Source organism: Pseudomonas protegens, assembly GCF_013407925.2.
In the GTDB taxonomy this organism is placed as follows: Bacteria; Pseudomonadota; Gammaproteobacteria; order Pseudomonadales; family Pseudomonadaceae; genus Aquipseudomonas; species Aquipseudomonas fluorescens_AP.
Genome location: NZ_CP060201.1, coordinates 1124709 through 1238667, shown reverse-complemented (window position 1 = coordinate 1238667; position 113959 = coordinate 1124709). Strand labels below are relative to the sequence as shown.

At 62.5% G+C, this 113959-nt stretch carries 102 protein-coding genes, 1 tRNA gene, 1 other RNA gene and 2 pseudogenes (2 of these 106 only partly in view); 72 read left to right on the top strand and 34 right to left on the bottom strand.

Translation table 11 applies throughout. From position 1 onward, the window contains the following. The 8 genes from GGI48_RS05755 to GGI48_RS05720 form a co-directional block, all read left to right on the top strand. On the top strand, positions 1–467 hold the 3' portion of the coding sequence (locus GGI48_RS05755) for a TetR/AcrR family transcriptional regulator (RefSeq protein ID WP_011060125.1). Its footprint begins 172 nt before the window's first position; the window shows 467 of its 639 coding nt (coding positions 173–639); its start codon lies beyond the left edge, outside the window; it ends in the stop codon at positions 465–467. A gap of 139 nt (positions 468–606) precedes the next feature. Next, on the top strand, positions 607–1575 hold the full coding sequence (locus tag GGI48_RS05750; RefSeq protein ID WP_047302844.1) for a GTP 3',8-cyclase MoaA: 969 nt from the start codon (positions 607–609) through the stop codon (positions 1573–1575). A gap of 100 nt (positions 1576–1675) precedes the next feature. Next, positions 1676–2278, top strand: a complete 603-nt coding sequence (locus tag GGI48_RS05745; protein ID WP_179597425.1) for a DUF4823 domain-containing protein — start codon at positions 1676–1678, stop codon at positions 2276–2278. A gap of 18 nt (positions 2279–2296) precedes the next feature. After that, positions 2297–2860, top strand: a complete 564-nt coding sequence (locus GGI48_RS05740) for a DUF1285 domain-containing protein (protein WP_016968280.1) — start codon at positions 2297–2299, stop codon at positions 2858–2860. A 68-nt stretch (positions 2861–2928) separates the two neighbouring features. Beyond that, the gene (locus GGI48_RS05735; RefSeq protein WP_047302846.1) at positions 2929–3642 is read left to right on the top strand and encodes a GntR family transcriptional regulator; all 714 of its coding nucleotides are present in this window, start codon (positions 2929–2931) and stop codon (positions 3640–3642) included. Further along, complete coding sequence (locus GGI48_RS05730) at positions 3639–4637, top strand: ADP-ribosylglycohydrolase family protein (protein WP_103741215.1); 999 nt, start codon at positions 3639–3641, stop codon at positions 4635–4637. Before GGI48_RS05735 ends, GGI48_RS05730 begins: the two co-directional genes overlap by 4 nt. 154 nt (positions 4638–4791) lie before the next feature. Beyond that, entirely contained in the window at positions 4792–6258 is a 1467-nt protein-coding gene (locus GGI48_RS05725; RefSeq protein WP_016968283.1) for a purine-cytosine permease family protein, read from the top strand. Continuing rightward, complete coding sequence (locus tag GGI48_RS05720) at positions 6251–7180, top strand: PfkB family carbohydrate kinase (RefSeq protein ID WP_179597423.1); 930 nt, start codon at positions 6251–6253, stop codon at positions 7178–7180. The genes GGI48_RS05725 and GGI48_RS05720 overlap by 8 nt, the downstream gene beginning before the upstream one ends. Positions 7181–7255: 75 nt before the next feature. Here the strand turns inward: GGI48_RS05720 and GGI48_RS05715 are convergent, their stop codons facing one another. The 3 genes and pseudogenes from GGI48_RS05715 to GGI48_RS05705 all read right to left on the bottom strand — a co-directional run bounded on the left by GGI48_RS05715 (position 7256) and on the right by GGI48_RS05705 (position 8769). Continuing rightward, complete coding sequence (locus tag GGI48_RS05715; protein ID WP_016964464.1) at positions 7256–7579, bottom strand: hypothetical protein; 324 nt, start codon at positions 7577–7579, stop codon at positions 7256–7258. 236 nt (positions 7580–7815) lie between these two features. Beyond that, a pseudogene (locus GGI48_RS05710) lies at positions 7816–8013 on the bottom strand (MFS transporter); the annotation flags it as partial. A gap of 114 nt (positions 8014–8127) precedes the next feature. Next, positions 8128–8769, bottom strand: a complete 642-nt coding sequence (locus tag GGI48_RS05705; protein ID WP_179597421.1) for an HD domain-containing protein — start codon at positions 8767–8769, stop codon at positions 8128–8130. Between the two features lie 128 nt (positions 8770–8897). Between GGI48_RS05705 and GGI48_RS05700 the strand changes: the two genes are divergently transcribed. Further along, the gene (locus GGI48_RS05700) at positions 8898–9377 is read left to right on the top strand and encodes a GNAT family N-acetyltransferase (protein ID WP_016964463.1); all 480 of its coding nucleotides are present in this window, start codon (positions 8898–8900) and stop codon (positions 9375–9377) included. A gap of 108 nt (positions 9378–9485) precedes the next feature. Here GGI48_RS05700 and GGI48_RS05695 read toward each other — a convergent pair whose 3' ends face one another. Continuing rightward, positions 9486–10538 (bottom strand): NAD(P)-dependent alcohol dehydrogenase, encoded by a 1053-nt coding sequence (locus GGI48_RS05695; protein WP_179597418.1) that lies wholly within the window; start codon positions 10536–10538, stop codon positions 9486–9488. Between the two features lie 180 nt (positions 10539–10718). On the opposite strand from GGI48_RS05695, the gene GGI48_RS05690 reads away from it, so the two are divergent. After that, positions 10719–11615, top strand: a complete 897-nt coding sequence (locus GGI48_RS05690; RefSeq protein WP_016964461.1) for an AraC family transcriptional regulator — start codon at positions 10719–10721, stop codon at positions 11613–11615. A 144-nt stretch (positions 11616–11759) separates the two neighbouring features. On the opposite strand, the gene GGI48_RS05685 is transcribed toward GGI48_RS05690, so the two are convergent. Then, positions 11760–13424: an electron transfer flavoprotein-ubiquinone oxidoreductase gene (locus tag GGI48_RS05685; protein WP_179597417.1), complete on the bottom strand. Its 1665-nt coding sequence runs from the start codon at positions 13422–13424 to the stop codon at positions 11760–11762. A gap of 99 nt (positions 13425–13523) precedes the next feature. Between GGI48_RS05685 and GGI48_RS05680 the strand changes: the two genes are divergently transcribed. The 12 genes from GGI48_RS05680 to GGI48_RS05625 all read left to right on the top strand — a co-directional run bounded on the left by GGI48_RS05680 (position 13524) and on the right by GGI48_RS05625 (position 21966). Then, positions 13524–13715 carry a hypothetical protein gene (locus GGI48_RS05680; protein WP_016964459.1) on the top strand — a complete coding sequence of 64 codons (192 nt, stop codon included), beginning with the start codon at positions 13524–13526 and terminating at the stop codon, positions 13713–13715. A 259-nt stretch (positions 13716–13974) separates the two neighbouring features. Further along, positions 13975–14724, top strand: coding sequence for an electron transfer flavoprotein subunit beta/FixA family protein (locus GGI48_RS05675; RefSeq protein ID WP_015634720.1), 750 nt, complete (start codon positions 13975–13977; stop codon positions 14722–14724). 2 nt (positions 14725–14726) lie between these two features. Next, positions 14727–15656 carry an electron transfer flavoprotein subunit alpha/FixB family protein gene (locus GGI48_RS05670; RefSeq protein WP_179597415.1) on the top strand — a complete coding sequence of 310 codons (930 nt, stop codon included), beginning with the start codon at positions 14727–14729 and terminating at the stop codon, positions 15654–15656. An 82-nt stretch (positions 15657–15738) separates the two neighbouring features. After that, positions 15739–16563, top strand: coding sequence for a substrate-binding periplasmic protein (locus GGI48_RS05665; protein WP_179597412.1), 825 nt, complete (start codon positions 15739–15741; stop codon positions 16561–16563). A gap of 9 nt (positions 16564–16572) precedes the next feature. Further along, a complete protein-coding gene (locus GGI48_RS05660; protein WP_016964456.1) occupies positions 16573–16929 on the top strand; it encodes a DUF4398 domain-containing protein in 357 nt (118 codons plus the stop codon). Next, entirely contained in the window at positions 16926–17738 is an 813-nt protein-coding gene (locus GGI48_RS05655; RefSeq protein WP_016964455.1) for an OmpA family protein, read from the top strand. The genes GGI48_RS05660 and GGI48_RS05655 overlap by 4 nt, the downstream gene beginning before the upstream one ends. Positions 17739–17941: 203 nt before the next feature. Then, positions 17942–19381 carry a PLP-dependent aminotransferase family protein gene (locus GGI48_RS05650; RefSeq protein WP_011060145.1) on the top strand — a complete coding sequence of 480 codons (1440 nt, stop codon included), beginning with the start codon at positions 17942–17944 and terminating at the stop codon, positions 19379–19381. 76 nt (positions 19382–19457) lie between these two features. Continuing rightward, the gene (locus GGI48_RS05645) at positions 19458–19958 is read left to right on the top strand and encodes a hypothetical protein (RefSeq protein WP_016964985.1); all 501 of its coding nucleotides are present in this window, start codon (positions 19458–19460) and stop codon (positions 19956–19958) included. Between the two features lie 168 nt (positions 19959–20126). Next, positions 20127–20381, top strand: a complete 255-nt coding sequence (locus GGI48_RS05640) for a YkgJ family cysteine cluster protein (protein WP_016964986.1) — start codon at positions 20127–20129, stop codon at positions 20379–20381. 43 nt (positions 20382–20424) lie between these two features. After that, positions 20425–21033, top strand: a complete 609-nt coding sequence (locus GGI48_RS05635) for an START domain-containing protein (RefSeq protein WP_016964987.1) — start codon at positions 20425–20427, stop codon at positions 21031–21033. A gap of 144 nt (positions 21034–21177) precedes the next feature. Next, positions 21178–21411: a hypothetical protein gene (locus GGI48_RS05630; RefSeq protein WP_016964988.1), complete on the top strand. Its 234-nt coding sequence runs from the start codon at positions 21178–21180 to the stop codon at positions 21409–21411. Positions 21412–21624: 213 nt separating this feature from the next. Then, positions 21625–21966 (top strand): ribonuclease E inhibitor RraB, encoded by a 342-nt coding sequence (locus GGI48_RS05625; protein ID WP_016964989.1) that lies wholly within the window; start codon positions 21625–21627, stop codon positions 21964–21966. A 300-nt stretch (positions 21967–22266) separates the two neighbouring features. On the opposite strand, the gene GGI48_RS05620 is transcribed toward GGI48_RS05625, so the two are convergent. After that, positions 22267–23073: a c-type cytochrome gene (locus tag GGI48_RS05620; protein WP_047302865.1), complete on the bottom strand. Its 807-nt coding sequence runs from the start codon at positions 23071–23073 to the stop codon at positions 22267–22269. 779 nt (positions 23074–23852) lie between these two features. Here GGI48_RS05620 and GGI48_RS05615 point away from each other — a divergent pair. From GGI48_RS05615 to GGI48_RS05605, 3 genes are all read left to right on the top strand, one after another. Beyond that, the gene (locus GGI48_RS05615; RefSeq protein WP_179597410.1) at positions 23853–25058 is read left to right on the top strand and encodes an acetyl-CoA C-acetyltransferase; all 1206 of its coding nucleotides are present in this window, start codon (positions 23853–23855) and stop codon (positions 25056–25058) included. 25 nt (positions 25059–25083) lie between these two features. Then, entirely contained in the window at positions 25084–27228 is a 2145-nt protein-coding gene (locus GGI48_RS05610) for a 3-hydroxyacyl-CoA dehydrogenase NAD-binding domain-containing protein (protein WP_179597408.1), read from the top strand. Positions 27229–27333: 105 nt separating this feature from the next. Further along, the gene (locus GGI48_RS05605; RefSeq protein WP_016964995.1) at positions 27334–28056 is read left to right on the top strand and encodes an amidotransferase; all 723 of its coding nucleotides are present in this window, start codon (positions 27334–27336) and stop codon (positions 28054–28056) included. A gap of 41 nt (positions 28057–28097) precedes the next feature. Here GGI48_RS05605 and GGI48_RS05600 read toward each other — a convergent pair whose 3' ends face one another. The 3 genes from GGI48_RS05600 to GGI48_RS05590 all read right to left on the bottom strand — a co-directional run bounded on the left by GGI48_RS05600 (position 28098) and on the right by GGI48_RS05590 (position 30848). Further along, positions 28098–29069 (bottom strand): magnesium and cobalt transport protein CorA, encoded by a 972-nt coding sequence (locus GGI48_RS05600; RefSeq protein WP_016964996.1) that lies wholly within the window; start codon positions 29067–29069, stop codon positions 28098–28100. 153 nt (positions 29070–29222) lie between these two features. Beyond that, the gene (locus tag GGI48_RS05595; protein WP_016964997.1) at positions 29223–29945 is read right to left on the bottom strand and encodes a lysophospholipid acyltransferase family protein; all 723 of its coding nucleotides are present in this window, start codon (positions 29943–29945) and stop codon (positions 29223–29225) included. Between the two features lie 213 nt (positions 29946–30158). Then, positions 30159–30848 carry a crotonase/enoyl-CoA hydratase family protein gene (locus GGI48_RS05590; protein ID WP_016964998.1) on the bottom strand — a complete coding sequence of 230 codons (690 nt, stop codon included), beginning with the start codon at positions 30846–30848 and terminating at the stop codon, positions 30159–30161. A 318-nt stretch (positions 30849–31166) separates the two neighbouring features. On the opposite strand from GGI48_RS05590, the gene GGI48_RS05585 reads away from it, so the two are divergent. The 6 genes from GGI48_RS05585 to GGI48_RS05560 all read left to right on the top strand — a co-directional run bounded on the left by GGI48_RS05585 (position 31167) and on the right by GGI48_RS05560 (position 34580). Beyond that, positions 31167–31256 (top strand) — tRNA-Ser (locus GGI48_RS05585). A 349-nt stretch (positions 31257–31605) separates the two neighbouring features. After that, positions 31606–31797: a hypothetical protein gene (locus GGI48_RS05580; protein ID WP_016964335.1), complete on the top strand. Its 192-nt coding sequence runs from the start codon at positions 31606–31608 to the stop codon at positions 31795–31797. Positions 31798–32257: 460 nt separating this feature from the next. Beyond that, entirely contained in the window at positions 32258–32698 is a 441-nt protein-coding gene (locus GGI48_RS05575) for a hypothetical protein (RefSeq protein ID WP_016964336.1), read from the top strand. A 398-nt stretch (positions 32699–33096) separates the two neighbouring features. Beyond that, positions 33097–33462 carry a glycine zipper domain-containing protein gene (locus tag GGI48_RS05570; protein WP_047302868.1) on the top strand — a complete coding sequence of 122 codons (366 nt, stop codon included), beginning with the start codon at positions 33097–33099 and terminating at the stop codon, positions 33460–33462. Between the two features lie 108 nt (positions 33463–33570). Next, positions 33571–33732, top strand: a complete 162-nt coding sequence (locus tag GGI48_RS05565; protein ID WP_179597406.1) for a hypothetical protein — start codon at positions 33571–33573, stop codon at positions 33730–33732. Between the two features lie 152 nt (positions 33733–33884). After that, positions 33885–34580: an HAD-IA family hydrolase gene (locus GGI48_RS05560; protein ID WP_179597404.1), complete on the top strand. Its 696-nt coding sequence runs from the start codon at positions 33885–33887 to the stop codon at positions 34578–34580. 125 nt (positions 34581–34705) lie between these two features. Here the strand turns inward: GGI48_RS05560 and GGI48_RS05555 are convergent, their stop codons facing one another. Continuing rightward, positions 34706–35452: a 3-oxoacyl-ACP reductase family protein gene (locus GGI48_RS05555; RefSeq protein WP_179597401.1), complete on the bottom strand. Its 747-nt coding sequence runs from the start codon at positions 35450–35452 to the stop codon at positions 34706–34708. A gap of 126 nt (positions 35453–35578) precedes the next feature. Here GGI48_RS05555 and GGI48_RS05550 point away from each other — a divergent pair, with 126 nt between their 5' ends. Next, a complete protein-coding gene (locus GGI48_RS05550; protein ID WP_179597398.1) occupies positions 35579–36502 on the top strand; it encodes a LysR family transcriptional regulator in 924 nt (307 codons plus the stop codon). A gap of 36 nt (positions 36503–36538) precedes the next feature. Here the strand turns inward: GGI48_RS05550 and GGI48_RS05545 are convergent, their stop codons facing one another. From GGI48_RS05545 to GGI48_RS05535, 3 genes are all read right to left on the bottom strand, one after another. Further along, positions 36539–37267: an aspartate/glutamate racemase family protein gene (locus tag GGI48_RS05545; protein ID WP_016964340.1), complete on the bottom strand. Its 729-nt coding sequence runs from the start codon at positions 37265–37267 to the stop codon at positions 36539–36541. Between the two features lie 55 nt (positions 37268–37322). After that, positions 37323–38870 (bottom strand): NCS1 family nucleobase:cation symporter-1, encoded by a 1548-nt coding sequence (locus GGI48_RS05540; RefSeq protein ID WP_179597396.1) that lies wholly within the window; start codon positions 38868–38870, stop codon positions 37323–37325. A gap of 529 nt (positions 38871–39399) precedes the next feature. Beyond that, positions 39400–40134: a phosphoadenylyl-sulfate reductase gene (locus GGI48_RS05535; protein WP_179597394.1), complete on the bottom strand. Its 735-nt coding sequence runs from the start codon at positions 40132–40134 to the stop codon at positions 39400–39402. A 175-nt stretch (positions 40135–40309) separates the two neighbouring features. On the opposite strand from GGI48_RS05535, the gene thrH reads away from it, so the two are divergent. After that, positions 40310–40927: a bifunctional phosphoserine phosphatase/homoserine phosphotransferase ThrH gene (gene thrH, locus GGI48_RS05530; protein ID WP_016964343.1), complete on the top strand. Its 618-nt coding sequence runs from the start codon at positions 40310–40312 to the stop codon at positions 40925–40927. A gap of 128 nt (positions 40928–41055) precedes the next feature. Here the strand turns inward: thrH and pabB are convergent, their stop codons facing one another. The 4 genes from pabB to GGI48_RS05510 form a co-directional block, all read right to left on the bottom strand. Then, positions 41056–42399 (bottom strand): aminodeoxychorismate synthase component I, encoded by a 1344-nt coding sequence (gene pabB / locus GGI48_RS05525; protein WP_179597392.1) that lies wholly within the window; start codon positions 42397–42399, stop codon positions 41056–41058. A gap of 163 nt (positions 42400–42562) precedes the next feature. Next, positions 42563–43549, bottom strand: a complete 987-nt coding sequence (locus GGI48_RS05520) for an alpha-L-glutamate ligase-like protein (protein WP_047302876.1) — start codon at positions 43547–43549, stop codon at positions 42563–42565. Continuing rightward, positions 43549–45081, bottom strand: coding sequence for an inactive transglutaminase family protein (locus GGI48_RS05515; protein ID WP_179597390.1), 1533 nt, complete (start codon positions 45079–45081; stop codon positions 43549–43551). The genes GGI48_RS05520 and GGI48_RS05515 overlap by 1 nt, the downstream gene beginning before the upstream one ends. A gap of 5 nt (positions 45082–45086) precedes the next feature. Then, complete coding sequence (locus tag GGI48_RS05510; RefSeq protein WP_179597388.1) at positions 45087–45623, bottom strand: ATP-dependent zinc protease; 537 nt, start codon at positions 45621–45623, stop codon at positions 45087–45089. 267 nt (positions 45624–45890) lie between these two features. Between GGI48_RS05510 and GGI48_RS05505 the strand changes: the two genes are divergently transcribed. The 6 genes from GGI48_RS05505 (at position 45891) to prpD (ending at position 54603) form a co-directional block, all read left to right on the top strand. Then, positions 45891–46613 carry a GntR family transcriptional regulator gene (locus GGI48_RS05505; RefSeq protein WP_016964348.1) on the top strand — a complete coding sequence of 241 codons (723 nt, stop codon included), beginning with the start codon at positions 45891–45893 and terminating at the stop codon, positions 46611–46613. Continuing rightward, the gene (gene prpB / locus GGI48_RS05500; protein ID WP_011060181.1) at positions 46610–47503 is read left to right on the top strand and encodes a methylisocitrate lyase; all 894 of its coding nucleotides are present in this window, start codon (positions 46610–46612) and stop codon (positions 47501–47503) included. Before GGI48_RS05505 ends, prpB begins: the two co-directional genes overlap by 4 nt. Positions 47504–47654: 151 nt before the next feature. Further along, on the top strand, positions 47655–48782 hold the full coding sequence (gene prpC, locus GGI48_RS05495; protein WP_179597386.1) for a 2-methylcitrate synthase: 1128 nt from the start codon (positions 47655–47657) through the stop codon (positions 48780–48782). 201 nt (positions 48783–48983) lie between these two features. Continuing rightward, positions 48984–51578, top strand: a complete 2595-nt coding sequence (gene acnD, locus GGI48_RS05490; protein ID WP_179597384.1) for a Fe/S-dependent 2-methylisocitrate dehydratase AcnD — start codon at positions 48984–48986, stop codon at positions 51576–51578. 61 nt (positions 51579–51639) lie between these two features. Beyond that, positions 51640–52830 (top strand): 2-methylaconitate cis-trans isomerase PrpF, encoded by a 1191-nt coding sequence (gene prpF, locus GGI48_RS05485; RefSeq protein ID WP_179597382.1) that lies wholly within the window; start codon positions 51640–51642, stop codon positions 52828–52830. 288 nt (positions 52831–53118) lie between these two features. After that, positions 53119–54603, top strand: a complete 1485-nt coding sequence (prpD, locus tag GGI48_RS05480) for a 2-methylcitrate dehydratase (RefSeq protein ID WP_179597380.1) — start codon at positions 53119–53121, stop codon at positions 54601–54603. A gap of 121 nt (positions 54604–54724) precedes the next feature. Here prpD and GGI48_RS05475 read toward each other — a convergent pair whose 3' ends face one another. After that, entirely contained in the window at positions 54725–55681 is a 957-nt protein-coding gene (locus tag GGI48_RS05475) for a DMT family transporter (protein ID WP_260620626.1), read from the bottom strand. A 93-nt stretch (positions 55682–55774) separates the two neighbouring features. On the opposite strand from GGI48_RS05475, the gene GGI48_RS05470 reads away from it, so the two are divergent. Continuing rightward, the gene (locus GGI48_RS05470) at positions 55775–57199 is read left to right on the top strand and encodes a PLP-dependent aminotransferase family protein (protein ID WP_179597378.1); all 1425 of its coding nucleotides are present in this window, start codon (positions 55775–55777) and stop codon (positions 57197–57199) included. Between the two features lie 83 nt (positions 57200–57282). On the opposite strand, the gene GGI48_RS05465 is transcribed toward GGI48_RS05470, so the two are convergent. Then, positions 57283–58101 (bottom strand): pyruvate, water dikinase regulatory protein, encoded by an 819-nt coding sequence (locus GGI48_RS05465; protein WP_016964354.1) that lies wholly within the window; start codon positions 58099–58101, stop codon positions 57283–57285. 173 nt (positions 58102–58274) lie between these two features. On the opposite strand from GGI48_RS05465, the gene ppsA reads away from it, so the two are divergent. From ppsA to GGI48_RS05420, 9 genes are all read left to right on the top strand, one after another. Further along, on the top strand, positions 58275–60650 hold the full coding sequence (gene ppsA / locus GGI48_RS05460) for a phosphoenolpyruvate synthase (RefSeq protein ID WP_179597376.1): 2376 nt from the start codon (positions 58275–58277) through the stop codon (positions 60648–60650). A 101-nt stretch (positions 60651–60751) separates the two neighbouring features. Continuing rightward, positions 60752–61741: an alpha/beta fold hydrolase gene (locus GGI48_RS05455; protein WP_103741230.1), complete on the top strand. Its 990-nt coding sequence runs from the start codon at positions 60752–60754 to the stop codon at positions 61739–61741. 253 nt (positions 61742–61994) lie between these two features. Next, entirely contained in the window at positions 61995–62486 is a 492-nt protein-coding gene (gene rraA, locus GGI48_RS05450) for a ribonuclease E activity regulator RraA (protein ID WP_009042919.1), read from the top strand. A 25-nt stretch (positions 62487–62511) separates the two neighbouring features. Further along, a complete protein-coding gene (locus tag GGI48_RS05445) occupies positions 62512–63507 on the top strand; it encodes a zinc transporter ZntB (protein ID WP_179597374.1) in 996 nt (331 codons plus the stop codon). A gap of 63 nt (positions 63508–63570) precedes the next feature. Next, positions 63571–63816 carry a hypothetical protein gene (locus tag GGI48_RS05440; RefSeq protein ID WP_011060193.1) on the top strand — a complete coding sequence of 82 codons (246 nt, stop codon included), beginning with the start codon at positions 63571–63573 and terminating at the stop codon, positions 63814–63816. Between the two features lie 2 nt (positions 63817–63818). Next, positions 63819–64643: a mechanosensitive ion channel family protein gene (locus tag GGI48_RS05435; RefSeq protein WP_016964357.1), complete on the top strand. Its 825-nt coding sequence runs from the start codon at positions 63819–63821 to the stop codon at positions 64641–64643. 87 nt (positions 64644–64730) lie between these two features. Next, positions 64731–65321 (top strand): RNA polymerase sigma factor SigX, encoded by a 591-nt coding sequence (sigX, locus tag GGI48_RS05430; protein WP_011060195.1) that lies wholly within the window; start codon positions 64731–64733, stop codon positions 65319–65321. 107 nt (positions 65322–65428) lie between these two features. Further along, positions 65429–66409 carry an OmpA family protein gene (locus tag GGI48_RS05425; RefSeq protein WP_047302895.1) on the top strand — a complete coding sequence of 327 codons (981 nt, stop codon included), beginning with the start codon at positions 65429–65431 and terminating at the stop codon, positions 66407–66409. A gap of 341 nt (positions 66410–66750) precedes the next feature. Then, a complete protein-coding gene (locus GGI48_RS05420; RefSeq protein ID WP_179597372.1) occupies positions 66751–67773 on the top strand; it encodes a quinone-dependent dihydroorotate dehydrogenase in 1023 nt (340 codons plus the stop codon). A 131-nt stretch (positions 67774–67904) separates the two neighbouring features. Here GGI48_RS05420 and rmf read toward each other — a convergent pair whose 3' ends face one another. Continuing rightward, entirely contained in the window at positions 67905–68120 is a 216-nt protein-coding gene (gene rmf, locus GGI48_RS05415) for a ribosome modulation factor (protein WP_016965693.1), read from the bottom strand. Positions 68121–68664: 544 nt separating this feature from the next. Here rmf and rlmKL point away from each other — a divergent pair. Further along, positions 68665–70929: a bifunctional 23S rRNA (guanine(2069)-N(7))-methyltransferase RlmK/23S rRNA (guanine(2445)-N(2))-methyltransferase RlmL gene (gene rlmKL / locus GGI48_RS05410; protein WP_047302899.1), complete on the top strand. Its 2265-nt coding sequence runs from the start codon at positions 68665–68667 to the stop codon at positions 70927–70929. Between the two features lie 136 nt (positions 70930–71065). Continuing rightward, complete coding sequence (locus tag GGI48_RS05405; protein ID WP_179597370.1) at positions 71066–73465, top strand: diguanylate cyclase; 2400 nt, start codon at positions 71066–71068, stop codon at positions 73463–73465. Between the two features lie 46 nt (positions 73466–73511). Here GGI48_RS05405 and dacB read toward each other — a convergent pair whose 3' ends face one another. After that, a complete protein-coding gene (dacB, locus tag GGI48_RS05400) occupies positions 73512–74972 on the bottom strand; it encodes a D-alanyl-D-alanine carboxypeptidase/D-alanyl-D-alanine-endopeptidase (RefSeq protein ID WP_016965691.1) in 1461 nt (486 codons plus the stop codon). A 234-nt stretch (positions 74973–75206) separates the two neighbouring features. On the opposite strand from dacB, the gene GGI48_RS05395 reads away from it, so the two are divergent. After that, positions 75207–75551: a YggL family protein gene (locus tag GGI48_RS05395; protein WP_047302902.1), complete on the top strand. Its 345-nt coding sequence runs from the start codon at positions 75207–75209 to the stop codon at positions 75549–75551. A gap of 150 nt (positions 75552–75701) precedes the next feature. Here GGI48_RS05395 and GGI48_RS05390 read toward each other — a convergent pair whose 3' ends face one another. Further along, positions 75702–76892, bottom strand: coding sequence for a benzoate/H(+) symporter BenE family transporter (locus GGI48_RS05390; RefSeq protein WP_016965711.1), 1191 nt, complete (start codon positions 76890–76892; stop codon positions 75702–75704). A gap of 318 nt (positions 76893–77210) precedes the next feature. On the opposite strand from GGI48_RS05390, the gene GGI48_RS05385 reads away from it, so the two are divergent. The 3 genes from GGI48_RS05385 to GGI48_RS05375 all read left to right on the top strand — a co-directional run bounded on the left by GGI48_RS05385 (position 77211) and on the right by GGI48_RS05375 (position 80086). After that, positions 77211–77975: a GntR family transcriptional regulator gene (locus GGI48_RS05385; RefSeq protein WP_011060203.1), complete on the top strand. Its 765-nt coding sequence runs from the start codon at positions 77211–77213 to the stop codon at positions 77973–77975. A 179-nt stretch (positions 77976–78154) separates the two neighbouring features. Beyond that, a complete protein-coding gene (locus GGI48_RS05380; RefSeq protein WP_016965710.1) occupies positions 78155–79105 on the top strand; it encodes a LysR family transcriptional regulator in 951 nt (316 codons plus the stop codon). Positions 79106–79252: 147 nt separating this feature from the next. Further along, entirely contained in the window at positions 79253–80086 is an 834-nt protein-coding gene (locus tag GGI48_RS05375) for a hypothetical protein (protein WP_016965709.1), read from the top strand. Between the two features lie 82 nt (positions 80087–80168). Here the strand turns inward: GGI48_RS05375 and guaD are convergent, their stop codons facing one another. The 4 genes from guaD to xdhA are packed head-to-tail and all read right to left on the bottom strand — an operon-like array spanning position 80169 to position 86232. Then, complete coding sequence (gene guaD, locus GGI48_RS05370; RefSeq protein ID WP_179597368.1) at positions 80169–81473, bottom strand: guanine deaminase; 1305 nt, start codon at positions 81471–81473, stop codon at positions 80169–80171. 23 nt (positions 81474–81496) lie between these two features. Continuing rightward, entirely contained in the window at positions 81497–82339 is an 843-nt protein-coding gene (gene xdhC / locus GGI48_RS05365; protein ID WP_016965792.1) for a xanthine dehydrogenase accessory protein XdhC, read from the bottom strand. 46 nt (positions 82340–82385) lie between these two features. Then, positions 82386–84785, bottom strand: a complete 2400-nt coding sequence (gene xdhB, locus GGI48_RS05360; protein WP_179597366.1) for a xanthine dehydrogenase molybdopterin binding subunit — start codon at positions 84783–84785, stop codon at positions 82386–82388. After that, the gene (gene xdhA, locus GGI48_RS05355) at positions 84778–86232 is read right to left on the bottom strand and encodes a xanthine dehydrogenase small subunit (protein ID WP_179597364.1); all 1455 of its coding nucleotides are present in this window, start codon (positions 86230–86232) and stop codon (positions 84778–84780) included. The genes xdhB and xdhA overlap by 8 nt, the downstream gene beginning before the upstream one ends. Before the next feature lie 266 nt (positions 86233–86498). Between xdhA and GGI48_RS05350 the strand changes: the two genes are divergently transcribed. The 8 genes from GGI48_RS05350 to GGI48_RS05315 all read left to right on the top strand — a co-directional run bounded on the left by GGI48_RS05350 (position 86499) and on the right by GGI48_RS05315 (position 97897). Continuing rightward, a complete protein-coding gene (locus tag GGI48_RS05350; RefSeq protein ID WP_016968380.1) occupies positions 86499–87158 on the top strand; it encodes a GntR family transcriptional regulator in 660 nt (219 codons plus the stop codon). A 2-nt stretch (positions 87159–87160) separates the two neighbouring features. Beyond that, the gene (gene smc, locus GGI48_RS05345; protein ID WP_016968381.1) at positions 87161–90649 is read left to right on the top strand and encodes a chromosome segregation protein SMC; all 3489 of its coding nucleotides are present in this window, start codon (positions 87161–87163) and stop codon (positions 90647–90649) included. Positions 90650–90905: 256 nt separating this feature from the next. Then, on the top strand, positions 90906–91763 hold the full coding sequence (gene zipA / locus GGI48_RS05340; protein ID WP_103741238.1) for a cell division protein ZipA: 858 nt from the start codon (positions 90906–90908) through the stop codon (positions 91761–91763). Between the two features lie 126 nt (positions 91764–91889). Then, on the top strand, positions 91890–94262 hold the full coding sequence (gene ligA, locus GGI48_RS05335) for an NAD-dependent DNA ligase LigA (RefSeq protein WP_179597362.1): 2373 nt from the start codon (positions 91890–91892) through the stop codon (positions 94260–94262). 117 nt (positions 94263–94379) lie between these two features. Then, entirely contained in the window at positions 94380–95549 is a 1170-nt protein-coding gene (locus GGI48_RS05330; RefSeq protein WP_016968385.1) for a putative zinc-binding metallopeptidase, read from the top strand. Between the two features lie 251 nt (positions 95550–95800). Then, positions 95801–95897: signal recognition particle sRNA small type (gene ffs, locus GGI48_RS05325), an RNA gene on the top strand. Between the two features lie 451 nt (positions 95898–96348). Next, positions 96349–97290, top strand: a complete 942-nt coding sequence (locus tag GGI48_RS05320; protein ID WP_179597360.1) for a class I SAM-dependent methyltransferase — start codon at positions 96349–96351, stop codon at positions 97288–97290. Between the two features lie 106 nt (positions 97291–97396). Next, the gene (locus GGI48_RS05315) at positions 97397–97897 is read left to right on the top strand and encodes a GrpB family protein (RefSeq protein ID WP_179597358.1); all 501 of its coding nucleotides are present in this window, start codon (positions 97397–97399) and stop codon (positions 97895–97897) included. Here GGI48_RS05315 and GGI48_RS05310 read toward each other — a convergent pair. The 3 genes from GGI48_RS05310 to GGI48_RS05300 form a co-directional block, all read right to left on the bottom strand. After that, positions 97894–98712, bottom strand: coding sequence for a helix-turn-helix transcriptional regulator (locus GGI48_RS05310; protein WP_179597356.1), 819 nt, complete (start codon positions 98710–98712; stop codon positions 97894–97896). The genes GGI48_RS05315 and GGI48_RS05310 overlap by 4 nt on opposite strands. Positions 98713–98714: 2 nt before the next feature. Next, the gene (locus GGI48_RS05305) at positions 98715–99266 is read right to left on the bottom strand and encodes a kinase inhibitor (protein WP_179597354.1); all 552 of its coding nucleotides are present in this window, start codon (positions 99264–99266) and stop codon (positions 98715–98717) included. A gap of 118 nt (positions 99267–99384) precedes the next feature. Then, positions 99385–100251 (bottom strand): LysR family transcriptional regulator, encoded by an 867-nt coding sequence (locus GGI48_RS05300; protein WP_179597352.1) that lies wholly within the window; start codon positions 100249–100251, stop codon positions 99385–99387. 112 nt (positions 100252–100363) lie between these two features. Here GGI48_RS05300 and GGI48_RS05295 point away from each other — a divergent pair, with 112 nt between their 5' ends. After that, a complete protein-coding gene (locus GGI48_RS05295) occupies positions 100364–101311 on the top strand; it encodes a DMT family transporter (RefSeq protein ID WP_179597350.1) in 948 nt (315 codons plus the stop codon). A 40-nt stretch (positions 101312–101351) separates the two neighbouring features. On the opposite strand, the gene GGI48_RS05290 is transcribed toward GGI48_RS05295, so the two are convergent. From GGI48_RS05290 to GGI48_RS05280, 3 genes are all read right to left on the bottom strand, one after another. Then, the gene (locus GGI48_RS05290) at positions 101352–102245 is read right to left on the bottom strand and encodes a DUF2167 domain-containing protein (protein WP_016966458.1); all 894 of its coding nucleotides are present in this window, start codon (positions 102243–102245) and stop codon (positions 101352–101354) included. Positions 102246–102395: 150 nt separating this feature from the next. Then, positions 102396–102767 carry a VOC family protein gene (locus GGI48_RS05285; protein ID WP_179597348.1) on the bottom strand — a complete coding sequence of 124 codons (372 nt, stop codon included), beginning with the start codon at positions 102765–102767 and terminating at the stop codon, positions 102396–102398. A 141-nt stretch (positions 102768–102908) separates the two neighbouring features. Continuing rightward, a complete protein-coding gene (locus GGI48_RS05280) occupies positions 102909–103223 on the bottom strand; it encodes a helix-turn-helix domain-containing protein (RefSeq protein ID WP_011060220.1) in 315 nt (104 codons plus the stop codon). A 444-nt stretch (positions 103224–103667) separates the two neighbouring features. Here GGI48_RS05280 and GGI48_RS31400 point away from each other — a divergent pair. The 3 genes and pseudogenes from GGI48_RS31400 to GGI48_RS05270 form a co-directional block, all read left to right on the top strand. After that, positions 103668–103949: pseudogene (locus GGI48_RS31400) on the top strand (PAS domain-containing protein); the annotation flags it as partial. Positions 103950–104147: 198 nt separating this feature from the next. Further along, complete coding sequence (locus GGI48_RS05275; protein WP_409565395.1) at positions 104148–105233, top strand: methyl-accepting chemotaxis protein; 1086 nt, start codon at positions 104148–104150, stop codon at positions 105231–105233. Positions 105234–105251: 18 nt separating this feature from the next. After that, positions 105252–106994, top strand: a complete 1743-nt coding sequence (locus GGI48_RS05270; protein ID WP_179597344.1) for a bifunctional diguanylate cyclase/phosphodiesterase — start codon at positions 105252–105254, stop codon at positions 106992–106994. Here GGI48_RS05270 and GGI48_RS05265 read toward each other — a convergent pair. Next, positions 106943–107713: a substrate-binding periplasmic protein gene (locus GGI48_RS05265; protein WP_179597342.1), complete on the bottom strand. Its 771-nt coding sequence runs from the start codon at positions 107711–107713 to the stop codon at positions 106943–106945. The genes GGI48_RS05270 and GGI48_RS05265 overlap by 52 nt on opposite strands. 140 nt (positions 107714–107853) lie before the next feature. On the opposite strand from GGI48_RS05265, the gene dnaX reads away from it, so the two are divergent. From dnaX to GGI48_RS05240, 5 genes are all read left to right on the top strand, one after another. After that, on the top strand, positions 107854–109941 hold the full coding sequence (dnaX, locus tag GGI48_RS05260) for a DNA polymerase III subunit gamma/tau (RefSeq protein ID WP_179597340.1): 2088 nt from the start codon (positions 107854–107856) through the stop codon (positions 109939–109941). A 66-nt stretch (positions 109942–110007) separates the two neighbouring features. Then, on the top strand, positions 110008–110346 hold the full coding sequence (locus GGI48_RS05255; RefSeq protein WP_015634779.1) for a YbaB/EbfC family nucleoid-associated protein: 339 nt from the start codon (positions 110008–110010) through the stop codon (positions 110344–110346). Positions 110347–110554: 208 nt separating this feature from the next. Then, entirely contained in the window at positions 110555–111598 is a 1044-nt protein-coding gene (locus GGI48_RS05250; protein ID WP_179597338.1) for an NADP-dependent oxidoreductase, read from the top strand. A 57-nt stretch (positions 111599–111655) separates the two neighbouring features. After that, a complete protein-coding gene (recR, locus tag GGI48_RS05245; RefSeq protein ID WP_016966588.1) occupies positions 111656–112258 on the top strand; it encodes a recombination mediator RecR in 603 nt (200 codons plus the stop codon). A 107-nt stretch (positions 112259–112365) separates the two neighbouring features. Then, complete coding sequence (locus tag GGI48_RS05240; protein WP_179597336.1) at positions 112366–113514, top strand: acyl-CoA dehydrogenase family protein; 1149 nt, start codon at positions 112366–112368, stop codon at positions 113512–113514. Positions 113515–113610: 96 nt separating this feature from the next. Here GGI48_RS05240 and GGI48_RS05235 read toward each other — a convergent pair whose 3' ends face one another. After that, positions 113611–113959: the 3' portion of an adenine phosphoribosyltransferase gene (locus GGI48_RS05235; protein WP_016966592.1), read on the bottom strand. The gene runs 200 nt beyond the window's last position; only the last 349 of its 549 coding nucleotides appear in the window; its start codon lies beyond the right edge, outside the window — the gene reads right to left on this strand; the stop codon is at positions 113611–113613.

The following is a 113959-nucleotide window of genomic DNA, read 5'->3' as shown; positions in this document are numbered from 1 at the left end:
CGGAGATCTACCTGCGCCTGATGCTCGACTATGAGCGTGACCTGAACGAGCTGCTGCACTCGGCCGATGTCGACAAGGACAAGGAAGCCCTGTCCCGGGCCTACTTCGAATTTCGCATGCGCGACCCGCAGCGCTACCGGCTGTTCGACCGCCTGGAAGAGAAGGTGGTCAAGGGCAATCAGGTGCCGGAAATGGTCGAGGAACTGCACAAGATCCGCGCCTCCAACTTCGAGCGCCTGACCTTGTTGATCAAGGGCCGTATCAGCGAAGGCAAGCTCGAAGACGTCCCGCCTTACTTCCACTACTGCGCCTCCTGGGCACTGGTGCATGGCGCGGTGGCGCTGTACCACTCGCCTTTCTGGAGCAATGTGCTGGAGGATCAGGAGGGCTTCTTCCAGTTCCTGATGGATATCGGCGTGCGCATGGGCAACAAGCGCAAGCGCGACCCCGACACCTCGAACAGCTGAAGCATTCAGCTGCTGTATTGCGCCATCGACCACCTGTATGGCGCGGTGTCCGAGGAATATACTCAGGCATGGGACTTGCCAGAACCTGATTTTTGAGTCAGGTTTTGGCCGGTTCTCCCTTCCTACGCCGGAGTCATCCATGATCGTTGATCGTCAAGGCAGGCGCTTTCGCAATTTGCGGATCAGTCTGACGTCCGCCTGCAACTACGCCTGTACCTACTGCGTGCCCAACGGCAAGCGGCTGGTGGCTGCCCAGGACGAGTTGTCGGCCGAGGCGATGGCCCGGGGCGTGGCGTATCTGATTGAAGCGGCCGGCATCGAACGGCTGCGCATCACCGGCGGAGAGCCTCTGGTCAGTCCCAAGCTGGAAGCCTTCATGGGGGCGGTCGGGCGCATGGGGCTGGAAGACATCAGCCTGACCACCAACGGCCAGTTGCTGGCGCGCAAGCTGCCCTTGCTGGTGGAGGCGGGGATCCGCCGGATCAATGTTTCTCTCGATACCCTGGATGCCGCGGCCTTTCGCAGCATCGCCCGGGGTGGCGATCTGGCCAGCGTGCTCGATGGCATGCAGCAAGCGCGCGCGGCCGGGCTGAAGATCAAGGTCAACATGGTGCCGTTGCGCGGGCAGAACCTGGATCAGGTCATGCCGCTGCTTGATTACTGCCTGGAACGGGGCTACGAGCTGCGCTTCATCGAACTGATGCGCATGGGGCACCTGGCCAGCGACGGCAATGCCTTCCTGCAGCAGTTTGTCAGTCTGCAACAGTTGCTTGCGATGATCGGCGAGCGCTACGAATACCTTCAGGCCGATGCGCCGCTGGATGCGACCGCCGTGCGTTACGAGATTCCCGGGCTGGGTCATTTCGGGGTGATTGCCAACGAAAGCGTGCCGTTCTGCCGCACCTGCTCGCGTCTGCGTCTGTCCTCCACCGGTTGGTTGCACGGCTGCCTGTCGTCAAGCAATCGCCACTATGTTGGCGACCTGCTGGACAAGCCGCGCCACCAAGCCTTGCCGGCGCTCCAGCGCCTGCTGGTCAAGGCCCTGGGCGACAAGCAGGACCTGGCCTTTTCCGGTGGCGCCACGGTGATGAAAATCATCGGCGGCTAGTTCGGCTGGCGCTGGAATGTCCTCCATTGGCGTAGCTGGCGCGGAAGCTGCATCTCGTGGCCATTCGCCGGTTTTCCGTCACCGGTTTTTGGAGGGTAGGATGCGTAGCCTGGTTTTGCTGCTGGCCTTTTTGGCACTCGGCGGCTGCATGAATGTCAGCGATATGGGTGAAGGGGTGCGCTATCACCTGAGCGACGCGGGGATGCTCGATCACAGCGATACCCGCCGGACCAGTTCATTCCGCATCCAGCCGGATTCGTTCATTTTCATCGCCCAGGGACACTTTGTACCGCCAGGCGGTGCTTATCCTCGACCCAACGTAGTGGCCGAAGAGGCCTTCAACGGCTTTGTCGAGTATTTCCCCATGGTGCGCCGGGCCAAAGCCCCCGAAGGCTTGAACGAGGCCATGGCCGAAGCCCGTGAAGTGGGCGCCCACTATCTGCTCTACGCTCGTTTCGCCAAGGCCGACGACCGCATCGGCAACTCCGATGAGTGGCTGGACCAGGAGGCGGTGGACCGTCTGGGCGTCGATACCAGCACCATCCAGATCATGCTGATCGAAACCAGTACCCAGTACCTGATCGATACGACCCGCATTCGCAGTCGTGGCGGATTACTGACGTTCCACGGCAACAAGCCCCAGGATCTGCTGGGCCCGCCGTTGCAGCAATATGCTCGCGGTTTGCTGGGCCTGAGCGACTGATTGAACGAGGAGAGCGGTATGAGTGGTCCAGGCAAGGCCAACGACCTGTTGGCGCAGATTCCCAAGGCCGAGAAGGGCCTGCCGCCGGTCCACCTGTGGAACCCCGATTTCTGTGGCGATATCGACATGCGTATCGCCCGCGACGGCACTTGGTACTACCTGGGGACCCCCATCGGTCGCAAGCCGATGGTCAAGCTGTTCTCCACCATCATCCGCCGCGATGGCGACGACTACTTTCTCGTCACTCCGGTGGAGAAGGTGGGCATCAAGGTCGACGACGCTCCCTTCGTCGCCGTGACCCTGGAGGTCGAAGGGCAGGGTGAGGCGCAGCTGCTGCGCTTTACCAGCAATGTCGACGAACAGGTGGTTGCCAACGTCGAGCATCCGCTGCGGGTGGTGATCGACCCGTTGACCCAGGAGCCGGCGCCTTATGTCCTGGTTCGAAACAACCTTGAGGCGCTGATCCATCGCAATGTGTTCTACCAGTTGGTGGAGCTGGCCCAGACTCGCGTTCTCGATGGCCAGCGCTGGCTGGGCGTGTGGAGTGATGGGGTGTTCTTCCCCATCGGTCTGGAGCCATAAAGACATTTCAATTTCGATTTCGAGATATTTCTTGATCTTGATCCCGCGTTTCATGTATCAAGCCGGACATGCCTAAACATGTTCGATTCGATAAGAAAACAAGAGTGGTCGACGAGCTGATCCGGCGCATTGAAAGCGGTCTGCTGGAAGACGGCTTTCAACTGCCGGGAGAGCATCAATTGGCCGGGGAGTTCGGTGTCAGTCGTGGCACCCTGCGTGAAGCCCTGGCCGAGCTCAAGCGCCGCAACTACATCGCCACGCAGAGCGGTGTGGGTTCCATCGTCACCTTCGACGGCGTCGCCCTGGACCAGCATCACGGCTGGGCCCAGGCCCTGGCCGAGAGTGGCGCCCTGGTCAACACCGAGGTGCTGCGCCTGGAGGCCGTGCGCCGCCCGGAGCTCAAGCACCGCCTGGGCACCGATCAGTTCATTGCCCTGGATCGCCGCCGGCGCAGCACCGACGGTCGGGTGCTGTCCCTCGAGCGTTCCCTGATCCCGGCCTCCGGCGAGCTGGAAGGCCTGCCCCGGGTCGGCCTGATCGATGATTCCCTGACCATTACCCTGGCCGCCTACGGCTACATCGGCGAGCGCGGCGATCAATGGATCGGCGCCGAGCCCTTGAACGCCGAAGACGCCGAGCTGCTCGGACGGGCGCCGGGAGACGTGTTCCTCAAGGCCCTGCGCACCACCTATGATCGCCAGGGGCGTTTCATGGAGCAGGTCGAGAGCCTGCTGGATCCGCAGCATTTCCGCATGCACCTGCAATTCGGAGAGTCGCGGTGAGTCCGCTCCAGCGGGCACTGGGCGCCTTCTACGGTCTGGCCCTGGGCGATGCCCTGGGCATGCCCACCCAGTCCTTGAGTCAGGAACAGATTCACCAGCGTTTCGGCGTGATCCGCACGCTGGAGGACGCGGGGCCCGAGCAGCCGATAGCTGCCAACATGCCCGCCGGTTCAATCACCGACGACACCGAACAGGCGATCCTGGTGGGGCGCCTGCTGGTTCAGGGCCAAGGCCGGATCGATCCGGCGGCCCTGGCCCGGAGCCTGATCCAGTGGGAGGCGGCGATGCAGGCCAAGGGCTCCCAGGATCTGCTCGGTCCCTCCACCAAGCGCGCCATTGAAATGATCCTCGCCGGTGAGTCGGTGGAGGAGGCCGGGCGCTATGGCACCACCAATGGCGCCGCGATGCGCATCACGCCGGTGGGCATCGCCACCGATGTCGCCAGCGCTCAAGGCTTTGTCCAGGCGGTGGTCGAAGCCTGCCAGGTCACGCACAACACCAGCCTGGGAATCGCCAGCGCGGCAGCGGTAGCGGCGGTGGTGTCCGCCGGTATCAATGGCGCCTCGCTGATCGACGCCTTGCCCCTTGGCGCGCAGATTGCCCGCCAGGCACAGGCCCATGGCCATTGGGTGGCCGGCGCGACCATCGCAGCGCGCCTGGAGTGGGCCGGCACCTTGGGGGTTGCAGGCGACAAGCCGGCTTTTGCCCGGATGCTGTATGAATTGATCGGCACCTCGGTGGCCTCCCAAGAGTCGGTGGTGGTCAGTTTCGCCCTGGCCCGGCAAGTTGCCCTGGGGCACCTTGAGGCCTTCGAGGCGCTGTGCATGGCCGCCGGGCTGGGCGGCGACACCGACACCATCGCGGCGATGCTCGGGGCCATGCTGGGCGCCTGCCTGGGCTTGCAGGCCTGGCCCGCGGAGTTGATCCACCAGGTGCAACAGGTCAATGAACTGGACCTGCAGCCGCTGGTAGAAGCGTTGCTGGCGCTGCGTTAAGTCGTCGCGCCCAGTGCCGAGCCCCAGGCTCGCTACACCTTTCGGCCGTACTGCCGATTGCTAGGGAAAGCTGGAACACGGCCAGGAATGCCGAAATGTTCTGTGACTTCCGAAATTGCCAAACACCCCAATAACGGCAACAGGAGTTTCATTCATGAGTTCATCGACGGTCGGCTCAGGCGCCGGGCAACTGGAAACCCGCGGCATCGAGCCGGTTCCCGAGGCGGAGTGCAACGGTCATCCGTTGCAGCTGTTCTGGGTCTGGTTCGCGGCCAATATCAGCATCCTCGGCCTGCCCCTCGGGGCGACCCTGGTGGCATTTCGTGGCTTGTCGATCTGGCAGGTGCTGCTGGTGGCGATCCTCGGTTCAGTAGGCTCGTTCGCCGTGGTCGGCTTGATCTCGGTGGCCGGCCGGCGCGGTCGGGCCCCGAGTCTGACCTTGTCCCGGGCGATCTTCGGTGTGCGTGGCAACATCGGTCCGACCCTGGTGTCGATGCTTTCGCGGGTCGGCTGGGAAACGGTGAACACCACCACGGCAGCCTTTGTCCTGCTGTCGCTGAGTTCTATCCTGTTCCAGACCCCGGCTTCGGCCAAGGACGCGCCACTGCTGACCCTGCTGTTCATCGGGATCTTCGTGCTAATGACCTTGAGCGTCTCCGGCCTGGGCCACGCCACCTTGCTGGTGATCCAGAAGTGGGCCACTTACGGTTTTGGCGCGCTGAACGTACTGGTGGGCGGTTTCCTCTGCGCCACCATCGACTGGACGGCGGTGTTCAATGCCGCGCCGGCCCCCATGAGCGCCATGATCATCGGGGTCGGCACCATGGCGGCCGGCACCGGGATCGGCTGGGCCAGCTCCGGGGCCGACATGTCGCGCTACCAGCATCGTTCGGTGACGGCCGGACGCCTGGTGGCCTCGGCGGCGTTTGGCGCCGGTATCCCACTGGTGCTGCTGATCACCCTGGGCGGCCTGCTGTCGGTGGGCAACGATCACCTGGCCTCGGCCGTGGACCCGATCATCGCGATCCGCGACATGCTGCCGACCTGGATGGCCGTGCCTTACCTGATCGCCGCTTTTGGCGGCCTGCTGCTGTCGAACAACCTGTCGGTGTATTCCGCCGGTCTTACCGCGCTGACCCTGGGCCTCAAGGTCAAGCGGGTCTACGCGGTGCTGGTGGATATCGTCGCGATCTTCCTCGGTTCGATCTATTTCATGCTGATCGCCGACAGTTTCTACGGACCCTTTATCAGCTTCATTTCCCTGCTGGCGGTGCCGATCACTGCCTGGGTGGGGATCTTCGTGGTGGACCTGATCCATCGTCATTACTACAGCGCCGATGATTTGTTGAATGTCGGGCCCGGCAGCGCCTACTGGTACCAGGGCGGGATCGAGTGGCGGGCGTTCGGCGCCTGGGTGCTGGCGATCATTCTGGGGTTCTGTTTCACCAGCATCGGCACCACCGCTGAAGACGTCTGGTTCACCGGGCCGCTGGCCGATTCCTGGTTGGGGCATAACGGCCTGGGCTGGGTCGTCACCTTCCTGGTGGCTGGCGGTGGGTACGCTTTGCTGGGCGGTGCCCGCGATCGGCGTGGGGCCTTTGTCGAGAATGCCAATGCCTAGGTTGCTGCACAGCGGCCAGGTGATCGTCGATCTGGTGATGGCCGTGGACCGGCTGCCGGCGGCCGGTGGTGATGTCCTGGCCCAGTCGGCGAGCTTCGAGGCCGGCGGCGGCTTCAATGTCATGGCCGCGGCGGCGCGCAATGGCTTGCCCGTGCTCTACCTGGGGCGCCACGGCCAGGGGCGCTTTGGCGATCTGGCCCGAGCGGCGATGCAGGCAGAGGGCATTGGCCTGAGTCTGCCGCCCAGTCCGGGTGCCGATACCGGTGTCTGTGTGGCCCTGACCGATGCCTCGGCCGAGCGTACCTTCATCTCCCATATCGGCGCCGAGGGTGAACTGTCGGCCGAGGATCTGGCAGAGGTCAGGGTCCAGGCGGATGACTATCTGTATGTCAGCGGCTACAGCCTGCTGCAGGCGAGCAAGGCTCAGGCGCTGGTCGACTGGCTGCTGGCATTGCCGCGCTCGGTGCCCTTGATGTTCGACCCGGGCCCGCTGGTGGACTCGCCCGACGCCCCCCTGATGCTGGCCTTGTTGCCGCGGATCGATATCTGGAGCAGTAACCGCGCCGAAGCCTTGGCCTTTACCGCCAGTTCGAGCATCGAGACGGCCTTGCAGCGCCTTGGCGAATGGCTGTCACCGACGGCCCTGCTGGTGCTGCGCGACGGCGCCCGGGGCTGTTGGATCGGACGCCAGGGGCAGCTGGCGCAGGTGGACGGATTCAAGGTCCAGGCGCTGGACAGCAATGGTGCCGGCGACGCCCATGCCGGGGTCTTTGTCGCCGGGCTGGCGGCGGGGCTTGAGCCATTGGCGGCCGCCCGCCGAGCCAATGCCGCAGCAGCCATTGCAGTGACCCGCCGTGGTCCGGCCACGGCACCTGGCAGCGCTGAAGTGGATGCCTTGCTGCAGGCCCAGGAGCCCCGCTGAGTGCCTGGCGCAAGCCGGGCTCGGCTTGCGCAATGCCTCAATCGTGGCGAGGTAGAACCAACCCCCAGCCCAGCCTTACTGGCTGCTGCCTTCAGAGCCGGAGCCACCGCTGGTGGTTTTCGAGCCGGTGCCGGTCTTGCCGTTGTCCGGGGTGGCCTGCAACGTGCCAGCGCCACCTTGGCGACCATTGTCGTTGCCCTGGGTACGCGGGTCGGTGCCGGTGGCCGGTGGCAGCGAACCCTCATCCATGGGCGCCGGGTTGATGTTGATCTTGGGGGTGATCTTGGGCGCGGGGGAGGTCGGTCCATGTGCGGGATCGTCCGGCCCGGTGGCGCCGGCCAGTGCGCCGGTGGACAGCAGTCCGGCCAGGGTCAGTACAGCCAGTTGAAGCTTGATCATGGTGTCGCCTCCATTCGTCTGAGTCGTTACCTGATATTGGTCTGTGCTGCTGGGCGGTTGGTGCCTGAGCACCGACGAACGGCGTCAGTCCCCTTGGGCCACCTGGGGTGTTTGCAAACGGCACCACCCCAGGCGCGCGAGGCTGATTAGCCAGTTCAGCACGGCAATGGCCAGCACGCTGAGCAGCAGCGCCTGGATACCGGCCTCGACGATGATCCTGCCAGCCAGGGAAAGCCGATCACCGCGACAAAGGTGCTGAGCATTGCCGCTGCAATCACGCGGCCGGCGTCGTGCTCATCGCCGCCGCGGCCGCTGATCAGCAGGGACAGGAGAAAGGTCGCGCCGTAGGACAGCGACAACAGATAACTGCCCAGGCACAACAGCCCGAACAAGGGGCCCGACACCTCGGATTGCGGCTTGGCCTGGGTGGGCATGAAAACACCTCGTCATGCTGGAACTGATGCCGGGCTTTCTAACATGGCGACGCCGCCGGTTGGTTGTGTTCCTGGTGGTTCAGGGTTAGCCGCCAGCGGAGTCAGCCTTCCGGCTCACTCGCCGATTTCCTCCAGCAATTCCTGCCTGAAGCGTTGCAGGCGCGCATGGCGGATCTGCGCCAGACGGGCGCCGCAGGAGGTCTGAAAACCTTCGGCCAAATGCAGCAGCTTGGTCTGGAAGTGATCCAGGGTGAAGCGCGCATCATCGAGCTCGCGCTGCTGGGCCGTGGGGTCGGCGGGGTCGTAGAGGGCCCGGCCCAGGCGGCCGGAGACGTAGAAAGTCCGCGCCACGCCCAGGGCACCGAGGGCATCGAGACGGTCGGCGTCCTGCAGGATCCTGGCTTCCAGGGTGGCCGGGGCCAGGGCGGCGGAAAAACTGTGGGCGGCGATGGCGTGAGCCACTGCTTCGATCTCGGCGTCGTTCCAGCTCAGCGCGGCGAGAATCCCCCGGGCCTTGTCCGCCGACAGGCGTGAGGCCTGGGGGCGCAAGGGCGAGTTTTTTTCCACGCTCACACAATCGTGGAGCAGGGTAGCGGCCAGCAGCACTCTGAGATCGCCGCCTTCTTCGTCGACTATGCGTCGCACGTTGTGCCAGGCCCGTTGCAGGTGGGACAGGTCATGGGAGCCGTCTTGTGTCGGTTCGAGAGCGTGGGGCAGCAAGGTTTCTGCCAGGGCGTGCAGGGGAGCAAAGTGCATTCGGCGGTCCAGGTTATCCAGTTCGGCGTCGCGCATGATCGGTGATTGGCCGATTCCTATAAATGCCCGTGCAAGTCTTTCGACTGTCGTTCTAATATGGCCGCCTGATTCCGCCATGAGAACCGTCGATGTCCGTCGAAATCCGTCCCGCGCTGCCTAGCGATGCCCCGCAGATTCTTGCCTTCATTACTGAACTCGCCGACTACGAGCGAGCGCGTCATGAGGTGATTGCCAGTGTCGCCGACATCGAGCGCAGCCTGTTCAGCGAGGGCGCCACGGCCCACGGTCTGATTTGCCTGCGGGACGGACAGCCGATCGGCTTCGCGGTGTTTTTCTTCAGTTACTCGACGTGGTTGGGCAGCAACTGCCTGTACCTGGAAGACCTTTACATCACCCCGGAACAACGGGGTGGCGGTGCGGGCAAGCAACTGCTGCGGCATCTGGCGCAGATTGCCTGTGACAACGATTGCGGACGCTTCGAATGGAGCGTGCTGGAGTGGAACGAACCAGCGATCCAGTTCTACAAGTCCCTGGGCGCCCAGCCTCAGGAGGAGTGGGTCAAGTACCGCATGGACGGTGAAGTGCTGCGCGCCTTCGCCCGCGGCTGACGTCGGCGGGTCTCTCTAGCAGGCGCCCTAGCAGGCGCCGGCTTGCCGGCGAAGGCGCGCGCCATCGAGCGCCGCCGACGACAAGCCGTACTGGCGTGGTGCCGAGATTCAGCCCTTCAAACTCGCCATGTCGATCACGAAGCGGTATTTCACATCGCCCTTGATCATGCGCTCGTAAGCTTCATTGATCTGGCGGATGTCGAGCATTTCGATATCGCAGGTGATGCCGTGCTCGGCGCAGAAATCCAGCACTTCCTGGGTTTCGGCGATGCCGCCGATCAGCGAGCCGGCCAACACCCTGCGGCTCATCACCAGCTTGGCGGCGTGCAGCGCCGGGTCCACCGGCTCGATCAGGCCCACCAGAATGTGCACGCCATCAAAGCGCAGGGTGTCGAGGTAGGGGTTCAGATCGTGGGGCACCGGAATGGTGTCCAGCAGGAAATCGAAATGCCCGGCCACCGCCTGCATCTGCGCCGCGTCGGTGGACACGATCACGTGATCGGCGCCCTGGCGCCGCGCTTCTTCGGCCTTGCTCGCCGAGCGGGTGAACAGGGTCACTTCGGCGCCCAGGGCCTTGGCGAACTTGATGCCCATGTGGCCCAGGCCGCCCATGCCGAGAATCCCTACCTTGTCACCGGGCTTGACCCCGTAGTGCTTGAGCGGCGAGTAGGTGGTGATTCCGGCGCAGAGAATCGGTGCGGCGCTGGCCAGGTCGAGCTTCTCGGGGATGCGCACGACAAAGTGCTCGCTGACCACGATGCTGTCGGAGTAGCCGCCCATGGTGTTGCTGCCGTCGACCCGGTCCGGGGTGGCGTAGGTCATGGTCGGACCTTCCAGGCAGTACTGTTCCAGGTCCGCTGCGCAGGCTTCGCAGTGGCGGCAGGAGTCGACCATGCAGCCGACGCCCACCAGGTCGCCGACCTTGTGCTTGCTGACGTTGGCTCCAACGGCCGTGACCTTGCCGACGATCTCGTGGCCCGGCATCAGCGGGTACACGGCGATGCCCCATTCGTTGCGGGCCTGGTGGATGTCGGAGTGGCAGACACCGCAATAGAGGATCTCGATGGCGACGTCGTCCGGGCGCGGGCTGCGGCGCTGGAAACTCATGGGGGCGAGGGTGGTGGTGGGCGACTGGGCGGCATAACCGATGGCGGTGTACATGATGGACCTCGCGAAAACGCTGACGATTGAGGCGGGGCATTCTCGGCGTCGAGCGCCGCAGCAACCATGGCGATTCCTCGACATGTCATGCCTATTCCTCCGGCATTGGCGGTTTTCACGGGGCATTGGCGGACAGACCTGCGATGATGTTTTCGTCCCTTTTTCCGTGAAGTTTTTCCCATGCTGCTGACCCGTCATCTGGACGCCAACGCCACCCTGGTTTCGCTGATCCAGCCCCTTGCCAGCCGAGACGGTTTCGCGGCCACCGCCTTGCCCGGAGTCCAGGTGCTGCGGGCCAGTTGCGATGTGGCGCGTGGCCCGCAGATTTATGAGCCGAGCCTGATGATCATTGTCCAGGGCAGCAAACTGGCCTACCTGGGCACGCGGACCCTGGAGTACGGCGCCGGGCATTATCTGATCCAGGCCCTGTCAGTGCCCTTCGAGTGTGAAACCTTCGCCTTGCCTGATGCGCCGCTGCTGGGCATTTCCATCGCCATCGACCGGGCGGTCCTCAGCGAGTTGGTATTGGCCATGGGTATCACCGAAGGCCGGGCCGCTTCGGCGCAGACCCTGGAGTCCATGACCTCGGCGGTGCTCGATGACACCATGCGCGATTGCGTGGAGCGGCTGCTGCGCTGTCTGCACGATCCTCTGGAGTGCAAGATCATGGGCGCTTCCAGGGTGCGCGAACTGCTGTTCGCTGCCTTGCGCGGGCCCCAGGCCGACGCGCTGCGGGCGCTGGTGGAGCAGCAAGGGCATTTCGCCCGGGTCGCGGCGTCGCTCAATCATCTGCATGAGCATTACACCGAGCCCTTGAACGTCGAGACGCTGGCTCGCTGCGCCAACATGAGCCCCTCGACCTTCCACGAGCATTTCAAGCGCAGCACCCTGCTGTCGCCGGTGCAGTACCTCAAGCGCCTGCGCCTGCTCAAGGCCCAGCAGTTGCTGTTGGGCGAAGGACTGGGTGTGGCCCAGGTGGCGCATCGGGTGGGGTATCAGAGCACCTCGCAGTTCAGTCGCGAGTACAAGCGCTACTTCGAGCGTAATCCCGGTGATGAGCGTGCTGTTGCCCTGTAGAAACCGGCTGTGGGCGCTGGCTTGCCAGCGAGGACGCCTTTGGGTCGGTGGAGGGACTGTTCGCCGGCAAGTCGGCTCCTACGCAGCAAATTCCGGGCATGAAAAAGGCCCCCATATAGGGGGCCTCGCTGCTACCGCGGCGACTTACATGTTCGGGTAAGTCGGGCCGCCGGCGCCTTCCGGGGTGACCCAGGTGATGTTCTGGGCCGGGTCCTTGATGTCGCAGGTCTTGCAGTGCACGCAGTTCTGCGAGTTGATCTGGAAGCGCTTCTCGCCATCTTCCTGGGTGATCACTTCATACACGCCGGCCGGGCAGTAGCGCTGGGCCGGTTCGTCGTACAGCGGCAGGTTGCGGCTCAGCGGGACGCTCGGGTCGGCGAGCTTGAGGTGGCACGGCTGTTCTTCTTCATGGTTGGTACCGGAGATGAACACCGAGCTCAGTTTGTCGAAGCTGAGTTTGCCGTCGGGTTTCGGGTAGTCGATCTTCGCGCAGTCCTTGGCCAGCTTCAGGCAGGCGTAGTCCGGCTTGGTGTCGTGCAGGGTGAAGGGCAGCTTGCCGCCAAAGAGGTTCTGGTCCATCCAGTTGAAGCCGGCGCCGATGATCGGGCCGAACTTGTGCATGGCCGGACCGAAGTTGCGGCTGGCGAACAGCTCTTCATACAGCCAGCTGGATTTGAACGATTCGACGTAGCCCTTGAGCTCGTCAGCCCCTTCGGAACCGGCGAACAGCGAGTCGGCCACGGCGTCGGCGGCGAGCATGCCGGACTTCATGGCGGTGTGGCTGCCCTTGATCTTGGCCACGTTCATGGTGCCCAGGTCGCAGCCGATCAGCGCGCCGCCCTTGAACACCATCTTCGGCAGCGAATTGATGCCACCCTTGGCCAGTGCGCGTGCGCCATAGCTGATGCGCTTGCCGCCTTCCAGGTACTGCTTGAGCACCGGGTGATGCTTGAGGCGCTGGAACTCGTCGAACGGCGACAGGTAAGTGTTGGCGTAGGACAGGTCGACGATCAGGCCTACTACCACCTGTTTGTTCTCCAGGTGATAGAGGAAGGAGCCGCCGGTGTTCTCGTTGCTCATGATGTCCAGCGGCCAGCCGGCGGTGTGCACCACCAGGCCCGGTTGGTGCTTGGCCGGATCGATTTCCCAGATTTCCTTGAGGCCGATGCCGTAGTGCTGGGCGTCGGCATCGCTGTCCAGGTTGAAGCGCTTGATCAGCTGCTTGCCGATATGGCCGCGGCAGCCTTCGGCGAACAGGGTGTATTTGCCGCGCAGTTCCATGCCGGGGGTGTACATGCCGTCTTTTGGATGACCTTCACGGTCGACGCCCATGTCGCCGGTAAGAATCCCGCGCACCACGCCGTTTTCGTCGATCAGGGCTTCCTGGGCGGCGAAGCCGGGGTAGATTTCCACGCCCAGGTTCTCGGCCTGCTGGGCCAGCCAGCGGCACAGGTTGCCCAGGGAGATGATGTAGTTGCCTTCGTTGTGCATGGTCTTGGGCACAAAGAAGTCTGGAACCTTGGTGGCGGTTTCGCCGCTGCGCAGGACATAGATGTCGTCGCGGGTCACCGGAGTGTTGAGCGGAGCGCCCAGTTCCTTCCAGTCCGGGAACAGTTCATTCAGGGCCCGTGGTTCGAACACGGCGCCGGAAAGGATGTGAGCACCGACTTCGGAGCCTTTCTCGACCACGCAGACGCTGATTTCCTTGCCGGCTTCAGCGGCCTTCTGCTTAAGGCGGCAAGCGGCGGACAAGCCTGCGGGGCCGGCACCGACGATGACCACGTCGAATTCCATGTATTCGCGTTCCACTAGGCTATCTCCTACTCAAGGCTCAACGGTTTTTTCTAATTGGAGGTTTGGCGTTGCATCCGCGCTTTCTCCCATCGCAAATGGGGGGAGGAGGGGTGGATGGCCGACCTTTCTCTCTGGGCGGCGCATTATATCTACACCACTCTCAGCGTCCAATACAAACGTTTGTTTGAAATTGCTGCAGCCCAGATAAATCAAAGAAGCGCGGCTTATAAACGGCTATTTTGCCGTATTGACCAGAAAAGGCGTTCCGGTCAAGATACGGTCGGTTTTGCGCTCGCCGTAGGCTGACTGTTGGTTTCAAGAGCACCTCTAAAGACAGGGCAAAGGCAGTAAAGGTGATGCGCCGCGCAGCTTGAAAGTGCGCAGTTTACACGCCGCGATAATGAATGACTCGCCGGTCACCACTGACCAACGGTCATCACTCCCGTGAGCAAGGTCATCCTTTATGTACGCCAGCGTTTTTGGAGGTGCCCTTGTGCCGATGAGCATCAACCGCCAGGTTCTCGCCTAGGCGACTTTCTTTTCACCGGAGAGTAACGAGGAATCCATGAAGGTTCTTGTAGCTGTCAAACGAGTGGTCGACTATAACGTCAAGGTTCGCGTCAAAGCGGACAACTCCGGCGTCGACCTCGCCAACGTCAAGATGTCGATGAACCCTTTCTGCGAAATCGCAGTGGAAGAAGCCGTACGCCTGAAAGAGAAAGGTGTAGCGACTGAAATCGTCGTCGTCTCCATCGGTCCTGCTACTGCTCAAGAGCAACTGCGTACCGCCCTGGCACTGGGTGCCGATCGCGCAATCCTCGTCGAGTCCGCTGAAGAGTTGAACTCCCTGGCCGTGGCCAAGCTGCTCAAGGCTGTGGTCGACAAGGAACAGCCACAACTGGTGATCCTCGGCAAACAGGCCATCGATAGCGACAACAACCAGACCGGCCAGATGCTGGCGGCCCTGAGCGGTTACGCTCAAGGCACCTTCGCCTCCAAGGTCGAAGTGTCCGGCGACAAGGTCAATGTCACTCGCGAGATCGACGGCGGCCTGCAGACCGTTGCGCTGAACCTGCCAGCCATCGTCACCACCGACCTGCGTTTGAACGAGCCGCGCTATGCGTCTTTGCCAAACATCATGAAAGCCAAGAAGAAGCCGCTTGAAACGCTGACTCCTGATGCTTTGGGCGTTTCCACCGCCTCCACCAACAAGACCCTGAAAGTCGAAGCGCCGGCTGCACGCAGCGCGGGTATCAAGGTCAAGTCGGTGGCTGAACTGGTCGAGAAACTGAAAAACGAAGCGAAGGTAATCTGATCATGACTATCTTGGTAATCGCCGAACACGATAACAAGGCGCTGGCTCCGGCCACCCTGAACACCGTTGCCGCCGCCGCCAAAATTGGTGGTGACATTCACGTACTGGTCGCCGGTCAGGGCGTTGGCGCCGTGGCTGAAGCCGCCGCCAAAGTCGCTGGCGTGGCCAAAGTGCTGGTGGCCGACAACGCCGCCTACGCTCACCAACTGCCGGAAAACGTTGCGCCGCTGGTGGTCGAACTGGGCGCTGGCTACAGCCACATCCTGGCTGCCGCCACTTCCAACGGCAAAAACATCCTGCCGCGGGTGGCCGCTCAGTTGGACGTTGACCAGATCTCCGAAATCATCTCGGTAGAAAGCGCCGATACCTTCAAGCGTCCGATCTATGCCGGTAACGCCATCGCCACCGTGCAGTCCTCGGCTGCCGTAAAAGTCATCACCGTGCGTGCCACCGGCTTCGACGCCGTTGCCGCTGAAGGTGGTTCGGCTGCAGTCGAAATCGTGGGTGCCGCTCACGATGCCGGCAAGTCGAGCTTCGTTGGCGAAGAGCTGGCCAAGTCCGATCGTCCTGAACTGACCGCTGCCAAGATCGTCGTTTCCGGCGGCCGCGGCATGCAGAACGGCGACAACTTCAAGCACCTGTACGCCCTGGCCGACAAGCTGGGGGCCGCTGTCGGCGCTTCCCGCGCCGCGGTGGACGCAGGCTTCGTGCCGAACGACATGCAGGTCGGCCAGACCGGCAAGATCGTTGCGCCGCAGCTGTACATCGCGGTCGGTATCTCCGGTGCGATCCAGCACCTGGCCGGCATGAAAGACTCCAAAGTGATCGTTGCGATCAACAAGGACGAAGAAGCGCCGATCTTCCAGGTGGCCGATTACGGCCTGGTGGCGGACTTGTTCGAAGCCGTTCCTGAGTTGGAGAAGCTGGTCTAATCCGGCGTCTTCACTTATAAAGAGCCCGGCCTTTTGGCCGGGTTTTTTTATGGGTGTTTTTTTGTCGGGGGAGGGTATCGCCATGGATCTGCACCGCATGAGTGGCTGGGCAGCGCTGTTGAGCCTGGCGTTGTTGCCATCGCTGTCACTGGCGGCAGGCAAGTGCGAGCGTCTGGTGGTGACCGGCAGCCCGGACGCGCCGCCGTACCTGTGGCAAGACCCGCAGAACCCCAAGCACCTGATGGGAGCCAGTGCCGACCTGTTGCAGCAAGTGGCGGGGGAGCTGGGGCTCAAGGTCGAGTTGTTGTACGCCGGCAAACGTTCCGAAGCCCTGGATGAAGTTCGCAGTGGGCGCATGGACCTGCTGGCCGATGCGCCACTGACCTTCAATGAGCTGGAGTCGCTGGACTACATCCACCCGGCGCTGGTGCAGAACGACTATCTGGTGTGGACGCGCAAGGACTCGACCCTGAGCTACTCCCAGGTGGCGGACCTGGCCGGCCATCCGGGCGCGGTTTCGGAAAAGGCCCGGTTGACCCAGCCCTTTCAGGTCGTGGCCAAGGAGCACTTGCAACTCAAGCGCCTGCCGAACTTGACCCAGGTCTTCCAGGCCTTGCTGCTGGGGCAAGTGGACTATGTGCTGGCACCGCGCTATGCGGGCATGGCCATGGCCCAGTCCCTGGGGATGGCGGCGGATCTGCAGGCGTTTCCCCAGGCCATCGACAAACCGGGGCTGTTTCTCGCGCTGTCCCATAACTCGGCTTGCAATGACCCATGGTTGCGCGGACAGCTGGCAAAAAAGATGACAGAATTGACCGCGTCCGGTCTGACGGAGGCCTTGCTGCAGCGCAATCTGGAGCGCTGGAAGGCCCAGTTGCAGCAACCCGTCAGCAGCCCAAAACCGTAGGAATCACGTGTGACTATTCGACCTCTTTTCCCTGCCTTGGCCCTGTTGGCCATGGCGGGTTGTGCAACCGATCCGGCGCCCACCGAGCAAATGCGCCTCACTGCCCAGGCGCTGGAGCAAGCCAAGGCCGTGGGGGCCTCGGCCGAGGCGATGCCGGAGTTGAAACTGGCCGAAGACAAGTTCTCCCGGGCTCAGGGCAATATGCAGGATGAGTCCTACAAGAAGGCGCGCATGCGTGCCGAACAGGCAGAACTGGATGCTCGCTTGGCCGAGGCCAAGGTCCTGACCCAGAAGAGCCAGGAACAGGTGAATGAGCTCAACACCCGCATCACCCGCCTGCGCAAGCAACTGGGAGACGCCCAATGAGCCTGTCGACCCGTATCTTCGGTGGCGCGATGCTGTTGGCCTGCGCCGGTCTCTATGGTTGTGCCGGCCAGCACAGCGAGGAAGCCCTGCAGCAAGCCGGTGCCGACTTCCAGAAGGTCAAGGAGGACTCCAATGTGCTGCGAATTGCGCCCAAGGACGTGATACGCGCCGGAGAGTCCCTGGCCCGTGCCGATCGACTGTCGACCTACTGGGGCAGCGGTGCCGATGTGGAGCACTATGCCTACCTGAGCCGTCGCTACAGCGAAATTGCCCGGGAACACACGGATCAGGCGCTGAACCAGGAGCGCGCCGCCAAGCTCGAGCTGGAGCGGCAACGCCTGCAGCTGGCCCTGCGTGAGGCCAAGCTGTTGAGCGTGCAGCAGCAGGGCAAGTGGCTGGAGGAGCAGATCATCAGCCTGGCGACCACCCAGACTGATCGCGGCCTGGTGATGACGCTGGGCGACGTGCTGTTTGACACCGGCGAGGCCGAATTGAAGAACTCGGCCAATCGCACCGTGCTCAAGGTGGTGCAGTTCCTGCAACTGAACCCCAAGCGTGTCGTGCGCATTGAGGGTTACACCGACAACACCGGTGAGCGTCAGAGCAATCTGCAACTGTCGCGCGATCGGGCCCAGGCCGTGGCGGACGTGCTGGTGGATCTGGGGATCGACGAGAAGCGCATCCAGGTCGAAGGTTACGGTGACGATTACCCGGTGGAAGCCAATGCATCCGAACGGGGTCGGGCGCAGAACCGGCGAGTGGAAATCGTCTTCTCCGACGAAAAGGGCCAGCTTGGCGCCGCTCGCTGAAACGCCGCTTGTCCCCGAAAAACCCGACGTCCGCCAGGCGTCGGGTTTTTTTATGTCTGCCAAGGTGCGCACAAAAACCCTGCAGTTCTACTTTTCACTGCCCGGTGTCCTCGACTATTGTAGGAACTGTCCCAGTACACTTCTAAACTGTGCCGGTATTGTTTCACACAAGAATAAAACGCCGTGAAATCGAGTGCTGTGCCATGACCAATCTCTTGCTCTATCAACGTATCGCTCAGCAACTGGCTGAGGATATTCGCCGTGGTGTCTACCAACCGGGGGAGCGCGTGCCGTCGGTACGCAAGATGAGCTCGCAGCTCAACGTCAGCCACGCCACGGTGCTCCAGGCTTACGCCAACCTCGAAGACCAGGGGCTGATCCGCGCGCGTCCCCAGTCGGGTTACTACGTGCACCAGACGCCGGCACTGACCGCGCCCACGCCGGACATCGCCCGGGTCGAGCGCCCGGGACTGGTGACCCGCAGCAGCATCATTCAGCAGGTGTTGGTGGAGTCCCGTCGCGAAGGGGTGTTTCCCCTGGGGGCCGCGGTGCCCAGCGTCGACTATCTGCCGGTGCGGGCATTGCATCAGCAATTGGCCAAGGTCACGCGGTTTCACAGCCCGCGGGCGTTCAGCTACATGTTCAGCCCGGGGTTCGAGCCGCTGCGACGCCAGGTGGCGATTCGCATGCGTGATGCCGGGGTGGTGGTCGATCCTTCCGAGGTGGTGATCACTCACGGTTGCGTCGATGCCCTGCAGATGTCGCTGCGGGTCCTGACCCGGCCGGGCGATCTGATCGCCGCGGAATCGCCGACCTATTACGGATTACTGCAACTGGCGGATTTGCTGGGGCTCAAGGTCATCGAGATTCCCAGCGATCCTTCCACCGGGATGAGCCTCGAAGCGCTGCAACTGGCGGCCAACCAGTGGTCGATCAAGGCCCTGGTCCTGACCACGCGTCTGAGCAACCCCCTGGGCGGCACCATGCCGGAGGAACGACAGAAGCAGTTGCTGCGCCTGGCTTCGGACTTCGATATCCAGGTGGTCGAGGACGATATCTACGGCGAGTTGATGTTCGAGGTCGGGCGCACCAAGGCCCTCAAGGCCTATGACCGTCTGGACCGGGTGATCTACTGCTCGAGTTTCTCCAAGACCCTGTCACCGGGGGTGCGCATCGGCTGGATGATCGCCGGCAAGTACCAGCAGGAGATCCAGCGCCTGCAGACCTTCAGTACCCATTCGGCGTGCAGCGTGACGCAGATGGGCGTTGCGGCGTACCTGGAGAACGGCGGCTATGACCGGCATTTACGCTACATCCGCCAGGAATACCGCAAGAACCTCAGCGCCTTTCAACTGGCGGTGCAGCAGTACTTTCCGGAAGGCACGCAGATTACTCGGCCCAATGGCGGTTTCATTCTCTGGGTCAGCCTGCCTGGGCGGGTCAACACCCAGGAACTGCATGTGCGGGCCTTGCAGCAGGGCATCAGCATTGCCCCGGGGTTGATCTTCAGTAACACCGAGCAGTTCAACCACTGCGTGCGGCTCAATTGCGGCACCCCCTGGAATCGTGAGGCCGAGCGGGCCTTGATGACCCTGGGCATGCTCGCCAGCCAGTTGTGCCAGGAGGCAGCCGGCGGTTTTTAAACAATGCGGCCCTGTGCTTGTCATGGGGCTTGCAACAAGCGAGCATAGGAAACCTTTTGTCGATCTACCCGCCTTTATGAATGCCTTTTTTCCTGCCATCTGGTTATCTGCCTGCCTGTTGGGAGTTGTCGCTGTCACGCCTGTCCAGGCAGCCTCGGCCACCGATAAACCGGCTGCCAGCAGCACCCACCCGAGCAAGCCAGCTACCGCCAAGCAGACCTCGGCGAGCAAGGCCAAAGCCCAGGCCAGCGCTGGCAAGAGCAAGCCGGCAAGCAAAAAGGCAGCAGCCAAGCCCAAATCCAAGTGGGCCTATCAAGACATCAAGACGCCGTTGAAGAGCCCCAAGCTGGACCTGAGCCTGCCGCCGGAAATGGTCAAGCATCTGCAACCTGTCGGCAGTGTGCCATTGCCCAAGCGCGAACCTTTGCTGCCGCAAATGTTTGGCGAAAAGCCCAAGGAAAGCAGTCCATTCCAACTCAACGGTCGCTTGCTGAGCAACGAAATGCAGTTGCAGTTGCGCAATGAGGAGCGTCGTGAAATCGAAGGCGCAGCCCTGGATTTCGAATTCAAGCAGTAAATTCTTCAACCGCTATGTGACGGGTCTTGGCGACACTTTGTCGGAGACTGATCAGTCACGCACGGTTGTGCGTCAAATCCGTTCTTTGAGTAATTTTAAACGGCTGTTTTAGCGGTTACTCTTGTCCGGCGTCATTCAACACTATGCTTGTCGCGAGGAGCTTTCGTCATGAAATGCCGTGAAGGTTGTGGCGCCTGCTGCATTGCCCCTTCCATCAGCTCACCGATCCCCGGAATGCCCAATGGCAAACTGGCGGGAGAACGTTGCCTGCACCTGTCTGTCGAACACCTGTGTGGCTTGTTCGGTAGGCCGGAGCGGCCAGCGGTGTGCGGCGCGTTTCAGGCAGATCCCGAGGTTTGCGGCGAAAGCCGGGAAGAAGCCATCCGCTTGCTCGGATGGTGGGAACAAGTGACAGCGGCTTAGAGTGTTCTTAATGAACGGAACTTCAACAATAAGGAATAAGACAATGGGTTCGCTGTATCGAATGGCTGTGCTCTGTGGCTTCACCGTGCTGTTGTCGGCAACGGCCCACGCCGAAGACTGGCAAACGGCGAAGGATGAAGACGGCATCAAGATCTCCTTGAGTGAAGTGGCCGGTTCCAAATACAAGGCCTACCGTGGTGTCACCACCATGAAGACCTCCATCGCCAAGCTGCGTGCGCTGCAGGAAGACGTGGCAGGCGCCTGCGCCTGGATCCACGAGTGCAAGACCCAGAAACTGCTCAAGCACGAAGGCGATCAAACCTGGACCTACACCCAGTTCAACACGCCTTGGCCGGTCACTGCCCGTGACTCGGTGCTGCACATCACCACCAGCGAAGCCGCGGACGGCAGTCTGACCCGCAAGCTGGAAGGTGTGCCGACCTACATCCCGGAAGAGAAAGGTTTCGTGCGCGTATCCCAGGTCGAGGGTTACTGGAAGTTCGTGCCCAAGGGTGCCGATCAGGTCGAAGTGACCTATCAGGTGCACACCGAGCCCGGTGGCAGCGTGCCGTCCTGGCTGGCCAACAAGTTCGTGGTGGATGCTCCTTTCAACACCCTGAAGGCGCTCAAGACCCGTGCCGAAAAGCCGTGATCGGCTGAAGGTTCAAGGGTTCGATCAAGGCCGCCTCCGGGCGGCCTTTTTTATGGGCTCGCCTGCCCGTGCCGTGGAACGTTTGCCTTCGGCTCAAGGTCGAGATGTTGTAGGCCCACTCACAGGGCTATCGAGGAGGCGCTGATGCAAAAGTGGCAAGTCACTTTCGTCGATGATCATGGTGTCCAGTCCGTCGAAGACTTCGATTGCGAGCAGGAGCCAACGCTGGAACGGGCCGCGCAGTTGGTGAGGGCCAAGTTGCTGCCGGTCAGCGCCGAGCTGGATCTGAATGATCTGGACGGACGTATCGAAGCCCCCACTCTCAAAAGCCTGAAAGAGCAGAACAGCATTCAGATTCTCAGCATCACGCCGATCTAGAGACGACAGAGATCGCTTGCGCAGCAATTTCTGGCGGCGCCCGGGCGTTGGCGCTAATCTGCAAACGAGATCAGCAAATGCTTCGCCTAGCTCTGATCTTGTCAGCTCCATGCTTGTTTCCTGACGACCCGTCCCGGGTCGTGATGCCGGTCACCGTGGCCGGCGAGTCGGGAAGCGCGGAAAGTCTATCCATCGGTTTGAGGAGGACGTTTCATGAGCACAGCCGTTCAAGAAGACCTCAGCAGCAGTGTGCTGCGCCGCATGAAAGAAGGCGGTTTTGATTTTTCACGATTCCATCCCATCGAGTTCTACGCCATTTTTCCGGATGAGGAGCGGGCGCGCAGGGCGGCAGGACAGTTTCGCGGTGAATCCTTGAACGCCCAGGTCAGCGTGCGTGATGACGGCGCCTGGTATCTGGAACTGAGCAAGGTGATGTACGCCACCCATGGCGGCATCGGGGATTTTGAACAGGACTTCGAGGCCGTGGTCGAGCCTCTGGGCGGCATCATTGAAGGATGGGGGGTGAAGCAGGAGATTCGCGGGCGCCTGGTATAACCCGGAGCCATCGGTAGCAAGACAGGCAATTGGCTGACCCTCGGGTCGGCCAATTGCGTTTTCAGGGGGCTCAAAGGTAAAAAAAGCCACCCGAGAGGGTGGCTAAAAGGGAAGACCGGTCAGGAGAGGGAACCGGTCGGGAGAGCCCGGACCCGGTTGTCATCGGCGTCATCACGGTTGCAGCAGCGACTTCATCAGGCTTGGCGAAGTGTTTGCTCGATGGGCGCGATTATCCGCCCGCCTGAGCGGACCAGGAAATCAACTCTGACTATCTGGGCGATAGACAACGCCCGAATCAGCTCAAGGCAGCTGCTTGCGCCCCGCCATGTGCCGCAGATAGCCCAGCAACAACTCCAGCTCTTGATCCGGCAACACAGTGCTGTCGAACCCGGGCATCTTGGCCTGGGGCCAGCGCCTCAGGCTCTGCGGATCGCGGATGTAGCGCTTGAGAAAGTCGCCACTGAAATACTCGGTAGGGTTGTAGGGGATGTTCAAGTCCGGCCCGAACTGCGAGTCACCGGCGGCATTGAGGCGGTGGCAGGCCAGGCAGTTCTTCTGGAACAGGGCAAAGCCCTGGTTGACCGGATCGTTGCTGGCCAGCTTCGGGTCCGGAGCCAGGGCCGGGAAACGCTCCGCCACCGGCGCCAGGCGCTGGATGCGCGCCACCTGGAATGGCCATTGCTCGGGGCTGATATGTCCGGCTTGCGGGTTGGTCCACACCAGATAGAACGGCCCGGCGCCGGGCTTGTCCGCGGCCAGGGCAGGCCAGGGTTGGCTCGGGTCTTCAATGGCCAGCCAGGCCTGGGAACCCTGGGTATTGAGCAAAGGCGCGGCGTTCAGTTCGGCGGCGAAGCCGTCAAGGGCCACGGCCTGCAGATGGTCCTCGGCCTTGAGTCCCTTGAGCAGGGCCGCCATGGGCACGGCCCGGTATTGCATGTCGCGGTGGTAGGACACGTCGTCCTTGATCTTGATGTTCCGGGCTTCGGGGTGCTTGAGCAGTTCTTCGGTCTGCCAGGTGCGGCTGCCGGAGCCCAGGTCGATCAGCAGTTGGGCGGCGTATAGCGGGCTGCTGGTCAGGAGGGCGGCGCAAAGGAGGAGAGCTTTCAATGGATGGCCGTCGGATCGTCGTCAGTGGGGGCGTCACCGGGCTGCATGTCTGCCGCTTGCGACACGGGGTCGAACGGGGCATCCCGGGGTTCTTGGTGGTTAGCGTCGTTCACGATACCGAAATAGTCGCGCTTGGCTAGCGGGTCTTGGCCTTCCAGCGCGGGCGGCTCGGTATCGGCATCAATCCTTCTGCTTGCCGTTGCTCGGCAAGATCGGCATGCGACAGCGCCCCCGGTGAGAACCGGGGGCAAGGTGCTGGTCGGTTGGTCGAGCAGCCACGTATCAGCCGATCACTCGGGTGAGGTTCGGCAAGATCAACAGCAATGTGGTTGCGAAGAGGATGAGCCCCGCCTGACGTACTTTCGAATGTTTGAACATGGCTGAATGCCTTTTGTTGTTATTCCTGAGCATCAATGCATACCGGTCCTGAAGGTGATTGTGGGCCGGTTATGTGTCCTTTTTTTGACCTGTCCCGATGCAGAATCCGTCCGGGACTTCCTACAGTTTCTACCTTAGGGGCCTTGAATCCTCTGGCTTAGATCCAATTCGTATGAAGTTATAGCTGCAATCCCTGAAAACGCTATAAGTCCATTTGCGCACCGGGTGGTCGCCCTTTGGCTAGACAGCTCGCGACCCTTCATCGGGCGATCGCTTAGCTGCCTACCGTTCGTCTGAGCGTCACCGTCAAGGCGGCTGAGCGCATCGGTCATTGAATCCACGGCTGTCGCGCCTAAGGTGAGGGCTCGACATTTTCCCCTGCACAGCGGTTCGAGGACGTCATGACCCAAGCTTTGATATTCGATGCGTTACGCACGCCCCGTGGCAAAGGCAAGGCCGATGGCGCCTTGTACAGCGTGAAACCGGTGAACCTGGTGGCCGGCCTGTTGCGGGCACTGCAACAGCGTTGCGAGCTGGACACCAGCCAGGTGGACGACGTGGTCCTGGGCTGTGTGACGCCCATCGGCGATCAAGGGGCCGATATCGCCAAGACCGCCGTTCAGGCCGCGGACTGGGATGTCAGCGTGGCCGGCGTGCAGATCAATCGCTTCTGCGCCTCGGGGCTGGAGGCGGTCAATCTCGGCGCGATGAAGGTGCGCTCGGGGTTCGAGGATCTGGTGGTGGTCGGTGGCGTGGAGTCCATGTCCCGGGTGCCCATGGGCAGCGATGGCGGGGCCTGGGTGCTGGACCCGGAAACCAATATGCACAGCCATTTCACTCCTCAGGGCATTGGCGCGGACCTGATCGCGACCCTGGAGGGCTTCTCCCGCGAGGAGGTCGACCGCTTCGCCCTGCAATCCCAGCAGAAGGCGGCCCGGGCCCGGGCCAGCGGCGCCTTCGCCAAGTCCCTGGTGCCGGTGCAGGACCAGAACGGCATCGTGTTGCTGGAGCATGACGAGTTCATCCGCGCCGACTCGACCCTGGAAGGCCTGGGCAGCCTCAAGCCGAGTTTCGAAATGATCGGGCAGATGGGCTTCGACGCCACCGCGCTGCGGGTCTACAGCCATGTCGAGCGCATCCACCATGTGCACACCCCGGGCAACAGTTCGGGCATCGTCGACGGTTCGGCGCTGATGCTCATCGGCTCCGAGGCCAAGGGTCGCGAATTGGGACTCAAGCCCCGGGCGCGGATCGTGGCCACGGCGGTCACCAGCACCGACCCGACCATCATGCTCACCGGCCCGGCGCCGGCCACCCGCAAGGCCCTGGCCAAGGCCGGGTTGCGGGTCGAGGACATCGACCTGTTCGAGGTCAACGAAGCCTTTGCCTCGGTGGTGCTCAAGTTCATCAAGGACATGGCCATCGATCCGGCCAGGGTCAACGTCAACGGTGGCGCCATCGCCCTGGGCCACCCGCTGGGGGCCACCGGCTGCGCGATCCTCGGCACCTTGCTCGACGAACTGGAAAGCCGGCGCCAGCGCTACGGCCTGGCGACCCTCTGTGTCGGCGGCGGCATGGGTATCGCCACCATCATCGAACGCCTCTGAGCCCCGACTTCAAGGAACCATCTTCATGACCGATGCCATCCGTTACGAAAAGGGCCAGGACCAGATCGTGGTCCTGACCATCGATATGCCGGGCCAGAGCGCCAACACCATGAACGCGGTGTACCGCGAGGCCATGGCCGGTGTCGTGGCGCGTCTGCAGGCCGAGCAGCAATCGATTGCCGGGGTGATCATCACCTCGGCGAAAAAGACCTTCTTTGCCGGCGGCGACCTCAATGAGCTGATCAAGGTCGGCAAGCCGCAAGCCAAGGCCTTCTATGACATGGTGCTGGCCCTCAAGGGCCAGTTGCGCGCGCTGGAAACCCTGGGTAAACCGGTGGTCGCGGCTATCAATGGTGCTGCCCTGGGCGGCGGCTGGGAAATCTGCCTGGCCTGCCATCATCGGGTGGCCCTGGATGATCAATCGCTACAGATCGGCCTGCCGGAAGTCACCCTGGGCCTGTTGCCCGGTGGCGGCGGGGTGGTGCGCATGGTGCGCCTGCTGGGCCTGGAAAAGGCGTTGCCGTATCTGCTGGAAGGCAAGAAAGTGCGTCCGCAGCAGGCGCTGCAAGCTGGTCTGATCGATGCCCTGGCGACGGACCGTGACGACCTGCTGGCCCAGGCTCGGGCCTGGATCCTGGCCAATCCGGCGGCCCAGCAGCCCTGGGATGCGCGCGGTTATCAGATACCGGGCGGCACGCCGGCCAACCCGAAAGTGGCGCAGATGCTGGCCATTGCCCCGTCGATTCTGCGGGCCAAGACCCAGGGCTGCTTCCCCGCGCCGGAAAAGATCCTGTGCGCCGCGGTCGAAGGCGCCCAGGTGGATTTCGCTACCGCGCAACTGATCGAGACGCGCTACTTCACCGAGCTGGCCACCGGCCAGGTGGCGAAGAACATGATCGGCACCTTCTGGTTCCAGCTCAATGAAATCAATGCCGGTGGCTCGCGTCCTCAGGGCATCGCGCCGCAGACCACGAACAAACTCGGGGTGCTGGGGGCCGGGATGATGGGGGCGGGGATTGCCTACGTCAGCGCGGTGGCGGGCATCGAGGTGGTGCTCAAGGACATCAGTGTCGAGGCGGCCGAGAAGGGCAAGGCCCACTCGGCGGCGCTGCTGGAGAAAAAGCTGGCGCGCGGGCAACTGAGCCGCGAGCAGCGTGAGGCGATCCTGGCGCGAATCCGTACCACCGCCGAGGACGCCGACCTGGCCGGTTGCGACCTGATCATCGAGGCGGTGTTCGAGGATCGCGAGCTCAAGGCCAAGGTGTCCCGGGCCGCGCAGCAGGTGGTCGGCGATGAGGCGGTGATCGCATCCAACACTTCGACCCTGCCCATCACCGGGCTGGCCACGGCGGTGCCGAATCCGGATAAGTTCATCGGCCTGCACTTCTTCAGCCCGGTGGACAAGATGCCCCTGGTGGAAATCATCAAGGGCGCGCAGACCAGCGATGCAACCCTGGCCCGTGGGTTCGACTTCGTGCTGCAGATCAACAAGACCCCGATCGTGGTCAACGACAGTCGCGGTTTCTTCACCTCCCGGGTGTTCGGCACCTTCACCAACGAAGGCATCGCCATGCTCGGCGAAGGCATTGCGGCGCCGTTGATCGAAACCGAGGCGCGCAAGGCCGGGATGCCTGTGGGGCCGCTGGCGATTTCCGATGAAGTCTCCCTGAGCCTGATGAGCCACATCCGTCAGCAGACCGCCAAGGACCTGCGGGCTGAAGGCAAGGCGCCTGTCGAGCATCCGGCGTTTGCCGTGATCGACCAGTTGCTCAATGACTGCAAGCGAGCGGGCAAGGCCGCCGGCGGTGGTTTCTACGAATACCCGGCCGGTGGCCAGAAGCACTTGTGGCCGCAGTTGCACTCGCGCTTCTATCGCGCCGATGGGCAGATCTCGCCCCAGGACGTGCGCGACCGCCTGCTGTTCATTCAGGCCATCGAAACCGTGCGTTGCCTGGAGGAGGGGGTATTGCAGTCCACGGCGGACGCCAATATCGGCTCGATCTTCGGCATCGGTTTCGCCGCCTGGAGCGGCGGTGCCCTGCAGTTCATCAACCAGTACGGGGTGAAGGATTTCGTCGCCCGGGCGCAGTATCTGGCGCAGCAATACGGTGAGCGATTCGCCCCGCCGACCCTGCTCCTGGAGAAGGCTCGCCAGGGGCAGTTGTTCTGAGGTTGACCGGTAGCCAATGAGTGGTCCCGGGGCTTGCCTTGCCGTGGTATTTCAAGGCAGGCTCTGGGCTGTTCATTATTGCCATCACCTTGTCAGGAATTTTTTATGTCGCTACGCATCTGCATTCTTGAAACCGATATCCTGCGTCCCGAACTGGTCGATCAATATCAGGGTTACGGGCAGATGTTCCAGCGCCTGTTTTCCCAGCAACCCATTGCTGCGCAGTTCAGCGTCTACAACGTGGTGCAGGGCGATTACCCCAGCGACGAGCTGGAGTTCGACGCTTACCTGGTGACTGGCAGCAAGGCCGACTCCTTCGGCACCGACCCCTGGATTCAAACCCTCAAGACCTATCTGCTGGGCCGCTACGAGCGTGGTGACAAGCTGCTGGGCATCTGCTTCGGCCATCAGTTGCTGGCGCTTTTGCTGGGGGGCAAGAGCGAGCGGGCGAGTCAGGGCTGGGGCGTGGGCACCCATAGCTACAAGCTGGCCGCCAAGGCGCCGTGGATGAGCCCGGTGGTGGAGGAGTTGACGCTGTTGATCAGCCACCAGGATCAGGTCACCGCGCTACCGGAGAACGCCACAGTGATCGCCTCCAGCGATTTCTGCCCCTATGCTGCCTATCACATCAATGACCAGGTGCTGTGTTTCCAGGGGCACCCTGAGTTCATCCACGACTACTCCCGGGCGCTGCTGGATCTGCGCCAGGAGTTTCTTGGCGAGAAGATCTACCAGAAGGGCCTGGCCAGTCTCGAACACGAGCACCACGGCACCACCGTTGCGGAATGGATGATGCGCTTCGTCGCCCACAAACCCGAAGCCGCATGACCTTGCCGGGGCCCTGGCGTTCGCGCCCAGGGCCCATTGCCCTAGAGCCAGCCGGAACGCTTGAAGCTGGCCCACAGGCTGATACAGCCCACGCTGATGAAACCCAGCACGCCGAAGTAGCCGTAGTGCCAGCTCAGCTCCGGCATGTTCTGGAAGTTCATCCCGTAAATCCCCGCCACCGCGGTGGGAAACGCCAGGATCGCCGCCCAGGCGGCGAACTTGCGCTGCACGATGCTTTGCCGTGAAGCCTCCAGCAGCACGCCGATCTCGATGGTCTGGCTGGCGATGTCGCGCAGGGTCGACAAATCTTCCATCTGCCGGGTGACGTGAATCTGCACGTCACGGAAATACGGCCGCATGTTCTTGTCGATGAACGGAAAGCTGAGTTTCTGCAGCTCCTCGCTGATCTCCACCATGGGCGCGACGTAGCGGCGCAGACGCAGCACGTCGCGGCGCAGGCCGTGGAGGTTCTGGATATCCCGCTCGTTCAGCGAATTGCACAGGACGTTGCGTTCCAGTTCGTCGATCTCGCCGTGGATGGCTTCACTGACCGGCTGGTAGTTCTCGGTGACGAAATCCAGCAGCGCATACAGGACGAAGTCCTCGCCGTGCTCCAGCAGCAGGGGGCGCGCCTCGCAACGCTGGCGTACATAGCCATAGGAGGCCGAGTGGCCGTTGCGCGCGGTGATGATGTAGCCCTTGCCGGCAAAGATGTGGGTTTCGATGAACTCCAGCTTGCCCTCGGTGCGCACCGGTGAATAAGTGACGATGAACAAGGCGTCGCCAAAGGTTTCCAGCTTGGGGCGGCTGTGCTTCTCCAGCGCGTCTTCAATGGCCAGTTCATGCAGGTTGAACTGGCGTTGCAGATTGGCCAGTTCGTGAGCATTGGGCTCCTCCAGGCCGATCCACACGAAGTGGCCGGGTTTCGCGGCCCAGGCAGCCCCTTCGTCAAGGCTGATATCGGTGACTTTCTTTCCGCCGCTGTACACGGCGGCAGCAACAACTCTACCCATGGCTCTGCTTCACTTCTTCTTATCAATGGGGCGGTTACAAATCAGCAGCTTAGCCTGCAATGCAGCATCAGAGTCACTGCCGGAGCTGGAGTTCGCAGACAAATCAAAGCCCGCACGGGGCGGGCTTGCAGGCATCGGGGGCGGGCTTGCGGTTCAGGCGGCTTGCAGTTGGCGATCCATGTGGGCGATGCATTCGCGCATCTGCTCGCGACACTGGGCGATCAGACGCGGCATGTCGTCCATGGTCAGCCCGGCGGTGGGAATCGCCGGCAGCGAACGGATCAGGATCTGGCCGCTGTTCCAGCGGTTCAGGCGCATGTGCTTGATGTAGCTGCTGACACACACCGGCACGATCGGCACGCCAGCGGCGATGGCCATCTGGAACGCCCCCTTCTTGAACGGCAGCAGATCCTCGCCGAGGTTGCGAGTGCCTTCGGGGAACACCCAGATCGAGGTGTCCTTGTGCTGCAGCGTATGGGTGGTGGTGAGCATGGATCGCCGCGCCTTGTGCGGGTTGCCGCGATCGATCAGGACATTGCCCGCCAGCCAGAACAGCTGGCCGAACAGCGGCACCCATTTCAGGCTCTTCTTGCCGATGCACACCGTGCGTCGTGGCACCACGTTGCCGAACACGAACAAATCGTAATTGGACTGGTGGTTGGCGATGATCACGCAGCTTTCAGGCTTGTCCATCAACGGCCCGACTTCGGCCTTGACCCGCAGGCGCAGGATGCACATGGCCGGCCAGGCGTAGAGGCGGGCGCACAGGCGACTGTTGTCCGGGTTGAATGGGCGGCACAGTCCAAGCAGCAGGCCCAGGCTTCCGGCAAGGATAAAGTGCAGGCCCATCAGCGACATACGAAACAGATACAGCATCAAAACGGCCCACCGGGGACAAAAGGTGGCGCAGTGTACGGATGTGCACTGTTTTCGGCAATTGCCGCTCTCAGCCAGGAGATGGGCGATGTTTAAGTACATGTTTCCGCAAACCGCTGTCAGCGGCGCTGCAGAGGCCTTTGGCTGTTCATTTCCGCCAGGCAAGAAAAAGCCCGACACACAGGTCGGGCCGATTCATTCGACACAGGCGAGTCAGCCCATGTGTTCCTGGTCGAGGATGATGGCGTTGTCGAGGGTGTCCAGCAGAGCCTTGCGCACCTTCAGCTTGGTGTTCTTGTGGGCCAGCATGTTGATCTTCTTCAACTGGCGTGCCGCAGCCAGGGCTGCGCCTTGCAGTTCCTCGGCGCTCACCACCTTGTCGAGGAAGCCGGCATCCACCGCGCCTTGCGGGTCAAACATCTCGCCGTTGATCACCGAACGATGGAAGGCCGAACGCCGCAGACGGTCGCGGGCCAGCTCGATGCCGGCGTGATGCATGGTCATGCCGATCTGCACTTCGTTCAGACCGATGCTGAAGGGACCGTCCACACCGATACGGTAATCCGCCGACAACAGCAGGAAGGCGCCCTTGGCCACCGCGTGACCCGGGCAGGCAACGATCACCGGGAACGGGTGGGACAGCAGGCGGCGGGCCAGGGTCGAGCCTTGGGTTACCAGCGCCACGGCTTCTTTGGGGCCGGCTGTCATCACCTTCAGGTCGTAACCGCCGGAGAGAATGCCCGGCTGACCGGTGATGATCACCACTGCGCGATCGGCGGTGGCCTGATCCAGCGCGGCGTTGAAAGCGGCAATCACGTCCGGGGAGATGGCATTGACCTTGCCATTGCTCAAGGTCAGGGTCGCGATACCGTCTTCGAGATGGTATGAAATCAACTCACTCATGACGCAATTCCTTGTATTGAAGTGCAGCAGAAGTTACCCACCACGACCGATCTGGTAAAGCGCCGTGACTGACTGATGAGTCAGGCACAAGGCCGGGTATCGGCCTGCACGGCGCTGCCGGCCATGCCTGCTTTCTTCTATATAGCGCGAGGCAAGGCTGAAGAATGGCCGGTTTGCCGTGTTGCCGCTGGGGCCGAGCCCCCTGCCACGACGGATCGATCTTAAGCGCATGAAAATTCTGAAAAAAAAGTTTGCCATCTGAAAAGCTATCGACTACATTAGCGCGCCTCGACAGACTGAATCGGTTTGACGAGACACGGTGAAGTGTCCGAGTGGCTTAAGGAGCACGCCTGGAAAGTGTGTATACAGGAAACTGTATCGAGAGTTCGAATCTCTCCTTCACCGCCACATTCGATGTACAGAAAACCCCTGGTTTCCCCGAGAAACCAGGGGTTTTTTGCATTCTGGCCCTGTCCACGGCGCCTGTTGTGGCCCGTGCGTGCCGGCTTGATCAGGCCCTGTGGCCGTTGACGATTTCTGTGAGTCTCGTCGACAGGCTCTGCCGCTGCTCCGGTTGGACGCGAAAGAGTGTCCTGGATCAGCTTTCCTCTCGGTGCCTTGGCCGCTCGTCGGTGTCTGGCGGTTTTGAACGGCAGGTCGACAAATGACTGTCTAGTCTGATCTGCCGTGACGGTCAGTATTTTCCAGGCAATCAGGAGCTTGCCGGTACTGATCGGTTGTTGGAGGGAGCTGGAAGATGAGGAGTCTTGCCTATATCGAAGACAACGGGGATGAGTTCCCAATCAACAACTTGGTGCGTTGTGGTCAGGCCGCATTTGAAGTGGAAGATCAATCCCGGGTCAGCGTGAGTAACAGGAAAAAAACTGCACCGCTGCCGGTCGCCAGTAATACGATGTTTTTTCCCAAGGCATTGCCGAAGAGAAAATAATAGTCAGTTATGAGAGCCCCGCCAGATGCGGGGCTTTTTATTGTCCGCGGATTATCAAGGGCAGTATTTGGAATAACGGCCGTTGCAACGGGGGCGGGTGGACGCTCTGCTCAGGGCGCGACGTTGCCAAGAGGGTGGGGCGCGGATGCTTTTTTCCTCGAGCCAGGCGGCTGCTCCTGAGCGGTCTGCTGCCAGTATTAAGTGGGGCCAATGGTATTGCAGGTCAGGGGCATGTTCCTGTGGTGAGATAGTTTGTGTATTAAGTTTTTTATTGATTTTGAGTAGCCGTATTAATTGTTTCTCGCCAGTGCGAAGAGGTTGTTAAAGAAGGTTCTTTTGTAATTTGGGAATCTTCTTATCTCAATTGGCTATAACTGACGATATGTTCCTTATCCCGATTAAAGCGGGGCTGTGCATCCAGCGATGATGCCTTTATATGAAAAGCGATAAGGAAATAAACGTGAAAGCTATTTTCAAACTCCTCGCCCTCTCCACTCTTGTAGCCGCTGCCACTGGTTGCACCAGCTACAACATCAGCCAGCCATCTTCGCCCATCGACAGTCAGGTCAAGGCTGACTTGAAGGCCGACGTGGCAGTGGGTGAGGCGATCTCGGGTCAGTCCTCGGTGAACATCCTGTTTGGCTTCCTGCAGTTTGGTGGCGATAGCCAGTTTGCTGACGGTGTGGCTTATGGCGGTGATGGTGGTGGTGCGCTGGGCGGCCTGGGCTTTGACCCGGTCAGCTCGGTCAAGTCCGCAGCAGCCTACAAGGCTGTCAAATCGTCGGGCGCAGACCTGATCGTTGCTCCGCGTTATGAAGTGAACGAAGAAAACTACTTTGTCTTCAAGAAAGTCTCGGTCACGGTCAAAGGCAATAAAGGCAGCATCCGCAGCATTCGTTGATTTTTGCTGCACATGAGCGTCTCGGGTGGAGGCCGGATCGTTGCAGCGGCAGTTTTCCAAGGGTTGCTGGCTGCCGGTCTGGCCTGAACATCTTCAGTCTGGTGAGCTGAAGATGCCTCGGGATTTGGTGAGGCAAAGGATCTGTCAGTGTTGCTCCCATTGGCAGTGTCTTTTCACAGAATCTTCACATCTGCCTGAGTACGCTCAAGCCATCCGTTAAACGCAATACCCCTAGCCCGTTCCCCAGCGGGCTTTTTTTTGCGCGGTGATAAAACTCTTTTAAAATCAGCTGTCCAAGCCACCGGAGAGCAACCCGGTGTTGCCGTGACGCCGCTTCTGGAGCGGGGCGGCGCTGGTCTTACAAGTCGGTTCCACAGTCTTTTTTTGAGGTTCAAGTCATGCGTTCAACTTTACCTGCCCTGGTTGTGGGACTTCTGCTGGCTCAAGGCGCAATGGCCGGTGACGGCACCGCAGCCATCGGTGGTGGCCTGGGCGGCGCGCTGGGCAACGTAGTCGGACAGCAGCTCGGTGGCAGCACCGGGGCAGCCATTGGTGCGGGCGTGGCCGGGGCGGCCGGCAGTGCGGCAGGTGCGCGAAAAGGCAGCCGGGCCAAAGCGGCGATTGGCGGCGGTCTGGGCTCGGCAGGCGGTTCGCTGATCGGCAATCGCCTGGGCGGCAGCACCGGCTCCACCGTGGGCGCCGGTATCGGCGGCGCGGCGGGCGGAGCCCTGGGCAGCAGCATGGGCCACAAGAAGCGTCATTGATCGTCGCGGTCTGCAAAGAAACCCGGCCATGCGCCGGGTTTTTTGTGCGCGCAGTTCCAGGCTTCACCATACTCAAGGGTGCCAGCCCCGATGTTCCAGGAGACGATTATGCCCCGCGAGACTCCAGGCACTACCCCGCCACCCGCCGCAGAACCGCAGGTGATCAATGACCCGGGCAACGAAGATCCGGGCTCCTTGATGGACGATGCACAAGTGCCGTTGCAAGAGGCGCCCCAAGTGCAGGAGGACCAATCCACGGACGATGCCTGATGCATCCCCCTCGACCTTGGCCATGCCCCTTGGTTGCTCCTGACCCAGCCCCGCCGCTATGCTGCTGAACCCTTTAATTGACGCGTTGCCAAGAACACGGGCCGTATCTGAGCCGCTCTCTGGAATGTACTTTTGCTAACGGATCCGATGCGATGAATGCACAGTTGAACGATTTGGGGCCGATCAAGGCGGTGATTTTCGATATGGATGGCCTGCTTCTCGACACCGAGGGCATCTACACCGAGATCACCCAGTTGATCGCCGAGCGTTATGGCCGCACCTACGACTGGACCATCAAGCAGAACATCATCGGTCGCGGGACCGCTGATCTGGCGCGCTATGTGGTGCAGGCCCTGGACCTGCCCATCAGCGCCGAGGAGTTCCTGGTCATGCGCGAGCCATTGATGCGTGAGCGCTTTCCCCGCGCCGAAGCCATGCCGGGCGCCCAGCAACTGGTGCGCCACCTGAAGGACCACCGGATCCCGATTGCGGTGGGCACCAGTTCGTCGCAGATGTCCTTTGGCGAGAAAACCACGCGTCATGGCGACTGGTTCGCACTGTTCGACACCATCGTCACCGCCGATGATCCGGAAGTGACCGCGGCCAAGCCGGCGCCGGACATCTTCCTCACCGCCGCCCGACGCCTCGGCGTGGCGCCGCAGGAGTGCCTGGTATTCGAGGATTCGCCGTTTGGCGTGACCGCTGCCAGGGCCGCGGGCATGAGCGTGATCGCGGTTCCCGATCCGGCCATGGCCGATGCCAAGTTTGCCCATGCCGACAGGATTCTGCGTTCGCTCAAGGGCTTTGAGCCTGCGACCTGCGGATTGCCCCATCTGATCTGGGACTGAGCGGGTGGGCGCGGTGTTGGCTTGTTGGAAGGAAGGCATTGCCAGGCTTTTGCCAGCCGCAGGCAGTGATTCCAGGAGCCGGGCCACCTGATACGGGTGGCCCGGCTTTTTTCTGCCCGCGGTCTTCAGGCGCTGAAACCACCGTCGATGGTCAAGCTGGCGCCGGTGATGTAGGCCGCTTCAGGGCCGGCCAGGTAGGCCACGAAACCGGCGATCTCTTCGGCGCGGCCATAGCGGCGCACGGCCATCAGCTCCAGCAGGCTTTCGGCAAAGGCGCCGTCGGCCGGGTTCATGTCGGTGTCCACCGGGCCGGGCTGAACGTTGTTGATGGTGATGCCTCGTGGTCCCAGGTCCCGTGCCAGGCCTTTGGTCAGGCCCACCAGCGCGGCCTTGCTCATGGCGTAGGGGCCGCCACCGGCGAAGGGCATGCGCTCGGCATTGGTGCTGCCGATATTGATGATGCGTCCGCCTTCGCCCATGTGCCGGGCCGCCTCCTGGGTGGCGATGAACACACTGCGTATGTTGATGGCCAGGGTCTGGTCAAAGTCTTCCAGCTTGAACTCGTCCAGCGGCGCCATTGCCAGCACGCCGGCATTGTTGACCAGGATGTCGAGGCGGCCGAAGGCCTGGGCGGTACGTTGCACGGCTTCCCGAAGGGCGTCGGCATCGGCGCTGTCGGCCTGGATCGCCAGGGCCTTGCCGCCCTTGGCGATGATGCTGTCCTGCAGGGCCTGGGCCTTGCTCGCGGAGCTGACATAGGTGAAAGCGACGCTGGCGCCTTCGGCGGCCAGGCGCTCGACGATGGCGGCGCCGATGCCGCGGGAACCGCCTTGGATCAAGGCCACTTTGCCGCTGAGGTTGTGCTTGCTCATGTGCTTCTCCAGAGATTCAAGGCCGGGTTGCCTTGTGCTTGGCGTCGAGTATCGACGGCTGATTGGCGGCTGTGTAGCGGGTAATTCCTATACTCTGTGTAAACCAAAAGTATGGAATGGCCAGTAATGGAAGCTTTCGGCAGTATCGAATGTTTTGTCCGCAGCGCTGAAGTCGGCAGTTTTGCCGAGGCGGCGCGACGCCTGGGATTGACCCCGGCCGCGGTGGGCAAAAGCGTAGCCAAGCTGGAGGCGCGGGTGGGCGTGCGTTTGTTCCAGCGCAGTACCCGGCGTTTGACCCTGACCGAGGCCGGACGCTTGTTCCTGGCGGAAGTCAGCGACAGCCTGCAGACCATCCAGAACGCCGTGAGCAGCCTGTCCACCGTCCAGGGGCGCCCGGCAGGCACGCTCAAGGTCAGCATGGGAACGGTATTCGGCTGTTTTTACATCGTGCCGATGCTCGCCAGCTTCCTGCAGCGTTACCCGGACATCCAGCCGGACTGGCATTTCGACAATCGCCAGGTGGACCTGATCGGCCAGGGCTTCGATGCCGCCATCGGTGGCGGTTTCGAGTTGCCGCAAGGGGTGGTCGCCCGGCGCCTGGCACCGGCCCATCGGGTGCTGGTGGCCAGCCCGGCCTATCTCGCGGGGCGGGCGCCGATCCATGATCCTCAGGACCTGCAGCACTGCCGGGGGATCCTGATCCGTTCTCCGCAGACCGGCCGCATCCGTCCCTGGCAACTGACTGGCCGAGCAGGCGGCGTGCGCCCTTTGGAGCTCAAGGCCAGCATGACCATGAGCGATTCCGAGGCGGCCTGCGTGGCGGCCGCCCAGGACTTGGGGTTGGCCCTGGTAAGTATGCCGTTTGCCATCAACTACCTGCGTTTCGGCGCGCTGCAACGGGTCTTGCCGGATTGGTACGTCGACGACGGCTACACCTCGATCTACTACGCCGAGCACAAGATGCTCCCGGGCAAGACCCGGGCCTTTGTCGACTTCGTCATCGAGCAGTTCGCCGAACAGCGCCTGGCGCAAACCTTCAGCGCCCTGTAGGCGCCGGCTGGCCGGCGAACCCGGCAGTTGCCTGACTCAGCGCCCTGAGCGCAGCGGCCAGCCAAGCACCTTTTTCGGCCGTGGCGTCGCGTAGGTGCGCACCTTCGAGGTGGACAGCCCCAGGCGTACCAGCGATTCGGCGATGGTCACCGCCGCCGTGACCCCATCCACCACCGGCACCCCGGTACGCTGGCGTATCTGTTCATCCAGCCCGGCCATGCCGCCACAGCCCAGGCAGATCACTTCGGCCTTGTCCTGGGTCACCGCCAGCTCGGCCTGGCGCACGATGGATTCCACCGCCCGCAGTGGGTCCTCCTCCAGTTCCAGCACCGCCAGGCCGCTGGCTCGCACCGAGGCGCAGCGCTCATAGAGGCCGGACAGCTTGAGCCGGTCCTCGATCAGCGGCACGGTGCGATCCAGGGTGGTCACCACCGAGTAGGCGTGGCCGAGGAACATCGCGGTGCTGGCGGCGGCGTCGGTGATGTCCACCACCGGTACATTCAGCAGCTCCTGCAGGCCTTCGCGACCGTGCTCGCCATAACCGGCCTGGATCACCGCGTCATAGGGCTGGTCGTAGGCCAGCACCCGATCCATGACGGCGATCGCCGCCAGGTAGCTTTCGAAGTTGCCTTCCACCGATTCGGCGCCGAAGTAGGGGGTCAAACCGACGATTTCCGTACCCGGCGCCGCCACGCTTTGTGCCTGGCGGGCGATGGCCTGGGTGATGGAGTCGGTGGTGTTGACGTTGACCACGAGAATGCGCATGGGGGTTCCTTGCAGGTTGGGCAGTTCAAGGCCCGGCGCGCCGGGCCGTTCAGGTTCAATGACTGAGGTTGTCCACGGCGATGGATTCGCCGCTGACATCGGCGTAACCGGGCTGGCGCTTGGCGATGATCAGGTACAGCAGGCCGGCGATGCCGGCGCCGATCAGCCAGGAAAACGGCGAGACGCTGGCAAAGCCCGGCACCAGGGCCAGCACGATGGCAATCAGCGCCGCCGGCACGAAGGCCGCCACCGCCCGCAGATTGACCCCGCGGCTGTAGAAGTACGCGCCTTGCGGGTCTTCGCTGTACAGCTGCGGCACGTGGATCCGGGCTTTGCGCAGGATCCAGTAGTCCACCATGATCACCCCGTACAGCGGGCCGAGCAGGGCGCCGAGGCCGGAGAGGAAGTACACGATCACCAGCGGGCTGTTGTACAGGTTCCACGGCAGGATCAGCACCGCCAGCGCCGCGCTGATCAGCCCGGCGCGGCGGAAGGTCAGGTACTTGGGCGCCAGGTTGCTGAGGACGAAGGCCGGGGCGACGAAGTTGGCCATGATGTTCACCGCCACGGTGACGATCAGGAAGGCCAGGCAACCCAGCACCAGGAACAGGGTGTTGGGGATCGAGGCGATGATCTGGGTCGGGCTTTCGATGACCTGGCCGTTGATCTGGAACTGCGCGCCGCACAGCAGCACGGTGATGGTGGCGAACACCAGGATGTTCACCGGCAGGCCCCAGAAGTTGCCGACCTTGATGGTCTTGCGGCACGGCGAGGAGCGGGCGAAGTCGCAGAAGTTGAGAATCAGCGTGCCGTAGATCGCCAGCCACAATGCGCCGCCGGCGAAGATCTGCCGCCACATTTCGCCGCCGGTCAAAGGTTCGCGGATCGACCAGGCAATCTGCCCGTCGGCCTGGGTGTACATCCACCCGGCGAGGCAGGCCACGGTCAGCAGAATGATCGGCCCGGCGAAGGCTTCGTAGCGGCGGATCATCTCCATGCCGTAGGCGAGGATCACCAGTTGCACCAGCCAGATCACCACGAAACAGGCCCAGCCCAGGCTCGACAGGCCGAGGATCGAGTCGTGGTCGTAATCGGCGAACCCCGGATGAATGGCCGTGAGCAACACGCGAAATACCACCGAGGCCAGGTAGGTCTGGATGCCGAACCAGGCAATGGCGATCACCGCGCGGATCAGCGCCGGAATCTGCGCACCGTGGATGCCGAAGCTGATGCGGCTGATTACCGGGAACGGCACCCCGGTCTTCTGCCCCATGTAGCCGGACAGGTTCATGAAGAAGTACACCAGCGCCGCGCCTATTCCCAGGGACAGGAGGATCTGCCAGCCACCCAGGCCCAGGGCGTAGAGGCCGATGGCAAAGGAGTAGTTGGCGATGTTGTGCACATCGTTGGTCCACAGGGCGAAGATGCTGTAGCCGCCCCAGCGCCGGCCATCGACCCTGGTCGGCGCCAGGTCGCGGTTGTGCAGGCGCGGGCTGAGGATGACGCTGTTCGGGTCGGTTGCGGCGATGGGCGGTTGCAAGTGGTGCGAGTGCGGCGAGGAGGGCAGATCCAGTGCGATGTTGTTGGAAGGGCTGGTGTGCATTCCGGCGGCTCCTGATTCCGGCCCCGGATGACTGTGCTTGAGCGCAAGGCTCGACAATCTTCGTCGCAGGGGAGGAATCACTGGGTTCGGGGCATCTGCAGCTTGAGTCATGGATCAGGCGTGCGGACGGTTAGTGTATGTATGTTTTGCTGTTTTTGTATACAAAACATAGATCGACTAAAGCCACTTCTGTGCCAATTCCGGAGCTATGAAATTGGCTGCTGATTTCGTTTTGTTATGAGTTGTCCCTAACTGTATGAAACGGCGGGATTAAAAATTGACCGTTTGAACAGGTATTTATTTTTCGGCACGCGCGATGGGCTGCCGCATGAATATTGACGGTAGAAAGGGCTGTCACCTTTTGGGGCGAAAGGCGCTGAAAGTGCACACAAAAATGGCACCGTTGGTGACATTCGTGTGTACACATTGTGCGTGCGGGTCGAGTGGCGCTGCGCTTGCCGGCGAAGGCGTCCTCAGGGAAGAGGGCTCATTCGCCGGCACGCCGGCTTCTGCCGAAGAAGGGCGGGGGTCAGGCTTTGCTGATGAGGTTGCCGGCGTGCAGGCCGCATTCCTTCTGGGTGGCTTCTTCCCACCACCAGCGGCCTTCGCGCTCGTGCTGGTTGGGCAGTACCGGGCGGGTGCAGGGCTCGCAGCCGATGCTGATGAAGCCGCGCTCATGCAGGCTGTTGTACGGCAGTTCGAGCATGCGGATGTAACCCCAGATCTCCTCGCTGCTCATCTGCGCCAGCGGGTTGAACTTGTACAGGGGGCGCTCCGGAGTGGAGAAGGCACTGTCGAGTTCCAGCACCGCCACCTGGCTGCGGGTGCCCGGGCTCTGGTCGCGGCGCTGGCCGGTGGCCCAGGCGCTGACGGTGGACAGTTTGCGCCGCAGCGGCTCGATCTTGCGGATGCCGCAGCATTCGCCATGGCCGTCCTTGTAGAAGCTGAACAGGCCCTTTTCCTTGACGAAGGGTTCGAGCTTGCTGTGGTCCGGCGAGATCAGTTCGATGTCGATCTTGTAGTGTTCGCGCACCTGATCGATGAAGCGGTAGGTTTCCGGGTGCAGGCGCCCGGTGTCGAGGCTGAACACCTTGACGTTCTTGTTCAGCTTCCAGGCCATGTCCACCAGCACCACATCCTCGGCGCCGCTGAAGGAGATCCACAGGTCGTCACCGAACTGGGCGAAGGCCAGCTTGAGAATGTCCTGGGCGGATTTGTTGGCATAGGTCGCGGCGAGTTCAGCGACGTCGAACGATGGGTTCATCAGGGCGGTTTCCTACAGGTCGGTGGCGCTGTGCGCTCTATAGGGGGGCGATCTTAACAAAATCCACCCGGCCCTGGCGCGCTCCTCTGCGTTGCGCCTCTGGGGACGAGTCGCTAGAGTTCGGCAGTCCTTTTGCTCGCTCAACTTCAATAATCAGAACCAATGGGAGTGTCTTGTGGAAATTGCCTGTCTCGATCTGGAAGGTGTACTGGTCCCGGAAATCTGGATCGCCTTTGCCGAAAAAACCGGGATTGAATCCCTCAAGGCAACCACCCGGGATATTCCCGACTACGACGTATTGATGAAGCAGCGCCTGCGGATTCTCGACGAGCACGGCCTGAAGCTGTCCGACATCCAGGAAGTGATCGCCACCCTCAAGCCCCTGGACGGCGCGGTGGAGTTCGTCAACTGGCTGCGCGAGCGCTTCCAGGTGGTGATCCTGTCCGACACCTTCTATGAGTTTTCCCAGCCCTTGATGCGCCAGCTGGGTTTCCCGACCCTGCTGTGTCACCGCCTGATCACCGATGACAACGGCCGGGTGACCGGCTATCAACTGCGTCAGAAAGACCCCAAGCGCCAGTCGGTGCTGGCCTTCAAGAGCCTGTACTACCGGGTCATTGCTGCCGGGGATTCCTACAACGACACGACCATGCTCGGCGAGGCCGATGCCGGCATTCTGTTCCATGCCCCGGACAATGTGATCCGCGAGTTCCCGCAGTTCCCCGCGGTGCACAGTTTTGCCGAGCTGAAGCAGGAATTCATCAAGGCTTCCAACCGCACCTTGAGTCTGTAAAGCGGTTCGCCGGCGAAGGGGTCTTTGGATTTTGCGCAAATCCTGTCGACGCCTTCGCTGGCAAGCCAGCTCCTACGGGTGGGAGAGCGACGCGCGCTTGTAGGAGCCGGCTTGCCGGCGAAGAGGCCCTAAAGCCCCTGCAATGTCTCCAGCAGCACCCGCACCTTGGTGATCGATTCCTGGTACTCCGCCTGCCAGTCCGAATCCGCGACGATTCCGCCGCCGCCCCAGCAACAGATCTGCCCGTCCTTGGCCAGCAGGCTGCGGATGGCGATCGAGCTGTCCATTTCCCCGCGCACGTCCAGGTACAGCAGCGAGCCGCAGTACAGGGCCCGTCGCGTGGGCTCCAGTTCGTCGATGATCTGCATCGAGCGGATCTTCGGCGCGCCGGTGATCGAACCGCCGGGGAAGCTACCGGCGATCAGGTCCAGGGCGTCCTTGCCGGGCGCCAGTTCGCCGGTGACGCTGCTCACCAGGTGGTGCACGTTGGGGTAGCTTTCCAGGCTGAACAGCTCCGGCACGCGCACCGAGCCGGTGCGGCAGGTGCGCCCCAGGTCGTTGCGCAGCAGGTCGACGATCATCAGGTTTTCCGCGCGGTCCTTGGGGCTGGACAGCAGTTCGGCGGCGTTGGCCGCGTCTTCGGCAGCGTCCCGGCCGCGCGGGCGGGTGCCCTTGATCGGCCGGGTTTCCACCCGGCCCTGGCTGACATGGACGAAGCGCTCCGGCGACAGGCTGAGCACCGCGCCGCCGTCCGGCAGGCGCTGAAAGCCTGAGAAGGGCGTCGGGCACGCCGCGCGCAACGCGCAGTAGGCGACCCAGGGATCGCCCTGGTACTGGCCGCGAAAACGCTGGGCGAAGTTCACCTGATAGCAGTCGCCGGCCTGGATGTAATGCTGGATGCGCTGGAACGCCTGACGGTAATCCTCGGCGCTCAGGTCGGCCTGCATGGGCTGGCTGAGTTTGAACGAGCCGGCGGCCGTGGCGGGCGCTTGCCTGAACAGCTGGATCAGACGCTGGCGTTCCGCCTCGTCCAGGCGGGGGTGGAACAGCAGTTGGCTGGTGCGCGCCTGGTGGTCATTGATCAGTGCCCAGGCATACAGGCCAAAGCGCGCGTCCGGCAGATGCAGGTCATCCCGGGCCAGGCTCGGCAGGCGTTCCAGATGACGGCCGAAGTCGTAGCTGAGGTAGCCGATCAGGCCGCCGGCAAAGGGCAGTTCATAGGGCGCCGGGACCTGGGCCGGGCCCAGTTGCTGCAGGTTGTGCCGCAGACGCTGGAGGAAGTCGCCGCCACTTTCGTCGGCGGCCACTGTCAGCTCGGCCAGCGGCCAGGCACTGAGCAGGTCATAGCGACCGCGCTCGGCAGCGGGCCGGCCGCTGTCCAGCAGCACGGCGCCGGGAGCGTGTTCGATTGCCGCGAAATACTCGGCGGGGTTGGCGCGATAAGGAAGCGGGTGTACGGAACAGGTCAACATGCGGGGCAAATCAGCCATCGGAGCGCGGTTGGCGATTGTATGCCTGTGCAGGAATTGCTCCTAGAGGGGATGTCGGCTATTGCCCGGTTCAGGGCGCATTCCCCGACCTGTAGCCGCTGCGGCGGGCTGCGAAAATTGCCTTCGCACCCCGCCGCAGTCGTTATCAGCCTTCCACCGGCGGAATGTGGCCGAACAGTTCCTGGGCGAAGCGCACCCGCTCTTCGACGCTTTCGACGATGCCGCGGGTCTTGAGTTGTTCAAGGTGGGCTTCGATGGCGTGGGTGCGCTGGGTCAGGCCGCAGTCGTTGGCGATCTGGATGTTCAGTCCCGGACGGGCATTGAGTTCGAGAATCAGCGGGCCCTTGTCCTGGTCCAGGACCATGTCCACGCCGATGTAGCCCAGGCCGCAGAGCTCGTAGCAGCCGGCCGCCAGTTTCATGAAGCCGTCCCAGTAGGGCAGTTGCACGCCGTCCACGGCGTTGGTGGTGTCCGGGTGCTTGGCGATGATGTTGTTCAGCCAGGTGCCGCGCAGGGTCAGGCCGGTGGCCAGGTCGACGCCGACGCCGATGGCGCCCTGGTGCAGGTTGGCCTTGCCCCCGGACTGGCGGGTCGGCAGGCGCAGCATGGCCATCACCGGGTAGCCCATGAGCACGATGATGCGGATGTCCGGCACGCCTTCGTAGCTGATGCTCTTGAAGATCTGGTCCGGGGTCACCCGGTACTCGATCAGCGCCCGGTCGCGGTGCCCGCCCAGGGAATACAGGCCGGTGAGGATGCTGGAAATATGGTGCTCGATTTCCTCGTGGCTGATGATCTTGCCCGACACCGTGCGATAGCGGCCCTCGAAGCGGTCGGCGATGACAATGATGCCGTCGCCCCCGGCGCCTTGCGCTGGCTTGATCACGAAGTCGTTGCGCCCGCCAATGATCTCGCCGAGCTTGTCGATTTCCTTCTCGGTGGAGATCACCCCGTACAGTTCCGGGACATGGATGCCGGCCTTGATCGCCCGCTCCTTGGTGATGATCTTGTCATCGACGATGGGGTACAGGCTGCGCTTGTTGTACTTGAGCACGTAGTCGGCGTTACGCCGGTTGATGCCCATGATTCCCCGCGCTTCCAGGGCTTTCCAGGTCTTCCACAGGCCGAACATCAGGAATCAGCCTTGACGAAGGCTTTGAAACGCATGAGCTCGGTCAGGCGGTAGCCGCGATAGCGACCCATCGCCAGCATGAAGCCCACCAGGATCAGCAGCATCGCCGGGAAGGTGAAGACGAAGTAGGTCAGCTCCGGCACGCTCATGATCAGGTGCGCCAGGGAGGCGGCGAACAGGGTGCCGATGGCGACTTTCATCGCATGGCCGGCGCCGCGTTCTTCCCAGGTGATGGACAGGCGTTCGATGGTCATGGTCAGGATCACCATCGGGAACAGCGCCACCGACAGGCCGCGCTCCAGGCCCAGCTTGTGGCTGAACAGGCTGATGGCGGCGATCAGCACCACGACGAAGGTCAGCACCACCGACAGCCGCGGCAGCATCTGCAGCTTCAGGTGTTCCAGGTAGGAGCGCAGGGACAGCCCCAGCGCGGTGATCACCGTGAACAGCACGATACCGAAGCCCAGCTGAGTCTCGCGGAAGGCCAGGGCGATCAGTACCGGGGTGAAGGTGCCCAGGGTCTGCAGGCCGATCAGGTTGCGCAGCACCAGGATCACCAGCACGCCGATGGGGATCATCACCATGATCATGAAGGTCTGCTGGGTCTGCAGCGGCAGGCCGTAGAGCGAGTATTCGAGGAAGTTGGCGTCGGTGTTCTCGTCGGTCAGCTTGGCCAGGCGAATGGCGTTCATTTCGCTGTTGTTGAGGCTGAAGGTGACGTTGGCTTTCTTGCCGCCATCGACGGTGATCAGGTTGTCGTCGCCGGTCCACCACAGCAGGCGGTCGCTGGGCATTCCCTGCTCGCCGGTTTCCGGGTTGAAGTACAGCCAGTCGGTGCCGTTGAAGCTGCGCAGCCAGAGCTCCGGGGTCTGCGGCTGGTCGGCCACCAGGCGGATGGTGTGGACTTTCTCCATCGGCACGTGGGCGATGGACAGCAGCAACTCGACGATCTTGGCCTTGTTGGCGCTGGACGGGTCGCCGGCCAGCAGCAGCTTGGCGTTGTCGTCACTGGCGTTGTTGACCCGTTTGATGGCCTCGCTGATGAAGGTCTCGACGTCCGCCGAGTGCTGGCGGATCGGCGCCAGCAGGGCTTCGGCGGCAATCTTCTCCGGGCCTTCCACGGCCATGCTGTCGCGGAAGGTCGGGCCCTTGATCTTGGATTTCTCGGCGCTGTAGCGCTTGGTCAGCACCAGGCGGTAGTACAGGGTCTGGTTGCCCTTGGCCCGGCGTGCCGACCAGGTGACCTTGCGGTTGCCGTCGACACGGTTCACCGACACCCCGTAATTGTTGGAAATGAAGCTCTCGTTGAGGCTCACGTAGTCGCGGCTCAGGGGCGGCACGAACATCTGGATCTTGATCGGGTCCTTGCCGTTGGCGACGAATTCGACCTTGGCGTCGATGTTCCACAGATCGTCGGTGGCGTCTTCGGTCACCGGAATGCCCAGCACGAAAATCTGATAGGCCGTGATCGAAATGCCCAGCACCACCAGGATGGCGATCAGGACTTTCAGATGAAGGGTAAGAGAACGCATGGGAATTACTCTGCGGTATGAGCGTCGGTGGCGCAGGCGGGTTTGCCAGCAGCGTATTTAAGACTGGGGTCGACCAGCGCATCGAAGCGTTTCAGGGCTTCGGAGCCGATCAGCAGCGGGAATTGGAAGGTGCTGCGGTCGGTCAAGTTCACTTCGATGCTGCGCAAGGCGCTGCCCATGCACACATCCAGGGCGATCACCGGCCGGGCGGTGTAGTTCTTGTCTTCATCGGGGTCATAGTCGCCGGCGCGGCGCTTGATCTTGCTGACCCGGGCCAGAGGCCGCTCGATGGGGTGGCTGTGGGCGGTGTCGATGGCCAGGTAGAAACGCACCCAGGATTCGCCATTGCGCTTGAAGCGCTTGATGTCGCGGGCACTCAGGGAAGCGGTCTTGGCGCCGGTGTCGAGCTTGGCCGCGACTTCCAGGTCAATGTCCGACAACCGTGCATATTCATTCAAACCGTAGACAGTCTTGCCGGCGGCGGCACTGATGCCGGGCAAGGCAAGCAGGCAGAGGAGGAGGGGGAGGGCCTTGAGTCTCATAGATCCTGATGGGCATGGGTTCTTCAATTCAAGGCGACCGGCATTGCTGCGCAAGCTCCCTCGTGTGCGTGCCATAAAAAGATGACAGGCCAATGCGGGCGGCATTCTAGCATGCTGGTTTTGCCGCGCCAGCGCTGGGGGCGGGCCTTTTGTCTCGTTCTGGTGCAACGGGTTATTAGACGATTGTCGACAATCTCAATTTTTCCTTTGACTGTCTTCCGCGTATTGGCTAGTTTTTGCCTCATTGATTTTCAAGGTGTCGACAATATGCTGGATCAACTGGAACATCCGCTGCCGGCGCAGGACGATTCTGAAACCCTGTCCGAAAACGTCTTCCGGCGTATCCAGGCCGCCATCGTCAAGGGCGAGATCGCCCCGGGCAGCAAGATATCCGAACCGGAGCTGGCCCGAACCTACGGCATCAGTCGTGGCCCGTTGCGCGAGGCGATTCACCGCCTCGAAGGCCAGCGCCTGCTGGTACGGGTGCCCCATGTCGGCGCCCGGGTGGTGTCCCTGAGCCACGCCGAACTGATCGAACTCTACGAAATCCGCGAATCCCTGGAAGGCATGGCCTGTCGCCTGGCGGCGCAGCGCATGACCACCGAGGAGATCGACGAGCTGCGCCGGGTGCTCGATACCCACGAGCGCGATGCAGCGTTCCAGGCCGGCGTCGGCTACTACCAGCAGGAAGGGGATTTCGACTTCCACTACCGGATCATCCAGGGCGCGGGCAATCGCACCCTCACGCAGATGCTCTGCGGCGAGCTGTATCAACTGGTGCGCATGTATCGCATCCAGTTCTCCGCGACCCCCAACCGCCCGCACCAGGCGTTCGCCGAACACCACCGGATTCTCGATGCCATTGCCGATCGCGACGGCGAACTGGCCGAGTTGTTGATGCGCCGCCACATCGGCGCCTCGAAACGCAATATTGCGCGTCACTACCAGGACAGCGCCCATCAGACAGCCACTCCACGAGGTGAGTCATGAGTTCCAACAAGAGCACTCCAGGCCAGCGTTTCCGCGATGCGGTCGCCAGCGAACAGCCGTTGCAAGTGGTCGGCGCGATCAACGCCAACCACGCCCTGCTGGCCAAGCGCGCCGGTTTCAAGGCCATCTACCTGTCTGGCGGCGGGGTCGCCGCCGGTTCCCTCGGCGTGCCTGACCTGGGCATCACCGGCCTCGACGACGTCCTCACCGACGTGCGCCGCATCACCGACGTCTGCGACCTGCCGCTGCTGGTGGACGTGGACACCGGCTTCGGTTCCTCGGCCTTCAACGTGGCACGCACCGTCAAGTCGATGATCAAGTTCGGCGCCGCGGCGATCCATATCGAAGACCAGGTCGGCGCCAAGCGCTGCGGTCACCGCCCGAATAAAGAGATCGTCTCCCAGCAGGAAATGGTCGACCGCATCAAGGCCGCGGTGGACGCCCGCACCGACGACAGCTTCGTGATCATGGCGCGCACCGACGCCCTGGCGGTGGAAGGCCTGGAGTCGGCCCTGGAACGCGCCGCGGCGTGCATCGAGGCCGGCGCCGACATGGTGTTCCCGGAAGCCATCACCGAGCTTGAGATGTACAAGATCTTCGCCGATCGGGTGAAGGCGCCGATCCTGGCCAACATCACCGAATTCGGCGCGACTCCGCTGTACACCACCGAACAGTTGAAATCCGTGGATGTTTCCCTGGTGCTGTACCCGCTGTCGGCGTTCCGCGCCATGAACAAGGCGGCGGAAAACGTCTACACCGCGATCCGTCGCGACGGCACCCAGCAGAACGTGATCGACACCATGCAGACCCGCATGGAGCTCTACGAGCGCATCGATTACCACAGCTTCGAGCAGAAGCTCGATGCGCTGTTCGCCCAGAAGAAAGGCTGAATCAATCCTTGTGGGAGCGAGCTGGCTCGCCATGGCCGTCGACGCTAACGCGCGAGCCTGGATCGCGAGCAGGCTCGCTCCTACAGTGTCGGGGTGAGTCCCGACCAACGAAGTTGCCAAGTCCCTAACAAATTCAAGATTGGAGAGAGCAATGGCCGAAGCAAAAGTATTGAGTGGTGCAGGTCTGCGCGGCCAGGTCGCCGGGCAAACCGCGCTGTCCACCGTGGGCCAGGCCGGTGCCGGGCTGACCTACCGCGGCTATGACGTGCGCGAACTGGCGGCCGATGCGCAGTTCGAGGAAGTGGCCTACCTGCTGTTGTACGGCGACCTGCCAACCCAGGAACAACTGGCCGCCTACAGCGCCAAGCTGAGCAAGCTGCGGGATCTGCCACAGGCGCTGAAGGAAGTGCTGGAGCGGATTCCGGCCCAGGCCCATCCGATGGACGTGATGCGCACCGGTTGCTCGTTCCTCGGCAATATCGAGCCGGAGAAGGACTTCTCCCAGCAGCACGATGTCACCGACCGTCTGCTGGCGGCCTTCCCGGCGATCATGTGCTACTGGTACCGCTTCAGCCATGAAGGCGTGCGCATCAACTGCGTCAGCGACGAGCAGACCATCGGCGGCCACTTCCTGCACCTGCTGCATGGCAAGAAGCCCAGCGACTTGCACGTCAAGGTGATGAACGTGTCGCTGATCCTCTACGCCGAGCACGAGTTCAACGCCTCGACCTTCACCGCCCGGGTCTGTGCCTCGACCCTGTCGGACCTGTACTCGTGCGTCACCGCCGCCATCGGTTCGCTGCGTGGCCCGCTGCACGGTGGCGCCAACGAAGCGGCCATGGAGCTGATCGAACGCTTCCACAACCCCGAAGAGGCGACCGCCGAACTGCTGCGGATGCTGGAGCGCAAGGACAAGATCATGGGCTTTGGCCACGCGATCTACAAAGACAGCGACCCGCGCAACGAGGTGATCAAGGGCTGGTCGAAGAAGCTGGCGGACGAAGTCGGTGACAAGGTGCTGTTCCCGGTGTCCGAAGCCATCGACAAGACCATGTGGGAACAGAAGAAGCTGTTCCCCAACGCCGACTTCTACCACGCCTCGGCGTACCACTTCATGGGCATCCCGACCAAGCTGTTCACCCCGATCTTCGTCTGCTCGCGCCTGACCGGCTGGGCCGCCCACGTGTTCGAGCAGCGGGGCAACAACCGCATCATCCGTCCAAGCGCCGAGTACATCGGCGTTGAACAGCGCAAGTTCGTGCCAATCGAACGCCGCTGACCGGGAGGGCGCCGGCACTGTGGCTTGAATGCACCACACACCTGTAGGAGCGAGCTTGCTCGCGACAGCGATGGCTCAGCCGACGCGATGTCGGATCTGCTTCAGTCATCGCGAGCAAGCTCGCTCCTACAAGGGATAGAGGTCCATTCAACTCGGTGCCAGACGCTCCCTTTGAAACTACCGTGATCGAGTCCCCTGACCATGAACACTGAATTTCGCAAGACGCTGCCCGGCAGCCAGCTGGACTATTTCGACGCCCGTGCGGCGGTCGATGCGCTGCAGCCCGGGGCCTACGACAGCCTGCCCTACACCTCCCGCGTACTGGCGGAAAACCTGGTGCGGCGCTGTGATCCGGCGACCCTCAACGCCTCCCTTGGCCAGTTGATCGAACGTCGCGACGACCTGGACTTTCCCTGGTTCCCGGCCCGCGTGGTGTGCCACGACATCCTCGGCCAGACCGCGCTGGTGGACCTGGCCGGCCTGCGCGATGCCATTGCCGATCAGGGCGGTGACCCGGCCCTGGTCAACCCGGTGGTGCCGACCCAACTGATCGTCGACCACTCCCTGGCCGTGGAATGCGGCGGCTTCGACCCGGAGGCTTTCGACAAGAACCGCGCGATTGAAGACCGGCGCAACGAAGACCGTTTCCACTTCATCAACTGGACCAAGAAGGCCTTCAAGAACGTCGACGTGATCCCGCCGGGCAACGGCATCATGCACCAGATCAACCTGGAGAAAATGTCCCCGGTGATCCAGGTGCGCGACGGTGTGGCCTTCCCCGATACCTGCGTCGGCACCGACAGCCACACCCCCCACGTGGACGCCCTGGGGGTGATCGCCATCGGTGTGGGCGGCCTGGAAGCCGAGAACGTCATGCTCGGTCGCGCTTCGTGGATGCGTCTGCCGGAAATCATCGGCGTCGAGCTCACCGGCAAGCTGCAACCGGGGATCACCGCCACCGACATGGTGCTGGCGCTGACCGAGTTCCTGCGCAAGCAGAAAGTGGTGGGTGCCTGGCTGGAGTTCTTCGGCGCAGGCGCTGCGGCACTGACCCTGGGCGACCGCGCCACCATTTCCAACATGGCCCCGGAATACGGCGCCACTGCGGCGATGTTCTACATCGACCAGCAGACCATCGACTACCTCAAGCTCACCGGCCGTGAAGACCAACAAGTGCGCCTGGTGGAGAGCTACGCCAAGCACACCGGCCTGTGGGCCGACAGCCTGAAGAGCGCGCGCTACGAGCGCGGTCTGCAGTTCGACCTGTCGTCGGTGGTGCGCAACATGGCCGGGCCGAGCAACCCCCACGCCCGGGTCGCCACCAGCGAGCTGGCGGCCAAGGGCATTGCCGGGCAATGGTCCGAAGTGCCGGGGCAAATGCCGGACGGCGCGGTGATCATTGCCGCCATCACCAGCTGCACCAACACCAGCAACCCGCGCAACGTGATCGCGGCGGGCCTGCTGGCGCGCAACGCCAACAAGCTGGGGCTGACCCGCAAGCCGTGGGTCAAGTCGTCCCTGGCTCCGGGTTCGAAAACCGTGGCCATGTACCTAGAAGAAGCCGGCCTGGGCCATGAGCTGGAACAGTTGGGCTTTGGCGTGGTGGCTTTTGCCTGCACCACCTGCAACGGCATGTCCGGCGCCCTGGACCCGGTGATCCAGAAAGAAATCATCGAGCGCGACCTGTACGCCACCGCCGTGCTCTCGGGTAACCGCAACTTCGACGGGCGCATCCACCCTTATGCCAAGCAGGCGTTCCTGGCTTCGCCGCCGCTGGTGGTGGCCTACGCGATTGCCGGCACCATCCGTTTCGATATCGAGAAGGATGTGCTGGGCCTGGACGCCAACGGCCGGGAAATCCGCCTCAAGGACATCTGGCCGAGCGACGAAGAAATCGACGCGGTGGTCAAGGCCGCGGTCAAGCCGGAGCAGTTCCGCAAGGTCTACATCCCGATGTTCGCCATCCACGAAGACACCGGCCCGAAAGTCGAGCCGCTGTACGACTGGCGTCCACAGAGCACCTACATCCGCCGTCCGCCGTACTGGGAAGGGGCCCTGGCCGGCGAGCGCAGCCTCAAGGGCATGCGCCCGCTGGCGGTGCTGCCGGACAACATCACCACCGACCACCTGTCGCCGTCCAACGCCATCATGCTCGACAGCGCAGCCGGTGAGTACCTGGCGAAAATGGGCCTGCCGGAAGAGGACTTCAACTCCTACGCGACCCACCGTGGCGACCACTTGACCGCCCAGCGCGCGACCTTCGCCAACCCGAAACTGTTCAACGAAATGGTCCAGGAAAACGGCAAGGTCAAGCAGGGTTCCCTGGCGCGGATCGAGCCGGAAGGCAAAGTCACGCGGATGTGGGAAGCCATCGAAACCTACATGCAGCGCAAGCAGCCGCTGATCATCATTGCCGGCGCCGACTACGGTCAGGGCTCGTCCCGCGACTGGGCGGCCAAGGGCGTGCGCCTGGCGGGTGTGGAGGCGATCGTCGCCGAAGGCTTCGAGCGCATCCATCGCACCAACCTGGTGGGCATGGGCGTGCTGCCGCTGGAGTTCCTCCCGGGCACCGACCGCAAGATCCTGGGCATCGACGGCACCGAAACCTATGACGTGATCGGCGAACGCACGCCGCGCGCGCAGTTGACCCTGGTGATCAACCGCCGCAACGGCGAGCGCTTGGAGGTGCCAGTGACCTGCCGCCTCGACACCGCCGAAGAGGTGTCGATCTATGAGGCGGGCGGGGTGCTGCAACGCTTCGCCCAGGACTTCCTGGAATCGGCCGTAGCCAGCTAAATGACGTGCCGGGGGCGGGCCGCAAGGCACCGCCCCCGGTCTTTATCAGGACCTGAAATTCATGGCATTCGTAGCGCAAATCAAGATTCCCGCCACCTACATGCGTGGCGGCACCAGCAAGGGCGTGTTCTTCAACCTGCAGGACCTGCCCGAGGCGGCCCAGCTGCCGGGCGCGGCCCGCGATGCCCTGCTGTTGCGGGTGATCGGCAGCCCCGATCCCTATGACAAGCAGATCGACGGCATGGGCGGCGCCACCTCCAGCACCAGCAAGACGGTGATTCTGTCCAAGAGCATCAAGGCCGATCACGACGTCGACTACCTGTTCGGTCAGGTCGCCATCGACAAGGCCTTCGTCGACTGGAGCGGCAACTGCGGCAACCTCTCGGCGGCGGTGGGCTCGTTCGCCATCAGCAGCGGCCTGGTGGACCCGGCGCGCATCCCGAAGAACGGCGTGGCGGTGGTGCGTATCTGGCAGGCCAATATCGGCAAGAGCATCATCGCCCATGTGCCGATCACCAACGGCGAGGTTCAGGAAACCGGTGATTTCGAGCTGGATGGGGTGACCTTCCCGGCGGCCGAAGTGCAGCTGGAGTTTCTCGATCCGGCGGCCGAGGAAGAGGGCGCCGGCGGTTCGATGTTCCCCACCGGCAACCTGGTGGACGACCTGGAAGTACCGGGTGTCGGCACCTTCAAGGCGACCCTGATCAACGCCGGGATTCCGACGATTTTCATCAACGCGGCGGACATCGGTTACCGCGGCACCGAGCTGCAGGGCGACATCAATGGCGATCCCAAGGCCCTGGCCATGTTCGAGAGCATCCGTGCCCACGGTGCCCTGCGCATGGGTCTGATTCAGCACCTGGACCAAGCCGCCCAGCGCCAGCACACGCCGAAAGTGGCCTTTGTCGCGCCGCCGGCGGATTACCAGGCTTCCAGCGGCAAGGCGATCAAGGCCGGGGACGTCGACCTGCTGGTGCGGGCCCTGTCCATGGGCAAGCTGCACCACGCGATGATGGGCACCGCGGCGGTGGCCATTGGCACCGCGGCGGCGATTCCCGGGACCCTGGTCAATCTGGCGGCCGGCGGCGGTGCGCGCAGCGCGGTGCGTTTTGGTCACCCTTCGGGCACCTTGCGCGTCGGCGCCGAAGCCACGCAAAACGGCGCTGACTGGACCGTGGTCAAGGCCATCATGAGCCGCAGCGCGCGGGTGCTGATGGAAGGCTGGGTGCGCGTGCCCGGCGACAGTTTCTAGGAACAGCAACGCAGGCTTTGAGGGGGGGCTTGCTGTGGCGAGGGAGCTTGCTCCCGCTCGGCCGGCGCGTAGCGGTCGTAAGCCCTGAGCTTGCGATTGACCTGCTGCAACCCATGGGCCGCCTTTGGGGCGGCTGCGCCACCCAGCGCGAGCAAGCTCCCTCGCCACAACCGCCAGCAGTGCTGCTGTTATTGAATCGCTGAGCAGGCGCAGACCTGCGATGCCGTTATTGACCTGTACCTGAGGAATCACCGCTACCCACAACCTTGCAACAGGAGCAACGCCCCCATGAGCGCCAACGTAGACCTGAACAACCGTCCCGAGTACGACCAGGTCCTGCAGGACATCGCCGACTATGTCCTGAACTATTCCATCGACTCCCAAGAAGCCCTCGACACCGCCCGCCATTGCCTGATGGACACCCTGGGCTGCGGCCTGCTGGCCCTGCGTTTTCCCGAATGCACCAAGCACCTGGGGCCGATCGTCGAAGGCACCGTGGTGCCCTTCGGCGCCCGGGTGCCCGGCACCAGCTACCGCCTCGACCCGGTGAAGGCGGCCTGGGACATAGGCAGCATCGTGCGCTGGCTGGATTACAACGACACCTGGCTGGCGGCGGAGTGGGGGCATCCTTCGGACAACCTCGGCGGGATTCTGGCGGTGGCCGATCATCTGTCGCAAAAGCGCGTGGCCGATGGCGAGGCGCCGCTGACCCTGGGCGATGTGTTGCGAGCGATGGTCATGGCCCATGAGATCCAAGGCGTGATCGCCCTGGAAAACGCCTTCAACCGGGTCGGGCTCGATCATGTGCTGCTGGTGAAAGTCGCCTCCACAGCGGTCTGCGCCAAGTTGATGGGGGCCAATCGCGAGCAGTTGCTGGCGGCGCTGTCCCATGCCTTTGTCGACGGTCAGGCGCTGCGCACCTACCGTCATGCGCCGAATGCCGGTTCACGCAAATCCTGGGCGGCGGGGGATGCCAGCAGTCGCGGGGTGCGCCTGGCGGATATCGCAATGCGCGGCGAGATGGGCATTCCCGGGGTGCTCAGCGCGCCGCAGTGGGGCTTCTATGACGTGCTGTTCAGTCACACCAACAAGGACCTGGCGCTCAAGCCCGAGGGCCAGCGGCAGTTCAGCCTGACGCAGAAATATGCCAGCTACGTGATGGAAAACGTGCTGTTCAAGATCAGCTTCCCGGCGGAGTTCCATGCGCAGACCGCCTGTGAGGCGGCGGTGATCCTGCATCCGAAAGTGCGCAATCGCCTGCACGAAATCGACCGCATCCTGATCACCACCCATGAGTCGGCGATCCGCATCATTTCCAAGGTCGGGCCGCTGGCCAATGCCGCCGACCGCGATCACTGCCTGCAATACATGGCCGCCGTGCCCCTGGCCTTCGGCACCCTGGTGGCCGAGCACTACGAGGACGACTTCCACGCCGCGCACCCGATCATCGATCAGTTGCGGAGCAAGATGCAGATCGTTGAAGACCCGCGCTATACCCGGGAATACCTGGAAGCCGACAAGCGCTCGATCGCCAACGCGATCCAGGTGTTCTTCAAGGACGGTTCCAGCACCGAACAGGTAGCGGTGGAGTACCCCATTGGTCACCGGCGGCGCCGCGCCGAAGGCATCCCGCTGCTGGAAGACAAGTTCAAGGCCAACCTGGCCACCCGCTTCAGCGCCCAGCGCTCGGCGCATATTTTCCAGCTGTACAAGGACCCGGCGCGGTTGGAAGCAACGCCGGTGCATAGGTTCGTCGATCTGCTGGTGATCTAGGGTTATCCCCCCTTGTAGGAGCGAGCTTGCTCGCGATGACCGTCAACGATGACGCGGGTTTGCCGGGCGAGCGTGGCGTTCCGAGAAGCTTCGCGAGCAAGCTCGCTCCTACCGCGTCTCTTTAGGGGCGGGAGGTCATTCTGGTCAGCCATTTATCCAGTGGCAATTTGGTGATGGCGAAGCCGCCGAGCAGGGTCGACGCATACAGCAGCAGGTCTCGGGACAGGCTCTGGCCTTCGTACCAGGCGCCGATGATCACCGCGAACACCGGGAAGATGATGAAGACGAAGGACAGGATCACCGGATTCAGGCGCTTGAGCAGGAAGAAGTAGACGATAAATCCGCCCACCGACGCAGCCAGCCCCAGGTACAGCAGGGCGCCCCAGGAGCGTGGGCTGATCGCGGCAAAGTCCGGGCTTTCCACGGCCAGCCCGGCCAGGCACAGCAGCAGGCCGGCGATGCCGATTGGCAGGGCGTTGTAGGTGATGACGCTGATGTCGCTGCCGTGTTTCTTGGTGACCACGTAGCACAGGGCATGCAGCAGCGCCGCGCCGAGAATCGCCAACACCCCCGAGAGTTCGTTGTGATCGTTGAGCAGGCCCTGGCCGCGAATGATCTGGAACAGGCTGGCAAAGCCGACGGCGATGCCCAGCAGTTGCGCCAGATGAATCCTTTCTCGCAACAACAAGGCGGAAAAAATCAGGATGAACACTGGCATGCAACTGAACAGCAACGCGGTCAGGCCTGAGGAAACGTGCACCTCGCCGTAGTTGAGCAAGGTATAGGGCAGGCTGAAGTAGCACAGGGTGACGAACACCAGGAAGCCCCGGCTGCCCCTTGGGAACATCAACGGCTCGCGGCGCAGCCAGGCAAAGCAGGCGAACAACGGGAAGGCAATCAGAAAGCGCAGTCCGGCGGCGGTCAGCGGGGGCACGCTTTCCACGGCGATCTTGATCCCCAGCCAGGTGGTGCCCCAGCTCAGGCAGACAATCAGGAACAGGGTGCAGGTGACCAGCGTGGCCAGCCAGTGGCGCGAAGGCACAGTTGTGGTGGGGGCTGCCGTGGTGGTCGTGGTCACGCTGACACTCCTTTCGTGATCGGTAATTGACCCCTATATTGAGCGAGTCATTTCCGGTGATTGAACCTGTAAAGCACGTTATTGGGGTAAATGATGGCTGTCAAAGTAAGTATTGACATGGTGTCAATGTTGCGTTCCGCCTTGCACGAAGGGGCGGGCCCCAAGTACAAGCGCCTGGCCGACGCGCTGGATCAAGGCATTGACCAGGGGCTGCTGGCCCCTGGCTGCAAGTTGTTTCCCCATCGGCAATTGGCCGATCAACTGGGGGTGACCATTGGCACCATCAGTCGTGCCTATGCCGAGCTGGAGCGCGTGGGGCAGGTGGTGGCGCGGGTCGGGGATGGCACCTACGTGCGTCAGGACGGCTTGCAGCGCCCGCGCGACGCCGGGTTTCGCCACGTCGGCGAAGAGTCGCCCGCGCTGTTCGACATGAGTCGCAATACCCATATTCCCGGGCCGGAGAGCCGCTTGATCGCTCAGGGCCTGCGGGCGCTGGCGGACGATCCCCAGGGGTTGCTGGACGTGGCTCGCTACAGTCCGGAGGCCGGGCTGGCGCGCTATCGCGAGGCCGGCGCCCGCTGGCTGACCCAGGAGGGGTTGCAGGTCGATGCCGCGCAGGTGCTTTGCGTCAACGGCGCCCAGCACGGTTTGCATATCGCCCTGCTGGCGCTGCTCAAGGCTGGGGATACCCTGGCCACCGAGCACCTGACTTATCCGGGCCTGATCAGTAGCGCTCGGATGCAAGGGATCAAGTTGCTGGGCTTGCCCATGGATGAGCAGGGGCTGTTGCCCGAGGCGCTGGAGGAGGCGTGCCGGCATCACCGGCTGGCGGCCCTGTATTGCACGCCGACCTTGCAGAACCCCAGTACTGCGGTGCAGTCCGCGGCGCGCCGCGAAGCGATCGCCGAGGTCTGTCGGCGGCACAACCTGTTGATTCTGGAGGACGAAACCCACGCCGTGCTGATGGCCCGGCGGCCGGCGCCGCTGGCTCATTTCGCCCCTGAGCGCACGGTGCTGATCAGCAGCCTGAGCAAGGCCGTGGCCGCGGGGTTGCGGGTCGGTTTCCTGTGCGCGCCGCCGCCACTGGTGGGACGATTGGCCGCAGCGCTGCGGGCAACCTGCTGGATGGCCACGCCGTTGGTCCTGGAGCTGGCTGCCGGTTGGATCGATAACGGCATTGCCGAACGCTTGCGTCAGCAGCAGATGGCCGAGATCATGCGGCGCAAGGGGCTGGTGGCGGGCTTGCTGCAGGGGTTGCACTGGCGCAGTCCAGAGGCCTGCCCGCATTTCTGGATCCGTGTTCCCGAGCCCTGGCGGGCTTCGGAGATTGAGGCGCACTTGAAGCAGCAGCACTATCTGGTGGCCACCGCCGAGACCTTCGCCGTGGGCCAGGCGGCGGTGCCGCAGTTCATTCGCGCCAGTGTCTGCAACACCACGGCCGATGATCGGAAACTGACCGAGGGCTTTGCTGCCCTGGCGACGGCGTTACGCCAGGAGCGTGGATTGCCGGGATGGTGACGGGGGGCATGGGGTAATGCGGGCAAGCCTTGTGGCAGGGACGATTCCTTGCCACATCGGGCTGGCTGAAGCCTTGGTGCGACCTACTTGAAGCGGCGCTCCACGCCTTTTTCCACGAGGATCTTGGCGGAAATCTCTTCCACCGAGAAATGCGTGGAGTTGATATGGGGAATGTTTTCGCGGCGGAACAGGTTTTCCACTTCGCGCACTTCGAACTCGCACTGGGCGTAGCTGGAGTAGCGGCTGTTGGGCTTGCGCTCGTTGCGGATCGCGGTGAGGCGGTCGGGGTCGATGGTCAGGCCGAACAGCTTGTGCTTGTGGGCGCGCAGGGCATTGGGCAGTTGCAGGCGCTCCATGTCTTCTTCGGTCAGCGGGTAGTTGGCCGCGCGGATGCCGAATTGCATGGCCATGTACAGGCAGGTCGGGGTCTTGCCGCAGCGCGACACGCCCACCAGGATCAGGTCGGCCTTGTCGTAGTAGTGGGTGCGGGCGCCGTCGTCGTTGTCCAGGGCGAAGTTCACCGCCTCGATCCGCTCCATGTAGTTGGAGTTGTGGCCAATGGAGTGGGATTTGCCGACGGAGTAGGAGGAGTGCTCGCTGAGCTCCTGTTCCAGGGGCGCGAGGAAGGTCGAGAAGATGTCGATCATGAAACCATTGGAGGTCGCGAGAATCTCACGAATGTCCTGGTTGACGATGGTGTCGAAAATGATCGGGCGATGGCCGTCTTTTTCGGCGGCCATATTGATTTGTTGTACCATGGCCCGCGCTTTTTCCATGCTGTCGATGTACGGCCGCGTGAATTTGCTGAAGGTAATGTTTTCGAACTGCGCCAACAGGCTCTGGCCGAGGGTTTCCGCTGTGATACCGGTACCGTCGGAAATAAAGAAAGCAGATCGTTTCATTTGCGGCTTGGGCCTTAAGCTAGTGACGATTCTTGGATATGATAGGCGCGATTTGTCGGCCGGGAATGGCCCGCATTCTCACTTATTTTCCAGGTCCAGGCCATATAGCGGGCAAACGCTCCCCGAGCAGCCGGCTTCTGAGCTTTTCCAACACAGTTAGTGGAGAGATCACCTTGGTAGAGTACGTAGTTTCCCTCGATAAGCTCGGCAAACACGATGTTGAGCATGTGGGGGGCAAGAACGCATCCCTGGGCGAGATGATCAGCAACCTCGCAGGTGCGGGCGTATCGGTCCCTGGTGGCTTTGCCACGACAGCTCAGGCTTATCGTGATTTTCTTGAGTTGAGCGGTCTGAACGACCAGATCCATGCCGCCCTCGATGCGCTGGATGTCGATGACGTCAACGCCCTGGCCAAGACCGGCGCGCAGATCCGTCAATGGATCATGGAAGCCGAGTTCCCCGAGCGCCTCAACACCGAGATCCGTACCGCTTTCGCCGCCTTGTCGGCAGGCAACCCGGACATCGCGGTAGCCGTGCGTTCCTCGGCCACCGCCGAAGATTTGCCGGACGCCTCCTTCGCCGGCCAGCAGGAAACCTTCCTCAACATCCGTGGCGTGGACAACGTGATCCGTGCCGCCAAGGAAGTGTTTGCCTCTTTGTTCAACGATCGCGCCATTTCCTACCGCGTACACCAGGGTTTCGACCACAAGCTGGTGGCCCTGTCTGCCGGTGTGCAGCGCATGGTGCGTTCGGAAACCGGTACCGCCGGCGTGATGTTCACTCTCGACACCGAGTCGGGCTTCCGTGACGTGGTGTTCATCACCGGCGCCTACGGCCTGGGTGAAACCGTGGTCCAGGGCGCGGTCAATCCGGACGAGTTCTACGTCCACAAAAACACCCTTGAAGCCGGTCGTCCGGCCATCCTGCGCCGCAACCTGGGCAGCAAGGCCATCAAGATGATCTACGGCGACGAAGCCAAGGCCGGTCGTTCGGTGAAGACCGTGGACGTGGACGCAGCCGATCGCGCGCGTTTCTGCCTGACCGACGCCGAAGTCAGCGAGCTGGCCAAGCAGGCGATGATCATCGAGAAGCACTACCAGTGCCCGATGGACATCGAGTGGGCCAAAGACGGCGACGACGGCAAGCTGTACATCGTCCAGGCTCGTCCGGAAACCGTGAAGAGCCGTACCCAGGCCAACGTCATGGAGCGCTACCTGCTCAAGGAAACTGGCACCGTGCTGGTGGAAGGTCGCGCCATCGGTCAGCGCATCGGCGCCGGCAAGGTGCGGATCATCAAGGACGTTTCCGAGATGGACAAGGTCCAGGCCGGTGACGTGCTGGTGTCCGACATGACCGACCCGGACTGGGAACCGGTGATGAAGCGCGCCAGCGCCATCGTCACCAACCGTGGCGGTCGTACCTGCCACGCGGCGATCATCGCTCGCGAACTGGGGATTCCGGCGGTAGTGGGTTGCGGCAACGCCACCGAGCTGCTGAAGGATGGCCAGGGGGTGACCGTTTCCTGCGCCGAAGGCGACACCGGCTTGATCTTCGAAAGCGAACTGGGCTTCGACATCAAGCAGAACTCGGTAGACGCCATGCCGGAACTGCCGTTCAAGATCATGATGAACGTCGGTAACCCGGACCGCGCCTTCGACTTCGCCCAACTGCCAAACGCCGGCGTGGGCCTGGCCCGCCTGGAGTTCATCATCAACCGCATGATCGGCGTGCACCCCAAGGCGCTGCTGAACTACGCCGGGCTGCCGCAAGAGATCAAGGACAGCGTCGACAAGCGTATTGCCGGTTACCACGATCCTGTGGATTTCTACGTCGACAAGCTGGTTGAAGGCATCAGCACCCTGGCTGCGGCGTTCACTCCGAAGAAGGTCATCGTGCGCCTGTCGGACTTCAAGTCCAACGAATACGCCAACCTGATCGGCGGCAAGCTCTACGAGCCGGAAGAAGAGAACCCGATGCTGGGCTTCCGTGGTGCCTCGCGCTACATCAGCGAATCCTTCCGTGACTGCTTCGAGCTGGAATGCCGTGCGCTGAAACGCGTGCGCAACGAGATGGGCCTGACCAACGTCGAAATCATGGTGCCGTTCGTGCGCACCTTGGGCGAAGCCAGCCAAGTGGTTGATCTGCTGGCTGAAAATGGCCTCAAGCGCGGCGAAAACGGCCTGCGCGTGATCATGATGTGCGAACTGCCGTCCAACGCCATCCTGGCCGAGGAGTTCCTCGAGTACTTCGATGGTTTCTCCATCGGCTCCAACGACCTGACCCAGCTGACCCTGGGCCTGGACCGTGACTCGGGGATCATCGCCCACCTGTTCGACGAGCGTAATCCTGCGGTCAAGAAGCTGCTGGCCAATGCCATCGCCGCCTGCAACAAGGCCGGCAAGTACATCGGCATCTGCGGCCAGGGGCCTTCGGACCACCCGGACCTGGCCAAGTGGCTGATGGAGCAGGGCATTGAAAGCGTTTCGCTGAACCCGGACTCGGTGCTGGAAACCTGGTTCTTCCTGGCCGAAGGTCAGGGCGCGGCGTAATCGGTGAACGAAGAGCCGGTTGCGCCTCGGCGGACCGGCTCTTGAAGATTCAAGCAGGGCGTGCTTCTTCTGGATGCCGCCCTTTTTTGTGCAAGAAGAATATGCAAAGCAGCAGCAACCTATTTCCCGTCGCCTTGATCAGTGCCGAGCGTCGAGGCGACCTCAGCGAAGATGTCTATCGCTTGAAACCCGGCAACAGCCCGGACCCTTCGGTCGAACTGGCCGTCACCCGCCTGGGGCTGGCGGATGAGCCGCAAGCCCGGGGCGTGCCTGTGGTTCTGCTCCACGGCAGCTTTTCCAACCGGCGCTTCTGGTATTCGCCCAAGGGCGTGGGCCTTGGCGCCTACCTGGCCCGTGCCGGTTTCGATGTATGGATTCCCGAGATGCGCGGCCATGGCTTGTCGCGGCGCAATGCCGACTACCGCAAGAACCGGGTAGCCGACTACGCGCGTTACGACCTGCCGGCGATTGCCGCCTTTGTCCGTGAGCAAAGCGCCCAGATTCCCCACTGGATCGGTCATTCCCTGGGAGGCACCACGCTGGCGGCGGCGCTGGGCGGGCAGTACCTGGGGGAGGCCGGTGTGGCCTCGGCGGCGTTTTTCGGGACCCAGATCAGTCGTACCTACTGGCCGTTGAAAATCCCCATGGTGGAGTGGGGCGGGCGCCTGCTCATCAAGCGTTTTGCCCAGTTGTCCGGTTCCCGGCTCAAGCGCGGGCCGGAAGACGAGCCCATCGGCCTGGCCCTGGAAAGCATGCGCTGGCACGGCTTGTTCGGTCGCTTTGGCGATGCCGACAAGGACTGGTGGGCCGGGCTGACGGAGGTGACGGTGCCGGTGCTGGCGGTGAGTGCGGCGGGGGACCATCAGGATCCAACCTGGGCCTGTCGCAAGTTGTTCGATCAACTGGCCAGTGAGCAGAAACAATTTATCTGCCTGGGCCGTGAGCTAGGGTTCAGTAGCAATTTCGGCCATGTCGAGATGCTGGTAAGCAAGCCGGCGCAGGCCGAGGTCTGGCCGCTGGTGGCGCGCTGGCTGCACGATCAGCAGACGCCGTTGCTGGCTTCTGCTGCCGAGCAGGCGGCTGAGGTTTGAGGCGAGGGCTCTGACAAGGGCATTTCGTTGGATAGCGCTTGCGGCTAAGATATGACGCATTGCGCTGTTCTGGTCACATTCAGTTATTGAGTCGACTTTCCGTTCAGGTGGCATGGCTGCCGATTCGCGACAGGCTGACCGGTTCCTTTCAAGGGGCAGGTTAAACATCGGCTTGCCGGGCTCGTAGGTCCAGAATGGCCCCTGAAATGGCCGATACCTTCGATCGTGTTCTTTCTGCTACAGGAGTTTCTCGATGAACCATTACCTCACTCCCGACCTGTGCGACGCCTATCCCGACCTGGTGCAGGTGGTTGAACCCATGTTCAGCAACTTCGGCGGTCGCGATTCCTTTGGTGGTGAAATCGTCACCATCAAGTGCTTCGAGGACAACTCGCTGGTCAAGGAGCAAGTGGAACTCAAGGGACACGGCAAGGTGCTGGTGGTCGATGGCGGCGGTTCCCTGCGCCGCGCGCTGCTGGGGGACATGCTGGCCGAGAAGGCGGCGAAAAATGGCTGGGAAGGCCTGGTGATCTACGGCTGCATCCGGGATGTGGATGTCATTGCCCAGACCGATCTCGGGGTTCAGGCCCTGGCCAGTCATCCGATGAAGACCGACAAGCGCGGTATCGGCGATCTCAATGTGGCAGTGACCTTTGCCGGTGTGACTTTCCGTCCGGGTGAGTATGTCTACGCCGACAACAATGGCGTCATCGTGTCGCCAAGCCCACTGAAGATGCCTGAATAAACCGTTGGCCTGACAAGGGATGAGGATGTTCGAGGAAGACAACGCGCAATGGGGGCTGGTGCATGCCCTGGTGCTGGATGGTGAAGGTGGTGCGCGTTCGATAGCCCGGACTGAGCTCGACGATCTGCAGCTGCAGGCCCATGAAAGCCTGTGGCTGCACTGGGATCGCAGTCATCCGCAGACCCAGACCTGGCTGCGTCGTTCCAGCGGCTTGAGCGAGTTCAGCTGTGATCTGCTGCTGGAGGAAAATACCCGGCCGCGCCTGCTGTCCTTGCCCGACTCGGAGTTGCTGCTGTTTTTGCGCGGCATCAATCTCAATCCGGGGGCCGAACCTGAAGATATGGTGTCGGTGCGGATCTTCGCGTCTTCCCAGCGGGTGATTTCCCTGCGTCTGCGGCCTTTGCGCGCCACTGATGAGCTTTTGCTGCAACTGACCGAAGGCAAGGGGCCGAAAACCGCTGCCGAACTGCTTCTTTATATGGCCGAGTTTCTGACGCACAAGGTGCAGCATCTGGTCAGCGACCTGTCTGAAGTGGTCGATGTCGAAGAAGAAAAACTGGATGCCGACGAACGGTATACCCCGGAGCACGGCAGCATTTTGCAGATCCGGCGCCGGGCTGCCGGGCTGAAGCGCTTCCTGGCTCCGCAACGGGATATTTTTGCCCAGTTGAGCCGGATAAAACTGCCCTGGTTCGCCGTCGACGATGGTGACTACTGGAACGAGTTGCACAACAGTCTGACCCGTTACCTGGAAGAGCTGGAACTGACCCGAGAGCGCGTGGGGCTTGTGCTGGAGGCCGAAGACCGCCGCTTGAGCGTGCGCATGAATCGCACCATGTACCGCTTCGGGATCATCACCGGGATCTTCCTGCCCATGAGTTTTCTCACCGGTCTTCTGGGGATCAACGTCGGCGGGATTCCGTTCTCTGCGAGCCCCTACGGATTCATCATCGCCTGCCTGCTGCTGGTGGCGGTGGCCCTCGGACAATGGTGGTTGTTCCGCCGTTTGCGCTGGGTGTGATGATGCGTCATGTGACCCGAATAAATCTGATCGCGTCTTTTCCAGACATCACCAGAGGTGCGTATGCACGATCCGTTTGAACAGTCTTTGCGTGACATGCTCAAAGCCTCGCCATCGAGCCGCGATGATGATGCCTGCCTGGGCCGCGTACTGAAAACCGCCAACCGTCAGGTTGGGGCGGGGGATCTGTTCAGTCTGCTGGGCCGGTGGCTGCCGGCGCTGATGATCGCCTTGAATAATGGATCGGCCCATATCGCGCCGGTATCCCGTCGTAAATCTTCTGCTCGCACTGCTGATAAGGCTGATTGAATATGGAACTTGATCTCTGGACGCAGAGCCTCGTCACGGCGATGACTGCCTTGTGGACCAAGGTGGCGAACTTCATTCCGAACCTGTTCGGCGCGTTGGTGGTGCTGTTGCTGGGCTTCGTGGTGGCCAAGCTGCTCGATACCCTGTTGTCGAAATTGCTGGCCAAGCTGGGCCTGGACCGTCTGATGGGCGGTACCGGCTTGACCAAATTGCTGTCCCGCGCCGGCCTGCAAGTGCCGATCTCGACCTTGATCGGCAAGATTGTCTATTGGTTCGTGCTGCTTATTTTTCTGGTTTCTGCTGCTGAGTCCCTGGGCCTTGAGCGAGTTTCGGCTACGCTCGACATGCTTGCGCTGTATTTGCCGAAGGTTTTCGGTGCTGCGCTGGTGCTGTTGGTCGGGGTTCTGCTGGCGCAACTGGCCAATGGCCTGGTGCGTGGAGCAGCAGAAGGCGTAGGCCTGGATTACGCCAGTGGCCTGGGGCGCATTGCCCAGGGGCTGGTGATCATCATCAGTATTTCGGTGGCGATCAGTCAGTTGGAGGTCAAAACCGACCTGCTCAACCATGTGATCGTGATCGTATTGATTACCGTTGGTCTGGCCGTTGCGCTGGCCATGGGTTTGGGAAGCCGGGAAATTGCCGGACAGATTCTTGCGGGAATCTATGTGCGTGAGTTGTACCAGGTTGGGCAACAAGTACGTGTTGGTGAGGTCGAAGGCCAGATCGAAGAGATCGGCACGGTTAAAACTACATTGCTGACCGAGGAGGGTGAGCTAGTCTCTCTGTCCAATCGGATCCTGCTGGAGCAGCATGTAAGTAGCCGCTAACCCGGCAAACCCTGCTAATGTATGCCGCCGCAAAATGCCCTCATCGGGCAGCGGCGGACATTGACCTGACTGTCGGCACGACTCGTTTTGAATAAAACCCAATCGCTATCCACGCGCTATGACCCCCGTGAGCTCTCTGATGAGGAGTTGGTTGCGCGCTCACATACGGAGCTGTTTCACGTAACACGCGCCTATGAAGAGTTGATGCGACGCTATCAGCGGACCCTATTTAATGTTTGTGCACGTTATCTGGGGAACGATCGTGATGCGGATGATGTCTGTCAGGAAGTGATGTTGAAGGTGCTGTATGGCCTTAAGAACTTTGAGGGTAAATCGAAGTTCAAGACATGGCTATATAGCATCACGTACAACGAATGCATCACGCAGTATCGCAAGGAGCGGCGCAAGCGTCGGTTGATGGACGCTTTAAGTCTTGACCCCCTCGAGGAGGCCTCTGAAGAGAAGGCGCCAAAACCAGAGGAAAAGGGCGGACTTGACCGCTGGTTAGTGCATGTGAACCCGATTGACCGGGAAATCCTGGTGCTACGATTTGTCGCAGAGCTGGAGTTCCAGGAGATCGCAGACATCATGCACATGGGGTTGAGTGCTACAAAAATGCGTTACAAACGTGCTCTTGATAAATTGCGTGAGAAATTTGCAGGCATTGCTGAAACTTAGTTCGGCGCAAATATCTCTTACGTCTAGGTGAGTTCTGATAGACTTACCGCCGAGTTGTCCCCCGGTATGTGGGACTGCTTTACAATCACCAGATGGGGATTTAACGGATGAAACTGAAAAACACCTTGGGCATTGCCATTGGTTCTATTGTTGCCGTGACTTCGTTCGGCGTTCTGGCGCAAGGCCAAGGCGCGGTCGAGGGTGAACTGTTTTACAAAAAACAGTACAACGACAGCGTTAAACACGTTGAAGACGGCTTCAACCCTGGCGCATCGATCGGTTACTTCCTGACCGACGATCTGTCGTTGAACGCTACCTACGACACGACCAACCACACCCGTTCTAACGACGGTACTGGTAACCAGAAGATCAAGGGCGACAACTTCGGCCTGAACGCTCAGTACCACTTTGGTACCGTGGGTGACGCTCTGCGTCCATACGTTTCCGGCGGTGTTGCTCACAAGAGCATGACCAACGTGATCGCTGACGGTCACAGCGGCCGCGACCAGTCGACTTTCCTGACTGCAGGCGCTGGTGTTAAGTACTACTTCACCGACAACCTGTTCGCCCGTGCCGGCGTTGAAGCTGACTACAAGCTGGACAACGGCAAGTGGGACTACGCTCCTACTATCGGCCTGGGTGTGAACTTCGGTGGCAGCGGCGGCAAAGTTGCTCCAGCACCTGCTCCAGCACCTGCTCCAGCTCCAGAACCAGCTCCAGAAGCTCCAGTTGCTGAAGTTGTTCGTGTTGAGCTGGACGTGAAGTTCGACTTCGACAAGTCGGTCGTCAAGCCTAACAGCTACGCTGACATCAAGAACCTCGCTGACTTCATGAAGCAGTACCCACAGACCACCACCGTTGTTGAAGGTCACACTGACTCCGTCGGTCCTGACGCTTACAACCAGAAGCTGTCTGAGCGTCGTGCAAACGCCGTTAAACAAGTTCTGGTCAACCAGTACGGCGTTGGCGCTAACCGCGTTCAATCCGTTGGTTACGGTGAGTCCCGCCCAGTTGCCGACAACGCAACTGAAGCTGGTCGCGCTATCAACCGTCGCGTAGAAGCCTCGGTTGAAGCTCAAGCTAAGTAATTAGCCTTGTAGCTTGGAAAAGCCCGGCTTAGGCCGGGTTTTTCTTTGCCTGCGATTTGCCCTGCCAGAGTCCCGGTTCAGGCTTGGCCGGCGTAGGCTTCAGGGCATGACGGGGCACCTTGCATAAAAAAGCGTCGCCCCCGCAGGCCGGAGCAAGCCCGCGCAGGAGGCGACGCCGTTGCTCTTGAGCCCGAGACGCCATTGGTCCGGGTTTGATACCCAAAGGGGGGGGGGCAAGGCATATGCCATTGCCGGGGATTTGCTTCTGCGTCTCGCCTGCAAGCCCCTGGCGCGGCTATAATCGGCGGCCAATTTCGCCGCCAACCGAGTTCATCCCGCCCATGTATACCCTGGCCCGCCAGCTGCTGTTCAAACTCTCCCCGGAAACCTCCCACGATCTGTCCCTGGACCTGATCGGTGCGGGCGGGCGTTTGGGGCTTAACGGTCTGCTGTGCAAGGCGCCGGCGCAGTTGCCGGTCAAGGTCATGGGCCTGGAGTTTGCCAACCCGGTGGGTCTGGCTGCCGGCCTGGACAAGAACGGCGCGGCCATCGACGGCTTTGCCCAGCTGGGCTTCGGTTTTGTCGAGATCGGCACCGTCACCCCGCGTCCGCAACCGGGCAACCCCAAGCCGCGGATCTTCCGCCTGCCCCAGGCCGAAGCCATCATCAACCGCATGGGCTTCAACAACCTGGGGGTCGACAACCTGCTGGCGCGGGTTGCGGCCTCGTCATACAAGGGCGTGCTGGGGATCAATATCGGCAAGAACTTCGACACGCCGGTGGAGCGGGCGGTGGACGACTACCTGATCTGCCTGGACAAGGTCTACGCCCATGCCAGCTATGTCACGGTCAACGTCAGTTCGCCCAACACTCCGGGCCTGCGCAGCCTGCAATTCGGCGAGTCCCTCAAGCAGCTGCTGTCGGCCCTGAGCCAGCGTCAGCAGGAGCTGGCGTCCATTCACGGCAAGCGTGTGCCGCTGGCGATCAAGATCGCGCCGGACATGAGCGACGAAGAAACCATGGAAGTGGCCCGGGCCTTGCTGGAAACCGGCATGGATGCGGTGATCGCCACCAACACCACCTTGAGTCGCGAAGGCGTCGAAGGCATGGAGCACGGTGATGAGGCTGGCGGCCTGTCTGGCGCGCCGGTGCGCGACAAGAGCACCCACACGGTCAAGGTCCTGGCCGCCGAACTGGCCGGTCGCTTGCCGATCATTGCCGTGGGCGGCATCACCGAAGGCAAGCACGCGGCTGAGAAGATCGCCGCGGGCGCCAGCCTGGTGCAGCTGTATTCGGGCTTTATCTACAAGGGGCCGGCGTTGATTCGCGAGTCGGTGGATGCTATCGCGGCCATGGGCCGGTAAGAACGGGCGCCAGCGCAGTCATAAAAAAGGGCTCCTCGAAGGAGCCCCTGGGCCGAAGCCCGCCGCCCGGATGGGGCGTGCGTGGTTAAGTCGTCATCTATTCAAGTTGTAGGTGTCGGAATGTGCCCTGATCAGCCGACAGCGCGAAGTTCGTTGAGTCTGTGGATGCCCGCAGTGCCTGTCATACCGTCCCAGTTGTCGCCGCGTCCTTCGCGCCAGCCGTTGATCCAGGCTTGGCGTACCGACGGTAGAGTAAATGGGCAAAGCTCACGGGATTTGCCATTAACGCCATACTGATATCCGCGTAAAAACGCTCTTTCCAACGGATCACGCTTTAGTCTTCTCATAGGGTGTTTCCCTCACTTGTTGACTGCTTTATGTCCCGTCGACCTTCTTCTGAGGTCGGGCAGAATGTCTCTGCCGTTGGTGCTCGCTGCCGGCGTGGCGAGCCTTGATGTTGACGCCGTTGCGGCGCCAACCTGTGGTGAGTTCTAACCAATAGGTCACAGCAAGTGAATGATCGTTTTGTCATAAGGACGTAACGATATTGCTGTCCAGGCCATAAGCCGGGGTGGTTTTGTATCCTGTTTGTCAGGCAAAGCCCGGTGTGATCAGCCTCTCACTAGATGATGGGGTTAATGCTTTAGTGAGAATGTCGAACGGTTGCACTCAACTACTATTCGACGAAGGGTCGACTTATGTCATTTTGTTGCCCTGACTTTTTATCTGTCCCGGCCTCCAAGCTCTTTTGCCCTGCAAGAAAGCCTGCCTGCCGGGGTGGGACGGCACAGTTTCGTGCCACACGAGCGCTCTTGAAGAAAAGCGCTTGACTGAAAACCGAGCGGGCGATGCGTTGCCCGTTCACTTATTGCTAAAGGCCTTGGTATTCCCATGTCGGATCGTTACGAACTCTTCCTCACCTGCCCCAAAGGCCTTGAAGGCCTGCTGATCGAGGAAGCCGTCGGGCTTGGCCTTGAGCAAGCGCGTGAGCACACTTCTGCCGTGCGCGGCATGGCCGACATGGAGACGGCCTATCGCCTGTGCCTGTGGTCGCGCCTGGCCAATCGGGTGCTGCTGGTGCTCAAGCGCTTCCCGATGAAGGATGCCGAGGACCTCTACCACGGCGTGCTGGATGTCGACTGGCAGGATCACATGCTGGCCGACGGCACCCTGGCGGTGGAATTCAGCGGCCACGGTTCGGGGATCGACAACACCCACTTCGGCGCCTTGAAGGTCAAGGACGCCATCGTCGACAAGCTGCGTACCCCGACCGGCGAGCGTCCTTCGGTGGACAAGCTCAACCCGGACCTGCGCATCCACCTGCGCCTGGATCGCGGCGAAGCCATTCTTTCCCTGGATCTGTCCGGCCACAGCCTGCACCAGCGTGGCTATCGCCTGCAGCAAGGCGCCGCGCCGCTCAAGGAAAACCTGGCGGCGGCGATCCTGATCCGTGCCGGCTGGCCGCGCATCGCCGCAGACGGCGGCGCCCTGGCCGACCCGATGTGCGGTGTCGGCACCTTCCTGGTGGAAGCGGCGATGATCGCCGCAGACATCGCGCCCAACCTCAAGCGCGAGCAGTGGGGCTTTACCGCCTGGCTCGGCCACGTACCGGCGCTGTGGCGCAAGCTGCATGATGAAGCGCTGGCCCGGGCTCAGGCCGGCCTGGCCAAGCCGCCGCTGTGGATCCGTGGTTATGAGGCCGATCCGCGCCTGATCCAGCCGGGCCGCAACAACGTCGAGCGTGCCGGGCTGAGCGATTGGATCAAGATCTACCAGGGCGAAGTCGGCACCTTCGAGCCGCGCCCGGACCAGAACCAGAAAGGCCTGGTGATCTGCAACCCACCCTACGGCGAGCGCCTGGGTGATGAAGCCAGCCTGCTGTACCTCTACCAGAACCTTGGTGAGCGCCTGCGTCAGGCCTGCCTCAACTGGGAGGCGGCGGTGTTCACCGGCGCTCCGGACCTGGGCAAGCGCATGGGCATCCGCAGCCACAAGCAGTACTCGTTCTGGAACGGCGCCTTGCCGTGCAAGCTGCTGCTGATCAAGGTGCTGCCGGATCAGTTCGTCACCGGCGAGCGGCGCACCGCCGAACAGCGTCAGGTGGAACGCGAGCAGGCCCAGGCCGCCGCGGACGAGGCACCCGTGCGCCAGTTCAACAAGAATGGCAATCCGATCAAGCCGGCACCGGCTCCGGCCCCGGTGGTCGAGCAGGCACGCCTGAGCGAAGGCGGGCAGATGTTCGCCAACCGCCTGCAGAAGAATCTCAAGTTGCTGGGCAAGTGGGCCAAGCGCGAAGGCGTCGAATGCTACCGGGTCTATGACGCCGACATGCCGGAATACTCCCTGGCCATCGATCTGTATCAGGACTGGGTGCACGTGCAGGAGTACGCCGCGCCCAAGTCGGTGGACCCGGAGAAGGCCCAGGCCCGTCTGTTCGATGCCCTGGCGGCGATTCCCCAGGCGCTGAACGTGGACAAGAGCCGGGTGGTGATCAAGCGTCGCGAGCGCCAGAGCGGCACCAAGCAGTACGAGCGCCAGAGTGCCCAGGGCCAGTTCACCGAAGTCCGCGAAGGCGGGGTCAAGCTGCTGGTGAACCTTACCGACTACCTGGATACCGGGCTGTTCCTCGATCACCGGCCGATGCGCATGCGGATTCAGAAAGAGGCCGCCGGCAAGCGCTTCCTCAACCTGTTCTGCTACACCGCCACCGCCAGCGTGCATGCGGCCAAGGGCGGCGCCCGCAGCACCACCAGTGTCGACCTGTCAAAGACCTACCTGGACTGGGCGCGACGCAACTTCTCCCTCAACGGTTTCTCCGACAAGAACCGTCTGGAGCAGGGCGACGTGATGGCCTGGCTGGACAGTTGCCGCGATGAGTTCGACCTGATCTTCATCGACCCGCCGACCTTCTCCAACTCCAAGCGCATGGAGGGGGTGTTCGACGTGCAGCGCGACCAGGTGCAGTTGCTGGACCTGGCCATGGCGCGCCTGGCTCCGGGCGGCGTGCTGTACTTCTCCAACAACTTCCGCAAGTTCCAGTTGGATGAGAACCTGGCGACGCGCTATCAGGTCGAAGAGATCACGGCAAAGACCATCGACCCGGATTTTGCCCGTAACAGCAAGATTCACCGGGCCTGGAAAATCACTGCCCGCTGATGGCCGGATAAGTCCCCAAGGCCCGATTATTCGGGCTTTGGGGCCTGTATAGCGCTGGTCAAATTAATGGCTAATGGCTATAACTCTCACTTGATCCGGATGACACCCAAACTCGCTGGCGTGATGAGTTCTACTTATGCCGTTGCATGTGGTACGCCCGAAAATCCTGGGTTTCATTAGTGAAGAGGTTTCGGCCTGGCTGGTGGCGGTGCTGGTGTTGCTCGCGGGCAGCATTCTCACCGGACTCTTGGCCTGGTCCACCTACAACCTGAACCAGCAGCAGTTGCGCCAGCGCTTTCAATTGCTGGCCAGCGAACGCTACAGCCGCATCGAAGAGCGCTTTCAAGACCAGGAGCAACGCCTGGACGGCTTGCGGCGTTTCTTTGTCAATTCCGATCATGTGACTCGCCACGACTTCGAGGGTTACGCCAAGCCGCTGTTGCGTCGTACCCAGGCCTATGCCTTTGCGCCGCTGATCAGTCGTGCCCAGCGGGCGGCCTTCGAGCAGGCGGTGCGCCGTGAGGGACAGCCCGGTTTCGCCATCGTGCAGTTGAACGCGGCGGGGCAGATGGAGCCGGCCGCTGACCAGGATGACTACGCGCCGGTGCTCTACAGCCAGACCCAGAGCCCGTTGGGCTCGCCCCTGGGGTATGACCTGCTGGCCCAGCCGCTGCGTCGGGCCACGCTGGAGCGTGCCCGGGCACTCAACGGCCTGGCGGTTTCGCCGCCCATGAATCTGGTGGCGGTAGACCCGGGTTATGCTCGCGGGGTGCTGCTGGCGGCGCCGGTCAGGCGCCCCCAGGATGGTTCTTCGCCAGAGGCCAGGCCTTATGGCTATGTGCTGGCGGTGATCAGTCTGCGACAACTGGTGGCGGACGGCTTGCCGACCGCGGCCAGCGACAACCTGTCGGTGCGGATTCTCGATCTGTCCGTCGAGGGCCAGCATGAAGTGCTGTATGAATCGAGCAACCCGCCGGTCACCAGTCACCTGAGCGCCAGCCGTTTGCTGCGTCTGGCGGACCGGGATTATCAAGTGCAAATCCGCCCCAGCGCGGCGTTCCTGCATGCCAATCATTCTTCATTGACCAGCCTGGTGATCCTCGGCAGCTTGCTCAGCCTGCTGCTCAGCGCCTTGCTCTACGTGCTGGTGAGTCAGCGGCAACGGGCCCTGGCCCTGGTCGAACAGCGCACCCGTGAGCTGCGCAGTCGCGAGCAGGAACTGCGCGGGACCCACAGCCAGTTGCGCAGCGTGCTCAATGCCGCGACCCAGGTGGCGATCATCGCCACCGACTTGCGCGGGGTCATCAGCACCTTCAACGCCGGCGCCGAGCAAATGCTGGGTTACCGCAGCAGCGAAGCGGTGGGCCACCTGACCCTGGAAAGCCTGCACCTGCCCCAGGAGCTGGAAAGTTGGGCCCACAGCCTCAGTCAGCGCTATGGCAAGCCCATCGAGGTGTCCCAGGCGATGCTGGTGGAAGAGGGCATGGCCGGTGGGCATGAGGCCCGGGAATGGACCCTGGTACGACGCGACGGCAGCCACCTGCAAGTGAACATGCTGGCCACCCCGGTGCTGGACGATCAGGGGCTGTGGATCGGCCACCTGGCCATTTGCATCGACATCACCGAGCGCAAGCGGGTGTATGAAGCCCTGGCGGCCAGGGACCGCTTGTTGAACAGGCTCAGTGCCCATGTTCCCGGTGGCATCTACCAGTTCAAGCTGGACGCCGATGGCCATGCCAGCTTTACCTACGCCAGCGATGGCATTCGCGAGATCTACGAGATCGAGCCGCAGTTGCTGCAGGAGGATGCCGGGGCGGTGTTCGAGCGCATCCATCCCGAGGACGTGCAGCGGGTACGCGAGTCGATCCGCATTTCCGCACAGCAATTGAGTCCATGGCGCGAGGAATACCGGGTCTGCCTGCCGCAACGCGGGTTGCGCTGGATGCGTGGGGCGGCGACCCCGGAAAGCCTGAGTGGCGGCGGTGTTCTATGGCACGGCTATATCTCGGACATCTCCGATCTCAAGCGGGTCGAGGAAGAACTGCGGGCCTTGTCGGTCACCGACTCGCTGACCGGGATCCACAACCGGCGCTATTTCCAGGAGCAGTTGCAGAGCGAAATGCAGCGCCTGGAGCGCGGCGGAGGCCAAATGGCGGTGATCATGCTGGATGTCGACCATTTCAAGCGGATCAACGACCAGCACGGTCACGGCGTGGGGGACCAGGTGCTGCGCGGGCTGTGCGAGCGCATTGGCCGGCGCCTGCGACGCACCGATGTGTTCTGCCGTCTGGGAGGTGAGGAGTTCATGGTCCTGTGTCCGGACACCAGTGCTGAACAGGCGCTGATCCTGGCCCAGGAGCTGTGGCAAGGCTTGCGCAGTTCGCCCATCGCGCCGGTGGGCAGGGTCACCGCCAGTTTCGGTATCGCCAGCTGGCGCGAGGGCGAGGGGGCGGATGGCCTGCTGCTGCGGGCCGACTCCGGGGTCTATGCCGCCAAGCAGGCCGGTCGCGATCGGGTCCAGGCCGAGTTTCCCTGAACGGCGACGGCGGCGCAGGGCATCCGCCGCCGTAGGGCCAGGGGCGTTACAGCGGCGAAGCGCTGCTGGCCAGTTTGGGCTGGCGATACAGATCCAGTAGCACCTGATCCAGCACCGAAGAGGCACCGAACGGCCGTGGATCGTTGAGGATGGCGACCACTGCCCAGGTGTTGCCGTTGTCATCGCGGCTGTAGCCGGCGATGGCGCGGACGGTGTTCAGGGTGCCGGTCTTGATGTGGGCTTCACCGGACATGGCGGTGCGCTTGAGGCGCTTGCGCATGGTGCCGTCCATGCCGGCAATCGGCATCGAACTGATGAACTCGGCGGCGTAGGGGCTCTTCCACGCGGCTTGCAGCAGGCCGGCCATTTCCCGGGCGCTGACCCGTTCGGCGCGGGACAGGCCAGAGCCGTTCTCCATCACCAGGTGCGGCGCGGTGATGCCTTTCTTCGCCAGCCACTGGCGCACCACGCGCTGGGCGGCCTTGGCGTCATCACCATCGGCTTCATTGCGGTACTTGGCTCCCAGGCTCAGGAACAACTGCTGGGCCATGGTGTTGTTACTGTATTTGTTGATGTCGCGGATGATTTCCGCCAGGTCCGGAGAGAAGGCCCGGGCCAGGACCTTGGCGTCCTTGGGCACTGCCGCCAGGCGATCCTGGCCCTGGATGCTGCCGCCCAGTTCGCTCCAGATCGCCCGCACCGCGCCGGCGGTGTAGGTGGCGTGGTCCAGCAGCGACAGGTAAGTCTGGGAGCTGCAGCCGTCACCCAGCTGGCCACCCACAGTGACGAGCACGCTGCCGTCGGCCTGGGGCACCGGGTTGTAGCGCACATCGCCGGTGCACTGCTTGGTGTTGACCGCCTTGACCTGATTGTCGATGCGGATCTTGGCGATCGGCGGTTCCACCGACACCAGCACGCGCCCGGAATCGTTGCGAGCGACGAAACGCAGGGCCTTGAGGTTGACCATCAGCGCATCGGGCTTGACCAGGAACGGTTTGTTCTCGTCGTTGCCGTCGTCGTTGAATTCCGGCAGTTGCGGTTGCACGAAGTAGTTGCGATCCAGCACCAGGTCGCCGGTGACTTGCTGCACGCCATTGGCTCGCAGGTCACGCATCAGCAGCCAGAGCTTTTCCATGTTCAGCTTGGGGTCGCCGCCGCCCTTGAGGTACAGGTTGCCATTGAGGATGCCGCCACTGAGGGTGCCGTCGGTGTAGAACTCGGTCTTCCACTGGTGGGTCGGGCCGAGCATTTCCAGGGCCGCGTAGGTGGTGACCAGCTTCATGGTGGAGGCCGGGTTGACGGATACATCGGCGTTGAAAATCGTCGGGGTGCCCGGGCCGTTCAGGGGAATCATCACCAGCGACAGGGCGTTGTCCGGCAGTTTGCTGGCTTTGAGGGCTTGTTGGACCTTGGGTGTCAGGGTGGTATTGACCGGGGCCGCGGAAGCAGGGAAGGCCAGGGGGAGGAAAACACTGGCCAGCAGAAGAGGACGCAACGATTTGATCATATGAAATGGAACCCTGCAGTCGAGGGGAAAAAAGACGAGGGCATGCAGATAAAATCCCTCAGTGGTCATGAAAGTGTCGGCATTATGCCCCAAGGTATAGCGGCTTGTGCCGTGCCACGGGCCGCCGGGGCGGTATTTTTTTTACCAATGGTACGACCGCGTCCTCATAGAGTCAGGCAATCGCTTGCCTAAACTGGTAAAGTGCCGCCCGTTATTACTTATGAGGATTGTTCCATGGCCACTAACCGTTCCCGCCGTCTGCGCAAAAAACTCTGCGTAGATGAATTTCAGGAGCTGGGTTTTGAGCTGAACCTGGATTTCAAAGAAGATCTGGCTGACGAAGCTATTGACGCTTTCCTCGACGCATTCCTCAAAGAAGCGATGGAAGCCAACGGCCTGGGCTATGTAGGCGGCGATGACTTCGGTCTGGTTTGCCTGAGCAAGCGCGGTTCCGTGAGCGAAGAGCAGCGTGCCAAGGTTGAAGCCTGGCTCAAGGCACGCACCGAGCTGACCAACGTTGAAGTCAGCCCGCTGCTGGACGTCTGGTACCCGGACAACGCGATCAACCCAGTCGCGTGATGTCATGCATGAGCGGCCCGTCCGGGCCGCTCATGCGTTGCTGCCCTGCTTGGGCGGCCTGTCGAATTTCCCTTGTGTTTCTTGCCTCTGCCACGGGCCAGCCCCGGGGTTTGTCGTGGGCGCTATTCGCCGGCTGGCCGGCGAAGCCCTTCAGGCACTGCGCCAATTCAGAATCATCAAGGTCACCACTCCCGCGACGATTCCCCAGAACGCCGAGCCAATGGAGAATAGCGTCAGCCCCGACGCCGTGACCATGAAGGTGATCAACGCAGCTTCGCGCTCCTTCACTTCACTCATGGCAATGCTCAAGCCGTTGATGATCGAGCCGAACAGCGCCAGGGCGGCGATGGACAGCACCAGCTCCTTGGGCAGGGCCGCGAACAGCGCGGCCAGGGTGGCGCCAAAGACCCCGGCAATGCCGTAGAAGATCCCGCACCACACTGCCGCGGTGTAACGCTTGGCGTGATCTTCATGGGCATGGGGCCCGGTGCAGATCGCGGCGCTGATGGCCGCCAGGTTGATGCCGTGGGAGCCGAATGGTGCCAGTAGCAGCGAGGCAAAACCGGTGGCGGTGATCAGCGGCGAGGCCGGAACCTGATAGCCGTCGGCCCGCAGCACGGCGATGCCGGGCATGTTCTGCGAAGTCATGGCCACCACGAACAGTGGGATGCCGATGCTGATGGTGGCGGCCAGGGAGAAGTGCGGCGTGGTCCAGACCGGGGTCGCCACCTCCAGGTGAAAGCCGCTGAAGTCCAGCAAGCCCATGGCGCCCGACAAGGCCGTGCCGATCAGCAGCGCCGCCAGTACCGCGTAGCGTGGCGACAGGCGCTTGACCACCAGGTAGGTGAAGAACATGCCCAGGACCAACCCGGTGCGATGCTGGGCGGCGACGAAGATCTCGCTGCCGATCTTGAACAGGATTCCCGCCAGCAGCGCGGCCGCCAGGGAGGCGGGGATCTTTTTCACCAGGCGTTCGAAGCTGCCGGTGAGCCCGCACAGGGTGACCAGCACGGCGCAGGTGATGTAGGCGCCGATGGCTTCGCCGTAGGTGACGCCAGACAGGCTGGTGATCAGCAAGGCGGCGCCCGGTGTCGACCAGGCGATGGTGATTGGGGTGCGATAGCGCAGTGACAGGCCGATGCTGCAGATCGCCATGCCAATGGAGATGGCCCAGATCCACGAAGAAATCTGACCGCTGGTCAGGCCGGCGGCTTGTCCGGCCTGGAACATCAACACCAGGGAACTGGTGTAGCCGGTCATCATGGCGATGAAACCGGCCACGATGGCTGAGGGCGAAGTGTCCGCCAGGGGGCGTAATTGCGCGGGGGTGGCGTCGGACATTACTGCTATTCCTTGTTCTTGAAAGACACAAAACCCACGTCCAGCGAACATCGCTCGAATCATGCGCGAGCAATGGGCCGATCAAGGGGTTCAGGGTTCAAGCCTAAACTTAAAAGCAACTTTGCATTGCAATACAGCCGTGACTACAAATAGCCATACAGTCGCTGAAAGAGTGCGGGGATCATGAACACTTTTTACTAGTGATACCCGGTGGTTGTGTACAATGTGTCCCTGTTTTAACGCGATACTTGCCAGCGACCCACCGTGACGTATTACAGTCACGCCGAAATCGCCGCAGTCCTCCCGACCCGAGTGCCCATGAACGAACAGTTGCAACCTCTCAAGAAACAACCGCGAGCAGGCAAAGCCGGTCGCAGCGGAACCCAGGACGATATTGTCTACGCGCACATCTTTGAGGCCATCCTCGAGCAGCGCCTGGCGCCCGGCACCAAGTTGAGCGAGGAGGCGTTGGGAGAAATATTCGGAGTCAGTCGGACCATCATCCGTCGCGCCCTGTCGCGCCTGGCCCACGAAGGCGTGGTGCTGCTGCGGCCCAATCGTGGCGCGGTGGTTGCCAGCCCGAGTGTCGAGGAAGCCCGCCAGGTATTTCTCGCCCGGCGCCTGGTGGAGCGGGCCATCACCGAACTGGCGGTGCAGCACGCCACCGCCGAGCAACTGCTGGAGTTGCGGCAGATGGTCAACGAGGAACGCGACAGCTTTTCCCGGGGTGACCGTGGCGCCGGCATCCGCCTGTCCGGGGAGTTCCACCTGAAGTTGGCCGAGGCGGCGAAGAATGCACCCTTGATCAGCTTCCAGCGCAGCCTGGTGTCCCAGACCTCGCTGATCATCGCCCAGTATGAAAGTGGCAACCGTTCCCATTGTTCCTACGATGAGCACACGCAACTGATCGACGCCATCGAAGCCCGGGACGGCGAGCTGGCGGTGAACCTGATGATGCATCACATGGATCACATCGACAGCAAGCTCAATCTCGACGAGGAAAGCGCCTCGGACGACCTGCACGCGGTGTTCTCGCACCTGTTGCAGACCAAGAAGCCGGGGCGGCCGAGCGCCAAGCTGTAAGCCTCGATCCCGTCTGAAAATCCCCCGTTGCGCGGCTCGCGCAGCGGGGGATTTTTGTTTGGCCTCAGGTCCTTCGGCAGATTGTTTTAACTTTTATCAAGGATTGTATACAGTGCCTGCTTCAATGCGCATGGCCGGCGAGTCCGTGCGCCTCTGGTCCTGCGCAAGGAGCCTGCGGCATGAGTGGCCGAACGCTACGTATTCATTCCTCCGCCATCCATTACTTCGACATGGTGCGTCGTTGCCATTCGATTCGTGAGGCGGCCCGGCGCCTGAACGTCGCGTCCTCGGCGGTGAACCGGCAGATTCTCAAGATCGAGGATGAAATCGGCGCGCCGCTGTTCGAGCGTTTGCCCGGTGGCCTGCGCCTGACCCTGGCCGGAGAGATCCTCAGTCGCCACGTCAATCTGGTGTTGCAGGACCTGGAACGGGTGCGCCTGGAGTTCGATGCCCTGCGTGGCTTGCGCAGCGGGCACGTGGAGATCGCCACCGTGGAAGGGGCCACCGTGGACCTGCTGCCCTCGGTGCTCAAGCGCATGCGCGAGCACTACCCGCAGGTGACCATCGGCGTCACGGTGCAGGGGTCGCAATCGATTCCCCTGGCCCTGATCAACAGTCGCGCCGACCTGGGCCTGGCCTTCGCCTTGCCCCGCGCACCGGAGATTCGCCAGTTGAGCGTCGGGCATTTTCGCCTCGGGGCCCTGGTCAGTCCCGATCATCCCCTGGCCGAGCGGGGCAGCGTCAACTTCGCCACCTGCGCCGAGCACGGCCTGATCCTGGCCAAGAGCGAGCTGTCGATCCATCACCTGCTGGCGCCGTTGCACAAGCGCCTGGGGCTGCTGGACAAGCCGCCGTTGCAGAGCAATTCCATGGAACTGGCGCGGCAGATGGCCCGGCACAACATGGGCGTGGCGTTCCAGACCCGGGTCGGGATCGAGGCCGACCTGGGCAAGGGCGAGCTGGTGCACATTCCCCTAAGCGATCAGGGCGGGATCTACAGCGACCTTGGGCTCTACGCCCGCAGCGGGCGCGAACTGCCCAGCGCGGTGGAGGCCCTGGCTCATCTGCTCAGCGAGGAGATCGCCATTCGCGAACGGGCCGAACGGAGTTGCCGCCAGCCGGTGCTCTGAATCCATGGTTACAGGCGCTGTTGCCGTTTTGGCAGCACCCTGGTCGATATTCTGTTCTTTGGGCCCCGTGGCGCTTGTGCCGATACTGCGTGCGGTCGGCAGCCAGCGAAGCTGCCTAACGCCACACCGCCACAGGACATAATAAAAATGAAAAAGGCATTACAAGGCGCAACCCTGCTGATGACATTGATTGGAGCAGGGGAAGCGGCCGCCCTGGAGTGGATGAACAACAGCGTCGGCTTTCGGTACGGCAAGGAGTTCACCAACCCGAACAACCCGCACTACATCAGCAAGCGCATCTACAGCTTCACCCACGCCAGCGGTTACCAGTACGGCAGCAACTACCTGCACCTGGACGTGCTGCTCTCCGATAGCGACGATCCGCGCAAGGGCACCAACAAGGGCAGCAGCGAAGTCTACGGCGTCTACCGCCACCAGCTCTTCGCCTCCCGGGTCCTGGATACGCCCCTGGGCACTGGCCTGATCAAGGACTACGCGCTGACCCTGGGCTTTGATGCCAGTCGCAACAACAACCTGGGCTCGGCGAAGAAGCGCGCCCTGGTCTTCGGTCCGACCCTGAAGTTCAACACCGTCGGCGTTCTTGACCTGAGCTTGCTGTACTACAAGGAAAACAACCATTCCGGCATCCCCGGGGCCAAGGATCCGGATCACACCTTCGATGACACCTACCTGCTGAACCTGGCCTGGATGCGCCCCTTCGAAGTCGGCAGCCACGCGGCCAAGTTCCAGGGTTTCATCAACTACACCGGGGAAAAGGGCCACGACTACAACTACCGCGACACGGCTCCGGAGACCTTGCTGCGCAGTTCGCTGATGGTGGCCGTGCTGCCAGGCAAGAACGTCAAGCCCAACCTCTATCTGGGCGTCGGTTACGAGTACTGGCACAACAAGTTCGGGGTGGACGGCGGGCGTGGGACGCGCACCAGCGCGCCGACCCTGAACATGGAAGTGACCTTCTAGCCGACGCGGCATCGCGGTTCGGCCAGGCATGAAAAATCCCCCGTTCGCGGATTGGCGAGCGGGGGATTTTTTGTGCGCGGGCTTAGCGTTGGTGGACTTGGCGGCCGGCGGCGTAGGTCTGCAGCACGGTGCGGTCATCCCCCAGGGTCATCAGCACGAACAGGCTTTCGGCGATGCTCTTGGCCTGCTTCAGGCGGTAGCTGAGCAGCGGCGTGGCGTGGTAGTCGAGGACCACGAAGTCGGCGTCGGTGCCCGGGTGCAGGGTGCCGATCTTGTCCTCCAGACGCAGGGCCCGGGCGCCGCCCAGGGTCGCCAGGTACAGCGACTTGAACGGGCTCAGGCGGGCGCCTTGCAGTTGCATGACCTTGTAGGCTTCGTTGAGGGTCTGCAGCAGCGAGAAGCTGGTGCCGCCACCGACGTCGGTACCCAGGCCGACGTTGAGCTTGTGCTTTTCCGCCATCGGCAGGTTGAACAGGCCGCTGCCGAGGAAGAAGTTCGAGGTCGGGCAGAAGGCCACGGCCGAGCCGGTCTGCGCCAGGCGCGCGCATTCTTCGTCGCACAGGTGCACGCCGTGGGCGAACACCGAGCGCTCGCCCAGCAGTTGGTAGTGGTCGTACACGTCGAGGTAGCCCTTGCGCTCCGGGAACAGCGCCTTGACCCATTCGATTTCCTGCAGGTTTTCACTGATGTGGGTCTGCATGTAGAGGTCGGGGTACTCGGTCAGCAGTTTGCCGGCCAGGGTCAGTTGTTCCGGGGTGCTGGTTGGCGCGAAACGCGGGGTCACCGCGTAGTGCAGGCGGCCCTTGCCGTGCCAGCGCTCGATCAGCGCCTTGCTTTCCTGGTAGCTGGATTCGGCGGTGTCGGTCAGGTAGTCCGGGGCGTTGCGGTCCATCATTACCTTGCCGGCGATCATCCGCAGGTCGAGTTTCTCGGCGGCTTCGAAGAACGCATTCACCGACTGCGGGTGCACGCTGCCGAACACCAGGGCGGTGGTGGTGCCGTTGCGCAGCAGTTCCTTGATGAAAATGTCCGCCACTTCATCGGCGTGGGCCTGGTTGGCGAACTGGCTTTCGCAGGGGAAGGTGTAGGTGTTCAGCCAGTCCAGCAACTGTTCGCCGTAGGCACCGACCATGCCGGTCTGCGGCAGGTGGATATGGGTGTCGATGAAGCCGGGAGTGATCAGGGCATTCGGATAGTGTTCGACCTGCACCTCGGCGGGCAGCTTGGCCAGCAGTTCGCTGGCGTGGCCGAGGGCGCTGATCCGGCCGTCCTCGACCACCAGCAGGCCGTCTTCGAAATACTCGTAGGAGGCTTCGATGCCGACTTCGGCCGGGTCGGCGATGCTGTGCAGGATGGCGGCTCGGTAGGCTTTGCGCGTTAAAGGCATGGGGATTCTCGGTGTGTGGCGTTTCAGTTCGAAGCCTGACTGCGGCGCGAAGCCGGCAGCAGTTTGGCAATGGGTTCGGCGCTGGCGCTGGGCTGGCCGAAATGGGCGTTATAGGTGGCGATGATCTCACCGGCGATGGAAATGGCGATTTCCACGGGCAACTTGCCTTTGACTTCAGCGAGCCCCATCGGGCAACGCATGCGCTGCAAGGTGACGGTGTCGAAACCGCGATCGCGCAGGCGATGCTCGAACTTGACCCGCTTGGTCTTCGAGCCGATCAGGCCGAAATAGGCAAAGTCGTTGCGCTTGAGCAGGGCGGCGGTCAGCTCCAGGTCCAGCGGGTGATTATGGGTCATGACGATGCAGTAACTGCCAGGAGGCAGGTTGTCGATTTCTTCCACCGGCTCTTCGCTGACGATCTTGTGCACGCCCGGGGGCATCTGTTCCGGAAACTCCTGTTCCCGGGAGTCGATCCAGCGCACCCGACAGGGCAGGCTGGCCAGTAGCGGCACCAGGGCGCGGCCGACATGTCCGGCGCCGAACACGGCGATCTGCGCCTGCACCTGGCCCATGGGTTCGAACAGCAGCACCGTGGCGCCGCCGCAGCATTGGCCGAGGCTGGCACCGAGGCTGAAGCGCTCCAGGTGGGTGCCCTGCTGGCCGCTGGCGAGCATGTCCCGGGCGAGCTGCATGGCCTTGTATTCCAGGTGGCCGCCGCCGATGGTGTCGAAGGCCCGGGTGGCGCTGACGACCATTTTCGAGCCGGCATTGCGCGGCGTCGAACCGAGCTCTTCGATGATGGTCACCAGTACGCAGGGCTCTCCCTGGTTCTGCAGGTCGGCGAGGGCGCTGATCCAGTTGTACATGTTCACCTCGACATCTTGGTGGTCTGTCCGGGACTCTCGCTGGCCATTACAGCGGCGCCAGCTCGGCTGGCTGCTGCGCGGTGCTGGTTGCCCGCAGGCGGCGCATCTGCTCGCAGCCCCACAACACCCGTTCCGGAGTCGCCGGCGCATCGATCTGCGGCTGGTGACGGTAGTCGCCGAGGCTGGCCACCGCGTCCTTGATCGCGCACCAGGCGGCGATGCCGAGCATGAACGGCGGCTCGCCCACGGCCTTGGAGTGGAACACCGTGTCTTCCGGGTTCTTGCGGTTTTCCACCAGCTTGACCCGCAGGTCCAGGGGCATGTCGGCCACCGCCGGGATCTTGTAGCTGGCCGGACCGTTGGTCATCAGCTTGCCCTTGGCGTTCCACACCAGTTCCTCGGTGGTCAGCCAGCCCATGCCCTGGATGTAGCCGCCTTCCACCTGGCCGATGTCGATGGCCGGGTTCAGCGAGGCGCCGACGTCATGCAGGATGTCGGTGCGCAGCATCTTGTACTCGCCGGTCAGGGTATCGACGATCACTTCGGCGCAGGCCGCGCCGAAAGCGAAGTAGTAGAACGGCCGGCCCCGGGCCTGGGCGCGGTCGTAGTAGATTTTCGGGGTCTTGTAGAAGCCGGTGCTGGACAGCGATACCTGGGCGAAATACGCCTGCTGGATCAGTTCCTCGAAGGTCAGGATGTGCTCGCGGACCCGCACATGGCCGTTGTGGAACGCCACGTCTTCCTCGCTGACCTGATACTTGCGCGCGGCGAATTCCACCAGGCGGTTCTTGATGGTCTGCGCGGCGTTCTGCGCCGCCTTGCCGTTGAGGTCGGCACCACTGGAAGCAGCGGTGGGCGAGGTGTTGGGCACCTTGTCGGTGTTGGTGGCGGTGATCTGTACCCGCCCGATGTCCACCTGGAACACCTCGGCCACCACTTGCGCCACCTTGGTGTTCAGGCCCTGGCCCATTTCCGTGCCGCCGTGGTTCAGGTGGATGCTGCCGTCGGTGTAGGCGTGGATCAGCGCGCCGGCCTGGTTGAGGAAACTGGCGGTGAAGGAGATGCCGAATTTCACCGGGGTCAGCGCCAGGCCCTTTTTCAGGATCGGACTGTTGGCGTTGTACAACCGGATGGCTTCGCGGCGTTCAGCGTATTGGCTGCTGGCCTCCAGTTCGGCGGTCATTTCTTCGAGCATGTTGTGCTCGACGGTCTGGTAGTAGTGGGTGACGTTGCGCTCGGTCTTGCCGTAGTAGTTGGCCTTGCGCACCGCCAGTGGGTCCAGGTGCAGGTGACGGGCAATGGCGTCCATCACCTCCTCGATGGCGACCATGCCTTGCGGGCCGCCGAAGCCGCGGTAAGCGGTGTTCGACGCGGTGTTGGTCTTGCAGCGATGGCCGTTGATGGTGGCGTCGCCCAGGTAGTAGGCGTTGTCGGCGTGGAACATCGCCCGGTCGACGATGGACGCCGAGAGGTCCGGTGAACAGCCGCAGTTGCCCGCCAGTTCCAGCTGGATGCCGTGCAGGCGCCCGTTGCTGTCAAAACCCACGTCGTACTCGATGTAGAAGGGGTGGCGCTTGCCGGTCATCAGCATGTCTTCGACCCGTGGCAGGCGCATCTTGGTCGGCTGTCCGGTGAGGCGGGCGATCACCGCGCACAGGCAGGCGGGGCTCGCCGCCTGGGTTTCCTTGCCGCCGAAACCGCCGCCCATGCGGCGCATGTCGACCACGATCTTGTTCATCGACACGTCGAGCACTTCCGCCACCAGCTTCTGCACTTCGGTGGGGTTCTGGGTCGAGCAGTAGACGATCATGCCGCCGTCTTCGGTGGGCATTACCGAGGAAATCTGGGTTTCCAGGTAGAAGTGTTCCTGGCCGCCGATATGCAGGGTGCCCTGGATGCGGTGTTCGGCGCTGGCCAGGGCGCCGGCCGAATAGCCGCGCTGATGGGTGTGGCTGTCCAGCACGAAATGGCGCTTGCGCAGGGCTTCGACCACATCCAGTACCGGTTCCAGGTCCTCGTACTCGATGATCGCGGCCATGGCCGCCTTGCGCGCGGTTTCCAGGTCGCGGGCGGCCACTGCCAGCACCGGCTGGCCGACGAACTGCACGGTATCGATGGCCAGCAGCGGGTCGCCGGGCAGCAGCGGGCCGATGTCCTTCAGGCCCGGAATGTCTTCGTGGGTAATGGCGATGCGCACGCCCTCGAAGGCGTAGCAGGGGCCGGTGTCGATGCTGATGACCTTGGCGTGGGCCCGGTCCGACAGCCGCGCGTAGACGTGCAGCTGATTGGGGAATTCCAGGCGGTCATCGATGTACACGGCTTCACCGGACACATGTTTGTCGGCGCTGTCGTGCTTGACGCTGCGGCCGACGCCGCTGGTCAGGTCCTGTTGAAACAGGGCGCTCAGTTCGGCTTGAGTCTTTTCGACCTTGTGATGGTTAGACATAAGCGGTCACCCGAGTCTCGATGTGCGGTGTTTGCAGTTCGATGAAGTATTTGCGCAGCAGGTTCTGTGCGCTCAACAGGCGGTATTCCTTGCTCGCGCGAAAGTCCGAGAGCGGGGTGAAATCTTCTGCCAGCGCGGCACAGGCGCGCTCGATGCTGGACTGATTCCAGGGGGCGCCGATCAGCGCGGCTTCACAGCTCTTGGCGCGCTTGGGGATCGCCGCCATGCCGCCGAAGGCGATGCGCGCCTCGCTGACCACGCCGTTGTCGATGCGCAGGTTGAAGGCGGCGCAGACCGCGGAAATGTCGTCGTCCAGGCGCTTGGACACCTTGTAGGCGCGGAACAGCCGCTCGGCGCTGGCCCGGGGCACGATGATCTTCTCGATGAACTCGCTGTCCCGGCGCGCGGTGACCCGGTAATCGATGAAATAGTCTTCCAGGGCCAGGGTGCGGCGTACTTCACCCTTGCACAGGACGATCTGCGCACCCAGGGCAATCAGCAGTGGTGGCGAGTCGCCGATGGGCGAGGCGTTGCCGATGTTGCCGCCCAGGGTGCCCTGGTTGCGGATCTGCAGCGAGGCGAAGCGTTGCAGCAATTCGCCGAAGTCCGGGTACTCGGCGCGCAGGGCGTCGTAGCAGTCGGTGAGGGCGGTGGCGGCACCGATTTCCAGGCGATCGTCGAAGCGTTCGATGCGCTTCATCTCGGCAATGTTGCCGACGTAGATCATCACCGGCAGGGTGCGGTGGAACTGGGTCACTTCCAGGGCCAGGTCGGTGCCGCCGGCCAGCAACCGCGCTTGTGGATAGGCGTCATAGAGGTCGGCCAGGTCGGCCACGGTCAAGGGCACCAGGCAGCGCTTGTCACCGCTGTTGAGCTCGCCGGTGTCCTTGGGGGCGATGGCCTTGAGGCGGCTGATGGTTTCGGCCTGGCGCGCGTCGAACTGGTCGCTCTGTCCGCCGGCACAAGCCTGTTCGGCGGCGGCGAGGATCGGCCGGTAGCCGGTGCAGCGGCAGAGGTTGCCGGCCAGGGCTTCATGGGCCTGATGGGCGTCGGGCTGGCTGCTGTTTTTTTGCAGGGCGAACAGCGACATGACGAAGCCCGGGGTGCAGAAGCCGCACTGCGAGCCGTGGCAGTCGACCATGGCCTGCTGCACGCTGTGCAGTTGCCCCTGGTGCTTGAGGCCCTCGACGCTGATCAGTTGCTTGCCGTGCAGGGCGGAGACGAAGGTCAGGCACGAGTTGAGGCTGCGGTAGCGAATGCTTTCGCGGCCTTGCGCATCCGTCTGCAACTCGCCCACCACCACGGTGCAGGCGCCGCAGTCGCCGCTGGCGCAGCCTTCCTTGGTACCGGATTTGCCCAGGTGCTCGCGCAGGTAATTGAGCACGGTCAGGTTCGGGTCCAGGGCGTGCTCGCTACGGAGTTCCTGGTTGAATAAAAACTGGATCACGGAAGGCCTCGCAGACTCTTTATTGTTGTTAAGCGAACTGAGCCGAATTTAGTCATGTCTGACTTTTCGGTCAATGATTTTCTGACTTTCAGGTCAGGAATTTTCCATGCTCAACATTGCAAGTATGAACGGCATTCGAGAAACCCCTTGATCGGTACTTATCTGCTGGTTTCATGCCAAATTCCCCTGTCGGGGCACTCCGCGATGATGTAGCAATTGCGCTACACTGCGCCGCTTGTGCCGTTTAAAGATTTTGAAGGAAAACCATGACGTTCAAGGCGCCGGACAGCCTCGCCGAGCAGATTGCTCACCACCTCGCCGAACGTATCATTCGCGGGGATCTCAAGCCTGGGGAGCGTATCCAGGAACAGAAGGTCACCTTGGCCCTCAATGTCAGCCGTGGTTCGGTCCGCGAGGCCTTGCTGATTCTCGAGCGCCGCCATCTGATCGCCATCCTGCCGCGTCGCGGCGCGCATGTGACCGAGCTCACCGAGCACAAGGTCCGCAGCCTGTGCACCCTGATGAGCGAGTTGTACATCCTGCTGGGCAACTCCGTGGCCAGCGGCTGGGTGCAGCAGAGCGACATGGCGCCGTTCCTGCAGATCCAGCAGCGTCTGGAGAGTGCCTACGAGCGCCAGGACATCCGCGCCTTCGTCGAAGACAGCTTCAGCGTGATGCGGGCGGCCTATCCCTTTGCCAACAACCCGTACCTGCAGGAAACCGTCGAGAACCTGCAGCCGGCCATGAGCCGTGCCTATTACCTGGCACTGGAGCAGCGCAAGGCGTCGATGAGCGAGTACCTGGCGCTGTTCGAGCAATTGCTGGCTGCGGTACTGGCTCGTGATCTGCAGGAGATCCGCCAGGTGTTGACGGCCTACGCCCAGCGCAGCAGCGATCTGGTGGTGTCTGCGTTGGCGGATGCGTAAACGTGCGACTCAAGTGCATCAAGCTGGCGGGGTTCAAGTCCTTCGTCGATCCGACCACGGTGAACTTCCCCAGTAACATGGCGGCGGTGGTCGGGCCCAATGGCTGCGGCAAGTCGAACATCATCGACGCCGTGCGCTGGGTGATGGGCGAAAGTTCGGCGAAGAACCTGCGCGGCGAGTCGATGACCGACGTCATCTTCAACGGCTCCACCAGCCGCAAGCCGGTGAGCCAGGCCAGCATCGAACTGGTGTTCGACAACTCCGACGGCACCCTGGTGGGCGAGTACGCGGCCTATGCGGAAATCTCCATCCGCCGCAAGGTGACCCGCGACAGCCAGAACAGTTACTTCCTCAACGGCGCCAAGTGCCGCCGTCGCGATATCACCGATATCTTCCTTGGCACCGGCCTGGGGCCGCGCAGCTACTCGATCATCGAGCAGGGCATGATCTCCAAGCTGATCGAGGCCAAGCCCGAGGACCTGCGCAATTTCATCGAAGAAGCCGCGGGCATCTCCAAGTACAAGGAGCGTCGGCGCGAAACGGAAAACCGCATCCGCCGCACCCACGAGAACCTCGCCCGCCTGACCGACCTGCGCGAAGAGCTGGAGCGCCAGCTCGAACGCTTGCATCGCCAGGCCCAGGCCGCCGAGAAGTACCAGGAATACAAGGCCGAGGAGCGTCAGCTCAAGGCGCAACTGTCGGCCCTGCGCTGGCAGGCCTTGAATGAACAGGTGGGTCAGCGCGAGTCGGTGATCGGCAGTCAGGAGGTCAGCTTCGAGGCCCTGGTGGCCGAGCAGCGCAACGCCGATGCCGCCATCGAGCGCTTTCGCGATGGGCACCACGAACTGTCCGAGCGCTTCAATCTGGTGCAGGGGCGCTTCTATTCGGTGGGCGGTGATATCGCCCGGGTCGAGCAGAGCATCCAGCACGGGCAGCAGCGTCTGCGGCAGTTGCAGGACGACCTCAAGGAAGCCGAGCGCGCGCGCCTGGAGACCGAATCCCATCTGGGCCACGACCGCACCTTGCTGGCGACCCTGGGCGAAGAGCTGGCCATGCTCGAACCCGAGCAGGAAGTCACCGCCGCCGCGGCCGAGGAGGCTGCCGCGACCCTTGAAGAAGCCGAAGCCACCATGCACGGCTGGCAGGAGCAGTGGGATGCCTTCAACCTGAGTTCCGCCGAGCCGCGGCGCCAGGCTGAGGTGCAGCAGTCGCGCATTCAGCAGCTCGAAAGCAGCATGGAGCGTTTGTCCGAGCGTCAGCGGCGTCTGGCCGAGGAGCGTGAGCTGCTCTCGGCGGATCCGGAAGACGCGGCGATTCTTGAACTCAACGAACAACTGGCCGCCAGCGAAGCGACCCTGGAAGACCTGCAGGCCAGCGAAGAGTCCCAGGTCGAGCGCCTGGAGCAACTGCGTCAGCAATTGCAGCAGGCCACCCAGGCCCAGCAGCAGGCCCAGGGTGAACTGCAGCGGCTCAATGGTCGGCTGGCGTCCCTGGAAGCCTTGCAGCAAGCGGCGCTCGACCCGGGCACCGGTACCGCGCAATGGCTGCGTGAGCAGCAACTGGCCGAGCGCCCGCGCCTGGCCGATGGCATGCACGTGGAGGCTGGTTGGGAACTGGCGGTGGAAACCGTGCTGGGCGCCGATCTGCAAGCGGTGTTGGTGGACGATTTTTCCGGTATCGATCTGGCCGGTTTTCAGCAGGGTGATCTGCGTTTGCTGAGCCTGCAAGGGGATGTTTCGCGCATGCCCGGCAGCTTGCTGGACAAGGTGGAGTCCCAGGTCGATCTGGCGCCTTGGCTGGGCCAGGTCAAGCCGGTGGATAGCCTGGAGCAGGCCTTGGCCTTGCGCGGGCAACTGAGTGCCGGGCAGAGCCTGATCAGTCGTGACGGTTACTGGGTCGGTCGGCATTTCCTGCGGGTGCGTCGCGCCAGCGAAGCGGAAAGTGGCGTACTGGCGCGGGGCCAGGAAATCCAGCAACTGACCCTGGAGCGCGACGAGCGCGAAGCCAGTGTCGAGGCCCTGGAAAGCCAGTTGCTCAACCTGCGGGCCCAGCAGCGCCAGCAGGAGAACGGTCGTGAACATTTGCGTCGCCTGTTGCAGGACGAGGCTCGCCAGCAGGGTGAGTTGAAAGCCAAGCTGTCCGCCGGCAAGGCCAAGGCCGAGCAATTGAATCTGCGACGTACCCGTCTCGATGAAGAGCTGGTGGAGCTCGGCGAGCAGCGTGAGCTGGAGCACGAACAGATCGGCGAGGCGCGCCTGCAGTTGCAGGAAGCCCTCGACAGCATGGCCCTGGATACCGAGCAGCGCGAGCTGCTGCTGGCCCAGCGTGACAGTCTGCGCGAGCGCCTTGATCGGGTGCGCCAGGAGGCGCGCCAGCACAAGGATCACGCTCATCAACTGGCGGTGCGCATGGGCTCGCTCAAGGCCCAGCACGATTCCACTCGTCAGGCCTTGGAGCGCCTGGAGCTGCAATCCGAGCGCCTGACCGAAAAGCGCGAGCAGCTCAGTTTGAATCTGGAGGAGGGGGAGGCGCCTCTGGAGGAGTTGCGCCTCAAGCTCGAAGAGCTGCTGGAAAAACGCATGACCGTGGATGTCGAGCTCAAGACCGCGCAAATCGCCCTGGAAGATGCCGACCGCGAGCTGCGCGATGCCGAGAAGCGTCGCAACCAGGCCGAGCAGCAATCGCAACTGATTCGCGGCCAGCTGGAACAGCAGCGCATGGAATGGCAGGCCCTGACCGTACGCCGCAAGACCTTGCAGGAGCAGTTGCTGGCCGATGGCTACGACCTGGACGGCGTGCTGGCGACCCTGACCGCAGAAGCCAGCGAGCAGGCAGCCGAAGAGGAGCTGGAGCGGATTGCCGCGCGGATCCAGCGCCTGGGCGCGATCAACCTCGCGGCCATCGACGAGTACCAGCAGCAGTCCGAGCGCAAGCGCTATCTGGATGCCCAGGATGCCGATCTGGTGGAAGCCCTGGAAACCCTGGAAAACGTGATCCGCAAGATCGACAAGGAAACCCGTAATCGCTTCAAGGATACCTTTGATCAGATCAACGGCGGTTTGCAGGCACTCTTTCCAAAAGTTTTCGGTGGCGGCAGCGCTTATTTGGAACTGACGGGCGAAGATCTACTCGATACAGGGGTAACGATCATGGCCCGTCCTCCGGGGAAGAAGAACAGCACCATTCATTTGCTCTCGGGTGGCGAAAAGGCGCTGACCGCGTTGGCCCTGGTATTTGCCATCTTCAAGTTGAATCCGGCGCCGTTCTGCATGCTTGACGAAGTTGACGCGCCGCTGGACGACGCTAACGTTGGACGCTATGCAAGATTGGTTAAAGAGATGTCGCAGACAGTGCAGTTCATCTATATCACCCACAACAAGATCGCAATGGAAATGGCTGATCAGTTAATGGGCGTGACGATGCACGAACCCGGATGTTCGCGCCTGGTAGCCGTGGATGTCGAGGAGGCGATGGCGATGGTGGACGCTTGAGTCCATGCGACTGAGGCACTAGTTGGGGGCAAGTCGGGGAATTTTCCCTATTGCCTACCTGGCCAGTCGGCATATTGGCCGTAACCGTTGCGACAGACGGTGTAAAGTTGCCTTTGGTCGTGCTAGTTTAATGTCAATTTTTCCTATGCGTGGGCAAAAGGCCATTCAGAACATAGAGTTGGCGCCACGTTTTAAAGCGGTTTGCAGATTGTAAGCCCCTTATTTTTCAGCATTTTTCATAGAGGCACGGGATTACATGGAAATCGGTCTGCGCGAGTGGCTGATCGTCATCGGCATTATTGTTATCGCCGGTATTCTTTTTGATGGCTGGCGGCGTATGCGCGGCGGCAAGGGGAAGTTGAAGTTCCGTCTTGATCGAAGTCTGTCCAACCTGCCGGATGACGAAGGCAGTGCCGAACTCCTGGGGCCGCCCAGGGTGCTGGATACTCATAAAGAGCCACAGCTGGACGAGCATGATCTGCCGTCGGTGAGCATGCCGGCCCGCGAGCCTCGGGAAGGTTCGTCTTCCAAGCGCGGCAAGCGTGGCGGCGAGCCTCATCAGGGCGACCTCAACCTGGATCTGGACCTGGACAACGGCCCGAGCTTCAGCAGCCGCGACGATGACTTCCCGGCTGAGGAAGGCAACAAGGCGGCCAGTCACGGCGACAAAGAGCAGCCGCAAGCCGAAGAGGTGCTGGTGATCAGTGTGATCTGCCGCGATGCCGCCGGCTTCAAGGGCCCTGCATTGCTGCAGAACATCCTCGAAAGCGGCCTGCGTTTTGGCGAGATGGATATTTTCCACCGCCACGAAAGCATGGCCGGCAACGGCGAAGTGCTGTTCTCCATGGCCAACGCCGTCAAGCCGGGGGTGTTCGATCTGGACGATATCGACCACTTCAGCACTCCGGCTGTGAGCTTCTTCCTTGGCCTGCCGGGTCCGCGTCACCCGAAACAGGCGTTCGATGTGATGGTGGCCGCAGCGCGCAAGCTGTCCCAGGAACTCAATGGCGAGCTCAAGGATGACCAGCGCAGCGTTCTGACTGCACAGACCATCGAGCACTACCGTCAGCGCATCGTCGAGTTCGAACGTCGCGCCCTGACCCAAAAGCGCTAAGCTTCCACAGCCAGCTCCTCCCAGAGGAGCTGGCTTGCGTAGGCGCTGGCTTGCCAGCGAATCTCACGCCCCTCCAATTTCGGATCGAGCAGCCTAGGCTGCTCTTTTGCTTTATGAGAGAACCCCATGACCGCCGCTGAAACCCGCATTCTTGAGCTGCGCGCCGAGCTGGATCAACACAACTACCGCTACCACGTACTGGACGAGCCGAGCATTCCGGACGCCGAGTACGACCGCCTGTACCACGAGCTCAAGGCCCTGGAGGCCGAGCATCCTGAGCTGGTCACCAGCGACTCGCCCACCCAGCGGGTCGGGAGTGCGGCGCTCTCGGCCTTCACCCAGGTACGCCACGAGATCCCCATGCTCAGCCTGGGCAACGCTTTCGAAGAAGTCGACATGCGCGAGTTCGACCGTCGAGTCGTCGAGGGGCTGGACCTGCCGGCGGGAGACTTGTTCGGTGCTGGGGCGGCGGTGGAGTACAGCTGCGAGCCCAAGCTCGATGGCCTGGCGGTGAGCCTGTTGTACCAGGACGGCGTGCTGGTCCGCGGCGCCACCCGTGGCGACGGCACCACGGGCGAAGACATCAGTGTCAACGTGCGTACCGTGCGCAACATTCCGCTCAAGCTGCAGGGCAGCGGTTGGCCGGCGACCCTGGAAGTGCGGGGTGAAGTCTTCATGTCCAAGGCCGGCTTCGAGCGATTGAACGAGGCGCAGCTGGCGGCGGGCGGCAAGACCTTCGCCAACCCGCGCAACGCCGCAGCGGGCAGTCTGCGTCAGCTGGACTCGAAGATCACCGCCAGCCGGCCCCTGGAGTTCTGCTGCTACGGTCTGGGCCAGGTCAGCGCCGACATCGCCGACACCCACATCGGCAATCTGCAGCAGCTCAAGCAGTGGGGGCTGCCCATCAGTCGCGAGTTGCGTCTGGCCAAGGGCATTGACGAGTGCCTGGATTACTACCGCGAAATCGGCGAGCGCCGGAACGCGCTGGCCTATGAAATCGACGGCGTGGTGTTCAAGGTCAACAGCATTGCCTCCCAGCGCGAGCTGGGCTTCCGGGCCCGCGAGCCGCGTTGGGCCATCGCCCACAAGTTTCCGGCCATGGAAGAGCTGACCGAGCTGCTGGATGTGGAGTTCCAGGTCGGACGCACCGGTGCGGTAACCCCGGTAGCCCGTCTGAAGCCGGTGAAGGTGGCGGGCGTCACGGTGTCCAATGCCACCTTGCACAACATGGATGAAGTGGCGCGCTTGGGGCTGATGATCGGCGATACGGTGATCATCCGTCGTGCCGGCGATGTGATCCCGCAAGTGGTGCAGGTGGTTGTCGAGCGCCGTCCGCAAGATGCCCGGCCGGTAGCGATTCCGGAAAGCTGCCCGGTCTGTGGTTCACATGTCGAGCGCACCCAGTTGGTCAAGCGCAGCAAGGGCCGGGAAACCGTCAGCGAAGGCGCGGTGTATCGCTGTGTCGGCCGCCTGGCCTGCGGTGCCCAGCTCAAGCAGGCGATCATTCACTTTGTCTCCCGTCGCGCCATGGACATTGAAGGCCTGGGGGACAAGACCATCGAGCAGCTGGTGGACGAGCAACTGATCGCTTCGCCCGCGGATCTCTACCAGCTCAAGTACGAACAGATCATCGACCTGGAAGGCTTTGCCGAAGTCTCCAGCAACAAACTGCTCAAGGCCATCGAGGACAGCAAGCGTCCGGCCCTGGCGCGGTTCATCTATGCCCTGGGCATTCCCGATGTCGGCGAGGAAACGGCCAAGGTCCTGGCACGCTCCCTGGGCACCCTGGAGCGTGTCCAGCAGGCCTTGCCGCAGGTTCTGACCTACCTGCCGGATGTGGGGCTGGAGGTGGCGCATGAGATCCACAGCTTTTTCCAGGACAGCCACAACCGCCAGGTGATCGGTGCTTTGCTGGCCGCGGACCAATGCGGCCTGCAACTGCAGGATCAGGGTGAACTCGGGGCCGAGTTCGCCGCCAGTACCACCCTGGGCGGCATGCTCGACAAGCTCAATATCCCCTCGGTGGGCCCCGGGGCAGCGCAGAAGCTGGCGGACAAGTTCGGCTCCCTGCAAGGCGTGATCGACGCGGACTGGCTGGACATGCGCCAGGCCCTGCCGGAGAAGCAGGCCAAGGCGGTGCGCGAGTTCTTCGACAACCCGGCCAATGCCCAGTTGGCTCGGGCCATCGAGGAGCAGCTCTCGGCGTTCGGCATGCACTGGCTGAGTGAGAAGAAAGTGGTCGAAGGCCTGCCCCTGGCTGGCAAGACCTGGGTGCTTACCGGCTCGCTGGAGCTGATGAGTCGCGATGTGGCCAAGGAAAAACTGGAAAGCCTGGGGGCCAAGGTGGCGGGGTCGGTGTCGGCGAAAACCCACTGCGTGGTGGCAGGACCCGGCGCCGGTTCCAAGCTGGCCAAGGCCAATGAGCTGGGGCTCAAGGTGCTGGACGAAGCTGCCTTCGTCGCCTTTCTCAGTGAGCACGGCATCCCTATTCCTGCGTGATCCGTGGCCGCCGGCTGGCCCGCGATGGCAAGCCGGTCGGTTGGCTCCTGGCGGGCCGAGGGAACGATGGGGCAGTCAGGATGATCTAGTCTTGTCAGGCCCCACGGAGGATGCGCCATGTACCGTTTCTTCGAGCAACTCAGTTCCCGCATTGCCGCACCCTTTGTCGGTGATCGTTCACGCAGCGGCAAGCTCTGGGCCTGTCGCTGCGGGCAGTCGCTGTTCTTTCGCAACAGCCAATGTCTGGCCTGCGCGGCCGTGCTCGGTTACGCGCCGCAACTGGGCAGCTTGTCTTCCCTGCGGCCGGGGCCTGTCGGGCAAACCTGGGTGCTCGATGCCAGTCCCGAGGCCGGCGCTTTCAAGCGCTGCGCCAATCTGGATACGGCGGCGGCCTGTAACTGGCTGCTGCCCGCGCACCTGACCGGCAGCCTGTGCATAGCCTGTCGCCTGAACCGCACCATTCCCGACTTGTCCGTCCCCGAGAACCCCGAGCGCTGGCGCAAGGTGGAGGTCGCCAAGCGCCGCTTGGTGGCGCAGCTGCTCGCCCTGGGGCTGCAACTGATTCCCAAGAGTGACGATGAAGAGCGGGGCCTTGCCTTCGATTTTATCGGTGTCGATCTTGAGGGCAGGGCGCCCATGACCGGGCACGCCGGTGGCCTGATCACCCTGGATATCAAGGAGGCCGACGATGCCCATCGCGAGCAAGTGCGCACGCAGATGCGCGAGCCATATCGCACCCTGCTCGGGCACTTTCGTCATGAAGTGGGGCACTACTATTGGGATCGGCTGATTGCCGACAGCCCCTGGCTACAGCCGTTTCGCCACCTGTTCGGCGACGAGCGCGACAGTTATGCCCAGGCCCTGGAACGTCACTATCAGCAAGGCCCGCCGAGCGATTGGCAGCAAAGCCACATCAGCGCCTACGCCACCATGCATCCCTGGGAAGACTGGGCGGAAACCTGGGCTCACTACCTGCACATGATGGACGCGGTGGATACGGCCCTGGGCTTTGGCATGAGTGCTCGAGACGTCGATCTCGATTACCAGCCGTTTCCCCTGAGCAGTCTTTATGACCCGCAGCATCCTGGCGGTCCGGCGTTCCTGGCCTTCGTCAATGCCTGGATCGAACTGGCGGGCATGCTCAACGAACTGTCCCGCAGCATGGGGCAGGCGGATTTCTACCCCTTCATCCTGCCGCCGGCGGTGATCGGCAAATTGCACTTCATCCATCTGGTGATCCAGCAGGAAGGCGGTCGCGCCGAAGCAGTGCTGTCCCTGGATGGATGATCCCTCCGCGCTGTAGGCGCGAGCTTGCTCGCGAAGGCCGCGGGGCGATTTCCCCGATCCGGCACGGCGTCTGCCCCGTGAACACACAGGCTTCAGCGGTAGCGGGTGGCTGGGTCGGGCTTGCACCCAGGAGCACTTCCAAGTGCTTGAAGCTCATCGAATTTTTTAATCTGCAACGAGCGGTTGTAAGTTCAACTCAGATAGGTACAATGGCGCGGCTCGCCGACAGGCGAACGTCGTTATGGTGACCCCATCGGTCCCCCCGCAACGATTACCCGTGAACCTGGTCAGAGCCGGAAGGCAGCAGCCACAGCGGGAACATTGTGTGCCGGGGTGTGGCTGGTGGGGTTGCCTCCAATCTTTCAAGCGATTGATTCTTAACGGTTTTTCACCCTTTGCCACGCGGTGGTACAAGGAGTGATACATCCGTGTCGAGTACCCCGCCTTATCTTTTTTGTCCCGCCACTCGGTCTGTCAGGTCCGATTTGTGGTGCCGGATGTCATTCGCCCGTTGTTCCCCCAAAGAGACTTCATCGCTCCCTGCAAACCTGTTGCAAGCGGGGCCTGAATCATCGGTGGCATGCCCGTCGAGCAGATGATCCGCAAGGATGCTCGGCTGTTTCGGGAGGCGATCACTGTCATCAGTGTCACCAGATTGAGGCACCTTGCGACGTTACCCAAACAGCAACCTGCGCTGCTGCCCGGCTGGAACGGTCTACGCTATTGTTCCGAACGGCAGAGGGGGCCGTAGCCCTTGTTCTGCTTTGTCCAGCGTCGCGTGAATAAGGAAGTCGACGAGATGGCACGCATAACGGATAAGGAATTCAATGCGGCTTTGCCGGTGATGCAAAAGCTGTTGTGGGCTGATCCCCAGGACAGAGAGCGCTTGCAGGGGCATGGACTTAACCTGATTCCTGTGAATTTCTATTCGAACACGCCTTCGATCGCCGAGACATTCAACTCCTACGAATACAGCGAAGCAGAGCCGCCGTATTTGCACTGTGGACTATTCGACCAGGACAAATTGCGTGCAGAGCTGGCTGAGCTGATTCGATATGGGATCGACTTCACCCCGGCGCAGACCGGAGATATGGATAGCGCGCGTTCGTACTTCTGGAAAAACGGTCAATTCACAGGCAGTGATGCCATGGCCTACTACGCCTATATACGGCGAATCCGCCCGAGGAACATTGTCGAGATCGGCAGTGGTTTTTCTTCGCTGATTGCCCTGGAGGCATTGGCCAGGAATGCGGGCGGACGCTTGCATTGCATCGAGCCCTTTCCACGGCCGTTCATTACTGCGCTGGCGGCCGAAGGGGCGCTTGAGTTGCAGGCGCGGCCGGCTCAGGAACTGATGGTCGAATGCCTGAATTCCATTCTGCAAGATGGCGATATCCTGTTTATCGACTCCACGCACACGGTCAAGACCGGCAGCGATTGCCTGCATATCTACTTGCGCCTGCTACCGAAGATAACCAAGAAAATATTTGTTCATGTCCATGACGTGTTTCTTCCCTTTGCCCTTCCGCAGCGCTGGGTGATTGATCATCAGATCTATTGGACGGAGCAGTATCTTCTGTTGGCCTTATTGATTGATAACCCGCGTACGCAACTGTTGTATGGCAGTGCCTATCACAAACACTTCAATGACGACCTGTTGACCGAACTCATGTATGGCCGCTCCGTCAGTGGCGGCGCCAGCTTCTGGTTTGAGTTTGATGGGCGCAAAGAAGGCGCATAGCGCCATCTGGTGATTCCTGACTGGCCGCTGGTGCGATCTTGAAGATTCCACCGGTGTTCCATCGCGGTTAAGCTCTCGCGTTTTTTCGACCAGGGACGGAGTACCGATGGCGCTGACCAGTAATATCTGCGCTTATGACAAGCGCTGGCCTGCGGCCTTCAGTGCCGAGCAGGCGCGGATTATCCAGGGCTTCGGTGCCGAGCTGATGGATATTCATCATGTGGGCAGCACCGCTGTGCCCGGTCTGGCGGCCAAGCCGGAAATCGATCTGTTGCTGGTGGTCGTGGAGCACCGGGATGAGGCGGCGCGCAATGCCTTCATGGCGACCCTGGGTTATGTCCGAGGCAGCAATCTGTCCCCGGGGCATCACTTTTACCGCCGCGATGTCGAGGGCGTGCGCACCCATAAAGTGCATGTCTGCAGCTGTGGACATGGGCAGATCGGGCGCATGCTGGGTTTTCGCGATCTGCTGCGGCAAGACAGTGATCTGCGCCAGCAATACCAGGATCTGAAGCTGGGACTTGAAGCCAGCAATCGCGGCGGGATTGGCGAGTATCTCGCGCAAAAGGCTCCCTTCATCGATGCGGTGATGGCCCGCCAGGGCTAGATCGCCGCGCGCAACTCTCGGGGCGACAGACCGTAGTGCTTGCGAAAGCGCACGGCAAAGCGGGAGGCCGAGGCGTAGCCGCTGGCGGCGGCGATTTCGCCGATCGGGCGTGGCGTGGTTTGCAGCCATTGCAGGGCCATGCCCAGCCTGACGTTTTCGAGAATGTTGCTGAAGCTGTCGTTCTCGTTCGCCAGCTGGCGGCGCAAGGTCGAAGCCCCGAGGTTCAGGCGCTCGGCGACGCAGGCGACGGTCCAGTCCCGCGCCGGGTTGCTCATGAGGAGTTGCTGCACCCGTTCGCACAGCGGGTCGTGACGGTCCAGCAGCAAAGGGCCGGCCCAGCCGCCAAGGGCCAGGGCCAGCAACACCGCCTCGCCGTAGTGGTTGCGCAGGGCATCCGGCGCATCGCTGGCGATGCATTGCAGGAGGTGGTCCCAGGCCAGGGCCGTGTGTCGCTCCAGGGGGATGCACAGGTCCGCGCCGCTGCGTCCGGGGCGGGCGACGATCTGCGGCTGGTAGCGCAGGCTGAAGGCGCGCAAGGCCGGGGCGGGAAAGGTCACGACATCGGCAATGTAGTGACCCTGCGGCCCTGGAGCGTTGCTGATGCCCACTTCGCGCCCGGCCGGCAGCAGGATCAGGTGCTGGCCGCCCACGCGCATTTCGCGGTCGTCCCAGGCCATGCGTTTTTCGCCCTGGCGCACCCGGCACAGGGCGCTGACGAAAATCGGTACTCGTTGCAGGGCGTGGGCTTGCCTGGCACGGATGACACAGGCGTCGATGCGGCTTTGGTGATGCTGCAGGCTGGCCGGTGCGTTCATCGTCAGCGTCCGTAGGTGGCGGTCAGTGTGGCCTTGGCCAGGGCATTGGCGTTGAGCATGTAGCCCACCATCGCCCCGCTGGCCTGGGCGTCGAGGGGCAGTTTATCCACCTTCAGCGCCCAGACGGTGAACTGGTAGCGATGAGGTTTGTCGCCCGGTGGCGGGCAAGCGCCGCCAAAGCCGGGTTGGCCGTAGTCGGTGCGTCCCTGGACGGCTCCCGGCGGTAGCTGTTCGCCACTGGGGCTGCCGGCGCCCCTGGGCAGGCCCTGGGTGGTGCTGGGGAGGTTGACCAGGGTCCAGTGCCACCAGCCGCTGCCGGTGGGAGCGTCCGGATCATAGACGGTGACGGCAAAGCTGCGGGTGCCCGGCGGGGCATTTTTCCACGACAGTTCAGGTGAGGTGTTGTCTCCTTCGCAGCCGAAGCCGCGGAACACTTCCCGCTGACTCAAGGGCTGGCCATCGCGGATGTCGTGACTGCTGACGCTGAACTGGGCGGCGTGGGCGCCAAGGCTCAGGCTCAAGCAAAGTGCACTAAGAAGAAGTCGGTTGTTCATGGCGGGCGCGTCCGGCGGGTGGGGATGAAAGGCCAGTCTAGGGGCGGGCGGATCCGGGTGCTGTGCCGTGGCGCTCGTGGATTGTGCCGAAACGCTCGCTGGCTCGACGAGGCGGCCGTCATGCTCCCAGATGCTCCTGCAGCAGCCGGGCAAATGCATCCCGCGGCTTGTGTCGCTGTACGTCCTGATGCCAGACGAAGCGGTTGTCCACCGGTAGCAGGTCACTGAAGCGCTGGATGTTCAGGGTCGCCGACTGTGAATAGCGTTCCAGCACGCCTTGCGGAATCAGCGAGACGCCGGCGCCGACACTGACGCAGCCGATGATGGTGCCCCAACTGGCGTACCCGGTAATGGGCAGGTTCAGGCCGTGCCTGGCCAACCAGTTTTCCAGGGCGCGGCGATAGGGGCAGCCCTGCGGCCACATGAACAGGTGCTGCCCTTGCAGATCGCTGGCGCTGTGGATCGGAGCGCTGCCAGCACTGGAAATCAGCACCAGGGGCTCGTGGTAGAGCACCGTCTGCTTGAGCCAGGGTGGCAGGGTGTCGATGGCCACCAGGGCGCCGTCGATGCGCTGGTGTTGCAGCTCCGTAAAGAGCTGCGACCAGGTGCCGGTCACCAGCTCCACGCTTACTTGGGGGTAGCGTCGGTGGTATTGCGCCAGCAGCGGTGGCAGGCGCCCGCCCGCGCAGGACTCGATGGCGCCCAGGCGCAGCACGCCGCTGGGCTCCGCCTGGTCGTCCACCGCGCGCTTGGCTTCATCGACCAGGGCCAGAATACGTTCGCTGTAGCCGAGGAATACTTCTCCTGCGGTGCTGATCTTCAGGCCGCGCCCGACCCGGTTGAACAGCGGGGTGCCGAGTTCGCTTTCCAGCTGCTTGAGGCGGTTGGTGATGTTGGAGGGCACGCAATGCAGTTGCTCGGCGGCGCGGGCAATGCTGCCGGTGCGGGCCACGGCGTTCAGCATTTTCAGTTGGCTCAGCTCCATTGCTCGGCTCCATTGCTCATTTCCAGTGAGGAATGGCCTCAGTATCGGTTAGTTGTGGTGAGTTGGGGAGGGCGAGAGACTGGGTTTCCTCTCTCTGTCTGGGCGCTGTGCCGTGAAACATTCACCTGGATTCAAGCTGTTGCTGGCTACCGCTGCGGTAATTCTGTGCTGGGCCTATTCGCCGGTGGGCATTCATATAGGCCTTGAGGGCTACAGTCCCGGGCATCTGGCGCTGTTGCGTTTCCTGGTTGCCTCGCTGTTGATGGCCGCGATGGCCGTGGTGCTGAAAATATCCCTGCCGTGTTGGCGTGATCTGCCCTGGCTGCTGGTGCTGGGGTTCTTTGCCATCGCCCTGCACCACGTCAGCCTCAATTATGGTCAGCAAGGCTTGAGCGCCGGCGCGTCCAGCGTGCTGGCGCAGACGGCGCCGCTATTTGGCACGCTGATCGCGTTCTTCTGGCTCAAGGAAGCGGTCAGTGCCTGGCGCTGGGGCTGCGTGGTGCTGGGGTTGTTTGGCGCGGTGCTGGTGGTTGTGGCCGACAAGGGACTGGGGTCGATCGAGCCTCGCGGCTTGCTGGTGTTGCTGGCGGCTTTTTCCTGGGGGCTGTACTTCGTCTTGCAGCGGCGTTTGTCCGGGCGTTACGGGGTGCTGACCACGGTGTGCTACATGGTCTGGGGCGGCACCCTGCTGTTGTTGGTGTATGCGCCCGGATTGACCCGGGAGGTCGTCCAGGCGCCGTGGCGGGTGAATCTGGCGGTGCTGTTGCTGGGGCTGTTTCCCAGTGCGCTGGCGTATCTGGCCTGGGCTTATGTGCTGGCGCAGGTGGAGGTCAGTCGGGCATCGATGGCCATGTACCTGATACCGCCCGTGGCGATGCTGCTGGCGGCAACCGTGCTGGGGGAGGTGGTGCAATCGGCCGTGCTGCTGGGGGCGGCGGTGGTGCTGGGTAGTGTGATGGCGATGCAGTTGGAGGGGCGCTGGCGGCAATGGCGTCTCGGGCGAGCGCCGATCCTGCCTGGGCTGAAGCGGGGCGGGCGGGTGAAGCTGGGGGACTCGTGAGGTGCAACGCCCCGTCAGGCAGGGGCGTTGCGCTCGGGGATCAGCCTTTTTTCTTGAACAGCCGGCCGACGAATGCGGCCAGGGCGAGGACGCCGATGACAATGAACTTCTTGCCGGCCAGGAGCAGTACCCCGAGCTTGGCAAACAGCCCGGCCTTGCTGGCCAGGCCACCGGCCACCAGCGCGGCCAGGCCGTAGGATGCCAGCTTGTCGGTGCTTGGGTTGTAGTCGGCATAGCGGTTGCCGTCGGTGAAGTTGGTGAAGGCCAGCACTTTGGGGATCTCGCGCTTGATGGTGGCCAGGTCGTCCATGGAGGCGACTGCATTGAGTTCCAGCACACCTTCGCGACCCAGCACGCGGATGCTGTAGTTCAGGGTGTTGCTCTCGGCGCCTTCGGCCTTGAGCTCGCGGGCCCAGTACATTTTGTGGGTCTGGGCGTCATAGCTGGGCTGCTCGGCCCAGCCCAGCAGGTGGATGGCGCCATAGCCCTGTTCCTTGCGCTGCTTGTTGTCTTGCTCGTCGGCTTCCTGCATTTGCTTGAGCAGGTCCTGATAGTCGATCTTCGCCGCGTCGTCGTCGGAGATGTGGCCATCATTCTTGTAGCTGATGATCACGCCCCAGCCTTCGGCGGACAGCGGGCTGACCGCGCTGGGCACGATCATGCCCAGGGTGGTGAAGCCGGGCGGGTTGCCCCAGCCTTCGGTGAGCAGCTTCTCGGTGTCCTTGGGGTTGAGGTAGTAAAACTCCTGGCTCAGATCGAGGCTGGCGATATCCCCGGGCAGCTTGACCTGACCATGGCGTGGCGAAAGCGAGGCGAGAAACTGTTCGGCAGTCTGGGGTTCGCTGTCCGGGCTTTGGCTCGGTGCGGCGGCGCAGGCAAAGAGTGGCGTGGCGCAGAGGACGGCCATCGCCAGAAGGAGGCGCAGGTACTTCATCGTATTCCCTTACAAATTGTGACAAGTCGGCGGGGAGGATAGCGATGAGCGCCCGGGGGCTCAATGAGACGTTTCTATTTATTTCAATGCAAGGGCGAAGAGGGCGCCGGTGACGGCGCCCTCTTCGCTGTGGGGGCGGTGGAGGCGCGTTCAGTCGACGCTCAGATAGAGCACGCGCAGGCGGTGTCCGTCTGGATCGAGGGCCAGCAGGGTGTAGCCGAAATCCATCTGGGTGGGGGGCTGGGCGATGGTCAGGCCCAGGCCTTGCCAGTGGCGATGCAGGTCGTCCACGGCTTCGCGGCTGCCCAAGGCCCAGCCCAGTTCGCCACCACCGCCGGTCGCCTGGGGACTGGGTTCGACCGTGTGGCGCGACCACAGGCCGAGTTTGATCCCCGAGTCGAGGATGAACAGCGCGAAGCTGGGGGATGATTCCACCGGTGGCTTGTCCAGCAGGCGGCTGTAGAACTGCGCGCTGATGGCCGGGCTGTCCACATAAAGCAGAAAGTAGGTGTTGCTGGTCATGACGACTCCAAGGGGCTGTGTGCTGTGGGCACAAGCTTATGTGCCGGGTCTGTCAGATCCTGTCAGGAGTCGTGAATGAACAAAGAGGCCTGTTTGTCGGGTTCGATAAGCAGGCCTCTTTCGATTGATTTGTTGCGGGGCTCAAGGCTTGGACAAGGCCTGGTCTACCGCTGCTATCAGCTTTCCCAGATCCTTAGGGGTGGCTTTGTGAATGACACCGAACAAATAAGCCCGCTGTTCCTCTTCATCGCCCAGATCGGCGAAGAAGGCTTTCAGCTTCACTCCCAGTACTTCGGCTAGCAGAAATAGAGCTTCAACGCTGGGGGTGTAGGTGCCGGTTTCGAAGCGGCTGATGGTTTTTGGGTCAAAACCGGTTTTTTCACCTAGTTCAGCCTGAGTAAGCCCCGCTACCTTTCGATAACGCTTGATGGCTGCACCCAAACTTGAAATTTGCATCGCTCAATTCCCATTTAGAATCAAGAACTTAACGATAAATATTGGCATTAGACAACACCATGGTTCATCACCTTGCTTTGCAAAATGTGATGCATTTCGTAGAATCGGCGCTTCGGACAGGTATTTGGTGATCTAGTTTCAGCAGGCAGGTTTATGAAACAAGAAATCATTGCATTTCCCTTGTTCACCTAAACCGAGGGCTTGGCAGAGGCTCGAACGTCTCGTAAATCCCGCCAACGCTCCGTCCGCCGTCCCCACCTGACGCCTTATCTGATCCTAGTTGATCCTCGTCGAATCGACGGTCATCTGCCGCGCAAACCGCTGTACGGCTGCAATCAGGGCGAACCTTCCGATTGAGTCGTACCGCCAGGAAAGTACATCGCGAATCAGCCTGCTGCCGAACTACCGGCACGGTTGATCGCAGGCTGTCTATGGAGTTCTAAAGTGCGTCTCAATTTGCCGGTCAACTCTGTTGAGCAGACCTTTCCCGACCAGCAGCGGCTCATATCCGCCACCGATACCAGCAGCCATATCACCTATTGCAATGCCGAGTTCGCTGCGATGAGCGGTTTCAGCCAGGCCGAGCTGATCGGCAGCACCCATAACCTGGTGCGCCACCCGGACATGCCGGCGGCGGTGTTCGAGTCGATGTGGCGGTATCTGAAGGCCGGCCAGAGCTGGATGGGGGTGGTGAAGAACCGCTGCAAGAACGGCAATTTCTATTGGGTCAGCGCCTATGTCACGCCGATTCTCGAAGACGGGCGACTGGTGGGCTACGAGTCGGTCCGGGTCAAGCCGACGCGGGAGCAGGTCAGTCGCGCCGAAGTCTTGTATGCCCGCATGCGCGCCAACAAGTCGCCGGTCAGCGCTTGGCGTCGACTGGAGGCCGCAGCCCGGCCATTGCTGTTGCCGGCGGCGCTGGCCGTGGCGTGCCTGGGCGCGTTTAACTGGTTGCCGACGCTGGCGGCCCAGGGCCTGACCGTCGCCGGTTTTGTTGCCGTCGGATTGTCGGCCCAGCGTCGTTTGCGACAGCAGCTCAAGCACATTGTCAGCAGCACCCCGCATACCTTCGCCGATCCGATCTGCGCCTTGGCCTACAGCGAAGCGCTGGGGCCGGCGGGGCAATTGCAGATGATCCTGATCAGTGAGGAGGCGCGGCTGAAAACTGCCCTGACGCGCCTCAGCGATCTGGCCCGGCAGATGGCCACGGCGGCCGCCGACTCCAGCCAGCTGTCCAGCCGCACCGAGACGGCCCTGCTGGAGCAGCGAGCCGAGACCGACATGACGGCCGCCGCCATGACCCAGATGGCCGCCTCGATCACCGAGGTTGCCGAGCACGTGCAGCACACCGCCAGCGAGGCTCACACCGCCAACCTCCTGGCCCGGGAGGGCAGTCAGGTGGCGGGTTCTTCCCGGGACGCCATCCAGTTGCTGGCCCGCACGGTGACCCAGATCAACCAGGCGGTGGGCGACCTGGCCGGGCAGACTCAGGACATCATGGTGGCGGCGAGCATGATCCAGGCGATTGCCGACCAGACCAACCTGCTGGCCCTGAACGCCGCCATCGAAGCCGCCCGGGCCGGCGAGCAGGGACGCGGGTTCGCCGTGGTTGCCGATGAAGTGCGGGCCCTGGCGGGCAAGACCCGGCAGTCGACCCAGCAGATCCAGGGCATCATCCAGAGCCTGCGCGCCGGTGCCGACGAGGCGGTGCAGATCGCCAATCTCGGCATCGAAGAAGCGGAGCAAGGGGTGCAACAGGTGTTGCAGGCGCAACAGGCGTTGCATGGCATCGGCGCCGCGGTGGAGCGCATCACCGACATGAGCCAGCAGATGGCGGCAGCCTCCCAGGAGCAATCCCATGTGGCCGAGTCGGTGTCCGAACAGATCAACCGTGTGGCCGCCACGGTACAACGCACCGCCGATAACGCCAGCGCCGGGGTGCTTCGCGGCGCCGAGCTGGAAAACATCTCTTCCGGGCTGCGTGCCCTGGTCGAGCGGTTCAACCGCTAGCGACAGTGATCTCGACTCATGGATGAGAAATACCGCAGGGCCGTCGATGCCGCCGCCATCTTCTCCGAGACTGATCTCGGCGGCTGCATCACCTATGTCAACGACCTGTTCTGCCAGGTCTCGGGCTACAGCCGGGAAGAACTGATCGGGGCCAACCACCGGATGCTCAGTTCGGGGCTGCACCCGCCGGAGTTCTTCAGCGAGCTGTGGCAGACCATCTCCCAGGGCCGGGTGTGGAAGGGCGAGATCTGTAACCGGGCCAAGGATGGCAGCCTGTACTGGGTCGACAGCACCATGGTGCCCCTGATAGACCAGCGTTCCGGCAAGGTGATGCGCTACGTGTCGATTCGCTTCGATGTCAGCGAAAAGCGCCAGTTGCTGCATTCGCTGCAATGGCGGGTCGGGCATGACGTGCTCACCGGTCTGCCCAACCGGGCCTTTCTTTCCGACTTGCTGCATCAGGCCCTGGAGTTCTCTCGCAGCGAGGACATCCCCCTGGCGGTGTGCATGCTCGACCTCGACGGCTTCAAGGCCGTCAACGACGGCTACGGCCATGCCTGTGGCGATTTGCTGCTGGTGGAAGTGGCGGCGCGCCTGCGCTCGATCATTCGCGGTGAGGATGTGGTGGCGCGCCTGGCCGGCGACGAGTTCGTGCTGATCCTGCGCTATGTGCGGGACATGCTGGAACTGCGTGCGGCCCTGCAACGGGTGCTGGCCACCATCTCCCAGCCCTATTCGATCCAGGGCAAGGACATCAATGTCTTTGCCAGCATTGGCGTGACCCTGTTTCCCACCGATAACCACGACGCCGACACCCTGCTGCGCCATGCCGATCAGGCCATGTACGTGGCCAAGCAGAGCGGGCGCAACCGTTTCCATCTGTTCGACGTGTTGCGTGATCGTGAGGTCATGGTCACCTACCAGACCGTCGAGCAGGTGCGCCAGGCGCTGAACGCCGGTGAGTTGCAGCTGTACTTCCAGCCCAAGGTCAACCTGCGCAGCGGCGCGGTGCTGGGCTTCGAGGCGATGCTGCGTTGGCAGCACCCGCAACGGGGAATGCTTGGCTCCCACGAGTTTCTGCCGCAGGTGGAGGAAACCGACCTGATCGTCGACATCGGCGAATGGGTCATGGATCATGTGATGACTCGCCTGCAGGACTGGCAGGCGGCAGGCCATGGCTGGACGGTGAGCCTGAACGTCGCGGCCCGGCATTTCCAGCGCCCGGACTTTGTCGAGCGGCTCAAGGAGAGGCTCGAACGATACCCGCAGGTTTCCCCGGCGTTGCTGGAGCTGGAGATCGTCGAGTCGGTGGCCATCGAGAACATCCAGCGGGTCAGCGATTGTCTCGATGCCTGTCAGGCGCTGGGCGTGCAGTTCTCCCTGGGGCATTTCGGCACCGGGCATTCGTCCCTGAGTTACCTCAAGCGCCTGCGCACCCAGACCATCAAGATCGATCGTCTGTTTGTCCGCGACATGCTGCATGACCAGGATGATCAGGCGCTGATCCAGGCCCTGATAGGGCTGGCCCGGGCCTTTGGCCGGCAAGTGGTGGCCGAGGGCCTGGAAAGCCTGGCCCACGCAGAGCGCTTGATGGACCTGGGGTGCGAGGTGGCTCAGGGCGACTTCATCGCCGTGCCTATGCCGGCTGACGCGGTGCTGCAGTGGGTGTGCGCTTTCCAGCCACCGCAGGCATGGCGCCAGGGCGACGTTCAGGGCGCGGTGGCGTCGGAGGTGCTGGTGCTGGATGGCGGTTCGACGTAGCGCTGGACGATGGCGTCGATTTCGCCGGACATTTTCATCTGCAGCAGGGCGCGCAGAATGCGCCGGGCCGGCACTGTCGGGTCGTTACGCACGTAGCAGCCCACGGCCTGCTCCTGCAGCCGCGCGACGCGGTACAGCGGTTTGCCGGAGGCCTGGGTCTTGTTGAACCAGTCCAGGGTCCACTGGCTGGCGATTGCGTAGTGATAGCGCCCGACCTGGAGTTTTTGCAGAACCTGCTCCTCGTTGCGCGCATCGTCACGAATCAGCCGGGCACTGTCGAACAGCGGTTGCAGGGCGGTGTAGGTGTAGCTCAGCACGGTGCCGATGTGCTGCGTGGGCAAATCCTGAGGGTTGAGCGGTGCCGGATAGGGGCGGTCGCTCACCAGCAGGTTGCGTTGCACGAACAGAGGCACGCTCCACAGGTAGTCCCCTGACAGGTTCGGCAGCCAGGCCTGGGCGGCGAAGCAGCGGATGTCGACCTCGCCCTGATCCATGGCGTTCTGTACCCGGGCCCGGGCCAGGACGTGAAACTCGGCGCGGGTGTCCAGGTGTCGGGCCAGGCTGTTCATGGTGTCGTAAAGGATGCCGGCGGTGGGTTGCTCGCCCTCGATGTCGATGGTTGGCATGGCCCAGCTATCGGCTATGACAAAGCGTAAAGGCGCTTCGGCGGCTTCCAGACTGGCGCTCAACAGCAGTAGGGCGCCCCAAGTCAAACGCATACGCTCTCCCACGGTTCCAAACGGCCGAGCCATCCTTGGCAAAATGCAGTTTAGACAGATTAGACAAGCGCGCCGGATGCAATTTCGCCCTTGCTCCGCTAGCATTACCGGCTTCCGCTTTCCAGTTGCGACGGTTTTCGATGAGTTATCAGGTTCTTGCACGTAAATGGCGTCCGCGCTCGTTCCGCGAAATGGTCGGCCAGACCCATGTGCTCAAGGCTCTGATCAATGCCTTGGACAGCCAGCGGCTGCACCACGCCTATCTGTTTACCGGCACCCGCGGGGTGGGCAAGACCACCATCGCGCGGATCATTGCCAAATGCCTGAACTGTGAAACAGGCATCACTTCCACGCCGTGCGGCACCTGCTCGGTGTGCTGCGAGATCGATGAGGGGCGCTTCGTCGACCTGATCGAGATCGACGCCGCGAGCCGGACCAAGGTCGAGGACACCCGCGAACTGCTGGACAACGTGCAGTACGCACCGAGCCGCGGGCGCTTCAAGGTCTATCTGATCGACGAAGTGCACATGCTTTCCAGTCACTCGTTCAACGCCCTGCTCAAGACCCTCGAAGAGCCGCCGCCCTACGTCAAGTTCATCCTGGCGACCACCGACCCGCAGAAGCTGCCGGCGACCATTCTGTCGCGTTGCCTGCAGTTCTCCCTGAAAAACATGACCCCCGAGCGAGTGGTCGAGCACCTCAGCCATGTGCTGGGTGTGGAGAACGTGCCGTTCGAGGACGATGCGCTGTGGCTGCTGGGCCGCGCCGCCGATGGCTCGATGCGCGACGCCATGAGCCTGACCGACCAGGCCATCGCCTTCGGTGAGGGCAAGGTCATGGCCGCCGATGTGCGGGCCATGCTCGGCACTCTCGATCACGGCCAGGTCTACGACGTGCTGCATGCCTTGATCAACGGCGATGCCAAGGCGCTGCTGGAAGCGGTACGGCATCTGGCGGAGCAAGGCCCGGACTGGAACGGCGTGCTTTCGGAAATTCTCAACGTGCTGCACCGGGTAGCGATCGCCCAGGCCTTGCCGGAAGGCGTCGATAACGGGCATGGCGACCGCGATCGGGTGTTGGCCCTGGCCCAGGCGCTGCCGGCCGAAGACGTGCAGTTCTATTACCAGATGGGCCTGATCGGTCGCCGCGACCTGCCTTTGGCGCCGGACCCGCGCGGGGGCTTCGAGATGGTCCTGCTGCGGATGCTGGCCTTCCGCCCGGCGGATACGGCGGATGCGCCGAGACAGCCGCTAAAGCCAGTGGGGATCAACCAGGCCACAGTTGATTCCGCCCAAGCCGTGGCGGTACCCGCTCCTGCTGTGCCTGTGGCTGCCGTTGCTCCGATGGCCAGCGCGCCGGTTGCGGCTGGTGCGCCAACTCCTGCGCCAGTGGTCGCTGCCGCGCCTGTCGTGCCAGCGGTGGCCGAAGCGCTGGTGGTTGAACCAGAGTCGGTGGTCGTTGAAGAAGTGATCGACCTGCCCTGGAATGATCCGGTAGAACCGCCGGCCGAGCAGCAGGCGGCTGTGGAGCCGTTGCTGGACGTGGTGGCCGAACAGCCGGAGCTGACGCCGATGCCGACTCCCGCGCCGGACAGCGTGGTGCCGGACGCACCGGAGTGGGTCAGTGCGCCGGTGCCCGAGCCGAGTGTGGCCGAAGTCGATGCCGCCACGCCCGGAATCGACCTGGATGACGAGCCGCCGCTGGACGAGGACTACATCGAGCCGGACATGGATTCGGCCTACAGCTACCTCGACGAACTGGCCAGTGAACATGCTGCCGAACCGGCCCCGGAACCTGAGCCGGAGCCCGCCGCCAAGCCGGCCACCGGCCTGGCCCTGGAGTGGCTGGAACTGTTTCCGAAGCTGCCGATTTCCGGCATGACCGGTAGCATCGCCGCCAACTGCACCTTGATGGCTGTGGACGGCGACAATTGGCTGCTGCACCTGGACCCGGCCCACAGTGCCTTGTTCAACGCCACGCAGCAGCGTCGCCTCAACGATGCGTTGAACCAGTACCATGGCCGCACCCTGACCCTGGCCATCGAGCTGATCAAGCCCGAGCAGGAAACCCCAGCCCAGGCGGCTTCGCGGCGTCGCGCCGACCGTCAGCGCGAGGCGGAGGAGTCGATTCACGGCGATCCGTTCATCCAGCAGATGGTCCAGGAGTTCGGCGCACTGGTGCGCCACGATACTATTGAACCTGTCGAGGCCCCGGCCGCGCAGGGTTGATTGCTTAAAGGGCGCCGGGCCGCGGGCCGGGCGCTGTTTCCATCCCCGTACTTTGAGGTAATTCCCATGATGAAAGGTGGCATGGCCGGCCTGATGAAGCAGGCACAGCAGATGCAGGAAAAAATGGCCAAGATGCAGGAAGAACTGGCCAACGCTGAAGTCACCGGCAAGGCCGGCGGCGACATGGTCACTGTGGTGATGACCGGTCGTCACGACATCAAGCGCGTGAGCATCGATCCGAGCCTGCTCGAAGGCGTCAGCGAAGATGACCGTGAAGTGCTGGAAGACCTGTTTGCCGCGGCGGTCAACGACGCCGTGCGCAAGATCGAGTCCAACAGCCAGGAAAAAATGTCCGGCATGACCGCCGGCATGCAACTGCCTCCAGGCATGAAGCTGCCGTTCTGAGTCGCCCAGGCGCTTCGGATGGACGCACACAAGCCAGGCCTCGAGCCTGGCTTTTTTTATCCTATCGATAAGCGCTGTACTGTTGGTGGGAGCCGGCTTGCCGGCGAAGGCCGCCCGGACCCTTCCGCAGAAACATCGAACGCCACGGCCCTCTCAGGGTCTGCACCCTATACCGTCCTCTCCAATCCTCGAAACAGGAGTGTCTGTGATGCCGCAAACATTGACCCTCAACCAGCGTGTGGTGCTGGTTTCCCGCCCTCAGGGCGCGCCGGTCCCGGAGAACTTTCGCCTGGAGCGAGTCGCCTTGCCGGAGCTGGCCGATGGCCAAGTCCTGCTGAAGACCCTCTACCTGTCCCTGGATCCCTACATGCGTGGACGCATGAGCGACGCGCCGTCCTATGCCGCACCGGTGGAAATCGATGAGGTCATGACCGGTGGCGCGGTGAGTCGGGTCGAACGCTCGCTGAATCCGAAGTTTCAGGAAGGCGATCTGGTGCTGGGCGCCACCGGCTGGCAGAGCCACTGCATCAGCGATGGCCGCAACCTGATACCCGTGCCTTCCGGCCTGCCCAGCCCCTCCATGGCCCTGGGTGTGCTGGGCATGCCCGGCATGACTGCCTACATGGGGCTGATGGACATCGGCCAGCCCCAGGCCGGGGAAACCCTGGTGGTGGCCGCGGCCTCCGGCGCCGTGGGCTCGGTGGTAGGGCAGGTGGCCAAGCTCAAGGGGCTGCGGGTGGTGGGCGTGGCAGGTGGCGCCGAGAAATGCCGGTATGTGGTTGAGGAGCTGGGCTTTGATGCCTGCATCGATCACAAAAGTCCGGACTTTGCCGACGAACTGGCCCAGGCTTGCTTCAAGGGCGTGGACATCTATTTCGAGAACGTCGGCGGCCAGGTATTCGATGCCGTGCTGCCCCTGCTCAATCCCAGGGCCCGCATTCCCCTGTGCGGGCTGATTGCCCAGTACAACGCCCGGGAGCTGCCACCGGGGCCGGACCGCCTGCCGCTGTTGCAGCGCACCTTGTTGACCAAGCGGGTGCGGATGCAGGGCTTTATCGTCTTCGACGACTACGGCGACCGTCATCCGGAATTCATCAAGGCCATGGCGCCCTGGGTGCTTGAAGGCAAGGTCAAGTTCAAGGAGGACGTGGTGCAGGGCCTGGAGCAGGCTCCCGAAGCCTTTATCGGACTGTTGGAGGGGCGCAACTTCGGCAAGCTGGTGGTCCAGGTTGCGCCGGACGCGAGCATTTGACGCTACCCCGAGGCGCGGGTATAAACCGCGTCTCGTCGTTTTGTCGGACCTTTGCCCATGAGCTTCAGCCCCCTGATTCGCCAACTGATCGACGCCCTGCGCACTTTGCCAGGCGTGGGTCAGAAAACCGCCCAGCGCATGGCCCTGCAACTGCTCGAACGTGATCGCAGCGGCGGCTTGCGTCTGGCCCAGGCCCTGAGCCAGGCCATGGAAGGGGTCGGGCACTGCCGTCAATGCCGGACCCTGACCGAAGACGAACTGTGCCCGCAGTGCGCCGATCCACGCCGTGATGACACGCTGCTGTGCGTGGTGGAGGGTCCGATGGATGTCTACGCGGTGGAGCAGACCGGCTATCGCGGGCGTTACTTCGTGCTTAAAGGCCACTTGTCGCCTTTGGATGGCCTGGGCCCGGAAGCCATCGGCATTCCACAGTTGCTGGCGCGGATCGAGGAGCAGGGCAGCTTTACCGAGGTCATCCTGGCCACCAATCCCACGGTGGAGGGCGAGGCCACGGCTCACTACATTGCCCAACTGCTGACCAACAAAGGCCTGATCACCTCGCGCATCGCCCATGGCGTGCCGCTGGGGGGCGAGCTGGAGCTGGTGGATGGCGGCACCCTGGCGCACTCCTTTGCCGGTCGCAAACCCATAGCCTTGTAGCGTTCGTTCGCGCCAGCCGTTGTACCGGCTGGCGTGACGACACGGATCGCCTTGAAAACCAAGCAAGCGCTTGGTAAGTTCCCTCGACCCTTCAGAGGAGCTTGCCGATGTCTGCCTGCCAGGAATACTTCGACCCCAGCCACCAGTTGGTCCGCGACAGCGTGCGACGTTTCGTCGAGCGCGAAATTCTCCCCGAGATCCAGCAGTGGGAGGAGGCCGAAAGCTTTCCCCGCGAGTTGTATCTCAAGGCCGGTGCCGCCGGGATTCTCGGCATCGGCTACCCCGAAGCCCTGGGCGGCAGTCACGAGGGCGATCTGTTCGCCAAGATCGCCGCCAGCGAAGAGTTGATGCGCGGTGGTTCCGGCGGCCTGGTGGCAGGGCTGGGGTCGCTGGATATCGGCCTGCCGCCCATCGTCAAATGGGCTCGCCCCGAAGTGCGCGAGCGCGTGGTGCCACAGGTGCTGTCCGGAGAGAAGATCTGCGCGCTGGCGGTGACCGAGCCCAGTGGCGGATCGGACGTGGCCAACCTGCAGACCCGCGCCGTGCGCGACGGTGACCACTATCGGGTCAGCGGCAGCAAGACCTTCATCACCAGCGGCGTGCGCGCCGATTACTACACCGTCGCGGTGCGTACCGGGGATCCGGGCTATGGCGGCATCAGCCTGCTGTTGATCGAGAAGGGCAGCCCCGGTTTCACGGTGGGCCGGCAGTTGAAAAAGATGGGCTGGTGGGCCTCGGACACCGCCGAGCTGTTTTTTGACGATTGCCGGGTGCCGGTGGGCAACCTGATCGGTGCCCAGAACATTGGCTTCGCCTGCATCATGGGCAACTTCCAGAGTGAGCGCCTGGCCCTGGCGCTGATGGCCAACATGACCGCACAGATGGCGCTGGAGGAGAGCCTGAAGTGGGCCCGGCAGCGCGAGGCGTTCGGCAAGCCCATCGCCAAATTCCAGGTGCTCAAGCATCGTCTGGCGGAGATGGCCACGGCCCTGGAAGTGTCCCGGGAATTCACCTATCGCCAGGCAGCACAGATGGCGGCCGGCAAAAGTGTGATCAAGGAGATTTCCATGGCCAAGAACTTCGCCACCGACACCGCCGACCGCATCACCCACGATGCGGTGCAGATACTCGGTGGCATGGGCTACATGCGCGACAGTCTGGTGGAGCGCCTGTATCGGGATAACCGCATCCTGTCCATTGGCGGCGGCACCCGCGAAGTGATGAACGAAATCATCAGCAAGCAGATGGGACTCTAGTCAGGTTCTGCAATCCGCAGCGCTCTGCCGTTCTTCTGGCAGACAAGCAGGAGGCCGGCCCCGGCAAGTTGCTGGGGACGACTGTCGGTGTTGGCTTCAGCGTTCGCTCAAAGAGAACTGGGTCAGGCAGAAAGTCGGGATGCCCATGTCTTCCAGCTTTTGCGAGCCGCCCAGTTCCGGCAGGTCGATGATGGCGGCTGCCTCGTAGATCTTCGCGCCCATGCGGCGTACCAGGTTGGCGGCGGCGATCAGGGTGCCGCCGGTGGCAATCAGGTCATCGAACATCAACACCGAGTCGCCTTCGCACAGGCTGTCGGCATGCACTTCGAGGAAGGCTTCGCCGTATTCGGTCTGGTAGCCTTCGGCGAGCACATCGGCCGGCAGCTTGCCCTGCTTGCGGAACAGGATCAGTGGCTTGTTCAACTGGTAGGCGATGATCGAACCG

Bases quoted from the DNA above. Each gene is read 5' to 3' on its own strand.
- GGI48_RS05320 (WP_179597360.1), top strand. From the start codon at position 96,349: ATGGCACGCATAACGGATAAGGAATTCAATGCGGCTTTGCCGGTGATG.
- GGI48_RS05740 (WP_016968280.1), top strand. From the start codon at position 2,297: ATGAGTGGTCCAGGCAAGGCCAACGACCTGTTGGCGCAGATTCCCAAG.
- GGI48_RS05285 (WP_179597348.1), bottom strand. From the start codon at position 102,767: ATGACCAGCAACACCTACTTTCTGCTTTATGTGGACAGCCCGGCCATC.
- GGI48_RS05405 (WP_179597370.1), top strand. From the start codon at position 71,066: ATGCCGTTGCATGTGGTACGCCCGAAAATCCTGGGTTTCATTAGTGAA.
- GGI48_RS05440 (WP_011060193.1), top strand. From the start codon at position 63,571: ATGCACGATCCGTTTGAACAGTCTTTGCGTGACATGCTCAAAGCCTCG.
- GGI48_RS05545 (WP_016964340.1), bottom strand. From the start codon at position 37,267: ATGCGCATTCTCGTGGTCAACGTCAACACCACCGACTCCATCACCCAG.
- GGI48_RS05725 (WP_016968283.1), top strand. From the start codon at position 4,792: ATGAGTTCATCGACGGTCGGCTCAGGCGCCGGGCAACTGGAAACCCGC.
- GGI48_RS05655 (WP_016964455.1), top strand. From the start codon at position 16,926: ATGAGCCTGTCGACCCGTATCTTCGGTGGCGCGATGCTGTTGGCCTGC.
- GGI48_RS05280 (WP_011060220.1), bottom strand. From the start codon at position 103,223: ATGCAAATTTCAAGTTTGGGTGCAGCCATCAAGCGTTATCGAAAGGTA.
- GGI48_RS05675 (WP_015634720.1), top strand. From the start codon at position 13,975: ATGAAGGTTCTTGTAGCTGTCAAACGAGTGGTCGACTATAACGTCAAG.
- GGI48_RS05330 (WP_016968385.1), top strand. From the start codon at position 94,380: ATGTACCGTTTCTTCGAGCAACTCAGTTCCCGCATTGCCGCACCCTTT.
- GGI48_RS05470 (WP_179597378.1), top strand. From the start codon at position 55,775: ATGGCTGTCAAAGTAAGTATTGACATGGTGTCAATGTTGCGTTCCGCC.
- GGI48_RS05630 (WP_016964988.1), top strand. From the start codon at position 21,178: ATGCAAAAGTGGCAAGTCACTTTCGTCGATGATCATGGTGTCCAGTCC.
- GGI48_RS05290 (WP_016966458.1), bottom strand. From the start codon at position 102,245: ATGAAGTACCTGCGCCTCCTTCTGGCGATGGCCGTCCTCTGCGCCACG.
- rraA (WP_009042919.1), top strand. From the start codon at position 61,995: ATGAACCATTACCTCACTCCCGACCTGTGCGACGCCTATCCCGACCTG.
- GGI48_RS05625 (WP_016964989.1), top strand. From the start codon at position 21,625: ATGAGCACAGCCGTTCAAGAAGACCTCAGCAGCAGTGTGCTGCGCCGC.
- GGI48_RS05515 (WP_179597390.1), bottom strand. From the start codon at position 45,081: ATGCGTTCTCTTACCCTTCATCTGAAAGTCCTGATCGCCATCCTGGTG.
- GGI48_RS05670 (WP_179597415.1), top strand. From the start codon at position 14,727: ATGACTATCTTGGTAATCGCCGAACACGATAACAAGGCGCTGGCTCCG.
- GGI48_RS05465 (WP_016964354.1), bottom strand. From the start codon at position 58,101: ATGAAACGATCTGCTTTCTTTATTTCCGACGGTACCGGTATCACAGCG.
- rmf (WP_016965693.1), bottom strand. From the start codon at position 68,120: ATGAGAAGACTAAAGCGTGATCCGTTGGAAAGAGCGTTTTTACGCGGA.
- GGI48_RS05535 (WP_179597394.1), bottom strand. From the start codon at position 40,134: ATGAACCCATCGTTCGACGTCGCTGAACTCGCCGCGACCTATGCCAAC.
- GGI48_RS05395 (WP_047302902.1), top strand. From the start codon at position 75,207: ATGGCCACTAACCGTTCCCGCCGTCTGCGCAAAAAACTCTGCGTAGAT.
- GGI48_RS05690 (WP_016964461.1), top strand. From the start codon at position 10,719: ATGCTGCTGACCCGTCATCTGGACGCCAACGCCACCCTGGTTTCGCTG.
- prpD (WP_179597380.1), top strand. From the start codon at position 53,119: ATGAGCGCCAACGTAGACCTGAACAACCGTCCCGAGTACGACCAGGTC.
- GGI48_RS05315 (WP_179597358.1), top strand. From the start codon at position 97,397: ATGGCGCTGACCAGTAATATCTGCGCTTATGACAAGCGCTGGCCTGCG.
- acnD (WP_179597384.1), top strand. From the start codon at position 48,984: ATGAACACTGAATTTCGCAAGACGCTGCCCGGCAGCCAGCTGGACTAT.
- xdhC (WP_016965792.1), bottom strand. From the start codon at position 82,339: ATGTACAACTGGATCAGCGCCCTCGCCGACCTGCAGAACCAGGGAGAG.
- GGI48_RS05590 (WP_016964998.1), bottom strand. From the start codon at position 30,848: ATGAGTGAGTTGATTTCATACCATCTCGAAGACGGTATCGCGACCCTG.
- GGI48_RS05375 (WP_016965709.1), top strand. From the start codon at position 79,253: ATGAAAAAGGCATTACAAGGCGCAACCCTGCTGATGACATTGATTGGA.
- GGI48_RS05705 (WP_179597421.1), bottom strand. From the start codon at position 8,769: ATGCACTTTGCTCCCCTGCACGCCCTGGCAGAAACCTTGCTGCCCCAC.
- GGI48_RS05350 (WP_016968380.1), top strand. From the start codon at position 86,499: ATGACGTTCAAGGCGCCGGACAGCCTCGCCGAGCAGATTGCTCACCAC.
- GGI48_RS05270 (WP_179597344.1), top strand. From the start codon at position 105,252: ATGGATGAGAAATACCGCAGGGCCGTCGATGCCGCCGCCATCTTCTCC.
- GGI48_RS05600 (WP_016964996.1), bottom strand. From the start codon at position 29,069: ATGGGTAGAGTTGTTGCTGCCGCCGTGTACAGCGGCGGAAAGAAAGTC.
- GGI48_RS05300 (WP_179597352.1), bottom strand. From the start codon at position 100,251: ATGGAGCTGAGCCAACTGAAAATGCTGAACGCCGTGGCCCGCACCGGC.
- GGI48_RS05695 (WP_179597418.1), bottom strand. From the start codon at position 10,538: ATGTACACCGCCATCGGTTATGCCGCCCAGTCGCCCACCACCACCCTC.
- GGI48_RS05380 (WP_016965710.1), top strand. From the start codon at position 78,155: ATGAGTGGCCGAACGCTACGTATTCATTCCTCCGCCATCCATTACTTC.
- GGI48_RS05750 (WP_047302844.1), top strand. From the start codon at position 607: ATGATCGTTGATCGTCAAGGCAGGCGCTTTCGCAATTTGCGGATCAGT.
- GGI48_RS05425 (WP_047302895.1), top strand. From the start codon at position 65,429: ATGAAACTGAAAAACACCTTGGGCATTGCCATTGGTTCTATTGTTGCC.
- GGI48_RS05640 (WP_016964986.1), top strand. From the start codon at position 20,127: ATGAAATGCCGTGAAGGTTGTGGCGCCTGCTGCATTGCCCCTTCCATC.
- prpC (WP_179597386.1), top strand. From the start codon at position 47,655: ATGGCCGAAGCAAAAGTATTGAGTGGTGCAGGTCTGCGCGGCCAGGTC.
- GGI48_RS05305 (WP_179597354.1), bottom strand. From the start codon at position 99,266: ATGAACAACCGACTTCTTCTTAGTGCACTTTGCTTGAGCCTGAGCCTT.
- GGI48_RS05420 (WP_179597372.1), top strand. From the start codon at position 66,751: ATGTATACCCTGGCCCGCCAGCTGCTGTTCAAACTCTCCCCGGAAACC.
- GGI48_RS05390 (WP_016965711.1), bottom strand. From the start codon at position 76,892: ATGTCCGACGCCACCCCCGCGCAATTACGCCCCCTGGCGGACACTTCG.
- GGI48_RS05745 (WP_179597425.1), top strand. From the start codon at position 1,676: ATGCGTAGCCTGGTTTTGCTGCTGGCCTTTTTGGCACTCGGCGGCTGC.
- zipA (WP_103741238.1), top strand. From the start codon at position 90,906: ATGGAAATCGGTCTGCGCGAGTGGCTGATCGTCATCGGCATTATTGTT.
- GGI48_RS05735 (WP_047302846.1), top strand. From the start codon at position 2,929: ATGCCTAAACATGTTCGATTCGATAAGAAAACAAGAGTGGTCGACGAG.
- GGI48_RS05645 (WP_016964985.1), top strand. From the start codon at position 19,458: ATGAATGCCTTTTTTCCTGCCATCTGGTTATCTGCCTGCCTGTTGGGA.
- GGI48_RS05605 (WP_016964995.1), top strand. From the start codon at position 27,334: ATGTCGCTACGCATCTGCATTCTTGAAACCGATATCCTGCGTCCCGAA.
- GGI48_RS05550 (WP_179597398.1), top strand. From the start codon at position 35,579: ATGGAAGCTTTCGGCAGTATCGAATGTTTTGTCCGCAGCGCTGAAGTC.
- GGI48_RS05240 (WP_179597336.1), top strand. From the start codon at position 112,366: ATGTCTGCCTGCCAGGAATACTTCGACCCCAGCCACCAGTTGGTCCGC.
- GGI48_RS05580 (WP_016964335.1), top strand. From the start codon at position 31,606: ATGAGGAGTCTTGCCTATATCGAAGACAACGGGGATGAGTTCCCAATC.
- GGI48_RS05250 (WP_179597338.1), top strand. From the start codon at position 110,555: ATGCCGCAAACATTGACCCTCAACCAGCGTGTGGTGCTGGTTTCCCGC.
- GGI48_RS05560 (WP_179597404.1), top strand. From the start codon at position 33,885: ATGAATGCACAGTTGAACGATTTGGGGCCGATCAAGGCGGTGATTTTC.
- GGI48_RS05610 (WP_179597408.1), top strand. From the start codon at position 25,084: ATGACCGATGCCATCCGTTACGAAAAGGGCCAGGACCAGATCGTGGTC.
- GGI48_RS05570 (WP_047302868.1), top strand. From the start codon at position 33,097: ATGCGTTCAACTTTACCTGCCCTGGTTGTGGGACTTCTGCTGGCTCAA.
- GGI48_RS05510 (WP_179597388.1), bottom strand. From the start codon at position 45,623: ATGAGACTCAAGGCCCTCCCCCTCCTCCTCTGCCTGCTTGCCTTGCCC.
- GGI48_RS05665 (WP_179597412.1), top strand. From the start codon at position 15,739: ATGGATCTGCACCGCATGAGTGGCTGGGCAGCGCTGTTGAGCCTGGCG.
- dacB (WP_016965691.1), bottom strand. From the start codon at position 74,972: ATGATCAAATCGTTGCGTCCTCTTCTGCTGGCCAGTGTTTTCCTCCCC.
- GGI48_RS05720 (WP_179597423.1), top strand. From the start codon at position 6,251: ATGCCTAGGTTGCTGCACAGCGGCCAGGTGATCGTCGATCTGGTGATG.
- pabB (WP_179597392.1), bottom strand. From the start codon at position 42,399: ATGTTGACCTGTTCCGTACACCCGCTTCCTTATCGCGCCAACCCCGCC.
- GGI48_RS05310 (WP_179597356.1), bottom strand. From the start codon at position 98,712: ATGAACGCACCGGCCAGCCTGCAGCATCACCAAAGCCGCATCGACGCC.
- GGI48_RS05520 (WP_047302876.1), bottom strand. From the start codon at position 43,549: ATGTTCGGCCTGTGGAAGACCTGGAAAGCCCTGGAAGCGCGGGGAATC.
- dnaX (WP_179597340.1), top strand. From the start codon at position 107,854: ATGAGTTATCAGGTTCTTGCACGTAAATGGCGTCCGCGCTCGTTCCGC.
- prpB (WP_011060181.1), top strand. From the start codon at position 46,610: ATGAGTTCCAACAAGAGCACTCCAGGCCAGCGTTTCCGCGATGCGGTC.
- rlmKL (WP_047302899.1), top strand. From the start codon at position 68,665: ATGTCGGATCGTTACGAACTCTTCCTCACCTGCCCCAAAGGCCTTGAA.
- GGI48_RS05595 (WP_016964997.1), bottom strand. From the start codon at position 29,945: ATGCTGTATCTGTTTCGTATGTCGCTGATGGGCCTGCACTTTATCCTT.
- GGI48_RS05540 (WP_179597396.1), bottom strand. From the start codon at position 38,870: ATGCACACCAGCCCTTCCAACAACATCGCACTGGATCTGCCCTCCTCG.
- GGI48_RS05505 (WP_016964348.1), top strand. From the start codon at position 45,891: ATGCTGGATCAACTGGAACATCCGCTGCCGGCGCAGGACGATTCTGAA.
- GGI48_RS05715 (WP_016964464.1), bottom strand. From the start codon at position 7,579: ATGATCAAGCTTCAACTGGCTGTACTGACCCTGGCCGGACTGCTGTCC.
- GGI48_RS05435 (WP_016964357.1), top strand. From the start codon at position 63,819: ATGGAACTTGATCTCTGGACGCAGAGCCTCGTCACGGCGATGACTGCC.
- GGI48_RS05455 (WP_103741230.1), top strand. From the start codon at position 60,752: ATGCAAAGCAGCAGCAACCTATTTCCCGTCGCCTTGATCAGTGCCGAG.
- GGI48_RS05700 (WP_016964463.1), top strand. From the start codon at position 8,898: ATGTCCGTCGAAATCCGTCCCGCGCTGCCTAGCGATGCCCCGCAGATT.
- prpF (WP_179597382.1), top strand. From the start codon at position 51,640: ATGGCATTCGTAGCGCAAATCAAGATTCCCGCCACCTACATGCGTGGC.
- xdhB (WP_179597366.1), bottom strand. From the start codon at position 84,785: ATGTCTAACCATCACAAGGTCGAAAAGACTCAAGCCGAACTGAGCGCC.
- GGI48_RS05555 (WP_179597401.1), bottom strand. From the start codon at position 35,452: ATGAGCAAGCACAACCTCAGCGGCAAAGTGGCCTTGATCCAAGGCGGT.
- recR (WP_016966588.1), top strand. From the start codon at position 111,656: ATGAGCTTCAGCCCCCTGATTCGCCAACTGATCGACGCCCTGCGCACT.
- GGI48_RS05255 (WP_015634779.1), top strand. From the start codon at position 110,008: ATGATGAAAGGTGGCATGGCCGGCCTGATGAAGCAGGCACAGCAGATG.
- GGI48_RS05650 (WP_011060145.1), top strand. From the start codon at position 17,942: ATGACCAATCTCTTGCTCTATCAACGTATCGCTCAGCAACTGGCTGAG.
- GGI48_RS05265 (WP_179597342.1), bottom strand. From the start codon at position 107,713: ATGCGTTTGACTTGGGGCGCCCTACTGCTGTTGAGCGCCAGTCTGGAA.
- GGI48_RS05385 (WP_011060203.1), top strand. From the start codon at position 77,211: ATGAACGAACAGTTGCAACCTCTCAAGAAACAACCGCGAGCAGGCAAA.
- GGI48_RS05615 (WP_179597410.1), top strand. From the start codon at position 23,853: ATGACCCAAGCTTTGATATTCGATGCGTTACGCACGCCCCGTGGCAAA.
- GGI48_RS05445 (WP_179597374.1), top strand. From the start codon at position 62,512: ATGTTCGAGGAAGACAACGCGCAATGGGGGCTGGTGCATGCCCTGGTG.
- guaD (WP_179597368.1), bottom strand. From the start codon at position 81,473: ATGCCTTTAACGCGCAAAGCCTACCGAGCCGCCATCCTGCACAGCATC.
- GGI48_RS05565 (WP_179597406.1), top strand. From the start codon at position 33,571: ATGCCCCGCGAGACTCCAGGCACTACCCCGCCACCCGCCGCAGAACCG.
- GGI48_RS05635 (WP_016964987.1), top strand. From the start codon at position 20,425: ATGGGTTCGCTGTATCGAATGGCTGTGCTCTGTGGCTTCACCGTGCTG.
- GGI48_RS05680 (WP_016964459.1), top strand. From the start codon at position 13,524: ATGGCCGACCTTTCTCTCTGGGCGGCGCATTATATCTACACCACTCTC.
- ligA (WP_179597362.1), top strand. From the start codon at position 91,890: ATGACCGCCGCTGAAACCCGCATTCTTGAGCTGCGCGCCGAGCTGGAT.